Source organism: Mycoplana sp. MJR14, assembly GCF_029210525.1.
GTDB lineage: Bacteria > Pseudomonadota > Alphaproteobacteria > Rhizobiales > Rhizobiaceae > Mycoplana.
This window is the reverse complement of record NZ_JARGEO010000004.1, coordinates 457,412-569,683: the sequence shown is the minus strand read 5'-3', so window position 1 is coordinate 569,683 and position 112,272 is coordinate 457,412. Positions and strand designations below refer to the sequence as shown.

107 protein-coding genes, 2 tRNA genes and 2 pseudogenes (2 of these 111 only partly in view) are annotated in these 112,272 nt (G+C 66.9%); 63 read left to right on the top strand and 48 right to left on the bottom strand.

The genetic code is table 11. The features are described 5' to 3' along the window. A protein-coding gene (ubiG, locus tag P0086_RS13260; protein ID WP_275786127.1) for a bifunctional 2-polyprenyl-6-hydroxyphenol methylase/3-demethylubiquinol 3-O-methyltransferase UbiG crosses the window boundary here: on the top strand, positions 1-543 show its 3' portion. It extends 207 nt beyond the left edge of the window; 543 of the gene's 750 nt are visible here — the last part of the coding sequence; its start codon lies off the left edge, out of view; it ends in the stop codon at positions 541-543. Positions 544-615: 72 nt separating this feature from the next. On the opposite strand, the gene P0086_RS13255 is transcribed toward ubiG, so the two are convergent. Genes P0086_RS13255 through P0086_RS13240 form a run of 4 tightly spaced genes read right to left on the bottom strand, consistent with a single transcriptional unit; the run spans position 616 to position 2,984 of the window. After that, positions 616-1,044: a DUF1178 family protein gene (locus tag P0086_RS13255; protein WP_112608420.1), complete on the bottom strand. Its 429-nt coding sequence runs from the start codon at positions 1,042-1,044 to the stop codon at positions 616-618. Then, a complete protein-coding gene (locus tag P0086_RS13250; protein ID WP_275786124.1) occupies positions 1,041-1,898 on the bottom strand; it encodes a carbon-nitrogen hydrolase family protein in 858 nt (285 codons plus the stop codon). Before P0086_RS13250 ends, P0086_RS13255 begins: the two co-directional genes overlap by 4 nt. An 11-nt stretch (positions 1,899-1,909) precedes the next feature. Next, positions 1,910-2,167 (bottom strand): glutaredoxin 3, encoded by a 258-nt coding sequence (grxC, locus tag P0086_RS13245; RefSeq protein WP_112595148.1) that lies wholly within the window; start codon positions 2,165-2,167, stop codon positions 1,910-1,912. Between the two features lie 40 nt (positions 2,168-2,207). Next, complete coding sequence (locus tag P0086_RS13240; protein ID WP_275786121.1) at positions 2,208-2,984, bottom strand: ComF family protein; 777 nt, start codon at positions 2,982-2,984, stop codon at positions 2,208-2,210. 79 nt (positions 2,985-3,063) lie between these two features. Here P0086_RS13240 and P0086_RS13235 point away from each other — a divergent pair, with 79 nt between their 5' ends. Continuing rightward, positions 3,064-3,939 (top strand): methyltransferase domain-containing protein, encoded by an 876-nt coding sequence (locus tag P0086_RS13235; RefSeq protein ID WP_275786118.1) that lies wholly within the window; start codon positions 3,064-3,066, stop codon positions 3,937-3,939. Between the two features lie 47 nt (positions 3,940-3,986). Here P0086_RS13235 and P0086_RS13230 read toward each other — a convergent pair whose 3' ends face one another. The 6 genes from P0086_RS13230 to P0086_RS13205 form a co-directional block, all read right to left on the bottom strand. Further along, positions 3,987-4,154 carry a Flp family type IVb pilin gene (locus P0086_RS13230; RefSeq protein WP_112595154.1) on the bottom strand — a complete coding sequence of 56 codons (168 nt, stop codon included), beginning with the start codon at positions 4,152-4,154 and terminating at the stop codon, positions 3,987-3,989. A 58-nt stretch (positions 4,155-4,212) separates the two neighbouring features. Further along, a complete protein-coding gene (locus P0086_RS13225; RefSeq protein ID WP_112608428.1) occupies positions 4,213-4,536 on the bottom strand; it encodes a hypothetical protein in 324 nt (107 codons plus the stop codon). A 182-nt stretch (positions 4,537-4,718) separates the two neighbouring features. After that, positions 4,719-5,135: an 8-oxo-dGTP diphosphatase MutT gene (gene mutT, locus P0086_RS13220; protein ID WP_275786116.1), complete on the bottom strand. Its 417-nt coding sequence runs from the start codon at positions 5,133-5,135 to the stop codon at positions 4,719-4,721. After that, a complete protein-coding gene (locus P0086_RS13215) occupies positions 5,132-5,899 on the bottom strand; it encodes a GNAT family N-acetyltransferase (protein WP_112608564.1) in 768 nt (255 codons plus the stop codon). The genes mutT and P0086_RS13215 overlap by 4 nt, the downstream gene beginning before the upstream one ends. Positions 5,900-5,961: 62 nt before the next feature. Continuing rightward, positions 5,962-7,203 (bottom strand): bifunctional glutamate N-acetyltransferase/amino-acid acetyltransferase ArgJ, encoded by a 1,242-nt coding sequence (gene argJ, locus P0086_RS13210; RefSeq protein ID WP_275786112.1) that lies wholly within the window; start codon positions 7,201-7,203, stop codon positions 5,962-5,964. 54 nt (positions 7,204-7,257) lie between these two features. After that, on the bottom strand, positions 7,258-8,160 hold the full coding sequence (locus tag P0086_RS13205; RefSeq protein WP_112608434.1) for a peptidylprolyl isomerase: 903 nt from the start codon (positions 8,158-8,160) through the stop codon (positions 7,258-7,260). 232 nt (positions 8,161-8,392) lie between these two features. Here P0086_RS13205 and secA point away from each other — a divergent pair, with 232 nt between their 5' ends. The 3 genes from secA to P0086_RS13190 all read left to right on the top strand — a co-directional run bounded on the left by secA (position 8,393) and on the right by P0086_RS13190 (position 13,994). Beyond that, a complete protein-coding gene (secA, locus tag P0086_RS13200; protein ID WP_275786108.1) occupies positions 8,393-11,110 on the top strand; it encodes a preprotein translocase subunit SecA in 2,718 nt (905 codons plus the stop codon). Positions 11,111-11,308: 198 nt separating this feature from the next. Continuing rightward, complete coding sequence (locus P0086_RS13195; RefSeq protein WP_275786105.1) at positions 11,309-12,727, top strand: lipopolysaccharide biosynthesis protein; 1,419 nt, start codon at positions 11,309-11,311, stop codon at positions 12,725-12,727. A 1-nt stretch (position 12,728) separates the two neighbouring features. Beyond that, a complete protein-coding gene (locus tag P0086_RS13190) occupies positions 12,729-13,994 on the top strand; it encodes a GNAT family N-acetyltransferase (RefSeq protein WP_148150317.1) in 1,266 nt (421 codons plus the stop codon). A 21-nt stretch (positions 13,995-14,015) separates the two neighbouring features. Here the strand turns inward: P0086_RS13190 and P0086_RS13185 are convergent, their stop codons facing one another. Both P0086_RS13185 and P0086_RS13180 read right to left on the bottom strand, forming a co-directional pair. Continuing rightward, positions 14,016-15,671: an AMP-binding protein gene (locus P0086_RS13185; protein WP_275786102.1), complete on the bottom strand. Its 1,656-nt coding sequence runs from the start codon at positions 15,669-15,671 to the stop codon at positions 14,016-14,018. 73 nt (positions 15,672-15,744) lie between these two features. Next, positions 15,745-16,008, bottom strand: coding sequence for a BON domain-containing protein (locus tag P0086_RS13180; protein ID WP_112595172.1), 264 nt, complete (start codon positions 16,006-16,008; stop codon positions 15,745-15,747). Positions 16,009-16,170: 162 nt separating this feature from the next. On the opposite strand from P0086_RS13180, the gene P0086_RS13175 reads away from it, so the two are divergent. Beyond that, a complete protein-coding gene (locus tag P0086_RS13175) occupies positions 16,171-17,385 on the top strand; it encodes an adenylate/guanylate cyclase domain-containing protein (protein WP_112608444.1) in 1,215 nt (404 codons plus the stop codon). Between the two features lie 55 nt (positions 17,386-17,440). Here P0086_RS13175 and P0086_RS13170 read toward each other — a convergent pair whose 3' ends face one another. After that, entirely contained in the window at positions 17,441-18,364 is a 924-nt protein-coding gene (locus tag P0086_RS13170) for a dimethylarginine dimethylaminohydrolase family protein (RefSeq protein WP_112616044.1), read from the bottom strand. Continuing rightward, entirely contained in the window at positions 18,361-19,959 is a 1,599-nt protein-coding gene (locus tag P0086_RS13165; RefSeq protein WP_275786095.1) for an amidohydrolase, read from the bottom strand. The genes P0086_RS13170 and P0086_RS13165 overlap by 4 nt, the downstream gene beginning before the upstream one ends. Positions 19,960-20,085: 126 nt before the next feature. Between P0086_RS13165 and P0086_RS13160 the strand changes: the two genes are divergently transcribed. The 5 genes from P0086_RS13160 (at position 20,086) to P0086_RS13140 (ending at position 25,361) form a co-directional block, all read left to right on the top strand. Further along, positions 20,086-20,991 carry a LysR substrate-binding domain-containing protein gene (locus P0086_RS13160; RefSeq protein WP_112608450.1) on the top strand — a complete coding sequence of 302 codons (906 nt, stop codon included), beginning with the start codon at positions 20,086-20,088 and terminating at the stop codon, positions 20,989-20,991. Between the two features lie 110 nt (positions 20,992-21,101). Next, positions 21,102-22,175 (top strand): ABC transporter ATP-binding protein, encoded by a 1,074-nt coding sequence (locus P0086_RS13155; protein ID WP_112595182.1) that lies wholly within the window; start codon positions 21,102-21,104, stop codon positions 22,173-22,175. 82 nt (positions 22,176-22,257) lie between these two features. Then, positions 22,258-23,373, top strand: coding sequence for an ABC transporter substrate-binding protein (locus P0086_RS13150; RefSeq protein ID WP_112595776.1), 1,116 nt, complete (start codon positions 22,258-22,260; stop codon positions 23,371-23,373). Between the two features lie 346 nt (positions 23,374-23,719). Further along, positions 23,720-24,544 carry an ABC transporter permease gene (locus P0086_RS13145; RefSeq protein WP_275786089.1) on the top strand — a complete coding sequence of 275 codons (825 nt, stop codon included), beginning with the start codon at positions 23,720-23,722 and terminating at the stop codon, positions 24,542-24,544. A gap of 13 nt (positions 24,545-24,557) precedes the next feature. Beyond that, a complete protein-coding gene (locus P0086_RS13140; protein ID WP_275786086.1) occupies positions 24,558-25,361 on the top strand; it encodes an ABC transporter permease in 804 nt (267 codons plus the stop codon). 9 nt (positions 25,362-25,370) lie between these two features. Here the strand turns inward: P0086_RS13140 and P0086_RS13135 are convergent, their stop codons facing one another. Both P0086_RS13135 and P0086_RS13130 read right to left on the bottom strand, forming a co-directional pair. After that, entirely contained in the window at positions 25,371-26,723 is a 1,353-nt protein-coding gene (locus P0086_RS13135; protein ID WP_275786084.1) for a sigma-54 dependent transcriptional regulator, read from the bottom strand. Then, positions 26,720-28,609: an ATP-binding protein gene (locus P0086_RS13130; RefSeq protein WP_275786081.1), complete on the bottom strand. Its 1,890-nt coding sequence runs from the start codon at positions 28,607-28,609 to the stop codon at positions 26,720-26,722. The genes P0086_RS13135 and P0086_RS13130 overlap by 4 nt, the downstream gene beginning before the upstream one ends. A 217-nt stretch (positions 28,610-28,826) precedes the next feature. On the opposite strand from P0086_RS13130, the gene P0086_RS13125 reads away from it, so the two are divergent. The 3 genes from P0086_RS13125 (at position 28,827) to P0086_RS13115 (ending at position 33,656) form a co-directional block, all read left to right on the top strand. Next, complete coding sequence (locus P0086_RS13125; protein WP_112595192.1) at positions 28,827-30,158, top strand: dicarboxylate/amino acid:cation symporter; 1,332 nt, start codon at positions 28,827-28,829, stop codon at positions 30,156-30,158. 504 nt (positions 30,159-30,662) lie between these two features. After that, positions 30,663-33,032, top strand: a complete 2,370-nt coding sequence (locus tag P0086_RS13120; protein ID WP_275786079.1) for an Ig-like domain-containing protein — start codon at positions 30,663-30,665, stop codon at positions 33,030-33,032. Positions 33,033-33,428: 396 nt separating this feature from the next. Further along, the gene (locus tag P0086_RS13115; RefSeq protein ID WP_275786076.1) at positions 33,429-33,656 is read left to right on the top strand and encodes a hypothetical protein; all 228 of its coding nucleotides are present in this window, start codon (positions 33,429-33,431) and stop codon (positions 33,654-33,656) included. Positions 33,657-34,382: 726 nt separating this feature from the next. Here the strand turns inward: P0086_RS13115 and P0086_RS13110 are convergent. Beyond that, a tRNA-Leu gene (locus tag P0086_RS13110) sits at positions 34,383-34,467 on the bottom strand. A 204-nt stretch (positions 34,468-34,671) separates the two neighbouring features. Here P0086_RS13110 and P0086_RS13105 point away from each other — a divergent pair. Next, the gene (locus P0086_RS13105) at positions 34,672-35,262 is read left to right on the top strand and encodes a YqaA family protein (protein ID WP_112595200.1); all 591 of its coding nucleotides are present in this window, start codon (positions 34,672-34,674) and stop codon (positions 35,260-35,262) included. A 5-nt stretch (positions 35,263-35,267) separates the two neighbouring features. After that, positions 35,268-35,792, top strand: coding sequence for a disulfide bond formation protein B (locus P0086_RS13100; protein WP_275786072.1), 525 nt, complete (start codon positions 35,268-35,270; stop codon positions 35,790-35,792). 71 nt (positions 35,793-35,863) lie between these two features. Here P0086_RS13100 and P0086_RS13095 read toward each other — a convergent pair whose 3' ends face one another. Both P0086_RS13095 and P0086_RS13090 read right to left on the bottom strand, forming a co-directional pair. After that, entirely contained in the window at positions 35,864-36,421 is a 558-nt protein-coding gene (locus tag P0086_RS13095) for an HNH endonuclease (RefSeq protein ID WP_112595204.1), read from the bottom strand. Positions 36,422-36,543: 122 nt separating this feature from the next. Continuing rightward, the gene (locus P0086_RS13090; protein ID WP_112616086.1) at positions 36,544-37,188 is read right to left on the bottom strand and encodes a DNA-3-methyladenine glycosylase; all 645 of its coding nucleotides are present in this window, start codon (positions 37,186-37,188) and stop codon (positions 36,544-36,546) included. A gap of 86 nt (positions 37,189-37,274) precedes the next feature. On the opposite strand from P0086_RS13090, the gene gluQRS reads away from it, so the two are divergent. Next, on the top strand, positions 37,275-38,213 hold the full coding sequence (gluQRS, locus tag P0086_RS13085; protein WP_275786069.1) for a tRNA glutamyl-Q(34) synthetase GluQRS: 939 nt from the start codon (positions 37,275-37,277) through the stop codon (positions 38,211-38,213). On the opposite strand, the gene P0086_RS13080 is transcribed toward gluQRS, so the two are convergent. After that, entirely contained in the window at positions 38,145-39,098 is a 954-nt protein-coding gene (locus P0086_RS13080; RefSeq protein WP_275786065.1) for a YihY/virulence factor BrkB family protein, read from the bottom strand. The two genes, gluQRS and P0086_RS13080, sit on opposite strands and share 69 nt — an antisense overlap. 107 nt (positions 39,099-39,205) lie before the next feature. Here P0086_RS13080 and P0086_RS13075 point away from each other — a divergent pair, with 107 nt between their 5' ends. From P0086_RS13075 to P0086_RS13025, 11 genes are all read left to right on the top strand, one after another. Next, entirely contained in the window at positions 39,206-40,051 is an 846-nt protein-coding gene (locus tag P0086_RS13075; RefSeq protein ID WP_275786062.1) for an SDR family oxidoreductase, read from the top strand. Between the two features lie 76 nt (positions 40,052-40,127). Beyond that, positions 40,128-40,331, top strand: a complete 204-nt coding sequence (locus P0086_RS13070; protein ID WP_112608470.1) for a twin transmembrane helix small protein — start codon at positions 40,128-40,130, stop codon at positions 40,329-40,331. 10 nt (positions 40,332-40,341) lie between these two features. Then, positions 40,342-40,920: a cob(I)yrinic acid a,c-diamide adenosyltransferase gene (locus P0086_RS13065; RefSeq protein ID WP_112595214.1), complete on the top strand. Its 579-nt coding sequence runs from the start codon at positions 40,342-40,344 to the stop codon at positions 40,918-40,920. A 31-nt stretch (positions 40,921-40,951) separates the two neighbouring features. Continuing rightward, positions 40,952-41,737, top strand: coding sequence for a rhomboid family intramembrane serine protease (locus P0086_RS13060; protein WP_275786057.1), 786 nt, complete (start codon positions 40,952-40,954; stop codon positions 41,735-41,737). 188 nt (positions 41,738-41,925) lie between these two features. Then, positions 41,926-42,675, top strand: a complete 750-nt coding sequence (locus tag P0086_RS13055; protein ID WP_112600615.1) for an electron transfer flavoprotein subunit beta/FixA family protein — start codon at positions 41,926-41,928, stop codon at positions 42,673-42,675. A 20-nt stretch (positions 42,676-42,695) separates the two neighbouring features. Next, the gene (locus P0086_RS13050) at positions 42,696-43,625 is read left to right on the top strand and encodes an electron transfer flavoprotein subunit alpha/FixB family protein (protein ID WP_112595221.1); all 930 of its coding nucleotides are present in this window, start codon (positions 42,696-42,698) and stop codon (positions 43,623-43,625) included. A 146-nt stretch (positions 43,626-43,771) separates the two neighbouring features. After that, on the top strand, positions 43,772-44,650 hold the full coding sequence (locus tag P0086_RS13045) for a 3-hydroxybutyryl-CoA dehydrogenase (protein WP_112595223.1): 879 nt from the start codon (positions 43,772-43,774) through the stop codon (positions 44,648-44,650). Positions 44,651-44,800: 150 nt separating this feature from the next. Next, positions 44,801-45,784, top strand: coding sequence for a thiosulfate ABC transporter substrate-binding protein CysP (gene cysP, locus P0086_RS13040; RefSeq protein ID WP_112595225.1), 984 nt, complete (start codon positions 44,801-44,803; stop codon positions 45,782-45,784). 73 nt (positions 45,785-45,857) lie between these two features. After that, positions 45,858-46,679: a sulfate ABC transporter permease subunit CysT gene (gene cysT / locus P0086_RS13035; RefSeq protein WP_148189221.1), complete on the top strand. Its 822-nt coding sequence runs from the start codon at positions 45,858-45,860 to the stop codon at positions 46,677-46,679. Between the two features lie 4 nt (positions 46,680-46,683). Continuing rightward, positions 46,684-47,580 (top strand): sulfate ABC transporter permease subunit CysW, encoded by an 897-nt coding sequence (gene cysW / locus P0086_RS13030; protein WP_112595229.1) that lies wholly within the window; start codon positions 46,684-46,686, stop codon positions 47,578-47,580. Continuing rightward, complete coding sequence (locus tag P0086_RS13025; protein ID WP_148178192.1) at positions 47,577-48,599, top strand: sulfate/molybdate ABC transporter ATP-binding protein; 1,023 nt, start codon at positions 47,577-47,579, stop codon at positions 48,597-48,599. The genes cysW and P0086_RS13025 overlap by 4 nt, the downstream gene beginning before the upstream one ends. A gap of 10 nt (positions 48,600-48,609) precedes the next feature. Here the strand turns inward: P0086_RS13025 and P0086_RS13020 are convergent, their stop codons facing one another. After that, positions 48,610-49,296 (bottom strand): TlpA disulfide reductase family protein, encoded by a 687-nt coding sequence (locus P0086_RS13020; RefSeq protein WP_275786047.1) that lies wholly within the window; start codon positions 49,294-49,296, stop codon positions 48,610-48,612. 25 nt (positions 49,297-49,321) lie between these two features. Between P0086_RS13020 and argH the strand changes: the two genes are divergently transcribed. From argH to P0086_RS13000, 4 genes are all read left to right on the top strand, one after another. Then, positions 49,322-50,725, top strand: coding sequence for an argininosuccinate lyase (argH, locus tag P0086_RS13015; protein ID WP_112595235.1), 1,404 nt, complete (start codon positions 49,322-49,324; stop codon positions 50,723-50,725). 123 nt (positions 50,726-50,848) lie between these two features. Next, the gene (locus P0086_RS13010) at positions 50,849-51,031 is read left to right on the top strand and encodes a lipoprotein (protein WP_112595237.1); all 183 of its coding nucleotides are present in this window, start codon (positions 50,849-50,851) and stop codon (positions 51,029-51,031) included. Between the two features lie 12 nt (positions 51,032-51,043). Next, positions 51,044-52,312: a diaminopimelate decarboxylase gene (gene lysA / locus P0086_RS13005; RefSeq protein WP_275786042.1), complete on the top strand. Its 1,269-nt coding sequence runs from the start codon at positions 51,044-51,046 to the stop codon at positions 52,310-52,312. A 143-nt stretch (positions 52,313-52,455) separates the two neighbouring features. Further along, positions 52,456-55,095, top strand: coding sequence for a TIGR02302 family protein (locus tag P0086_RS13000; protein WP_148651516.1), 2,640 nt, complete (start codon positions 52,456-52,458; stop codon positions 55,093-55,095). A 99-nt stretch (positions 55,096-55,194) separates the two neighbouring features. On the opposite strand, the gene P0086_RS12995 is transcribed toward P0086_RS13000, so the two are convergent. The 3 genes from P0086_RS12995 to P0086_RS12985 form a co-directional block, all read right to left on the bottom strand. Continuing rightward, entirely contained in the window at positions 55,195-55,554 is a 360-nt protein-coding gene (locus P0086_RS12995) for a response regulator (RefSeq protein WP_112595243.1), read from the bottom strand. 155 nt (positions 55,555-55,709) lie between these two features. Then, positions 55,710-56,255, bottom strand: a complete 546-nt coding sequence (gene hpt, locus P0086_RS12990; protein WP_112595245.1) for a hypoxanthine phosphoribosyltransferase — start codon at positions 56,253-56,255, stop codon at positions 55,710-55,712. A 63-nt stretch (positions 56,256-56,318) separates the two neighbouring features. After that, positions 56,319-57,020, bottom strand: a complete 702-nt coding sequence (locus P0086_RS12985) for a hypothetical protein (protein ID WP_275786037.1) — start codon at positions 57,018-57,020, stop codon at positions 56,319-56,321. A 173-nt stretch (positions 57,021-57,193) separates the two neighbouring features. On the opposite strand from P0086_RS12985, the gene ftsE reads away from it, so the two are divergent. The 4 genes from ftsE (at position 57,194) to P0086_RS12965 (ending at position 60,539) form a co-directional block, all read left to right on the top strand. Continuing rightward, positions 57,194-57,877 carry a cell division ATP-binding protein FtsE gene (gene ftsE, locus P0086_RS12980; protein ID WP_275786196.1) on the top strand — a complete coding sequence of 228 codons (684 nt, stop codon included), beginning with the start codon at positions 57,194-57,196 and terminating at the stop codon, positions 57,875-57,877. Further along, positions 57,870-58,877: an ABC transporter permease gene (locus P0086_RS12975; protein WP_275786034.1), complete on the top strand. Its 1,008-nt coding sequence runs from the start codon at positions 57,870-57,872 to the stop codon at positions 58,875-58,877. The genes ftsE and P0086_RS12975 overlap by 8 nt, the downstream gene beginning before the upstream one ends. A gap of 76 nt (positions 58,878-58,953) precedes the next feature. Continuing rightward, positions 58,954-59,667 carry a YdcF family protein gene (locus P0086_RS12970; RefSeq protein ID WP_275786032.1) on the top strand — a complete coding sequence of 238 codons (714 nt, stop codon included), beginning with the start codon at positions 58,954-58,956 and terminating at the stop codon, positions 59,665-59,667. A gap of 80 nt (positions 59,668-59,747) precedes the next feature. Next, positions 59,748-60,539 (top strand): lysophospholipid acyltransferase family protein, encoded by a 792-nt coding sequence (locus P0086_RS12965; protein WP_275786029.1) that lies wholly within the window; start codon positions 59,748-59,750, stop codon positions 60,537-60,539. 33 nt (positions 60,540-60,572) lie between these two features. Here the strand turns inward: P0086_RS12965 and P0086_RS12960 are convergent, their stop codons facing one another. Then, a complete protein-coding gene (locus P0086_RS12960) occupies positions 60,573-61,112 on the bottom strand; it encodes a gamma-glutamylcyclotransferase (RefSeq protein WP_275786026.1) in 540 nt (179 codons plus the stop codon). A gap of 103 nt (positions 61,113-61,215) precedes the next feature. Here P0086_RS12960 and P0086_RS12955 point away from each other — a divergent pair, with 103 nt between their 5' ends. Further along, positions 61,216-62,211, top strand: coding sequence for a DUF2125 domain-containing protein (locus tag P0086_RS12955; RefSeq protein WP_275786023.1), 996 nt, complete (start codon positions 61,216-61,218; stop codon positions 62,209-62,211). A gap of 6 nt (positions 62,212-62,217) precedes the next feature. Here the strand turns inward: P0086_RS12955 and P0086_RS12950 are convergent, their stop codons facing one another. Then, entirely contained in the window at positions 62,218-63,153 is a 936-nt protein-coding gene (locus P0086_RS12950) for a prephenate/arogenate dehydrogenase family protein (protein ID WP_112595259.1), read from the bottom strand. A 66-nt stretch (positions 63,154-63,219) separates the two neighbouring features. Beyond that, a complete protein-coding gene (locus P0086_RS12945; protein ID WP_275786018.1) occupies positions 63,220-63,999 on the bottom strand; it encodes a class I SAM-dependent methyltransferase in 780 nt (259 codons plus the stop codon). Positions 64,000-64,091: 92 nt separating this feature from the next. Here P0086_RS12945 and gloB point away from each other — a divergent pair, with 92 nt between their 5' ends. Together gloB and P0086_RS12935 are read left to right on the top strand one after the other, a co-directional pair. Continuing rightward, a complete protein-coding gene (gene gloB / locus P0086_RS12940; RefSeq protein ID WP_275786015.1) occupies positions 64,092-64,862 on the top strand; it encodes a hydroxyacylglutathione hydrolase in 771 nt (256 codons plus the stop codon). Beyond that, complete coding sequence (locus tag P0086_RS12935) at positions 64,862-65,284, top strand: cupin domain-containing protein (protein WP_275786012.1); 423 nt, start codon at positions 64,862-64,864, stop codon at positions 65,282-65,284. Before gloB ends, P0086_RS12935 begins: the two co-directional genes overlap by 1 nt. A 13-nt stretch (positions 65,285-65,297) precedes the next feature. Here the strand turns inward: P0086_RS12935 and P0086_RS12930 are convergent, their stop codons facing one another. Then, positions 65,298-66,194: an EamA family transporter gene (locus P0086_RS12930; protein ID WP_275786193.1), complete on the bottom strand. Its 897-nt coding sequence runs from the start codon at positions 66,192-66,194 to the stop codon at positions 65,298-65,300. Positions 66,195-66,225: 31 nt separating this feature from the next. Continuing rightward, complete coding sequence (locus tag P0086_RS12925; protein WP_112595267.1) at positions 66,226-66,996, bottom strand: DUF3108 domain-containing protein; 771 nt, start codon at positions 66,994-66,996, stop codon at positions 66,226-66,228. A 281-nt stretch (positions 66,997-67,277) separates the two neighbouring features. Here P0086_RS12925 and rpmB point away from each other — a divergent pair, with 281 nt between their 5' ends. Further along, a complete protein-coding gene (gene rpmB / locus P0086_RS12920; RefSeq protein ID WP_112595269.1) occupies positions 67,278-67,562 on the top strand; it encodes a 50S ribosomal protein L28 in 285 nt (94 codons plus the stop codon). 117 nt (positions 67,563-67,679) lie between these two features. Next, positions 67,680-68,321 carry a VUT family protein gene (locus P0086_RS12915; protein WP_112595271.1) on the top strand — a complete coding sequence of 214 codons (642 nt, stop codon included), beginning with the start codon at positions 67,680-67,682 and terminating at the stop codon, positions 68,319-68,321. Between the two features lie 134 nt (positions 68,322-68,455). Here P0086_RS12915 and P0086_RS12910 read toward each other — a convergent pair whose 3' ends face one another. From P0086_RS12910 to P0086_RS12895, 4 genes are all read right to left on the bottom strand, one after another. Further along, entirely contained in the window at positions 68,456-69,457 is a 1,002-nt protein-coding gene (locus tag P0086_RS12910; protein WP_112608502.1) for an esterase-like activity of phytase family protein, read from the bottom strand. A gap of 52 nt (positions 69,458-69,509) precedes the next feature. After that, a complete protein-coding gene (gene cobT, locus P0086_RS12905) occupies positions 69,510-71,411 on the bottom strand; it encodes a cobaltochelatase subunit CobT (RefSeq protein ID WP_112614591.1) in 1,902 nt (633 codons plus the stop codon). Between the two features lie 18 nt (positions 71,412-71,429). Then, positions 71,430-72,428: a cobaltochelatase subunit CobS gene (cobS, locus tag P0086_RS12900; RefSeq protein WP_112595279.1), complete on the bottom strand. Its 999-nt coding sequence runs from the start codon at positions 72,426-72,428 to the stop codon at positions 71,430-71,432. Between the two features lie 61 nt (positions 72,429-72,489). After that, the gene (locus P0086_RS12895) at positions 72,490-73,113 is read right to left on the bottom strand and encodes a J domain-containing protein (protein ID WP_275786005.1); all 624 of its coding nucleotides are present in this window, start codon (positions 73,111-73,113) and stop codon (positions 72,490-72,492) included. 121 nt (positions 73,114-73,234) lie between these two features. On the opposite strand from P0086_RS12895, the gene P0086_RS12890 reads away from it, so the two are divergent. Next, positions 73,235-73,516, top strand: a complete 282-nt coding sequence (locus P0086_RS12890; protein WP_275786002.1) for a BolA family protein — start codon at positions 73,235-73,237, stop codon at positions 73,514-73,516. On the opposite strand, the pseudogene P0086_RS12885 reads toward P0086_RS12890, so the two are convergent. The 3 genes and pseudogenes from P0086_RS12885 to P0086_RS12875 form a co-directional block, all read right to left on the bottom strand. Then, positions 73,517-74,212, bottom strand: a pseudogene (locus P0086_RS12885) (transporter associated domain-containing protein); the annotation flags it as partial. Between the two features lie 167 nt (positions 74,213-74,379). After that, the gene (gene aroB / locus P0086_RS12880) at positions 74,380-75,507 is read right to left on the bottom strand and encodes a 3-dehydroquinate synthase (RefSeq protein ID WP_275785999.1); all 1,128 of its coding nucleotides are present in this window, start codon (positions 75,505-75,507) and stop codon (positions 74,380-74,382) included. Further along, on the bottom strand, positions 75,504-76,112 hold the full coding sequence (locus tag P0086_RS12875) for a shikimate kinase (protein WP_112595287.1): 609 nt from the start codon (positions 76,110-76,112) through the stop codon (positions 75,504-75,506). The genes aroB and P0086_RS12875 overlap by 4 nt, the downstream gene beginning before the upstream one ends. Positions 76,113-76,235: 123 nt before the next feature. Here P0086_RS12875 and P0086_RS12870 point away from each other — a divergent pair, with 123 nt between their 5' ends. The 8 genes and pseudogenes from P0086_RS12870 to P0086_RS12835 all read left to right on the top strand — a co-directional run bounded on the left by P0086_RS12870 (position 76,236) and on the right by P0086_RS12835 (position 83,485). Next, positions 76,236-76,385, top strand: a complete 150-nt coding sequence (locus P0086_RS12870; protein ID WP_112595289.1) for a hypothetical protein — start codon at positions 76,236-76,238, stop codon at positions 76,383-76,385. Then, positions 76,382-77,335 (top strand): site-specific tyrosine recombinase XerD, encoded by a 954-nt coding sequence (gene xerD, locus P0086_RS12865; protein ID WP_112595291.1) that lies wholly within the window; start codon positions 76,382-76,384, stop codon positions 77,333-77,335. The genes P0086_RS12870 and xerD overlap by 4 nt, the downstream gene beginning before the upstream one ends. Before the next feature lie 74 nt (positions 77,336-77,409). After that, a complete protein-coding gene (locus tag P0086_RS12860; RefSeq protein WP_112595294.1) occupies positions 77,410-78,363 on the top strand; it encodes an acetyl-CoA carboxylase carboxyltransferase subunit alpha in 954 nt (317 codons plus the stop codon). A 209-nt stretch (positions 78,364-78,572) separates the two neighbouring features. Continuing rightward, positions 78,573-79,832, top strand: a pseudogene (locus P0086_RS12855) (L,D-transpeptidase family protein); the annotation flags it as partial. A 344-nt stretch (positions 79,833-80,176) separates the two neighbouring features. Then, a complete protein-coding gene (locus tag P0086_RS12850) occupies positions 80,177-80,413 on the top strand; it encodes a sulfurtransferase TusA family protein (protein WP_112595298.1) in 237 nt (78 codons plus the stop codon). A gap of 104 nt (positions 80,414-80,517) precedes the next feature. Continuing rightward, positions 80,518-82,014: a CHASE3 domain-containing protein gene (locus tag P0086_RS12845; RefSeq protein WP_112614605.1), complete on the top strand. Its 1,497-nt coding sequence runs from the start codon at positions 80,518-80,520 to the stop codon at positions 82,012-82,014. After that, positions 82,011-82,448 carry a response regulator gene (locus P0086_RS12840; RefSeq protein ID WP_112608514.1) on the top strand — a complete coding sequence of 146 codons (438 nt, stop codon included), beginning with the start codon at positions 82,011-82,013 and terminating at the stop codon, positions 82,446-82,448. Before P0086_RS12845 ends, P0086_RS12840 begins: the two co-directional genes overlap by 4 nt. After that, a complete protein-coding gene (locus tag P0086_RS12835; protein ID WP_275785990.1) occupies positions 82,445-83,485 on the top strand; it encodes a histidine kinase dimerization/phosphoacceptor domain -containing protein in 1,041 nt (346 codons plus the stop codon). Before P0086_RS12840 ends, P0086_RS12835 begins: the two co-directional genes overlap by 4 nt. A 32-nt stretch (positions 83,486-83,517) precedes the next feature. Here the strand turns inward: P0086_RS12835 and P0086_RS12830 are convergent, their stop codons facing one another. Then, complete coding sequence (locus tag P0086_RS12830) at positions 83,518-84,744, bottom strand: GTP-binding protein (protein ID WP_275785987.1); 1,227 nt, start codon at positions 84,742-84,744, stop codon at positions 83,518-83,520. Between the two features lie 15 nt (positions 84,745-84,759). Continuing rightward, positions 84,760-85,818, bottom strand: a complete 1,059-nt coding sequence (locus P0086_RS12825) for a D-alanyl-D-alanine carboxypeptidase family protein (protein WP_162714995.1) — start codon at positions 85,816-85,818, stop codon at positions 84,760-84,762. A 197-nt stretch (positions 85,819-86,015) separates the two neighbouring features. Between P0086_RS12825 and P0086_RS12820 the strand changes: the two genes are divergently transcribed. From P0086_RS12820 to P0086_RS12800, 5 genes are all read left to right on the top strand, one after another. Then, complete coding sequence (locus P0086_RS12820) at positions 86,016-87,176, top strand: M20 aminoacylase family protein (RefSeq protein WP_112608518.1); 1,161 nt, start codon at positions 86,016-86,018, stop codon at positions 87,174-87,176. A gap of 202 nt (positions 87,177-87,378) precedes the next feature. Further along, positions 87,379-87,455 (top strand) — tRNA-Arg (locus tag P0086_RS12815). Between the two features lie 476 nt (positions 87,456-87,931). After that, positions 87,932-88,342 (top strand): hypothetical protein, encoded by a 411-nt coding sequence (locus tag P0086_RS12810; protein WP_148149506.1) that lies wholly within the window; start codon positions 87,932-87,934, stop codon positions 88,340-88,342. 166 nt (positions 88,343-88,508) lie between these two features. Next, positions 88,509-88,817: a hypothetical protein gene (locus tag P0086_RS12805; protein ID WP_148149505.1), complete on the top strand. Its 309-nt coding sequence runs from the start codon at positions 88,509-88,511 to the stop codon at positions 88,815-88,817. A 150-nt stretch (positions 88,818-88,967) separates the two neighbouring features. Continuing rightward, positions 88,968-89,222 (top strand): DUF1488 domain-containing protein, encoded by a 255-nt coding sequence (locus tag P0086_RS12800; RefSeq protein ID WP_148149504.1) that lies wholly within the window; start codon positions 88,968-88,970, stop codon positions 89,220-89,222. 39 nt (positions 89,223-89,261) lie between these two features. On the opposite strand, the gene P0086_RS12795 is transcribed toward P0086_RS12800, so the two are convergent. Next, the gene (locus P0086_RS12795; protein WP_162702492.1) at positions 89,262-89,978 is read right to left on the bottom strand and encodes an META domain-containing protein; all 717 of its coding nucleotides are present in this window, start codon (positions 89,976-89,978) and stop codon (positions 89,262-89,264) included. Between the two features lie 183 nt (positions 89,979-90,161). Between P0086_RS12795 and dxr the strand changes: the two genes are divergently transcribed. Then, positions 90,162-91,355 (top strand): 1-deoxy-D-xylulose-5-phosphate reductoisomerase, encoded by a 1,194-nt coding sequence (gene dxr, locus P0086_RS12790; protein WP_275785978.1) that lies wholly within the window; start codon positions 90,162-90,164, stop codon positions 91,353-91,355. Between the two features lie 41 nt (positions 91,356-91,396). On the opposite strand, the gene hemA is transcribed toward dxr, so the two are convergent. From hemA to P0086_RS12770, 4 genes are all read right to left on the bottom strand, one after another. Next, on the bottom strand, positions 91,397-92,611 hold the full coding sequence (hemA, locus tag P0086_RS12785) for a 5-aminolevulinate synthase (RefSeq protein WP_112595316.1): 1,215 nt from the start codon (positions 92,609-92,611) through the stop codon (positions 91,397-91,399). A 244-nt stretch (positions 92,612-92,855) separates the two neighbouring features. Next, positions 92,856-93,650, bottom strand: coding sequence for a xanthine dehydrogenase family protein subunit M (locus tag P0086_RS12780; RefSeq protein ID WP_275785976.1), 795 nt, complete (start codon positions 93,648-93,650; stop codon positions 92,856-92,858). A 13-nt stretch (positions 93,651-93,663) separates the two neighbouring features. After that, on the bottom strand, positions 93,664-96,015 hold the full coding sequence (locus P0086_RS12775) for a xanthine dehydrogenase family protein molybdopterin-binding subunit (protein ID WP_275785973.1): 2,352 nt from the start codon (positions 96,013-96,015) through the stop codon (positions 93,664-93,666). Positions 96,016-96,138: 123 nt separating this feature from the next. After that, positions 96,139-96,627 (bottom strand): (2Fe-2S)-binding protein, encoded by a 489-nt coding sequence (locus P0086_RS12770; RefSeq protein ID WP_275785970.1) that lies wholly within the window; start codon positions 96,625-96,627, stop codon positions 96,139-96,141. Positions 96,628-97,058: 431 nt separating this feature from the next. Here P0086_RS12770 and P0086_RS12765 point away from each other — a divergent pair, with 431 nt between their 5' ends. From P0086_RS12765 to P0086_RS12755, 3 genes are all read left to right on the top strand, one after another. Further along, complete coding sequence (locus P0086_RS12765) at positions 97,059-97,310, top strand: glycine zipper domain-containing protein (RefSeq protein WP_112595321.1); 252 nt, start codon at positions 97,059-97,061, stop codon at positions 97,308-97,310. A 281-nt stretch (positions 97,311-97,591) separates the two neighbouring features. Continuing rightward, positions 97,592-99,514 (top strand): autotransporter assembly complex family protein, encoded by a 1,923-nt coding sequence (locus tag P0086_RS12760; RefSeq protein ID WP_275785967.1) that lies wholly within the window; start codon positions 97,592-97,594, stop codon positions 99,512-99,514. 72 nt (positions 99,515-99,586) lie between these two features. Beyond that, on the top strand, positions 99,587-105,337 hold the full coding sequence (locus P0086_RS12755; protein WP_275785962.1) for a translocation/assembly module TamB domain-containing protein: 5,751 nt from the start codon (positions 99,587-99,589) through the stop codon (positions 105,335-105,337). Between the two features lie 23 nt (positions 105,338-105,360). On the opposite strand, the gene P0086_RS12750 is transcribed toward P0086_RS12755, so the two are convergent. Next, positions 105,361-105,801 carry an Lrp/AsnC family transcriptional regulator gene (locus tag P0086_RS12750; RefSeq protein ID WP_112595789.1) on the bottom strand — a complete coding sequence of 147 codons (441 nt, stop codon included), beginning with the start codon at positions 105,799-105,801 and terminating at the stop codon, positions 105,361-105,363. A gap of 145 nt (positions 105,802-105,946) precedes the next feature. Between P0086_RS12750 and rocF the strand changes: the two genes are divergently transcribed. From rocF to P0086_RS12735, 3 genes are all read left to right on the top strand, one after another. Next, a complete protein-coding gene (rocF, locus tag P0086_RS12745; RefSeq protein ID WP_148651532.1) occupies positions 105,947-106,882 on the top strand; it encodes an arginase in 936 nt (311 codons plus the stop codon). A gap of 16 nt (positions 106,883-106,898) precedes the next feature. Next, positions 106,899-108,104: an ornithine--oxo-acid transaminase gene (gene rocD, locus P0086_RS12740; RefSeq protein ID WP_275785957.1), complete on the top strand. Its 1,206-nt coding sequence runs from the start codon at positions 106,899-106,901 to the stop codon at positions 108,102-108,104. 127 nt (positions 108,105-108,231) lie between these two features. Then, positions 108,232-108,708 carry a chemotaxis protein CheW gene (locus P0086_RS12735; RefSeq protein WP_112595331.1) on the top strand — a complete coding sequence of 159 codons (477 nt, stop codon included), beginning with the start codon at positions 108,232-108,234 and terminating at the stop codon, positions 108,706-108,708. A 96-nt stretch (positions 108,709-108,804) separates the two neighbouring features. On the opposite strand, the gene P0086_RS12730 is transcribed toward P0086_RS12735, so the two are convergent. Then, the gene (locus P0086_RS12730) at positions 108,805-109,680 is read right to left on the bottom strand and encodes an alpha/beta hydrolase (RefSeq protein WP_148651533.1); all 876 of its coding nucleotides are present in this window, start codon (positions 109,678-109,680) and stop codon (positions 108,805-108,807) included. 310 nt (positions 109,681-109,990) lie between these two features. Here P0086_RS12730 and P0086_RS12725 point away from each other — a divergent pair, with 310 nt between their 5' ends. Then, positions 109,991-110,545, top strand: a complete 555-nt coding sequence (locus P0086_RS12725) for an isoprenylcysteine carboxylmethyltransferase family protein (protein WP_112608536.1) — start codon at positions 109,991-109,993, stop codon at positions 110,543-110,545. Positions 110,546-110,562: 17 nt separating this feature from the next. Here the strand turns inward: P0086_RS12725 and P0086_RS12720 are convergent, their stop codons facing one another. The 3 genes from P0086_RS12720 to fdhF form a co-directional block, all read right to left on the bottom strand. After that, the gene (locus P0086_RS12720; RefSeq protein WP_112608538.1) at positions 110,563-110,817 is read right to left on the bottom strand and encodes a formate dehydrogenase subunit delta; all 255 of its coding nucleotides are present in this window, start codon (positions 110,815-110,817) and stop codon (positions 110,563-110,565) included. 12 nt (positions 110,818-110,829) lie between these two features. Then, a complete protein-coding gene (gene fdhD, locus P0086_RS12715; RefSeq protein WP_275785948.1) occupies positions 110,830-111,672 on the bottom strand; it encodes a formate dehydrogenase accessory sulfurtransferase FdhD in 843 nt (280 codons plus the stop codon). Between the two features lie 65 nt (positions 111,673-111,737). Next, on the bottom strand, positions 111,738-112,272 hold the 3' portion of the coding sequence (fdhF, locus tag P0086_RS12710) for a formate dehydrogenase subunit alpha (RefSeq protein WP_275785945.1). The gene runs 2,345 nt beyond the window's last position; only the last 535 of its 2,880 coding nucleotides appear in the window; its start codon lies off the right edge, out of view — the gene reads right to left on this strand; the stop codon is at positions 111,738-111,740.

The following is a 112,272-nucleotide window of genomic DNA, read 5'->3' as shown; positions in this document are numbered from 1 at the left end:
GACATCGGCTGCGGCGGCGGGCTGCTCTCCGAGCCCATGGCCCGCATGGGGGCATCGGTAGTCGGCGCCGACGCCTCGGAGAAGAACATCGGCATTGCCAAGGCCCATGCCACAGGCTCCGGCGTCGAGTTGGACTACCGTGCCGTGACGGCCGAGGCGCTCGCCGCGGCCGGCGAGAGCTTCGACATCGTGCTGAACATGGAGGTCGTCGAGCATGTCGCCGACGTCGATTTCTTCCTGACCACCTGCGCGTCGATGGTTCGTCCGGGCGGGATGATGTTCGTCGCCACGATCAACCGCACCCTGAAGGCCGCAGCGCTGGCCATCTTTGCGGCCGAGAACGTCCTGCGCTGGCTGCCGAAAGGCACCCATCAGTACGAGAAGCTGGTCCGCCCGGAGGAAATCGAAAAGCCGCTCTCCGCATCCGGGCTGGCCGTGACCGACCGCACCGGCGTCTTCTTCAGCCCGTTGTCGAACCAGTGGAACCTGTCGAAGGACATGGACGTCAACTACATGCTGGTGGCGCGTCGCCCCAGGGCCTGATGCCTCCGGGCGGGGCGGAGGAACCGCGCCCCCGAAGGCGGGCCGGCGTGGTCGGCGCCTTGCCGGAGCGGTTCAGTTCGTCTCGTCCGGCAGGATCGGCAGGGGCGCGATCTCCACGCCCTCCTCGATCAGCGAACGCGCCTCTTCCGCCGTCGCCTTGCCGATCAGCCCGCGCTGCTCGGCTTCGCCGTAGTGGATCTTGCGCGCCTCTTCGGGAAACCGGTCGCCGACGTCCTCGGCATTGGCGCGGATCGCCGCCACCAGTTCGCGCAGCTTGCCGACCATCTCCTGGTTGTGCGCGGTCATGACGGCATGCCGCTGCTCTTCCTTCTTGCGGGCGGTGGAGACCGACGGCGTCATCAGGCGCTTGGCCACGCGCGGCGAGCCGCATACGGGACAGCTGACGAGCCCCCGCTCCTTCTGCCGGTCGAAGTCTTCGGACGAGCCGAACCAGCCCTCGAATTCGTGGGCATTGTCACAGACGATGTCGTAGCGGATCACGCGGCAACGCCTCCCTTCTCCGGAAGAGTGACCTCCTCGATGGAGAACGTGCGCCCGTTCTTCAAGTTGGGGATCCGGTCGCGGGCGGCCTTGACCGCTCCGACGTCGATCTCGGCGGCAATGACCGCCTCCCCGCTGCCGCCGGCCATCGCCAGGACGCGCCCCCAGGGATCGATGATGATCGAATGTCCGAAGGTCTCGCGGCCGTCCTCATGCAGGCCGGCCTGGGCGGCGGCGATGATGAAGACGCCGTTCTCGATGGCGCGGGCGCGCAGCAGCGTCTCCCAGTGCGCCTCGCCGGTCTGGCGGGTGAAGGCGGCGGGCACGGAGATGATCTCGGCCCCCGCCTGGGCCTCGGCCTTGAACAGCTCGGGAAAGCGAACGTCGTAGCAGATGGCGAAGCCGAGCCGGCCGAACGGCAGTCGCGCCACCTTGGCGACGCTTCCGGGCGTGTAGGCGGCGCTCTCGCGCCAGCTCTCGCCATGGTCCAGGTCGACGTCGAACATGTGGATCTTGTCGTAGCTGCAGACCCGGTGGCCGCCCGGCGCAAACAGGAAGCCGCGATTGGCGATCTTGCCGTCGTCGCGCGCGATCGCCGTCGAGCCGACATGCACGAAGACGTCGAGTTCGGCGGCGAGCTCTTCGGCCGTCCGGACGATAATGTCGTCCGGCTCCGCCTTCAGCATCGCCTTCAACCCGGTCCGGTCGCGCTGCACCGCGCCCGTCATCTCGGGCGTCTGGATGTAGCGCGCACCCTCGCCGGCGGCCCGCCGCACCAGCCGCGCCATCGCCTCGGCATTGGCCTCAGGATCGGTACCGGAACACATCTGGACGGCGGCGATCTTGACGGACATGGAACCGCTCCTCAGGCCGCCAGCAGGGGATCGAGCTTACCGGCGCGGTCCAGCGCATGCAGGTCGTCGCAGCCGCCGATATGGTTGTCGTCGATGAAGATCTGCGGGAAGGTGTTGCGGCCGTTCGCACGCTTGACCATCTCCTGGCGGAGGTCGGGCGCGTAGGTCGCATCGTATTCGTTGAAGGCGACGCCCTTGGTTTCCAGCAGCTTCTTCGCAGCGGCGCAATAGCCGCAGAACTGCCGCGTATAGATGTCGATCGATGCCATGCTATCCATTCTCCATCGGAGCTCAGCTGTCTTCACCCTTTCATATATGGTCGGCAAGGGCCCTTGCAAAGGTCAAAACACTGACGTCAGCCGCACCGCCCCGCCTGAGCGCCCGCGTCGCCGCCCCGACGGTTGCCCCGGTCGTATAGACGTCGTCGATGAGGAGGATGCGCTTGCCGGAAAGCGACGCCCGGCCCGCCTCCGTCACGGAGAAGGCGCCCTGGACGTTGACGCGGCGTGCGTTCGCGCCGAGCCCGATCTGCTGCCGGGTCGGCCGCGTGCGCCGCAGGACGCCGAGCAAGAGCGGCTTTCCGGACTGCCGGGCAATGGCCCGCGCCAGTTCCGACGCCTGGTTGAACTTGCGCGCGAGCAGCCGGTAGCGGTGGAGCGGCACGGGGACGATCGCATCGCAATCGGAAAGAAGCGCTTCGCCCGCCCTGGCCATCCAGCCGGCCATCATCGGCGCCAGGTCCGTGCGGTCGCGATACTTGAGGCCGTGCACCAGGGTGCGGGCAAGGCCGTCGTGCACGACCGCAGACCGCAGCCGGGCAAAGGGCGGCGGGTTGGCGATCGCATCCGCGCTGAGGATGCCGCTGCCGAGATCGTGCGAGAACGGCACGCCCAGCACCTCGCAATAGGGCCGCTCTATGAAGCGCAGCGACGACCAGCAGCGACCGCAGATGCCGGCGTGCCGGCCGAGCAGGACCTGGCATCCCGGACAGGTCGGCGGATAGACGAAGGCGAGTGCCGCGGCCGCCACGCCACGGCTGCCGCCCAGCACGGCGTCACGAAATCGCGCGAACGCTGTTTGCGTCATGCGGTTGACATTCCTATCTCCATGACGCCTTTGCGGGCGGTCCGCCCTCCGAAAGATGCGAAACGACGGGAAGTGTTCCTTGGAAGCGATCTTCGATCAAGCCCTGATTGAAAAGAACAGGCTGCGTGCAACCGCCCTATCCGGAGGACCGGTCGACTTCCTGCTGAAGGTCGCCGCCGACGAGCTGTCCGAGCGCCTCGCCGTGGTGGAACGCCGCTTCGACGAGGCGGTCGAGATCCACGGCTACTCCGGACTGGTCGCACGGGCGCTGGAGCGCACCGGCAAGATCGGCAGGATGTCGCGGATCGAGACCGACCCCCGGTTCGCGGCGGCCGGCGACACGTTTGTCCGTGCCCCGCTGGAGCAGCTGCCGCTGGCGCCGGCCTCGATCAACCTCGCCGTCTCCCCGCTGTCGCTGCACCTGACCAACGACACGCCGGGCGTATTCGTGCAGATTCGCCGCGCGCTGAGGCCCGACGGGCTCTTCCTAGCCGCCATCCCCGGCAGCGACACGCTGCAGGAACTGCGCGACGTGCTGCTTCAGACGGAGATCGAGATGACCGGCGGGGCCAGCCCGCGCGTCATCCCCTTCGCCGACATCCGCGACATCGGCGCGCTGCTGCAGCGCGCCGGCTTCGCCCTGCCGGTCACCGACAAGGAGACCTACACCGTCCGCTACGATTCGCTCTTTCCGCTGATGAAGGACCTGCGGGCGATGGGGATGGCCAATCCGCTCTCCGCCCGCAGCCGGAAGCCGCTGACCCGCGCCTTCTTCGTCCGCGCCGCCGAGCTCTATGCCGAACGCTATGCGGACCCGGACGGGCGGATCCGCGCCACCTTCTCGATCATCTATCTGTCAGGCTGGGCGCCGCATGAAAGCCAGCAGAAGCCGCTGAAGCCCGGTTCGGCGAAAGTGCGGCTTGCGGACGCGCTGAAGGCGAAGACGACAGGCTGACGCAGGTCGGCCTGTCGAGACGTCGATCGAACGAAGCGTGCTGCGGCTCACGGGCCGTCGAGGCCGTCGCCGACGATCGTGAAGGTGTTGTTGAGTTCGCCGGTGAACGCCCTGAGGCCGCCGACGACCGCGACCGATATCATCACGGCGATCAGGCAGTACTCAACAGCGGTGGCACCGCTTCGGTCCAGCAGAAAAGTCCTGAGCAGACGCATTACAACCTCGCTTCCCTCACCTGCCGGATCCGAGGCGGGCGCCGCTGCGGGCGCTGCCTCAGCAGCCATTCGTGTTGCCGTTCTCGCCGACGATGCAGACGGCGCCGGGCATTTCCTGGAGCACGCTCCGGCGAACCGTGTAGCGCTTGCCTTCGCCCCGCTGCGGCACCGAGCCGGTCGACATCATGTCGAAGTCGCCCGGCGTCTGGGCCATGATGCGCGTGCTCGTCCTGGACGACAGCACCGGCGCCAGCACGAGTGCAAGCGCGATCGCGGCCGTACCGAACAGAAGCGCAAGGTTGAGGACGCCGATACGGCTATTGCCGGATACCGTCGTCAGTTCCTTGTCCTGAACTGCTTGCCAGAATTCGTCGTCCCGCATTTTCGCAATCTCTCGATGGGCGTCTTTGTCGGCGCCTTCGTACACCAAGGCGCCCGCTCACGATGCCACGGCATCCGTGCGCCACGAGGGCCCCAGAGCACGACGGCAGGGGCCCATCTTGGCCCATGGAGATAAACGATCGATTAATAAACGGTCCGAAATGGGAAAGGACGGCCGGCTTGTCAGAGCAGATCCATCAGATAGGGGATCAGCGGCTCGTCCGCCGGCGGCATCGGATAGTCCCGGAGCATCTTCGGCTTGACCCACTTCAACGCCTGCCCCTCGCGGCCATGCGCGGTCCCCTCGAACCGGCGGCAGACGTAGAGCGGCATCAGGAGGTGGAAGTCCTCGTAGGTGTGGCTGGCGAAGGTCAGCGGCGCGAGGCAGGCGACCTTCGTGGTGATGCCGAGTTCCTCGTAGAGCTCACGGATCAGCGTTTCCTCGGGCGTCTCGCCCGGCTCGACCTTTCCGCCGGGAAACTCCCAGAGCCCGGCGAGCGACTTTCCTTCCGGACGCTGCGCCAGAAGGATGCGCCCGTCGGTGTCGATCAGCGCGCAGGCGGCGACGAGCAGGATCCGGCGGGTTCCCTGTTCCGTCATGGCGCCGGCGCCCCGCGGTAGACGTAGCGATAGACCTCCCGGAACCCTGCCTTGCGATAGAGCCTCACAGCCCCTTCGTTGTCCATTTCCGCCTGCACCCACACCCGCTTCGCGCCGCGAAGCCGGGCCCAGCGCATCGCCGAGTTCAGGATCGTGGTCGCAAGGCCGCGGCCGCGCCGTTCCGGCGCCACGGCGAGCTGCAGGATGCCGGCGAGGTCGTTGTCGTGCACGGCGAGCGTGACGGCGGTCGGCCCGAAATCCGGCTCCTCGAAGATGAACAGGCCCGCTTCCGGGCTGATGGCGTTGACGATTTCCGTCAGTCCCGGCTTCAGCGCGGGATCGTCGCCGGAGACACGGATGCGCGCGTCGACGAACCGGCCGACGTCGCGGCTCGGCACGTGCTCGACGCCGTCGGCGCTTTCGGGGGCCACCGGTTCGGCCAGATCGACGAGCATCACCGCCGTCTCGCCGGTATGTCTCCAGCCGGCCTGGTCCATCAGGTCGACGAGGGGCGGCGGGGTCAGCGGCGTCTGCCGCACCAGCAGCGGCCGGCCGTAGTCGGCAAAGCGCTTTGCCGCCTTCTCGATGCGGACGGGGAGATCCCGCACGTCCGAGGGGTCGAGCGGATTGACGGAATTCAGCCGCTTGGACGGATGGCCGGCATTGAGGCGGATCAGCCAGCTGCCGTCGTATTGGGTCGATGCAGCCGGCCAGGCGCGGAAGCCGACGGCTTCCAGCCGGCGGACGCTTGCCAGGTCAGCCATGGCGTTTTGCTCCCTGAAACTGCGGATGGCGGGATCGGTCACGACAGGCTTGGTCCCGGTCATCAGCTGCGATAGTCGCCGTTGATCTCGACATACGCCTTGGTCAGGTCGCACGTCCAGACGGTCGCCTTGCCGGTCCCGAGACCGATCTCGACGCGAATGGCGATGTCCTCTTCCTTCATGACGGCGGAGGCGGCCTCTTCCGAGTAGGCCGGATCGCGCTCCCCGTCGACGGCGACCCGCACGTCGCCGAACCAGATGGCCAGGCGGTCGCGGTCCGCCATCTCGCCGGACTTGCCGACGGCCATCACCACGCGGCCCCAGTTGGCGTCCTCGCCGGCGACCGCCGTCTTCACCAGCGGCGAATTGGCGATCGAAAGCGCGATCCGCTTGGCGGCGGCGTCGCTCTCCGCCCCCTCGACGGTGATCGCCACCATCTTGCGCGCGCCCTCGCCGTCGCGAACCACCTGCAGCGCCAGATCCTTCAGGAGATCGTTCAGGGTCGCCCTGAAGGCCGCGAGCGCGGGATCGGCCGGCCCGGAAACGGGCTTCTGGCCATCGGCTGCCGCAGCCCCCGTGGCAAACAGCAGGAGCGTGTCGGAAGTCGACGTGTCGCTGTCGACGGTGACCGCATTGAACGTCGGCTCGACGCCTTCGGACAGCAGTGCCTGCAGCGTGGCGGCAGGAATGTCGGCGTCGGTGACGACGAAGGACAGCATCGTCGCCATGTCCGGGGCGATCATGCCCGCCCCCTTGGCCATACCGTTGATCCGCACCTCGACGTCGCCGATCCGTGCGGTCCGCGTCGCGACCTTCGGATAGGTGTCCGTGGTCATGATCGCCTTCGCCGCCTCGAACCAGAAGTCCTCCCTGGCGGCGACGGCGAGCCCGTCCAGCACGCCGGAGAACCTGGTGGCGTCCAGCGGCTCGCCGATGACGCCGGTGGAGGCGAGGAACACCTCCCCCTCGCTGCAGCCGGCGGCCCTGGCCGCGGCGGCTGCCGTCATCGCCGTCGATTCGCGGCCCTTGCGGCCGGTGAACGCATTGGCGTTGCCGGAATTGACGACCACCGCCCGGGCCTTGCCGCCCGCAAGGTTGGCCCGGCAGAAATCGACCGGCGCCGAGGGGCACTTCGACCGAGTGAACACGCCTGCGACCGCAGCCGGTCCGTCGAAGACCATCATGAGCACATCGGTGCGCCCCTTGTACTTGATGCCGGCGGCGGCGGTTGCCATCCGCACGCCGCGGACCGGCGGCATGTCGGCGAAGGACTTGGGAGCGAGCGGTGAGACCGGACCGGACATGGGTATTTCCTGCCAATGGGGACGGCCCGCCACGGGGCGGGCCATGATCGAGATTTACTGCTGCTGTTCGGCCGGCTGTTCGGTCGCCGCCGGCTGATCCGGCGAAGCCTGCTGCGGCTTGTTGATCTGCTCGTAGGCGGTCTTCAGCGCCGGATCATCGATCTCGACCGTTGCCGCGCCCTTCGCAGCCTCCAGCAAGGCGACATACTTGTCGCGCATGATCAGCTGGCGCACCTGCGGCTCGACCTGTTCGAGCGCCGGCGGCGCCTGCGTGCGCTTGTCCTCCACGAGGATCACGTGATAGCCGAACTGGCTCTTCACCGGCGTCTTGGTATAGGCGCCCTTGTCCAGCGCGAAGGCTGCGGCCTCGAATTCCGGCACCATGCGGCCCTTGGTGAAGTAGCCGAGGTCGCCGCCTTCGGATGCGGCGTCGGTCGACTTCTCCTTGGCGAGATCGGCAAAGTTCTTGCCGCCGTCGAGCGCGGCGATGACGTCCTTCGCCTCCTGCTCGGTCTTCACCAGGATATGGCGGGCCCGGACTTCCTCCTGCGGCTCGATCGCTGCGATTTCCTTCTCGTAGCGCGCCTTCACCTCGTCCGGCGTGATCGCATCGACCACGTGCTTCTTGAAGTAGGCGTTGTGCAGTTCGCGCTCGGTCAGGAAGGCGACGCGCTGCTTGAAGGTGGCATCGTTCTCCAGCCCCTCCTTGCTCGCATCGGCGGCCAGCACCTTCACGTCGATGATGGCCGACAGGGCGGCAACCCGCTTCTGCTCCGGCGGCAGATTGGCAAGCTGCGGATCGAGACCCGCGATCGCCAGGTCGATCTCGGACTGGCGCACTTCCGCGCCGCCGACCTTGGCCACGACCGGATCGGAGGCGTCCTGCGCGAAGGCGGCGCCATGGGCGGCGGTAATGGCGACCAGCGCCACCGCTGCGAGCTTGCTGTATTTGAACATTCTCATAAACCTTTCACAGTCGGCCAACTTCGATGCGAAACCGGCTCTCCCCCGGTTGAACAGCACCGGAATGTGGCCGTTGTGTAACCGATTGCGCCGTTGACATCATTCGACCCCCCTCTTATCTGTCACGCAATCCCGCGTCCAGAACGTTTCCGGGCGTTTCACGGCTTTGCACGCATCATCGTCGGCGCCCCGAGACGCCTGCGACAGAGAAGAAAGGACCATCCTGATGGTCAGCCTCGGCGGGCTCGCCCGCAAACTGTTCGGCTCGTCTAACGAGCGCCGCATCCGCTCCTACAGGGACAGGGTCGCCGCCATCAATGCCCTCGAGGAAGAGACCAAGGCGCTTTCCGACGAGCAGCTGGCCGCCAAGACGGTGGAGTTCCGCAAGCAATTGGCCGAAGGCAAGACGCTCGACGACCTGCTCGTGCCGGCGTTCGCCGTCGCCCGAGAGGCCGCGGTGCGCACGCTCGGGCTTCGCCCCTTCGACGTGCAGCTGATCGGCGGCATGATCCTGCATGACAAGTCGATCTCCGAGATGAAGACCGGCGAAGGCAAGACGCTGGTGGCCACGCTGCCGGTCTATCTCAATGCCCTTGCCGGCAAGGGCGTGCACGTCGTCACCGTCAACGACTACCTGGCCCGCCGCGACGCCGCGCAGATGGGCAAGATCTACGGCTTCCTCGGCATGTCGACCGGCGTCATCGTCCATGGCCTCGACGACGACCAGCGCCGCGAGGCCTATGCCTGCGACGTCACCTACGCCACCAACAACGAGCTCGGCTTCGACTACCTGCGCGACAACATGAAGTACGACCGCGCCCAGATGGTCCAGCGCGGCCACTTCTACGCGATCGTCGACGAGGTCGACTCGATCCTCGTGGACGAGGCGCGGACGCCGCTGATCATTTCCGGCCCGCTCGACGACCGCTCCGACCTCTACATCACCATCGACGCCTTCATTCCGATGCTGTCGGAGGAGGACTACGAGATCGACGAGAAGCAGCGCTCGGCGAACTTCTCCGAGGTCGGCACCGAGAAGCTCGAGAACCTTCTGCGCGAGGCGGGCCTGCTGAAGGGCGAATCGCTCTACGACGTCGAGAACGTCGCGATCGTCCATCACATCAACAACGCCCTGAAGGCCCACAAGCTCTTCACCCGCGACAAGGACTACATCGTCCGCAACGGCGAGATCGTCATCATCGACGAGTTCACCGGCCGCATGATGCCGGGCCGCCGCTATTCCGAAGGCCAGCACCAGGCGCTGGAAGCCAAGGAGAAGGTGCAGATCCAGCCCGAGAACCAGACGCTCGCCTCGATCACCTTCCAGAACTACTTCCGCATGTACCAGAAGCTCGGCGGCATGACCGGCACGGCGGCGACGGAAGCCGAGGAATTCGGCAACATCTACGGCCTCGAGGTCGTGGAGGTCCCGACCAACCTGCCGATCCAGCGCAAGGACGAGGACGACGAGGTCTACCGGACGGTCGAGGAGAAGTACAAGGCGATCATCGAGGAGATCAAGGACGCGCAGAAGCGCGGCCAGCCGATCCTGGTCGGCACCACCTCGATCGAGAAGTCGGAACTCCTCGCCGAGCGCCTGAAGATGTCGGGCGTGAAGAATTTCCAGGTCCTCAATGCCCGCTACCACGAGCAGGAGGCCTACATCGTCGGCCAGGCCGGCGTGCCGGGCGCGGTCACGATCGCGACCAACATGGCCGGCCGCGGCACCGACATCCAGCTCGGCGGCAATCTCGACATGCGGCTGGAGCGCGAGCTCGCCGAGATCGAGGACGGTGCCGAGCGCGAGGCGAAGAAGCAGGCGATCATTGCGGAAGTGAAGCAGTTGAAGGAACAGGCGCTCGCCGCCGGCGGCCTTTTCGTGCTTGCCACCGAACGCCACGAGAGCCGGCGCATCGACAACCAGCTGCGCGGCCGCTCCGGCCGCCAGGGCGACCCCGGCCGTTCCAAGTTCTACCTGTCGCTCCAGGACGACCTGATGCGCATCTTCGGCTCCGACCGCATGGACGGCATGCTGCAGAAGCTGGGCCTCAAGGAGGGCGAGGCGATCGTCCACCCCTGGATCAACAAGGCGCTGGAGCGCGCCCAGAAGAAGGTCGAGGCCCGCAACTTCGACATCCGCAAGAACCTGCTCAAGTATGACGACGTCCTGAACGACCAGCGCAAGGTCATCTTCGAGCAGCGGCTGGAGCTGATGGATGCCGAAAACATCACCGACATCGTCGAGGACATGCGCCAGGAGGTCATCGAGAACCTCGTCAAGCTGCACATCCCCGAAAACGCCTATGCCGAGCAGTGGGACACGGCCGGCCTGAAGAACGGCGTCGCCCAGTACCTCAACCTCGACCTGCCGGTCGAGCAGTGGGCCGCCGAGGAAGGCATCGACGAAGCCGATATCCTCGAGCGCGTCAGGGCCGCCGCCAACCAGGCCGCGGCCGATCGCGCCGAACGCTTCGGTCCGCAGATCATGGCCTATGTCGAAAAATCGGTCGTGCTGCAGACGATCGACCATCTCTGGCGCGAGCACATCGTCAATCTCGACCACCTGCGTTCCGTCATCGGCTTCCGCGGCTACGCCCAGCGCGATCCGCTGCAGGAATACAAGGGCGAGGCCTTCGAACTGTTCCAGGCGCTGCTGGCGAACCTTCGCCAGACCGTGACGGCGCAGCTGATGCGTGTCGAGCTCGTCCGCGAGGCGGCCGAGGCGCCGGCGCCGGCCCTGCCGGTCATGGAAGGCCACCACATCGACGGCACGACCGGCGAGGACGATTTCGGCGAAGGCGGCTTCATGGCCGTCGGCGTCAACCCGCGGGACCGCGACCCGCAGAACCCCGAGACCTGGGGCAAGGTGAGCCGCAACGAGCCCTGCCCCTGCGGTTCGGGCAAGAAGTACAAGCACTGCCACGGCGTGTTCGAGCAAGCCTGATCCTCGCCTACATGTGAAACGTGAACGATGCCGCCTGCGGGCGGCATTGTCGTTTCCGGGGAGCGCGCCGGGGCCCGGTCGGGCGAGCGGCCCGAAACCCGGACCCGCCGCTTGCAAGCGGCCTGCCCACGCTTTGTTAACCGTGATCTGTCAAGACTGCCGCGTGTGTATTGCGTGAATGTTCGGGTAGCTGTGTTCATGGCGGTGATTCAGTCGGCAGAGAAGCTGCTGCCAAACGGCCTGCGCCGCAAGCTGGCGCCGTTCACGCGCCAGCTCGGCGCGATCCTGGCCGGCGACGACCCGCGCAACCTCGCCCAGCGCATGGCCATGATCGCCTTCGTCATCCGCGTCGTCAGCGCTGCGATCGCCTTCGTCTCCCAGATCATCATGGCCCGGATGATGGGCGAGTTCGAATACGGCATCTTCGTCTTCGTCTGGGTGCTGGTCGTCATCTTCGGCAATCTCTCCTGCCTCGGCTTCCACTCCACCGTGGTGCGCTTCCTGCCGCAGTACAACGCCGGTACCGCCCATGCCGAGATCCGCGGCCTGACCCTCGCCGCCCACAGCTTCTCGATCGCCTCGTCCAGCCTGCTGGCCCTGATCGGCCTCCTCGGCCTCTGGCTGTTCTCCGCACACCTCGACAGCTACTACGTCGTGCCGGTCTATCTCGGCATCTTCTGCCTGCCGATGATCGCGCTCGGCGATGTCCTGGAGGGCACGGCGCGCGCGCACAGCTGGGCGGTGGTGGCGCTGAGCCCCACCTATCTCGTCCGCCCGCTGCTGATCCTCGTCTTCCTCGTGGCGGCCGTGTTCCTCGGCGCGCCGCATACGGCGGTGACGGCCATGGCCGCGGCGCTGGCGGCCACCTACCTCACCTCGGTCGTGCAGTTCTTCAATGTCGGCCACCGGCTTCGCAGGGCCTATCTGAACGGGCCGCGCCGGTTCGAGTTCGGCACCTGGATCCGGGTGGCCCTGCCGATCTTCCTGATCGAGGGCTTCGGCTTCCTGCTGACCAATTCCGACGTCGTCGTCGTCGGCCTCGTCCTCGATCCCGAGAGCGTCGCCATCTACTACGCCGCCGCCAAGACGATGGCGCTGGTCCATTTCGTGCTGTTCTCGGTCAAGGCGGCGGCCGCGCCGCGCTTCTCCGCCCTCTACGGGCAGGGCGACCGCGCCGGGCTGGCGCATTTCGCCGGCGAGACCGTCCGCTGGAGTTTCTGGCCCTCGCTTGCCGTCGGCCTGGCCGTCCTGCTGGTGGGCGATTTCCTGCTGTCGCTGTTCGGCCCGGCGTTCACCGCCGGCTACGGCGTCATGGTCATCCTGCTGATCGGCATCCTCGCCAAGGCCGCCATCGGCCCCGGCGAGGTGCTGCTGACCATGGCCGGCCAGCAGAAGCTGTGCATGTGGCTCTATGCGGTGGCGCTGGCGGCCAATATCGGCCTCAACATCGCTCTCATCCCGCCCTTCGGCATCGACGGCGCCGCCATCGCCACCGCCGGCGCCATGGCGCTGGAGGCCGCCATGCTCTTCGCCGCCGTCCGCCGCATGCTGGGCATCACCATCTTCGCGTTTGCCGCGCCGATCGGCGCCGCAGAACGCCACGACAAGGCAGACTGACATGACCTTCATCTCGGGATCCGGCAGCGAGGGACTGGGTGCACCGCAGGGGGCCTCCCATCTGTCCGTGCAGCAGGCGCCGGCGGCCGAGCATCGCATCGCCGTGGGCCGGCCCGGGCGGTCGCTCTCGCTCTATCCGGCGATCGCCGGCTACGACCTTCAGCAGGAACTCGACTACCTCGCCAACCGGGCCCTGGAGCCGAACGTCTTCTTCACCGGCCGCTTCCTGGCGCCCGCCATGCCGCGGCTGGAGGACCGCACCGTCCGCCTCTCGCTGATCCGCGACGAGGACGAGCGGCGCAGCCGCATCCGCTTCCTCATGCCGTTCTCGGTGGAACGGCCCGGCTTCTCCATGGGCACGGCGATCATCCGCGGCTGGTCCAACCCGTTCGGACCGCTGGGCACGCCGCTCGTCGACACCGAAGACGCGGCCGAGACCATCGACAACCTGCTCGAGGCGCTGGCGCGACCGACGACCGGCCTGCCGCCGATCCTCGTCCTGCCCGACCTGCGGCTCAACGGGCCGTTTGCAGCACTGGTGCGCGCCGTCGCCATCGGCCGCAACCTTCCCTTGACGCTGGCGAACACCTACCAGCGGCCGATGCTCGAAAGCCTGCAGGACGGGCCGACCTACCTGCGGCAGGCGATCTCGCCGCAGCACTTCCGCGAACTGCAGCGGCAGTGGCGCAAGCTCGAGGAGACGGGCGAGCTTTCCTACAACGTCGCCCGCCAGCCCTCCGAGATCCGGCTCCGGATGGAGCAGTTCCTGCTGCTGGAAGCGGCCGGCTGGAAGGGGCGCGGGCGCACGGCGATGATCAACGATCGCTATCGCGCCGCCTTCGCCCGCGAGGCGATCACCAATCTCGCCGAGACCGACAGCGTGCGCATCCATACGCTCGACTTCGACGGCAAGGCGATCGCCGCGATGATCGTCTTCCTCGCCGGCGGCGAGGCCTATACGTGGAAGACGGCCTATGACGAAGCCTTCGCGCGCTTCTCGCCCGGCAAGCTGCTGGTGGCGCAGCTGACCGAATGGCATCTCGACGACGCCAACATCGTCCGCTCCGACAGTTGCGCCGTCCCCGACCATCCGGTGATGAGCCGGTTCTGGGAAGAGCGCGAGGAGATGGGGACGCTGGTCATCGGCCTGCAGCAGAACGCCGACCGCGACGTCCGCCAGGTCGCAGCCCAGCTCCACCTCTACCGCAACACCCGCAACGTCGCCCGCATGCTGCGCGACAAGATCCGGGCGCTCGCCAAGCGATAGACGGCCGGCGGGCCGCCCGCTTCAGGCGCCGACCAGACCCTCGGCCTCAGCTTCGGCCACCGCGCGTTCGCGCAGGAACCGGCGGATGACCTTGCCGGACGTGGTCAGCGGCAGGCTGTCCACGAAGGCGACCTCCCGCGGATATTCGTGCATGGACAGCCGCGACTTGACCCAGCCGCCGATCTCGAGCGCAAGCGCCTCGCTCGCAGAAACCCCCGGCCGCAGCATCACATAGGCCTTGACGATCTCGGTGCGCACCGGATCCGGCTTGCCGACGACGGCGGCGATCTGCACGGCCGGATGGCCGGCCAGGCAGTCCTCCACCTCGCTCGGGCCGATGCGGTAGCCGGAGGACGTGATGACGTCGTCGTCCCGGCCGATGAAGGTGATGTAGCCGTCCGCATCCATCCGGCCGAGGTCGCCGGTCGTCATCCAGTCGCCGATGAACTTCTTCTCCGTCGCTGCCGCGTTGTTCCAGTAGCCGAGGAACATCACCGGATCCGGCCGGCGGACGGCGATCTGGCCGGCCTCGCCCGGCGGAAGTTCCTGCCCGTCCGCATCGATGATCGCGACGGTATGGCCCGGAACGGCCTTGCCGATCGGCCCGGGGCGGGACACGCCGAGGCGACCGATCGAGCCGATGACGATGTTGCACTCCGTCTGGCCGTAGAATTCGTTGATCGTGATGCCGAGCGTGCGGCGCACCCATTCCCAGGTTTCCCGCCCGAGCGATTCCCCCGCCGTGCCGATGGTCCGCAGGTTCAGCCGGTAGTGCTGCAACGGCTCGTCCACGCTCTTCATCAGCCGCAGCGCCGTCGGCGGGATGAAGGCGTTGCGCACGTCCATCTCCGCCATGATCCGGTAGGCCATGTGCGGATCGAACTTCTGCCCCGGCGAGGAAACGACGGGAACGCCCAAAAGCAGCGCCGGCAGGAGCGCATTCAGCAGACCGCCCGCCCAGGCCCAGTCCGCCGGCGTCCAGATCCGGTCGCCGGGCTGCGGCAGGAACTCGTGGTGCATCTGGAAGCCGGGCACGTGACCGAGCAGCACGCGGTGTCCGTGCAGCGCGCCCTTCGGCGGCCCGGTGGTGCCGGAGGTATAGATCATCAGCGCCGGATCGTCCGGGCCGCTGTCGACCGGTGTGAACGGCCCTTCGCCGGCAGCCTCCACCGCTTCGAACGGCACCGTTCCGGCCGGCCCTTCTGCGCCGACGTGCACGATCAGCGACAGGTCCTCGAGACCGTGCCGGATCTCCGCCAGCCGCTCGAAGCCGAAGGCGTTGGTGACGACCGCCCGCACGCCCGCATCCCGCAGCCGGAATTCCAGGGCTTCGGCGCCGAACAGCAGCGCCAGCGGCAGGGCGATCGCGCCGAGCTTGTAGATCGCGACATGGGCGATCACCGTCTCGAAGCCCTGCGGCAGCAGGATGGCGACCCGGTCGCCGGGGCGGATGCCCTTTGCGGCCAGTCCGCCTGCGAAGGCGGACGAGCGTTCGGCAAGCGCCGCATAGGTCATGCCGAGGTGATGACCGTCCGGGCTGAAATGCTGGAGACAGATGCGATCGGGCGCACGCTCCGCCCACCGGTCGGCCACCGCGGTGCCGATGTTGAAGCGCTCGGGGATGTCCCAGCGGAAATCGCCGTAGAGCGCCTCGTATGTCGTTCGTTCTGGCAGCATGGCGCAACGCAGCCTCCTCGCTGCATTGCACTAACATTTCACAAGAACTTGCTGCAATGCCCCCTGCCCGGCGCTATCCGGCAACGAGGGCGGATTCCACCGCGCGAACCCCAGGCACCGAACGGGCGATCTCGATGGCGCGGGCGACCTCCTCCAGCGAGCCGACGCGGCCCGTCAGATAGATCACCCCGTTTTCGCTGGTGACGGCAACGTCGGAGGGATCGAGCGTGCCGGCAGCGGCCAGCGCATCCGCCACCGCCGTCTCGAGCACGGCCGGGTGCGGGCCATCGAAATGCTCCGGAATCTCGCCGTGAAACGTCCCTTCCTTGAAAACCATCCTGGCCTCCTCACCGTCCCGCCCGCTTCTGCCGGGCTTCAATTCAGGATCGTGCGTTCAACGTCACACGCCGCGCGGCGTTCCGCGCATTCGATATACAACGGTGATTTTTCCTGTAATCCTTCATCGTCAAGGCTCAATCATTCGCATTTGTAGACAATCATGAACGATCGCGACCTGCACGAAATTCACCTCTGGCTGTCGCAGGAGGGTTATCGGGGCACCGACGAGGCCGACCTGATCACCGGCTTCTGCGAGCGCTGCAATGCCAGCGGGCTTCCGATCGACCGGGCGCTGGCGATCATCGACACGCTGCATCCGGACTTCGAGGGCCGGGCGTTCCACTGGGAGAGCACGGGCCCGGTGCCGGACGCGGTCCGCGAATACGAGGCGACCACCGAAGGCAGTGCGCTGGAATCCTGGCGCGCCTCGGTCTTCTACCACCTCATGACGCAGGACATCGACGAGATCCACCGTCCGTTCCTGCGCGGGGCGCCCGCGGACTTTTCCAACATGGCGGAGCTGCGCGGGGCGGGGCACACCGACTACATTGCGATGATCCACCGCTTCACCGAGACCGGCCGCGTGGGCGAGATGGATGCGTTCTTCTCGAGCTGGACGACGCGCGATCCCCAAGGCTTCAGCGAGGACGGCCTTCGCGCGCTGCGCTATCTGGTGCCCACGCTGGCGCTGGCGGTCAAATGCACCTCCTCCATCCGCATCATCGGCACGCTCGCCGACGTCTATCTCGGCCGCGACGCGGGCCGGAAGGTGGTGAGCGGGCAGATCAACCGCGGCGCGGTGGAGAAGATCGATGCGGTGATCTGGTTCTCCGACCTTCACAACTACACCAGCATTTCCGACCGGACCGAACCCGAGCAGATCATTCCCTTCCTCAACGACTATGCCGGGCTGGTGATCGACGCGGTCCACGACCACGGCGGCAGCGTGCTGAAGCTGATCGGCGACGGCGTGCTTGCGATCTTCCGCTCCGGCGACCGCCATTCGGACTGCGTGGCGGCGCTCGATGCCGAGCGCACCGTGCACCGGAACCTCGGCAAGCTCAACGCCAGGCGCCTTGCCGACGGCATGCCGGCGACCGAGGTCTATCTCGGCCTCCATGTCGGCGAGGTGCTCTACGGCAACATCGGCAGCCAGAGCCGCCTGGATTTCACCGTGGTCGGCCCGGCGGTCAACCAGGTGAGCCGGATCTCGCAGCTCTGCACCTCGGTCGACCGGGACGTGCTGATGTCGCGCGATTTCGTCGACGCCTGCCCGCACGAGCGCATCGCCGAGATGGTGTCGCTCGGCCGCTATGCGCTGCGTGGCGTCGGCCGGGCGACCGAACTCTTCACGATCGACCCGGAAATGCGTTAGCCGCGACGCCCGGCCCGGCCATGGCCGGGCTCGGCAGCGACCGCGGGAAGGCCGCTCAGGCCGCCTCGCGGCGCAGCGCCTGCGCCATGCAGTGGATGCCGCCGCCGGTCTTGGAGATTTCCGCCGTGTCGACCGCGGCGACCTCGAAGCCGCGCGCCTTGAGCTGTTCGATCAGCGTCTTGCTCGAGGTCGGCGCGATGATCTTGGCATTGCCGAGCGACATGAAGTTGCAGCCGAGCGCCATCGTGTCGGGGAACGGCACGTCGACGATGTCGTGACCCTTCTCCTTCAGCCAGGTGACGATCGCCGGATCGGTGCAGTCGAGGCAGACGGCCGTCAGCTTCTCGGCGATCGGCACGACCATCAGGTCGATGTGCACGTAGTACTCGTCGATGAAGGCGAGCCGCGTCTCCCAGCCCTCCTGGTCGAACCAGTCCTTGACCTGCCGCGCGCCGTCCTCGTTGGTGCGCGCACCGCCGCAGCCGATCAGCACCACGCCATCCTCGATCACGTTGAAATCGCCGCCCTCGAAGGTACCGGCCGTCACCATGTCGTAGATCGGAATGCCGAGCTTCTCGTAGGTGCGGATCGCGGCGTAGTTCTCGCCACGCCGCCAGGGCTGCGCCATCGCCGTGATGATCGCGCCGTAGGGCGTCATCACCGAGGAATCGCGCGAGTAGACCTGCATCGGCAGTTCCGGGGTTGGCTCGTGCCAGTGGATCCTGACGCCGAAATGCTCGTAGGCGGACACGAGCTCCTTGTGCTGCGCCTGCGCCACCTGGATGTTGCAGGGGTTCTCGCGCAGGTGCTTGCGCGACAGCGACGAGGTCGCCATGTGCCTGAGATAGGCCGGCGAGCCGAGCAGGACGTCGGTCAGCCTGTCGGTCTCGTTGCGGAACCCAAAGCCCTCGAGCCGCCGGGTGGCGCCTTTCAGGTTGCGCCGCTGAAGGGAAAAGGGCTCGTCGAACGATATCGTCATGGGTGCGTCTCCAGGCGTTCAGAGGAAGGGATCCACCAGTCGCGGCCGCGCGGCGTGGTGACATATTCGGGCCAGCGGAAGCCGGTCGGCGGGTCGTAGTCGCACAGCGGCGCGATCCATCCGCTGCCGCCGACGCCGCCGCCGGTGCGCTTCAGGAATTCGTCCATCGCCGCCCGCCGCGCCGCCTCGTCCTCCAGCAGCCGCAGGGCGGAACTCGCAAGGATCTTGGCGGCGGTGATCACCATGGGGTCGATCGTCGCCGGGATGCCGCCGAGCGCATTCATCACCCAGGACGGATAGCGGTATCCGGCCGGCGCCTTCAGCGCCGGGCGGGCGACGTAGAAGCGGGCGAGCGGCGCGTGCCAGGACATGTCGGTATAGTCGTCCGACGTCGAGTTCAGCTGCGACGGCGGCAGGTCGCGGCGCAGGATCGCCTCGGCCTCGCGCGGGTCGACCAAAAGCTCCAGCTCGTCGATGAACGGTTGCTCCATCGCCTCCAGGCCGCAGTTCTCCTGGATCGTACGCGCCACGGCGCGGGCCTCCTCGCCGAAGCGCGGCGGGCCTATGTCCTGCATCGCCTGCCAGACGAGGTCGGCCATGGCATGGTTGGCCAGGCCGGGACGCGACTTGCACACCCAGTGCCGCTCGACGCGGCAGCCGGTCATGGCGGCGGCGGCCTGTGCGTTGCGGTCGAGCACCGCCGTCACCTGCTCGGCCATGGCGATGGTCGGCACGCGGATCATGTACTGGATCTCGGCGAGCCCGGCCGGCAGGTTGTCCGCCGTCGCCTGCCCCGCCGTCAGGATCGCCTCGCTGATCGACCAGCCGCCCTGGTGCGGCAGCATCGAGTCGCGCAGGGCCTTGGAGGACTGGTACATCGTCATCAGCGCATCGTTCGCCCCCGGCGCGCGCACGGCCGAATGCGACTGCGGGATCGGCGCGCCATCATGCGCATCGCGCATCCACGCCTCCGGCTCGTCGCAGAGGAAGCGGTAGATCATCGCATAGGCCGCGCCGCAATGGGTATCCCAGCGCACCGTGTTGCACATCGGCAGCATGTAGAACGGGTGGAAGGAGAGCATCGCATCCAGCCCGTCGTAGTAGCCCGCGGCCGCATGGATCGGCTTGGAGCCGCGCACCTTCTCCGCCGGCTCGCCGGTGAAGCGCAGCGTGCCGCCGATGCCGTACCGCTCCATGGCGGCCTTCGTCGCCAGCAGGCCGCCGAGCCCGGCGATCCCGAGCCCCGAATGCGGATCCGTGTGCCCGCCGGCATGGACGGACAGCCCGTCCCGGGGCATCCGCCGCGTCGTGGCCGCCTGGCAGTTTCCCGGCACCGCGTCATATTCGGCATAGAGACCGATCGAGGGCCCGGGACCGTTCGACCACACGGCGGCAAAGGCCGTCGGCATGCCGGCGGAGCCCTCCTCGACGGAGAAGCCGTGGGCGCGCAGCGTGCGCACATACCAGTCCGCCGACCGGTATTCGCGCCATGCGGTCTCGCCGAAGTCGAAGATCGTCGCGGTCCAGTCCGACAGCTCGGAGCGAAGGAAGTCCAGATGGTCGAGCGCGTGGGACTGGGCGGCCGAGCGAGGCATGTCGATCTCCTTGTGCCGGCCACTACAACCCACTTCGAAATTCCGAAAAAGTGAAATATCTTCCAACGATCGACAAATTCCGTTCACCTTTGCTCACAAATTGAACGGCAAACCGGGACCCTCGGCATGAAGCATCTTCCCTCCACGCAATCCCTGCGCGCGCTCGACAGCTTCGCCCGGCACGGCTCCGTCTGGAAGGCGGCCGACGAGCTGAACCTGACCCGCAGCGCCGTCAGCCACCAACTGCGGCTGCTGGAGCGCGACCTCGGCTTCCAGCTTCTCAACCGGGTGGGAACGCGGGTCGAGCTGACCGAGCAGGGCATGGGCTATGCGCTCGACGTCCGGCGCGCCCTGAACACGATCTCCGGCTCCGCCGCGCGCCATGCGAGCCGCGGCGTCAGCGGCACCATCAACGTCTGCTGCACGCCCGGCTTCGCCGCGAGCTGGCTGTGCGCAAGGATCTACGACTTCCGCGAGGCCCATCCCGACGTCCGCCTGACGATCCAGACCCCGCACCGGCTCGACGACGTCAGCAACCCGGACGTCGATGTCTTCATCGCCTTCGGCTACGGCTACTGGCCCGACATGCAGGTGGAGCTGCTGAAGGAGGTGGACTTCACCCCGCTGTGCAGCCCGGTCCTTCTCAACAAGGTCACGAGCCTCGCCGATCCCGCGGACCTCGCCCGCGCCTGCCTTTTGCACCTCGTCGACGACACCGACTGGGAGAACTGGCTGACGGTCGCCGGCGTCGACCCGGCGCTGGCGCGCAGCGGCATCACCTTCTCCGACATGAACCTCGTCTATTCGGCGGCGATGGCGGCGCAGGGCGTGGCGATGGGCGACGAGTTCATCTGCCGCGGCGCCATGGCGAACGGCGCGCTCGTGCGCCCGTTCGACATCAAGATCAAGTCGAAGAATGCCTACTATCTGGTCGTGTCGGACGCCAAGGCGGACACCTCCTCGGTCAGGGCCTTCACCGCATGGCTGAAGGAAGAGGTGATGAAAAATGACGCAGGGCCGATGGCCGGATAGCCCGTTCGACAGGCGCCTTGGTGAATTTCGTTTGTCGAGCAGAGAAAAAGAATTTGTTTGTGCTCGCCTGACTTGCTTCGTACTGTCTCGGCCGGAACGAGGGACGGCTTATGCAGATCGCGAGGCAGGCGGCTGAACTGACCGCTCAGGGAATTGGCAGGGCCTATGGCGATTTCCATGCCCTCACCGACATCTCCCTGACCATCGGCCGCGGCGAGTTCCTCACCCTTCTCGGCCCGTCCGGATCGGGCAAGACCACCTTCCTGATGATCCTGGCCGGCTTCGACAGGCCGACCGCCGGCACGCTGTTCAAGGACGGCGCCGACATCACCCGCCTGCCGGCGGAAAAGCGCGCCTTCGGCATGGTCTTCCAGGGCTATGCGCTGTTTCCGCACATGTCGGTGGAGAAGAACATCGCCTTCCCGCTGCAGATCCAGGGCCGGCAGCCGGCGGAGATCAAGAGCCGCGTCGACGACATGATCGACCGCGTCGGCCTGCGCGGCCACGAGAAAAAGCGGCCGGCCGACCTCTCGGGCGGCCAGCAGCAGCGCGTGGCGCTGGCGCGGGCGCTGGTCTTCGGCCCCTCGGTGCTCCTGCTCGACGAGCCGTTCTCTGCGCTGGACAAGAACCTGCGCGGGTCGATGCAGGACGAGGTCCGTCGCCTTCACGAGGAGACGGGCACCACCTTCGTCTTCGTCACGCACGACCAGTCCGAGGCGCTGGCGCTGTCGACACGGGTGGCGATCTTCAACCAGGGCCGGCTGCAGCAGGTGGCGAGCCCGCGCGACATCTACGAGCGCCCCGCCAACCGCTTCGTCGCCGAGTTCCTCGGCGACATCAACATCCTGCCGCTCACGGCCGCGGCGATGAACGGCCGCGGCGCCGTCGCCCGCTGCGGCGAGCAGCAGATCCGCATCGCCGCCGCCGCCGGTTCGCCGACCGCCAATCTCGCGATCCGCCCCGAGCACATGGCGCTTTCGGCCGAGCGCCCGGCGGCCGGCAACATGCTGCCGGTGACGATCGAGACCGTCACCTATCTCGGACCGGTGACCCGCTTTGCCGCGCGTGTCGATTCCGGGCCTGCGCTAGTGCTGGAGACGCCGACGCACGCAACGACACCGAACCTCGCCCCCGGCAGCCATGCCTGGGTCAGCTGGAAGGAGGAACAGGGCTACTTCCTCTGAAGCCGGCCGAACCCGCGGGAGGCGCGACATCCGAACGATCGAAATCAAGCATGCCAAATCATAACAATATGAGGTGAACAACATGACTGACAATTTCGAGAAAGACTGCCTGGACATCCTGGACCGGAAGGTGGCGCGCGGGGAGATTTCGCGCCGCCGTTTCACCCAGATCGCCGCATTCCTGCTCCTCGGCGCGCCGGCCGCGCTGAAGGCCAAGGGCGCGCGCGCCGCCGCCGACGAGCTGGTCTTCGTCAACTGGGGCGGCGACGCCGGCACGGCCTATGACAAGGCCTATGGCGAGCCCTTCAAGGCCGAGACCGGCATCACCGTCAAGCAGGACGGTTCCGGCCCGACGGAGGGCGCGGTCCAGGCGCAGTTCGAGAGCGGCTCGCCCACCTGGGACATCGTCGACATCGACCCGTTCTCCGCCGAGGCGCTCGGCAAGAAGGGCATGATGGAGCCGATCGACTACGCGATCGTCGACAAGGCGAAGATGCGCCCGGGCTTCGGCTGGGAATATGCCGCCTCCACCTACTTCTTCTCCTACATCATCGCCTACGACGCCTCGAAGTTCGGCGACAAGGTGCCGACCGGCATGGCGGATTTCTTCGACGTGGAGAAATTCCCCGGCAAGCGCTCGCTGTACAAATGGGGTGCCGGCATGTGGGAAGCCGCCCTCCTCGCCGACGGCGTTCCCGCCGACAAGCTCTACCCGCTCGACCTCGACCGCGCCCACAAGAAGATCGCGGCCTTCAAGGACAACATCGTCTCCTTCTGGGGCGGCGGCTCGGAGAGCCAGTCGGTCCTTCTGAACGGCGAGGCCTCGATGGCGCTGATCTGGTCGACCCGGGCCAGCCTGATCGAGAAGGATTCCGGCGGCGCGATCAAGTTCGTCTGGGACCAGGGGCTGATCTCGCCGGGCGCGATGGGCGTGATCAAGGGCAATCCCGGCGGCAAGGAGAACGCGATGAAGTTCATCGCCTCCGCGCAGGTCCCCGAAAAGCAGGTGATCATGTTCGACATGCTCGGCCAGGGCCCCGCCAATCCGGCGGCCGACGCGCTGCTCAACCCCGAGCAGGCGCGCCTGAACCCGGTCGATCCGGCCAACATGTCCAAGCAGATCGCCCTCGACATGGCCTGGTACGAGACCAATTACGGCCCCGCCCTCGACGCCTACACCAAGGTGATCTCGGCCTGACCTCAAGGCGCGGCGCATCCGTCGGCGGCTGTCCCTGCGCGTTCGCCCGATCCTTGCCGAAAGCCCCTCGTCCGGCCTTCGGTCCCCTTCTCCCCCGATGGGGAGAAGCAAGGCGCCGCACGCACCGCAAGGTCGCCCCTAGACGGTCGCCGGGTGCCGGGCGACAACGCATTTCGGCGGCCCGCCGATCCGTCTCCAGCGCCGTTGCAGGGTGACGGCCGATCGCAATCTCCCTCTTCTCCCCGGCGGGGAGAGGGTGGCCCGAAGGGCGTGACGCGGGGGCGCCCGGCGCCCGGCAGAAAACGCAAGTCCCAGACCACGAAAGACCCAGACCAGGGAAGACCCGATGCGCGACATGCTGAAACCCGCCCTCCTGATCGGTCCGCTCCTGCTGTTCCTGGCGGCGGCCTACGTCGTGCCGTTCCTCGGAGTCGTCAGCTGGAGCTTCACCCTGCCGGAGCCGGGGCTTCACAACTATGCCGATGCCGTCAGCGACGAACTGATCCTGTCGGTTTTCCTGCGCACCTTCCGCATCTGCCTCTTCGTCACCGTCTTTGCGGTGATCGCCGCCTACGCGATCGCGCTCGTCTGGGTGCGGGGCACGCCCGGCCAGAGGCTGGCGGCCGAGGTCTGCATCCTCATCCCCTTCTGGATCTCGGTCTTGACGCGCGCCTTCGGCTGGGTGGCGCTGCTTTCCAACCGCGGCCTCCTCAACACCTGGCTGATGCAGCTCGGGGTGATCTCCGAACCGCTGACGCTGGTGCGCAACGAGTTCGGCGTCATCCTCGGCATGGTGCACTTCCTGATCCCCTTCGCCGTCTTTCCGATCGCCTCGGCGATGCGCAGCCTCGACGAGCGCGTGCTGCTCGCCGCCCGCGGCATGGGCGCCTCGCGCGCCCGCACCTTCTTTCAGGTGTTCCTGCCGATGACAGCACCGGGCGTCCTCGGCGCCGCCATCATCGTCTTCGTCTTCTCGCTCGGCTTCTTCATCACGCCGGCAATCCTCGGCGGCGGCCGCTCGGTCATGGCGGCGGAACTGATCTACCTGCGCATCTTCCAGAGCCCGAACTGGGGGCTGGGGGCGGCGATCAGCGTGCTGATGATGGTGGTCGTCGGCCTGCTGCTCGGCCTTTTGATGCGCTATGCCCGCCCGAAAAGCATGCTGAGCTGAGGAAGGTCAGACGATGTACAGGCCCGGTCCCCTCGCCCTCGTGCTCGCGGCTTTCGTCGCGGTCTTCCTGCTGCTGCCGCTGTTTGCCGTCGTCCCCGTGTCGTTCACGCCCGCCCGGTTCCTGACCATGCCGAGCGGCGACTGGTCGCTGCGCCACTATCAGGCGCTGATCGACAACCCGGCCTGGCTGCAGGCCACCCTTCTGTCGATCCGCATCGCGCTGCTGAGCGCGGCGATCTCGACGGCGCTCGCGCTCGCCTTCAGCCTCGGCCTGTGGATGTATCGCCCCTGGTTCTCGAGCCTCCTGATCGGCTTCGTGTTGATGCCGATGGTGGCGCCGCCGGTCGTCTCGGCGATCACGCTCTACTTCTTCCTGACGTCGCTCTCCCGCCTCAACGGCCTCGTCGGCTACGACACCACGCTCGGGGTGGCCCTGGCGCATTCGGTGATGATCGTGCCCTTTGCGGTCGTCCTCATCATGGTGTCGCTGGCGCAGCTGGACCGCCGCATCGACCTGGCCGCCCGCGGCTTCGGCGCCGGCGTCCTCCAGCGCGTCTTCCGGGTGATCGTGCCCAATATCCGCTTCGGGCTGATGACCGCGTTCTTCCTCGCCTTCGTGCTGTCGTGGGAGGAGATCGGCGTGACGCTGTTCATCACCTCGGTCAACGCCGTCACCCTGCCGCGGATGATGTGGATGGGCCTGCGCGACAACATCGACCCGGCGATCGCGGCGATCTCGGTGGTGCTGATCATCGTCGTCATCGGCGTGATCCTCGGCAAGACGGCGATCACCGCGATGGCCGCGAAGAAGCCGTAGCGCGGGCCGTCACCCCTTCTTGCCGGCGTAGTCGCTCCTGACGATGCCGTGCCGCTGCAGCTTGTCGTAGAAGGTCTTGCGCGGCACGCCGAGGGCGGCCAGCGACTGCTGCACGTCGCCGCCGTGCAGTCGCAGGGTTTCGCGAATGATCTCCGCCTCGAGGCGTTCCAGCCTTTCCGGCAGCGGCAAAGCGTCGGCGGCGACCGTGACGGCGCCGGCGTCCTGCCCATCGTCCGGCTCCATCCCGAGCACGACGCGCTCGGCGAAATGCGACAGCTCGCGCACGTTTCCCGGCCAGTCGTGCTCGCGCAGGTGCCGGCTCGCCGCCGCCGTCAGCTGCGGCAGGTCGCGCCCGAAGCGCTTCGCCGCCCGCTCGGCGAAATAGCCGAACAGGAGCGGCACGTCGTCCCGCCGCTCGCGCAGCGGCGGAATGGCGAGGCTGACCACGTTCAGGCGATAGTAGAGGTCCTCGCGAAAATCGCCGCGCTGCGCGGGGTCGCCGAGATCAACCTTGGCGGCGGCGACGACCCTCAGGTCGACCGGCCGCACCTCGTTGGTGCCGAGCGGCGTCACCTCGCGCATCTCCAGCACCCGCAGCATCCTGACCTGGCTTTCCGGCGGCATGCTTTCGATCTCGTCCAGAAACAGCGTGCCGCCGCTGGAATGCTCGATGCGGCCGATGCGCTTTTTCTGCGCCCCGGTGAAGGCACCCGGCTCGTGGCCGAAGAGCTCGCTCTCGATCACCTGCTCCGGCAGCGCGCCGCAGTTGAGCGCCACGAAATGGCCCTTGGACCGCCGGCTCCAGCGGTGCAGCAGGGTCGCCACCACCTCCTTGCCGCTGCCGGTCTCGCCGGTGACGAGCACGTCGACGTCGGTGTCGGCGATCTGCCGCAGCATGTCGCGCAGGCGCAGCATGGCGCGCGACTGGCCGATCAGCGGCAGGTCGCCCTCCACATCGCGCGCCGCCGCGCGCAGCCGCCGGTTCTCCATCACCAGCGCCCGCTTTTCCGCCGCCCGCCGGACCGACTGGACGAGACGGTCGGTGGCAAACGGCTTGGTGACGAAGTCATAGACCCCGTCCTGGATCGCCTTGACGGCCATCGCGATATCGCCGTGGCCCGTCATCAGCACCACCGGGATCTCGGCGTCGAGCCGCTGGATCTGCGCGAACAGCTCCAGCCCGTCCATGCCGGGCATGCGGATGTCCGAGACGACCACGCCCGGAAACTCCGCATCGAGCGCCGCCACCGCCTCGCGGCCGGAAGCGAAGGTCGCGGTGTCGAAGCCGGCGAGCTGCAGCGTCTGCGCCGTCGCCCGCAGCAGGTCCCGGTCGTCGTCGACGAGATGGACGGGAACGGTCATGCGCTGTCTCCCGCAGGTTTGAGATGGACGGCAAAGCAGGTGCCGTCCGGTCCGGTCCGGACCTCGATGCGGCCGCCATAGTCGGTGACGATGTCCTTGGAGATCACGAGCCCGAGGCCGAGCCCCTTCTCCTTCGACGAATTGAAGGGCGAGAACAGCTCGCCCATGACCTGCGGCGCGATGCCGGGGCCATTGTCGGCGACCGAGACCACCACCATGCCGTCGATCGCCTGCATCGACACCGCCACGACCGGATCCGGCCGCCCGGCGACCGCCTCCAGCGCGTTCTGGAAGAGATTGATGAACACCTGCTCGAGCCGCAGGCGGTTTCCGAGGACGACGAAGCGGTGCGCGGCGGGATCGATGCGGAGCGCTTCGAGGCTGCCGGCAAAGCGGCTCCTGAGAAGCTCGACGGCCCCCTCGATCACCTCGCGCAGGCCGACCGGTTCGGCGCCTGCCCTGCCCCGTCGCGCGAGCGCCTTCAGGTCGTCGGTGATCGCGCCGATGCGCTCCGTCAGCCCGGCGATCTGCTCGAGGTTCTCCACCGCCGTGCCCGCCTGCTGCCGCGCGAGGAAGACCTTGGCGTTGTCGGCATAGGCGCGGATGGTCGCGACCGGCTGGTTGATCTCGTGCGCCACGCCGGCCGCCACCTGTCCGAGGATCGCCAGCCGGTTGGCCTGCACCAGTTCCTGCTGGACGGCCTGCAGCCGTGTCTCGGTCGAGCGGTGCTCGGCGATCTCGGCCTGCAGCCGGTCGCGGGCATGGGTCAGGTCCGCCGTCCGCTCCTCCACCCGGCGTTCCAGCACGGAGCGCGCTTCCTCGGCCGCCGCGATCGCCGCCAGCGCCAGCTGCCGGCGGCGGAGCCAGAGGGCGGCGGCGGCAAGCAGCGGCGCCAGCGCCAGGAGCGCCATCATCCGCGCCTCCCGGACGGCGGCGGCGACGGTGGGCTGCAGCGGCACCAGATAGCCGAGCCGCCAGGGCGTCGATGCGGCCGGCACGAGGATCCGCAGGTAATCGGCGCTGCCGCCCCCGGGCAGGGCCGCCGTGATGATCGCACTGTCCGGTCCGACGGTGCGCCGCTCGGCGATCGGCAGCGGCACGAGCGGGGCGTTGCCGAACTGCAGGCTCTCGCGGATCGCCGTCAGGCTGTCGGCCGGAAGCGGCCGCGTCGTCATGAACCGCCAGGACGGAATGCTGGAGATCAGCACCACGTCGTTGTCGTCGACGACGAATACCGGCCGCCCCGCGGCGGCCCAGTCACGCTCCAGCCCGTCGAACTCCATCTTGACCACGACGACGCCCTGCGGATCGGAGGCGTCGCCGACACGGTGGGAAATGTAGAGCCCGGGCCGCTTGCTGACGCTGCCGAGCGCGAAATGCTCCGCCTTCCCGTCGGCGATCCCGCGGGTGAAATAGGGGCGGAAGGCATAGTTGCTGCCGACGAAGCTGTCGGGTTGCTGCCAGTTGCTGGATGCGATCGCCAGGCCGCTGGCGTCGGTCACGTAGATCACCGAGGCGCTGGCGCCCTGGACGATCTGCTCCAGCTTCCGGTCGAGACGCTCGCGGTTTTCGGCCGTCGGCTGGGAAAGCGCGTCCTGCACGTCGCGGTCCAGCGACAGCAGGAGCGGCACGGCGCGCGGACGCTCCAGCACCGCCTGCAACAGCGAGACCTTGATATTGGCGTCGGTGAGGCCCTGCGCCTCGAGCGCCGACAGCGCGCTGGAGCGGCCGTAGACGCCCGCCGCGACCAGCGCGATGGTGACGAGCAGCGCCGCCACCGCGGCAAAAACCGCCCAGGCGCGGTCGGCGGGACCGCCGGCCAGGGACCGGGTCAGGGTCCGGGCGAGGGACCGGGGGAAGGATGTGGCGGGCAGGAACCGGTGCATCGCCCATCATGTGCATGAAACCGCACGGACGGCAAGGAAAACTGTGCGGAAAATCGCACATGACGACACTGCCGGTGGCGCGACATTCAACGAAATCCATATTTTTCAATCTGTTAGCACGCGCGCGCGGAACTGGCACGCCGTTTGCTGACCCTCCGACCGATGTACTTGTTCGCCCCGGGAGGCCGATTGCGGTTGGGGCACAACGGAGGATCACATGCAGATTTCGACTGACGGCGCGATCAAGCGCGAGACCCTGCCCTTCTACCGGCACCTCTATTTCCAGGTTCTGGTGGCGATTGCCGCCGGCATCCTGCTCGGCCACTACTACCCCGAGCTCGGCGCTTCGCTGAAGCCGCTCGGCGACGCCTTCATCCGCCTCGTCAAGATGATCATCGCACCGGTGATCTTCCTGACCGTGGCGACGGGCATTGCCGGCATGTCCGACCTGAAGAAGGTCGGCCGCGTCGCCGGCAAGGCGATGATCTACTTCCTGACCTTCTCGACGCTGGCGCTCGCCGTCGGCATGCTGGTCGCCAACGTCGTCCAGCCGGGCGCCGGCATGCACATCGACCCGGCCTCGCTCGACGCCAAGGCGGTCGCCTCCTACGCCACCAAGGCGCACGAGAGCACGATCACCGGCTTCCTGATGAACATCATCCCGCAGACGATCGTCGGCGCCTTCGCCGAGGGCGACATCCTGCAGGTGCTGTTCTTCTCGGTCCTGTTCGGCATTGCGCTCGGCATGGTCGGCGACAAGGGCAAGCCCGTCACCGATTTCCTGCACGCGCTGACCACGCCGATTTTCCGCCTCGTCGCCATCCTCATGAAGGCCGCCCCGATCGGCGCCTTCGGCGCCATGGCGTTCACCATCGGCAAGTACGGCATCGGCTCGGTCGCCAACCTCGCCTTCCTGATCGCCACCTTCTACGTCACCTCGCTGCTGTTCGTCTTCGTCGTGCTCGGCGCCGTCGCCCGCTACAACGGCTTCTCGATCGTGGCGCTGGTCCGCTACATCAAGGAAGAGCTGCTGCTCGTGCTCGGCACCTCCTCCTCCGAAGCCGCCCTGCCGGGCCTGATGCAGAAGATGGAAGCCGCCGGCTGCAAGCGCTCCGTCGTCGGCCTCGTCATTCCCACCGGCTATTCCTTCAACCTCGACGGCACCAACATCTACATGACGCTGGCGGCCCTCTTCATCGCCCAGGCCGTCGACATCCAGCTGTCCTTCGCCGACCAGATCCTGCTGCTGCTGGTCGCCATGCTGAGCTCCAAGGGCGCCGCCGGCATCACCGGCGCCGGCTTCATCACGCTGGCGGCGACGCTCTCGGTCGTCCCCTCCGTCCCCGTCGCCGGCATGGCGCTGATCCTCGGCATCGACCGCTTCATGTCGGAATGCCGCGCGCTGACGAACTTCGTCGGAAACGCCGTCGCCACCATCGTGGTGGCCCGGTGGGAGAACGAGCTCGACGTCGAAAAGCTCAACGGCGCGCTTGCCGGACGAAGGAACGAGCAGTTGCAGCCGGCCGGCGCGCTCCAGCCCGCCGAGTAGTTCCTCCCAGGGAAAGAGACCGCGGTCTCCGGGAATGGCTCGCCGCACACGCGGCGGGCCATTCGTCGTTTGGGGACCGTGACGGCGCCCGCATCGGCGCCCCTTTCGGCGCCACTGCCGACCGCGCTTGTCCCGGCACCACCCCGCATCCGCCTCCGAGGCCAGCAAATAGGATGCAACGCAAGGGTGCGCGACCGCTAACCGATGCGGCGTCTACGGCATTTGCCATAGCCCCTCACCTCCCCCTCGACCGCCTGCCTACCTCATGGGTGGATCGTCCCACACACTTCATAGGCGGTGGCGAGGGAGGGGCCGTTTCGCCCATTGGCTGTGTTCGTTTCCGGACAGTCCGTGCGTATAACCCTAGGGGAAGAAAGAACTTCCGGCATTCCGCACCTCGCCGCGACAGTTGCGGCGCCTGCGTGCTGCCGAAGGCCATCGGCCCGGTCGCTCGACCCCGCCGACCCGTTGAACCCGTTCCGCCCCTTGAGGAGAAGACACGCCATGGCCACACCGGAGTCACTCACTTTCGAAGGCATTCCGCTGACGGGCGACATGGATGGCGATGACACCTCGAGCCTCGGCGGCAGCGAGCGGACGATCGGCAACTGGACGATCAGGCTGCTCGACGCGGAGGACAAGGTCGGCTCGCCCCTGACCGAGTTCCTCGACGTCATCAGCGACGACGAGGAATCGGTCCTCGTGAATCCGGACGACCTCGGCCTGCGCGTCCTCGGCACGCTGGACACGATCGCCGCGGCGGAGTTCGCCTCGACCGATGGCTCGAAATTCTGGCTCAAGAGCTTCCACATCGACAACTACGGCATGGGAACGGCCGAGAACGGCGTCTATTCCGACACCGTCCGCGTCGTCGGCTATGCGGACGGGGTCGAGGTCGTCCATCAGGATTTCGACGTGAAGGATTTCGACGACACCCTGGTGACGCTGCAGGGCGAGTTCTGGCGGTCCATCGACACGTTCCGGATCGTCCAGCCGGACGGAGCGGCCGACATCGCCTTCGTGATCGACGACATCATCGTCGACGACGTTCCCGTGCCGCCGGCGGTGACGAGCGTTTCGTCGACGGCGGCCGACGGCGTCTACGCGGTGGGCGACGCGATCACCATCACCGTGACGTTCGACCAGGCGGTCGAGGTGACCGGAACGCCGCTGCTGCGTCTCGAGACCGGCGCCACCGACAGGAACGCCACCTATGCCGGCGGCAGCGGTTCGAACACGCTGACCTTCACCTACACCGTCCAGGAGGGCGACACCGCCGCCGACCTCGACTATCTCTCGAACGCCGCGCTGGAGCTGAACGCCGGCACGATTGCGACCGACGACGGCGTCGCGGCGCTGCTGGCGCTGGCCGCGCCGGGTGCCGCCGGCTCGCTCGGCGGCAACAAGGCCATCGCCGTGGACGGCGTGCGCCCGACCGCTGCGATCGTGGTGACTGACGACGACCTCGTTGCCGGCGAGACCAGCACCGTCACGATCACCTTCAGCGAGGCCGTCACCGGCCTGTCGACGGCGGATTTTTCGGTCGCCAACGGCTCGCTGTCGGGACTTGCCTCCTCCGACGGCGGCAAGACCTGGACCGCCACGCTCACGGCCAAGGCCGGGGTGACGGATGCGACCAACCTCATCACGCTCTACAAGGCCGGCATCGCCGATCTCGCCGGCAATGCCGGGACCGGCAAGGCGGTGTCGAACAACTACGCCGTCGAGCGCGCGCCGAATGCGCCGCCGCAGCTCACCGGCGACCTGAAGGCGACGGTGAAGGAGGGCGGCAGCTACAAGCTGACCACCGCCGACCTGAACTTCTCCGACGCCGACGACAGCGCCGCAGGCGTCCGCTTCACGGTCTCCGCCCTGTCGAACGGCAAGGTCTACGTCAACGGCAAGGCGGCTTCGAGCTTCACCGGCGCAGACCTCGCCGCGGGCAAGGTGAGCTTCGTCCACACCGGCTCGGAGACGACCAAGGCCGCCTTCAAGGTGTCCGTCGAGGACGGCAACGAGGACGGCTCGACGCCGGTCGCCAAGAGCTTCAACCTGACCGTCACCCCGGTCAACGACGTCCCGACGCTCGTCGCCGGCCAGACCCTGTCGCAGATCGCCGAGGACGCCTGGACGGGCGCGGCGCGCAAGGTGGCGACGCTTTCGGTCTCCGATCCCGACGGCGGCAGCAACCGGCTGTCGCTCTCCGGCAGCGACGCCAAGCTGTTCGAGATCGCCAACGGTGCGCTCTGGCTGAAGAAGGGCGCCAAGCTCGACTACGAGACCAACCGTTCGCTGGACGTCACCGTCCGCCTCGACGACCCCTCGATCGGCACCGGGCACGAGGCATCGAAGTCCTTCAGGATTGCCGTCACCGACTCGATGGAAGAAAAATACGGCACCTCGGGCAACGACCGGCTGAGCGGAACCTCAGGCAAGGACGCCCTCTACGGCAAGGGTGGCAACGATGTCCTCTCGGGCGGCGCCGGCAACGACCGGCTGAACGGCGGCAGCGGCGTCGATCTGCTGACCGGCGGCGCCGACCGCGACACCTTCGTCTTCGCCGCGATCAACCATTCCGGACTCGGCAACGACAGGCGCGACACGATCACCGACTTCGTCCACGCGCAGGACAAGCTGGACATCTCCGCCATCGATGCGAACAGCCATCGCTCCGGCAACCAGGATTTCGTCTGGAGCGGCAAGGGCGGCTTCGACGGCAAGGCCGGCGAACTGGTCTTCCGCACCTTCGACGAAAAGGGCACCAAGAACGACCGCACCGTCGTCTACGGCGACACCGACCACGACCGCCACGCCGACTTCCAGATCGAACTCACCGGCATCATCAACCTGACCAAGGGGGATTTCATCCTCTGAGGAAGGGCGAGCCGGCCAGGAGGCATATGGGGGGCAGGTCGGGAACGCGAGCGTTGGGATAGACACTGCGGGTGCGGCAGAGGGGCAAAGCCTCGACGCGGACGTCTATAACGATGTCATGGCGGGAAGGCTTTCCGGCATGACGTAACACGATGTCGCTGGTATGCTCGTGGATCGTGAGTTCATGCGGAAGCGCAGGGCGAGCATGCGCGTGACTTGAAACATTCGATCATCCGAGGAGTTACACGAATGCCTGGCAAAAGTTAGTGGCGCTAAATTTGATTGGCGCGACCTTATGCGAAAGTGTTAACAAACTTTCATGATAATGACGTTGCAACGAACGGCTTGAAAGCTAACATTAGAAAGATGAAGAAGCGCCGGACTAGGAACGAAGCTATGAAAGCCAAAGCCTTCACGAAGGGTTTTGTGGATGGCTTCACTGTGCCATTCACATTTTTCATCCATCGCGACCTGAAGCCCAGCAACTATAGGGTGAAGGTCGACTCCGCGTGGGACGACGTGGGGGCAGCCGTTCGTCAATCGATGAGGGACGAGGGACTCCTAGTTGACGAAACAACCACAACGCCGCGGCGTCGCATCTCCAAAAAACAAGTCGCAGCCTGATCAGCCAGAAACCATTGAAGGGGAAGTCGAAAGCCGACTTGAGCCCGTCCTTTCAAATTTGTCTCGCGTACAGCGAGAGCAAGTGCTTTCAACTGTTGTAAGCATTGTCCAGACGGAGGCTTACTCCGGGCCACTGCCTCACCCACGTCACTTCGCCGACTTCGATGCGGTTCTCCCCGGAGGGGCGGAGCGCATCCTGACTATGGCTGAGAAGTCCCACGAACATAATCTCGCTGTGGCTAAGAGAGCGCAGGTATGTGACCAGCGATACCGGGTTCTTGGTATGTGGCTAGGCTTCTCGGCGCTGATATTGCTTGTCGCGGCCGCTGTCTATGCAGGGATGAACGGGAACAACGTTCTTGCCGGACTTTTGCTTGGGACTGGCGTGTTAAGTTCGATCGGGGTTTTTGTGTCCGCCCACATAAAGAAATGACCCGCATGGGCGTTTTGCTGTGCAATGATGCGCGACCTTTGGTGGACGCACTGCTCAACTACTCCGCACAATCAGTTCGCTTTTTCTAAAGTGTCCGGCCGCCAGCCTGGAAGCAATCCGACACACCTAGCCCAACGCCGTCTCGCGAAGAGTGCCATTGAGCTCATGGCGAAGCCGGGAAGGCGACTGAGGCTCGGAACGGGAATGAAAGTGTCCAGAGAAAGGAACTGCCTGCAGCCTTCTGGATACTTTGAAGCAAAAGGTACAACAAAATCAACGGAAAATTTTGCTGTTGGTGCCCCATGCCGGAATCGAACCAGCACTCCTTTCGGAACTCGATTTTGAGTCGAGCGCGTCTACCAGTTCCGCCAATGGGGCATCGCAGCAGGTGACAGGGACGCCTCTACCACGAGGCCGCGCGGGCGCGCAAGTCGCGACGCCCCGTTGCGGGACGGCAAAGCGGAGGCAGGGCGCCGGGGACAGTTGCGGCGGACGGCCGCGCCGGCCATAGTGCGGCCGCAGTGACGTTTACAACGGGGGCGGAGCTGCTAGAAATGCAACCCCTTGAACCGGAACCCTTTCATGCTCCGACGCCTCTACGACTGGACCATGTCGCTCGCCGCACGCAAGTCGGCCGAGGTCTGGCTTGCCGTCATCGCCTTCGTCGAAAGCTCGGTCTTTCTCATTCCCGCCGACGTGCTGTTCCTGCCGATGGGGCTGGCCCGCCCCGAGCGGCTCTGGCGCTATGCCCTGGTGGCGACGGTCGCCTCCGTGCTCGGCGGCGTCGCGGGCTGGTATCTCGGCCACTACGCCTTCGAGGCCATCGCGAAACCGGTGCTGGAATTCTATGGCAAGCTCGACGCATTCGAAGAGCTGCGCGCCTCCGTCGGCTATGAGACGCTGGTCCTGCTGCTCGTCACCTCCGGGGTGGCGCACCTGCCGCCGATCAAGGTCGTGACCATCCTGTCGGGTGCGGCCAACATCAATCTCGGGCTCTTCATCCTCTCGGCGATCCTTGCGCGCGGCGCCCGCTTCTTCTTCCTCGCCTGGCTCCTGCGCCGCTACGGCGCGCCGATCCGCGATTTCATCGACAAGCAGCTGGGCCTGATCGCGGGCGTCGGCGCCGGTCTGCTGATCGCACTCTATGTTGCCTATCGTTACGTCGCCGCCTGAACGGAATGCCTGCCATGTCGCTTGCCCTCAAAGACCGCTCCACCCTGCCTTTCGCCCTTCTCCTCGCCCTCGGCATGACCGCAACGGTCGGCGGCGCGCTCGGCTTCGAGCATATCGGCGGCTATATCCCCTGCGCGCTCTGCCTGCTGCAGCGGCTGCCCTACTACTACGGCATCCCGGTCGCGGTGCTGGCGGCGCTGTCGGCAGCGCTCGGCGGGCCGTCCTGGCTGACGCGGCTCCTGCTGCTCGTCGTGGGGGTGATGATGCTGGTCGGGGCGGGGCTCGGCGTCTACCACGCCGGCGCGGAATGGGGCTTCTGGGAGGGTCCTGCGACCTGCGCGACGACCGCCCAGGGCATCTCGCAGAATGCCGGCGACCTGCTCGGCGACCTCGACGCCAAGAAGCCGCCGTCCTGCACGGAAGCCTCGCTGCGCGTCCTCGGCCTGTCCTTTGCCGGCTGGAACGTAATCGCGAGCCTCATCCTGGCTGCGATCGCCTTCGCCGGCGTCCGGGCGAAGAAGGCGCACTGACGTTCGGGAAACGGATCAGGGACACGCGCCTGGGCTGGCGCCGCGGGCCGGGCGTTCTGCAAGGCCGAACGTCAGGGCTGCAGTTCGACATCCCAGTAGAGATAGTCCATCCAGCTTTCGTGCAGGTAGTTCGGCGGGAACAGCCGGCCGTTGTTGTGCAGGTCCTGCACCGTCGGCTGGTAGGGCTGCTGGTGCGGGAACATGCCGGCCTGCTTGGGCAGCTTGCTGCCCTTGCGCAGGTTGCACGGCGAGCAGGCCGCGACGACGTTGCACCAGGTCGTCTCGCCGCCATGGGCGCGCGGCACCACATGGTCGAAGGTGAGATCGTCCGGCGAGCCGCAATACTGGCACTCGAACCTGTCGCGCAGGAAGACGTTGAAGCGGGTGAAGGCCGGATGTCGCGAGGGCTGCACGTAGGTCTTCAGGCTGACGACGCTCGGCAGCCGCATGGTGAAGCTCGGCGAAGAGACCGAGTGTTCGTATTCCGCGATGATGTTCACACGGTCGAGGAAGACTGCCTTGATCGCGTCCTGCCAGGACCAGAGCGACAAGGGATAGTAACTCAGCGGCCTGTAGTCAGCGTTCAGGACGAGCGCCGGCAGGGCCTGTGGTGAAACTGAAATCGTCAAGTGATTCTCCTGACCGATTCGGCATCTGCCCTTGTATATTAGGCCCGTTGTTACAGCATTGTGAAGCCGGAAAGAAAATGCGGGGCGCGTATTTAACCCTTTGCAACCCTGTCGCGAAAGCCTCACGCAAGCGGCGTGCCGTCGCGGCGCATCTGGCGGGCGTAGTAGGCCCAGAAAAGGCGTGCCGAGACGCCGCGCCACGGCGACCACATCTGCGCGATCTGCTCGAGTTCGGCGGCCGAGGGACGGACGGGCAGGCCGAGCGCATGGCCGACCGCATTCTGCAGCGCCACGTCGCCGGAGGGGAAGATATCCGGATGGCCGGCGCAGAAGAGAAGGTAGACCTCGGCCGTCCATCGCCCGACGCCCTTGATCGCCGTCAGCGCGCGGATCGCCGCGACGGCATCGAGGTGGCAGACCGCGTCGAGGTCGACGTCGCCGCGGTCGACCGCCTCGGCGACCCGCCTCAGCGTCTCCGCCTTCGCCCGCGACAGGCCGGCGGCCCGGTTGTCCGCCTCGCTCAGGCCGAGGACGTGGTGCGGCGTGATCTCGCCGGCGATCGCCTCGAGCTTGCGCCAGATCGCATCCGCGCTTGCGCGCGAGACCATCTGCGACACGATGATGCCGGCAAGGCCGCGATAGCCGGGATCGTGCAGCCGCAGCGGCACCGGCCCCGCCTTGTCGATCACGGCAAACAGCCGCGCGTCGAGGAGCGCCAAGTCGACGAGGCCGGCGGAGACGTCCTCCTGCGTTCTGATCATGTGCAGTTGCATGCCATATCCACTATCGCGCTTGCGGCCTTCCGGCCACCCGCCCCATTGGCGCCAGCGTCCAATTCGTGCATGAGCATCTGATGGATTCGCAATCGTCAAGGCAAGCCGTCTTTCGCTTCGCGCCGAGCCCCAACGGCCTGCTCCATCTCGGCCATGCCTATTCGGCCCTGCTCAACCACGATCTCGCCCGGAAGACCGCCGGACGGTTCCTGCTGCGGATCGAGGATATCGATACCGCGCGTTGCCGGCCAGAATATGAAGAGGCGATCCATCGCGATCTTCGCTGGCTGGGGATCACGTGGGAGGAGCCGGTGCGCCGGCAGTCGGAGCATTTCCCCTTCTACCAGCAGGCGCTCGAGAACCTGATCGATCGCGGCCTGGCCTATCCTTCCTTCCTGAGCCGCGGCGAGGTGCGCGAACGGGTCGAACGCTGCGAGGCGGCGGGCGGGACCTGGCCGCGCGACCCCGACGGGGCGCCCTGCTACCCGACGGAGGAGCGAACGCTCGACCGGCCGCGCGCCGAGCGCTGGATCGCCGAAGGCCGGCAGCATGCCTGGCGCCTCGACATGGAGGCGGCGATCGCGGCCGCGCGCGACCGGCTGGCCGGCCGGCCGCTCGGCTGGACCGACACCGGCTGCGGCCCGCAAGGGGAAACCGGAACGATCGCCGCCCGGCCCGAGCGCTGGGGCGACATCATCCTGTCGCGTCCCGATGCGCCGTCGAGCTACCACCTGTCGGTGACGCTGGACGACGCGCTGCAGGGGGTGACCCATGTCGTGCGCGGCCGGGATCTCTTCAATGCCACCGCCGTCCACCGCCTGCTGCAGGTCCTGCTCGACCTGCCGGAGCCCGCCTACCATCACCACGGGCTGGTGCTCGGCGATGACGGACGCAAGCTGTCGAAGAGCAACAGGGATACCGGGATCGCCGCCTACCGGGACAAGGGCCTGTCACCGGCGGACCTGCGCCTGCTGTTCGCGCGCGATGGCCTCGTCCTCGATGGGCTCCGCCTCGGCTGACAGGCTCTGCGGCGCGGGCTTCCGGCCGCGCAGCCGGTCGAGGATCACGCGCTTGACCCGGTATTTCAGCAGCGCGGCATTGATCTCCGCGCCGAGGATGAAGATCACGCCGATGATGTAGAGGAAGACCAGCGCGATCATGATCGACGCCAGCCCGGCATAGGTCTTCACATAGGTGGAGAAGGCGGCGAGATAGGAGGCGAACAGATAGGCGCCGACGGTCCAGGCGATCATCGTCAGGATGATCCCGGGCAGCACGTCGGCGATGCGGCGGTGGCCGGCGGGCAGCCACAGATGGGCGATCAGCAGCCCGACGAACAGCACCACCAGCGTTCCGAAGATGCCCCACTCCAGCACCAGCGAATAGACGTATCCGAGCCAGGGGATCCACTGGTCGGTCGCGCGCACGGCGAGCGGCGCAGCAACGAGCACGATGCTGATCGCCGCCAGCGCCACGACGCCGAGGATGACGAAGCCGAGGCTGGCGAGCCGGGTGACGTACCACCACCGCGTCTCCGCCACCCGGTAGGCGCGGTTCAGCGAGATACGCAACGCCTCGACGCCGTTGGAGGCGAAATAGGCGGCCGCGAGCACCGAGACCGTCGCCAGCCCGCCGCGCGGGATCGTCAGCACGGCGACGACCTCGCGGGATATGGGATCGGCGATCGAGGCCGGCCAGGTGTCGAAGATCAGGTGGACGGCGGTATCGGCGAACTGGTCGGCGCCGAGAAAGGAGCCGAGCGCGGTGCCGAAGATCAGGAAGGGAAACACCGCCAGCAGCGTCGACAGGGCGACATGGCTCGCCATCGCCCAGCCGTCGTCCTCGGAGAAATGCCAGATCGCGTCGAACACGACCTTGTAGAGGAGGCGTAGTGCGGTCGGCATGTCCCTCCCCTTCTTCGGCCGCCTCTCCATCGAGGCGGGTCCTGTTGGCGCGATTGCCAGCGCCCGGTGAATATGGGAAACGAAACGGAATTTGTACAGGAAATCGCATGGCCGATCCCGTCTCCACGACAAGAACGATCATCGTCACCGGCTGTTCCTCCGGCATCGGCGCCCATTGCGCCCGGGCGCTGAAGAAGGACGGATGGCGGGTCTTCGCCACTGTCCGCAAGCAGGCCGACCGCGGGCCGCTCGAGGCGGACGGTATCGAGACGCTGGTGATGGACTATACCGACACGGCCTCCATCACAGCACTCGCCGACACCGTGCTCGATCGCACCGGCGGCCGGATCGATGCCCTGTTCAACAACGGCGCCTACGGCCAGGCCGGCGCCGTGGAGGACCTGCCGGCCGAAGCGCTGCGCCTGCAGTTCGAGACCAACGTCATCGGCTGGCACGACCTGACCCGCCGTCTCATTCCCGCCATGCGCCGGCAGGGCCACGGCCGGATCGTGCAATGCTCGTCCATCCTCGGCATCGTGCCCTATCGCTGGCGCGGCGCCTACAATGCCTCGAAATTCGCGATCGAGGGCCTGTCGCTGACGCTGCGCATGGAGCTTGCCGGCTCCGGCATCCATGTCAGCCTGATCGAGCCCGGCCCGATCGAGTCGCGCTTCACCGCCAATGCGATCCCCTACATCGAGAAATTCATCGACATCGAGGGCTCGGTCCATGCGGCGGAATACCGGCGGCAGATGAAGCGGCTGCGCGGCGAGAGCGCGCCGGCCCGCGGCAAGCTCGGCCCGGATGCGGTCTATGACGTGCTCCGGCACGCCCTGAATGCGCGCGTGCCGCGCCCGCACTACATCGTCACCTCGCCGGCGCGGAAGGGGGCGCTGCTGAAGAAGCTGCTGCCGGCCGCGCTCTTCTACCGCATCATCGGCCGGCTGGGATGAAGCGGCGATGCGACCGGGCCAAGCGCCCGCCGAACAATCTCTGGACATTCCCCTTCGAACAGCGGAATTTTGATCAATGTCTACTTTCCTGACCTACCTCACCCTCATCGTCATGGGCCTCGTCGCGATCGTGCTGATCCGCGGCCTGGCCAACATGCTCAAGGGCGGAAGCGGCAACAAATCCAACAAGCTGATGCAGATGCGCATCCTGTTGCAGGCGATCGCCATCATCCTCATCATGCTGACGCTGTGGGTGACCGGCGGCGGCCGGCCGTCTTGAGGGGACTGCCATGGTCAAGCTGAACAAGATCTACACCCGCACGGGCGACGACGGCACGACGGGGCTGGTCTCCGGCCCGCGCCGCAAGAAGCACGACGCCCGCATCGAGGCCTATGGCGAGGTCGACGAGACCAATGCGCTGATCGGGGTGGCGCGCCAGCATGCCGCGGCCTTCCCCGAGCTCGACCGGATGCTGATGCGCATCCAGAACGACCTGTTCGACCTCGGCGCCGACCTCGCCACACCCGAGACCGGCGAGAAGCCCGCCTACGAGCCGCTGCGGATCGTCCAGAGCCAGGTCGACCGGCTGGAAGCCGAGATCGACAGGCTGAATGCCGATCTCTCGCCGCTGCGCTCCTTCGTGCTGCCCGGCGGCTCCCCGCTCGCCGCCGCCCTGCACGTCGCCCGGACGGTCGCCCGCCGGGCCGAGCGCCGCATCGTCGAGCTGGCGGAACGACAGGGGGAGGCCGTCTCGAAGGAAGCGAACGCCTATATCAACCGGCTGTCGGATCTCCTCTTCGTCGCCGCCCGCTGGGCGAACGACAAGGGCGCCCGGGACGTGCTCTGGGTTCCGGGGCAAAACCGCTGACGGACGGCGCATCGCCAACGAAAGGACGTTCATGTTCATACCGCTGCACGATGCGAATTCGCTGAAATACATCAAGGTGCAGTACGTCACGATCGGCCTGATCCTGGTGAACGTGGCCGTCTGGATCATAGCCGGGCTCGTCGCAAGCCAGACCTTTTCGGACGAGACCGTCGTCGGCCTCGGCTACATTCCGGCCGTCGTCTTCGACTATGCCGAACTCGCACCCGGCCTGGTTCTGGTGCCGGAGGATGCGACCTACGTCACCTATGCCTTCATCCACACCGACTTCCTGCATCTGGCGACGAACATGCTGTTTCTCTGGGTGTTCGGCGACAATGTCGAGGACGCGCTGGGCCATCTCCGCTTCCTCGTCTTCTACCTGGCCTGCGCGGCCGCCGGCGCCCTCGTCCACGGCCTCTTCCAGCCGGCGTCCGAAGCCCCGCTGATCGGCGCGTCGGGAGCGGTCTCGGGCGTGGTCGCCGCCTACCTCCTGCTGCACCCGAAGGTGCGTGTCTGGGTGCTCGTCTTCTTCCGCATCCCGCTGCCGCTGCCGGCCGTCGTACCGCTCGTCCTGTGGATCGGCCAGCAGTTCTACATGCTCTTCCTCGACCCCCAGGGCGGCATCTCCTGGGGCGCCCATGTCGGCGGGATCCTCGCCGGCGCCATCCTCGTCGTGCTCTTCCGCCGGCGCGGCGTGCCGCTGTTCGACCGCACGGTGGTGACGCCGCAGGCGGTGCGACATAAGGAAGCAACGCCGGCCGGGGACGGGACCATGGAGGCGGCGCGAAACACGCCGCCGCTTCGCTGGGGCCGCTGATCCTCCCGCCCGTTGGCGTCGCGCAGATTTACGTTGACGTTAACGTCAAAAATATGCAGATGGATTCGGCGGAGGAGCCTGCCGAAAGAATTGAACTTGGGGAAAAAACGCGTATCGATGTCGCCAACCGACAATCGGACCGCGCTTCGATAGCGCAATTTCCCATCCGGGCATTGGAAGGAGTTACCATGAAGATCCTGGTCCCCGTGAAGCGGGTTGTCGACTACAACGTGAAGATCCGCGTCAAGGCCGATGGCACGGGCGTCGAGCTTGCGAACGTGAAGATGTCGATGAACCCGTTCGACGAGATTTCCGTCGAAGAGGCGCTGCGGCTGAAGGAAGCCGGCAAGGCCGAGGAAGTGGTTGTCGTCTCGATCGGGCCGGCCAAGGCCGAGGAGACGCTGCGCACGGCGCTCGCCATGGGCGCCGACCGGGCGATCCTGGTCGAGACCGACGACGCCGTCGAGCCGCTCGCCGTCGCCAAGATCCTGAAGGGCGTCGCCGAGGCCGAGAAGCCCGGCCTGATCATCGTCGGCAAGCAGGCGATCGACGACGACAGCAACCAGACCGGCCAGATGCTGTCCGCCCTGCTCGGCTGGGCGCAGGGCACGTTCGCCTCGAAGGTCGAGATCGGCGACGGCAAGGCCAAGGTGACCCGCGAGGTCGACGGCGGCCTGCAGACGATCGAGGTCAAGCTGCCGGCGGTCGTCACCACCGACCTGCGCCTGAACGAGCCGCGCTACGCCTCTCTGCCGAACATCATGAAGGCGAAGAAGAAGCCGCTCGACAAGAAGGCGCCGGCCGATTTCGGCGTCGACACGACCGCGCGGCTGAAGGTGCTGAAGACGGAAGAGCCGTCCGGTCGCAAGGCCGGCGTCAAGGTCAAGAGCGTGGCCGAACTCGTCGAGAAGCTCAAGTCCGAAGCCGGCGTGCTCTGAGGAAGAAGGGAGAAACTACCATGGCCATTCTCGTTCTGGCTGACCACGACAACGCCCATCTTTCCGACCAGACCGCCAAGGCGCTGACGGCAGCGACGAAGATCGGGTCCGACGTGCACGTGCTCGTCGCCGGCGCCGGCGCCAAGGCGGCCGCCGAACAGGCGGCGAAGCTCTCCGGCGTCTCCAAGGTGCTCGTCGCCGAGGACGCCTCGCTCGCCAACAACCTGGCCGAGCCGCTGGCGGCCCTCATCGTCCAGCTCGCCGGCAACTACGACACGATCGTCGCCGCCGCCACCTCCGTCGGCAAGAACGTCATGCCGCGCGTGGCGGCCCTCCTCGACGTCGCCCAGGTCTCCGAGATCATCGAGGTCGTCTCGCCCGACACCTTCAAGCGCCCGATCTATGCCGGCAACGCCATCCAGACGGTGCAGGCGACCGACGCCAAGAAGGTCGTCACCGTGCGGACCGCCTCCTTCGCCGCCGCCGCCGAAGGCGGATCGGCCGCCATCGAGACGGTGGCCGCCGCCGCCGATCCGGGCCTTTCCACCCATGTCGGCGATGCGCTGTCCTCGTCGGATCGTCCCGAGCTGACCTCCGCCAAGATCATCATCTCCGGCGGCCGTGCGCTCGGTTCGGCGGAGAAGTTCAAGGAAGTGATCCTTCCCGTCGCCGACAAGCTCGGGGCCGCCGTCGGCGCCTCGCGTGCGGCCGTCGATGCCGGCTACGCCCCGAACGACTGGCAGGTCGGCCAGACCGGCAAGGTCGTCGCCCCGCAGCTCTACATCGCCTGCGGCATCTCCGGCGCCATCCAGCACCTCGCCGGCATGAAGGATTCGAAGGTCATCGTCGCGATCAACAAGGACGAGGAGGCGCCGATCTTCCAGGTCGCCGACTACGGCCTCGTGGCCGACCTGTTCGAGGCGCTGCCGGAGTTGCAGAAGGCACTCTGAAAACGCGATCCCGGGGTGCCCGACGCCACGAATAATCGCTGGAAAAAATTGTCGCACCCCTTTATCACTGCACCGGACCGGCACTTGCCGGCCCGGTTTTTCTTTGTTCTGGGGCCGGTCTTCGGACTGCAGCGGTGGGCAGAAAGATGAGCACGATCAGGAATGTCGGTATTGTCGGTGCGGGCCAGATGGGCTGCGGCATCGCCCATGTCTGTGCCGCTGCAGGCTACAAGGTCCAGCTCTACGACCTGTCGATGGAGCGCATCGAGGCGGGCCTCGCCACGATCCACGGCAACCTTGCCCGGCAGGTCTCCTCCGGCAAGATGTCGGAGGAGGAGCGCAAGGCGGCGCTGTCCCGCATCAAGGGCTCCAACGACGTCAACGACCTCTCGCAGGCCGACCTCGTCATCGAGGCGGCGACCGAGGACGAGACCGTCAAGCGCAAGATCTACGGCCAGGTCTGTCCGGTCCTGAAGCCCGACGCGATCCTGGCCACCAACACCTCCTCGCTGTCCATCACCCGGCTGGCGTCCGCCACCGACCGCGCCGAGCGCTTCATGGGCATCCACTTCATGAACCCGGTGCCGGTGATGAAGCTGGTCGAGCTCGTGCGCGGCATCGCCACCGAAGAGGTCACCTTCACCACCGCCAAGGAATTCGTCGCCACCCTCGACAAGACGGTCACCGTCGCCGAGGACTTCCCCGCCTTCATCGTCAACCGCATCCTGCTGCCGATGATCAACGAGGCGATCTACACGCTCTACGAGGGCGTCGGCACGGTCGACGCGATCGACACCGCGATGAAGCTCGGCGCCAACCACCCGATGGGCCCGCTGCAGCTGGCCGACTTCATCGGCCTCGACACCTGCCTGTCGATCATGCAGGTGCTCTACGAGGGGCTCGCGGATTCGAAGTACCGCCCCTGCCCGCTCTTGGTGAAATACGTCGAGGCCGGCTGGCTCGGCCGCAAGTCCGGCCGCGGCTTCTACGACTATCGCGGCGAAGTGCCCGTCCCGACGCGCTGACGGCCCGTAGCGTCGTTCTCGCGGCAGGCGATCCGGCGGAAAGATTTTCGCCGCTTTCCTATCTCATTGGTGGCTGATTTCTCGGAAGCGTCGCGTGTCCCGGCTAGGTTGCCGGCGAGATACCGCACCTGCTTCCCGGAGACCCCTTCCATGAAACGCCTTCTCCTGATCGGCGCCGCGCTGGCGGCCCTCGCCGCCCCGCTCTCGGCAAGCGCTGCCGACAAGCTCCTCAACGCCTCCTACGACGTCGCCCGCGAGCTCTTCGCCGCCGAGAACGAAGCCTTCGTCGACCAGCATCCCGGCGTCACCGTCGACCAGTCGCACGGCGGCACCTCCAAGCAGGCCCGCGCCATCGTCGAGGGCCTCGAGGCCGACGTCGTCACCTTCAACCAGGTCACCGACATCGACTTCCTCGTCAAGAACGGCTTCGTCGCCGCCGACTGGCAGAAGAAGTTCCCGAACAACGCCTCGCCGTTCTACTCCTTCCCCTCCTTCCTCGTGCGCGCCGGCAACCCGAAGAACGTCAAGGACTGGGACGACCTCGCCCGCGACGACGTCAAGGTCATCTTCCCGAACCCGAAGACCTCCGGCAATGCCCGCTACACCTATCTGGCGGCCACGGCCTATGCCAAGGAGAAGTTCGGCGGCGACGAGGCCAAGGTGAAGGAATTCGTCACCAAGATCTTCGACAACGTGCCGGTGTTCGACACCGGCGGCCGCGCCGCCACCACCACCTTCGTCGAGCGCGAGATCGGCGACGTCATCATCACCTTCGAGGCCGAGACCAAGGCGATCGCCAAGCAGTACGGCGCCGACAAGTTCGAGCAGGTCGTTCCCTCGGTGAGCCTGCTCGCCGAATTCCCGGTGGCCGTCGTCGACAAGGTCGCCGAGAAGCACGGCAGCCAGGAGCTGGCGAAGTCCTATCTCGACTTCCTCTACTCGCCCGAAGGCCAGACGATCGCCGCCGAGTTCGGCCACCGCGTCCTCGACGAGAAGGTCGCCGCCACGTTCAAGGACCAGTTCCCCGAGATCCGGCTCGTCAAGGTCGAGGACGTCTTCGGCGGCTGGGCCGAAGTCTCCAAGGAACACTTCGCCGAGGGCGGAGTTCTCGACACCATCTACGGCAGCCGCTAAGACACCGGCCAGATCCGTTTGGGACCGGCGGGCGCAAACCCGCCGGTCCTTCGTTTGCGAAAGGACGAGTCCAGTGAAACGCCGCGTTCTGCCCGGGCTGCCGCTCTCTCTCGGGATCACGCTGGTCTATGCGGCAATCATCATCGTGCTGCCGCTGGTGGCGCTCGTCTTCAAGGCGGCGAGCCTCGGCTTCGCCGACTACTGGCGCATCGTCTCCTCCGACCGCGCCGTGGCGAGCTACCTCGTCACCGTTTCCTGCGCCCTGGCCGCGACGCTGTTCAACCTCGTCTTCGGCATGGCGCTCGCCTGGGTGCTCGTACGCTACCGCTTCCCCGGCCGCCGCGTCGTCGACGCGCTGGTCGACCTGCCCTTCGCGCTGCCGACCGCCGTCGCCGGCATCTCGCTGACCACGCTCTTTGCCGTCAACGGCTGGTTCGGCGGCCCGCTGTCCGCACTCGGCGTCAAGGTCGCCTACACCCCGCTCGGCATCATGGTGGCGATGGCCTTCACCAGCCTGCCCTTCGTCGTCCGCACCGTGCAGCCGGTCCTGGAGGAACTCGATCCGACGCTGGAGGAAGCGGCCCAGACGCTCGGCGGCAGCGACCTCTCGGTCTTCGCCCGCGTCGTCCTGCCGCTGCTCACGCCCGCCCTTCTCGCCGGCGTGTCGCTGTCCTTCGCCCGCAGCCTCGGCGAATTCGGCGCCATCATCTTCATCGCCGGCAACCAGCCGTTCGAAACGGAGATCACCGCCCTCCTCGCCTTCATCAGGCTGGAGGAATACGATTATCCGGCGTCTGCCGCGATCGCCTCGGTCATGCTGATCACGGCCTTCGTGATGCTTGCTGTCACCAACCTCATGCAGGCGCGCGCGCTGCGCTATACGGTGAGAAACTGATCCCATGACCGGTCCTTCCCCGCACCGCCGCCCGCCGCGCATCGGCGAGGCCCCCGCCTTCCGCCGGACGCTGCTCGCCATCGTCCTGTTCTTCGTCGCGGTCATCATCGTCGCCCCGCTGAGCGTGATCGGCGTCCACGCCGTTTCCAAGGGCCTGCCCTATTTCGCCGCCGCGATCGCCGAGCCGGACACCCGCCACGCGATCATGCTGACGGTGCTGACGGCGCTGATCGCCGTGCCGATCAACACCGCCTTCGGCATCGCCGCCGCCTGGGCGATCACCAAGCACGACTTCCCCGGCCGCCGGCTGCTGCTGATCGTCATCGAGATCCCCTTCTCCGTCTCGCCGATCGTCGCCGGCGTCTCCTATCTCTTCGTCTACGGCCTGCAGGGCCTGTTCGGCCCTGCGCTCGAGGCGGCCGACCTGAAGATCATGTTCGCCCTGCCCGGCATCGTGCTCGCCAGCATGTTCGTCACCGCCCCCTTCGTCGCCCGCGAACTGATCCCGCTGATGCAGGCGCAGGGACGCGATCTCGAGGAGGCGGCCACCTCGCTCGGCGCCAGCGGCTGGCGCACCTTCCTGACGGTGACCCTGCCCAACATCAAATGGGCGCTGCTCTATGGGGTGGTGCTGTGCAACTCGCGCGTCATGGGCGAATTCGGCGCCGTATCGGTCGTCTCGGGCAACATCCGCGGCCAGACCAACACGCTGCCGCTGCACATCGAGCTTCTCTACCACGACTACGACGCCGTCGGCGCCTTTGCCGCCGCGTCGATCCTCGCCACGCTCGCGATCGTCACCCTGTGCGTGAAGGTCGTGCTGGAACGGCAGGGTGCCGGCCGGCGCAACCGCCCGGCGACCCTTGCCGGCAATGAAAGCCTTTCGGAGGTCAAGCCTTGAAGATCAGCCTCGACAACGTCGTCAAGACCTTCGACACGTTCCGTGCCGTCCATGGCGTCTCGCTGCAGATCGAAAGCGGCGAGCTCGTCGCCCTGCTCGGCCCTTCCGGCTCCGGCAAGACGACGATCCTGCGCATGGTCGCCGGCCTCGAGTATGCCGACGGCGGCCACATCTATTTCGGCGAGGAGGACGCGACCGACATTCCCGTGCGCGACCGCGGCGTCGGCTTCGTCTTCCAGCACTATGCGCTGTTTCCGCACATGACGGTGGCCGAGAACATCGCCTTCGGCATGAAGGTCTCGAAGATCAGGCGCTCCGCCGAGGCGATCCGCGAACGGGTCGAGGAACTGCTGGCGCTGGTGCAGCTCAGCGGGCTCGGCCAGCGCTTCCCGGGCCAGATCTCCGGCGGCCAGCGCCAGCGCGTCGCGCTCGCCCGCGCGCTCGCCGTCGATCCGCGCGTGCTGCTGCTCGACGAGCCCTTCGGCGCGCTCGACGCCAATGTCCGCCGCGACCTGCGCCGCTGGCTGCGCAAGATCCACGACGAGCTCGGCATCACCACCCTCTTCGTTACCCACGACCAGGAGGAGGCGCTCGACCTCGCCGACCGCGTCGTCATCCTCGACAAGGGCAGGATCGTCCAGCAGGGTACGCCGGAGGAGGTCTGCCGCAGTCCGGAAAACGCCTTCGTCATGCGCTTCCTCGGCGACGCCAACGCGCTGCCGGCCACCGTGCGGGACGGCAAGGCCTATGTGCAGGACGTCGAATTCGACGCCCAGGGGCTGGCGGACGGTGCGGCGGAGGTGCTGTTCCGCCCGGCCGACGTCGCCTGGCGCGAGGACGGCCAAGGCGTGCCGGCCCAGATCCTGCGCGTCCTGGATCGGCCGGATTCGCGCCGCGTGCTCGCCAAGACCACCGGCGGCCAGTCCATCGAGTTCGACACCGCCCCGGAATTCCCCCACCGCAAGGGCGAGGCCGGCTTCATCGACATCCGCCGGCCGCGCGTCTACGCGACCGGCTGAGGCCGGTCCGTCAGGAGGCGGGCTCAGCTTTGGGAACGGCGGCGCGGATCAGCGCCTTGGCGTCGTCGCTGTCCCAGGCGGCGGGGCCGTTCATCGCCGAGACGAGGCAGCCCTTGTCGTCCATCAGGAGCGTCACCGGCAGCCCGAAGGCGAGCCCCTCCGCCTTCAGCGTGTTGAACACGCCCATGGAGCTGTCGCGGTAGTAGCCGAGATCGTGCACCGCCGTCTCGTCGAGGAACGCCTTCGGCTTGTCGTCGGCGCCGGTGTCGATGTTGATCGCCACCACCTCGAAGCGATCGCTTCCGAGCTCCTTCTGCAGCGCGTTCAGGGCCGGCATCTCCTCGCGGCAGGGCACGCACCAGGTGGCCCAGAGATTGACGAGCAGCGTCTTGCCGGCGAAGTCGGCGATCGCGCGCGGCTTGCCGTCCGGACCATTGAAGGAAAGCTGCGGCAGCGGGCGGGGCGCATCGACCGCCCGCATCGCGGCCACCTGCCCGGTGAGGAACGGCGTCAGCGCCGCCGCCGTCTCGCCCGCCATGGCGCACTGGCCGCCCTTGCCCGCGGCCACCGTCGCCCCGCCATTGCCAGACCCGCTTGCGATCACGTATACCGCTGCCGCACCGGCAAGAGTGCCGGCAAGCGCGGCCAGCGCGATCAGCTTGACGGCCGGGCGACCCGGCTTCTTCTCGACTGTCATTTCATTCTCCAGGATAGGCACTCCCATGGCTGACGCAAAAACTGAGACCCAGTCCTCGAACCAGATGTGGGGCGGCCGCTTCGCATCCGGCCCGGATGCGATCATGGAGGAGATAAATGCCTCGATCGGCTTCGACAAGAAGCTCTATGCACAAGACATCCGCGGCTCGATGGCGCATGCCACCATGCTGGCCCATCAGGGCATCATTTCGACCGAGGATCGCGACAGCATCGTTTCCGGCCTGCAGACGATCCTGAAGGAGATCGAGGACGGCAGCTTCCAGTTCTCCCGCAAGCTGGAGGACATCCACATGAACGTGGAGGCCCGGCTCGCCGCGCTGATCGGCCCCGCCGCCGGCCGCCTGCACACCGCCCGCTCCCGCAACGACCAGGTGGCGCTCGACTTCCGCCTCTGGGTGAAGGAGGAGCTGCAGAAGACCGAGAAGATGCTGTCGGCGCTGATCACAGCCTTCCTCGACCGTGCCGAGGAGCATGCCGACACCGTCATGCCCGGCTTCACGCATCTGCAGACCGCCCAGCCGGTGACCTTCGGCCACCACTGCATGGCCTATGTGGAGATGTTCGGCCGTGACCGCGCCCGCGTGCGCCACGCCATCGAGCACCTGGACGAGAGCCCGATCGGCGCGGCGGCGCTCGCCGGCACCGGCTTTCCGATCGACCGCCACATGACGGCGAAGGCGCTCGGTTTCCGCGAGCCCACCCGCAACTCGATCGACACCGTCTCCGACCGCGACTTCGCGCTGGAATTCCTCTCCATCGCCGCGATCGCCGCCACCCACCTGTCGCGCCTTGCCGAGGAGATCGTCATCTGGTCGACGCCGCAGTTCGGCTTCATCCGCCTGTCGGACGCCTTTTCGACCGGCTCCTCGATCATGCCGCAGAAGAAGAACCCGGACGCCGCCGAACTCGTGCGCGCCAAGACCGGCCGCATCAACGGCTCGCTGGTGGCGCTCCTGACGGTGATGAAGGGCCTGCCGCTCGCCTATTCCAAGGACATGCAGGAGGACAAGGAACAGGTCTTCGACGCCGCCGAGAACCTGGAACTCGCCATCGCCGCGATGACCGGCATGGTCCGCGACATGACCATCCGCACCGACCGGATGAAGGCGGCCGCCGGCTCCGGCTATTCGACGGCGACCGATCTGGCCGACTGGCTGGTGCGCGAGGCCGGCCTGCCCTTCCGCGACGCCCACCACGTCACCGGCCGCGCCGTGGCGCTCGCCGAACAGAAGGGCTGCGAGCTCTCCGCGCTCTCGCTCGACGAGCTGCAGGCGATCAATCCGGCGATCACCGACAAGGTCTATGACGTCCTCACCGTCGAGGCGTCGGTCGCCAGCCGCACCTCCTTCGGCGGCACCGCGCCCGACAACGTCCGCCAGCAGATCGCCTGGTGGCGAGGCCGCAACTGAACCAGGGTCGATGGATCAATCCGCTTGCATGAATCATCAGAAGAATCAGGGTGCACAACCGCGTACCGATTCTGCTATGAGGATGTCATTTGATCGAGACCCCATCCGGAGCCGCGAAACCGCATGACACTGAAATCCACTGCCAGGCTGGCGCTCGTCCTCGTTCTCTCGGCGACGGTGATATCGGCCTGCGGCCGCAAGGGCGACCTTGACCGGCCGGGTGTGACCTCCAGCAAGGCTGTCGGCGCGGATGGCAAGAAACAGCCGGTCGAGGACAGGCCCTTCCTGCTCGACCCGCTTCTCTGACGGAACAGGCACGTGAACCATTTCGAATATCGCGACGGCGTCCTCCATGCCGAGGACGTTCCCGTTCCGGACATCGCCAAGGCCGTCGGCACGCCGTTCTACTGCTATTCGACGGCGACGCTGGAGCGCCATTTCAGGGTGTTCTCCCATGCGTTCGAGGGCGTGGATGCGCTCGTCTGCTATGCGATGAAGGCCAATTCCAACCAGGCCGTGCTGAAGACGCTGGCGCGCCTCGGCGCCGGCATGGACGTCGTCTCCGAAGGCGAGCTGCGCCGCGCGCTCGCAGCCGGCGTGCCGGCCGACCGCATCATGTTCTCCGGCGTCGGCAAGACGGCGCGGGAGATGGACCTCGGCATCCAGGCCGGCATCTACTGCTTCAACGTCGAATCCGAGCCGGAGCTCGAGATCCTCAACGCCCGCGCGGTGAAGGCCGGCAAAGAGGCGCATGTCTCCTTCCGCATCAACCCGGACGTCGACGCCCGCACCCATGCCAAGATCTCGACCGGCAAGAAGGAGAACAAGTTCGGCATCTCCTGGGAGCGCGCCCGCGCCGTCTACGCCCGTGCCGCCGAGCTCCCGGGCATCAAGGTGACCGGCATCGACATGCACATCGGCAGCCAGATCACCGAGCTGCAGCCGTTCGAGGATGCCTTCAAGCTGCTCCGGGAGCTGGTGCAGACGCTGCGCGCCGACGGGCACGTAATCGACCACGTCGACGTTGGCGGCGGCCTCGGCATCCCCTACAGGAACGACAATTCCCCGCCGCCCCTTCCCGATGCCTATGCCGCGATCGTCAAGAACGAGCTCAAGGGCCTCGGCTGCAGGATCGTCACCGAACCCGGCCGCCTGATCGTCGGCAATGCCGGCATCCTCGTCACCGAGGTGATCTATGTGAAGGATGGCGGCGAGAAGACCTTCGTCATCGTCGACGGCGCCATGAACGACCTGATCCGGCCGACCCTCTACGAGGCCTGGCACGAGATCCAGCCCGTCGTCCATTCCGCCGCCAATGCGCCGCGCATCCGCGCCGACGTCGTCGGCCCGGTCTGCGAGACGGGCGACTATCTGGCGCTCGACCGCGAGATGGCGATGCCGAAGCCGGGCGACCTGATCGCCGTCGGCTCCGGCGGCGCCTATGGTGCCGTCCAGGCCGGCACCTACAATTCCCGCCTGCTGGTGCCGGAGGTGCTGGTGAAGGGGGCCGAGTTCCACGTCATCCGCCCGCGCCCGAGCTATGACGACCTGATCGGGCTGGATTCCGTGCCCGCCTGGCTTTCCTGACGGCGCGCGAAGCGGTGGACAGCCGCTCGCAGGTGATCACGTTTTCGCGTCCACCCTCGTCTTCGCCACAAAGGATGTTATCCTTCGCCTGAACCCGAAGGCCATGAGGGCCACACGGGAGAGTTCGATGCGAAGCGAGGAAGATGCAGGAAGACGCGCCCCAGGCCTCCGGCAATTCCAGAGGTGACGGCCTTGCCGCCCGGTTGAGCCGCAAGCGCGCGGTTGCGCGCCTCGTGCTGTATGCGGAAGGCCTTTTGCCGAAGCTCCTGCCGCCGGCCTTGCTCGTCGCAGGCTTCCTCGCACTGACCTGGTTCGGCTATTTCCGCCACGTGCCGGCCTGGCTGCACGTCGCCACTCTCGGCGCCTTCGGCCTCGGCCTCGTGCTGCTGGCGTTCCGGCTGCGCACCGTCGCCTGGCCGAAGATCGACCGCGCCGACCGGATGCTGGAGGAGCGCAACGGCCTCGTTCACCAGGCGATCCGGGTCCAGGCCGACAGGCCGGTGGGCGGCGGCCCGGTCGCCGATGCGCTGTGGCGCGAACACCGCGCGCGGATGGCCCGCACCATCGGCGCGCTGCAGGCAGGCACGCCCCGGCCCGACATCGCCCGCCACGACCGCAACGGCCTGCGCGCCATCCCGGTGCTGCTCGTCGCCGTCGCCTTTGCCTTTTCCTATTCCAACCGCGCCGGCCTGCTCTCCGACATCGTCACCTTCCAGCAGCCGCCGGAGGACCGGCCCGATGTGCGCATCGACGCCTGGGTGACCCCGCCGCCGCATACGGGCCGGGCGCCGATATTCCTGACCGGGACCACCGAGCCTTTGCAGGGGCCGCTGCGCGTGCCGCAGTTCAGCGAACTGACCGTGCGCGTCACCGGCGGCGAGGCGACCGACGGCGTCAGCTACACGCCGACCGGCGAGGCGGCGACGGCGATCCGGCCCGAGGAACCGAAGACCGATCAGCAGGCCGCAGCGCCCGCAGCGGGCGGTCCGCGCAAGGCCGATGCCCCGCCGGCACCGCCCGCGCCGAGACCGGCGGGCGCCCCGCAGACGATGCGCTACCAGATCGTCAAGGACGGCACGCTGTCGCTCGCCGGCCAGCAATGGGCCTTCAACATCATCCCCGACCACGTGCCCGAGATCGCCTTCGACGGGCTGCCCCGCAAGACGGTGGCGTCCGCGCTCGAGATCAGCTTCATCGCCCGGGACGACTACGGCATCCAGCAGGCGCATGCGGAGATCGTCCCCGTCGAGGCGCCGGCGCCCGACGCCCGTCCGCTCTACCCGGCGCCGGAGTACAAGCTCGACCTGCCGCGCCGCAACGCCCGCGAGGCCAAGGGCACGACCAGCCGCAACCTCAGCGAACACCCGATGGCCGGAAAGCGGGTGCGGATCACGCTCGTCGCCCGCGACGCCGCCGGCCAGGAGGGCCGCAGCCAGCCGCAGGAGATGGTGCTGCCGGCCAAGGTGTTCTTCGAGCCGCTGGCCGGCGCGGTCGCCGAGCAGCGCCAGACCTTCGCACTCGATGCCAACCAGCTGCCGCGCGCGGTGACGCTGAGCGAGGCCCTGATGCTGCGGCCGGAGGAGACGATCCCCAACCCGACGCACTTCCTGCTGATCGGCTCGGCGCAGGAGCGCATGAAGCTCGCCCGCAACGACGACCAGCTGCGCGAGACGGCCGACTATCTGTGGGAGATCGCGCTCGGCATCGAGGACGGCAACCTGTCGCTGGCCGACCGCCGCCTGCGTGAGGCCCAGCAGGCGCTGTCCGAGGCGCTGGAGCGCAATGCCCCGGACGCGGAGATCGCCAAGCTGATGCAGGAACTGCGCGAGGCGATGCAGGCCTACATGCAGGAACTGGCGCGGCAGGCCCAGAAGAACGGCCAGATGCAGCAGAACGCGCAGCAGGGCCAGATGCTGCGCCAGCAGGACCTCGAGCGGATGATGGACCAGATCGAGAACCTGGCCCGCTCCGGCGCCAGGGACCAGGCTCGGCAGATGCTGTCGGAACTGCAGCGGATGATGAACAACCTCCAGGCCGGCCGGCCGCAGCAGCAGCAGGGCCAGCAATCCGATGCCATGCGCCAGCAGATGGACAAGCTCGGCAAGCTGATGCAGGAACAGCAGAAGCTGATGGACCAGACCTTCAACTTCGACCAGGCATTGCGCGACCGCATGCAGCGCGGCGACCCGATGCCGGGCGACGAATTGTTCGACCAGCAGCCCGGCGATCAGGGCCAGCAGCAACGGCAGGAGGGCCGGTCGCCCACCGACGAGATGACCGAGGAGCAGCTGCGCCAGGCCCTGAAGGATCTCAAGGCGCAGCAGGAAGCGCTCGGCCAGCAGCTCGGCCAGCTCCAGAAGAGCCTCGAGGAGATGGGCATCGAACCCGGCAAGGGCTTTGGCGAGGCCGGCCGCGAGATGGAGGGCGCCGCGGAGGCCCTCGGCGAAGGCGAGGGCGAGGCGGCCGTCGGCAGCCAGGGCCGCGCGCTGGAGGCGTTGCGCCAGGGCGCCCAGGACATGATGAACCAGATGCAGGCGATGGGCCAGCAGGGCGGCGAGGGCCAGGGCCAGCCGCAGATGGGCCGCAACGGCCGCGATCCGCTCGGCCGCGAGCGCCCGAACACCGCCGAAGGGCCCGACTATGACGGCCGCACGCGCGTGCCCGAGGAGATCGACATCCAGCGCGCCCGCGAGATCCTGGAGGAAATCCGCCGCCGCCTCGGCATCGGCAATACCCAGTCGATCGAGCGCAACTATCTGGAACGGCTGCTCGGCATCGAGTGAACCCCAGGATTTCCGATCCGGCGCTTTTCGGGCGTGGTCCGGCCGGACGGCCGCGATCGGGGTTCAGGCGTGCCGGATGGCGTGCGCTGCGGCAGCCGGTCAGGCGGCCAGCGCGCGCGCCACCGCCGTGCGGATGTCCGGCAGACTGAACGGCTTGGCCACGACATCGACGATCTTCCCGGCGAGATCGTCCGCCCGCTCGCGCTGCTCGGCATAGCCGGTCATCAGCAGGATTTTGAGATGCGGATGGGCCTTCGCGGCCCTGTGGGCGAGTTCGATGCCGTCCATCACCGGCATGCGGATATCGGACAAGAGCAGGTCGAAACCGCCTTCGGAAAGCGTGTCGAGCCCCTGGGCGCCGTCGGCGGCCTCCACCGTCTCGTGGCCGTCGAGCCGCAGCGCCCGCGCCACGAATATACGCAGCGAATCCTCGTCCTCGGTGATCAGAATTCTCGCCATGGTGTCCCCTTCGGGCCGTCCATCCGACCCTGTCCGCAATGCGCCGAGCGCGCAGCCGCGACCGCGGCCGACCCAGAAAAGACCAGAGTTTCCTTTGCGATCGGTAAACGGCGGCAGGACAAACCGTGGGGGCGTTGTGCCGGATCGGGCCGGGATCAGTCCGCGTCGCCGGTCACCACGCCGACGAAGGGCAGCTCCCGGAAGGCATAGGCGACGTCCATGCCATAGCCCACGACGAAGTGATCGGGGCATTCGAAGCCGACATAGTCCGCCTCGAGGTCGGTCTGCCGCTTGACGCGCTTGTCGAGCAGGACGGCGATGGTGACGCGATGGGCGCCGCGCTCCAGAAGCAGCTCCTTGGCGAACTTCAGCGTGCGGCCGGATTCGAGGATGTCGTCGATCAGCAGGATGTCGCGCCCGTGCACGTCGCTGTCGATGTCCTTGACGATCCTGACGCCCTGCGAGGTCGTGCCCTTGCCGTAGCTGGAAAGCGTGATGAACTCCACCTCGGGCGCGAGCCCGGTCGCGTGCATGGCACGGATCAGGTCGGCCGCGAAGATGAAGGACCCCTTCAGGATCGAGATGACGAGCAGGTCCTTGGTCGGTCCCGCCTTGATCTGCTCTGCCATCTCCGCATTGCGCTGTGCGATCTGGTCCGGGCTGTAGAGGGTTTCGATCTTCTTTCCGCGCACGACTTGCATCTGGATCTCGCTCCGGCATTGGGACAGGCGGCATCCGCCGCTTCTGCCCGCCGCATAGCACACTCACAGCCGGAGCGCATCCTCGGGCACGAGCGAAACGGCGACTTTCGGCAGGCCGCTGCCCTGGTGCGGGATCTTCAGCGAGAACGGCCGCGTCGTCCCCGGCGCCATGCGGGCGGAGGCCGTCTCGATCCGGTGGCGCGCCACGGTCCTGCCGTTGACGATGACGTCGACGATGATGGCCGGCAGCGGATGGGCCTGCGGCGACCGGTTCTCGACCGCGCCATAGACCGAAAGCACCTTCATCCCGTTGCGGTCGTCCAGCGACGACGTCACCCCGGCGACCTGCAGTCCGGCCTCGGCGGCGCCGCCGGAAAAGACGGTGGCGAGCGCCGAGAGCCCGCCGGCGAAGAAGAAGGCCCCGGCCACGCCTGCGGTCACGACCGTGCCGAAGGCCCGGGCCGGCAGGCGCTGCAGCCCGCGCTCCACGAGCTGCGCCGAGGCCACGAGGGCTGCGAGCGCAAACCGGCCGAGCGCGACCATGACCGCGACGGCGGCGCCGTCCGCGCCCTCGCCCGTCCGGTTGTCGTTCTTCGCCGTCGCCCGGGCCGCGTTGCCGCGGCGATCCGGCAGGACAACGAAATCCGCATCGACGATGTCGGGGGATGGCCGCCTTGCAGCCGTCCCCGGCCTGCGTCTTCCCGGTTCCGGCGGCAGCAGGTCGATCGGGGCGCCCTTGTCGCGCCGTGCGCCGAATGCGCTCATGGCGGTGCTCCTTGCCGTTGTCTTCCAGCGACGAACCACCCGTGAAATGTCGGGCATTGATCCGAATCCTTACGAAACGTAAACCATACTGGTTAATGCTTCGGAAACCGGCCTTGGATGGGCCTTGATTTCGTGCCATCGGCGAGCCTGCGAGAAAGGTACGCTTCGCGCGCATAGACGAGAACCGGATTGCCCCTTTGATACACTTCGAGAATGTCGGCCTGCGGTACGGGATGGGTCCGGAAGTGCTAAGCGACCTGACCTTTGACATTCCGCGCCGATCCTTCCAGTTCCTGACCGGCCCGTCCGGTGCCGGCAAGTCGACGCTGCTGCGGCTGCTGTTCCTGTCGCTGCAGCCGACCCGGGGGCTCATCCGCACCTTCGACCGCAACATCGCCACCATCCCCCGCGAGGAACTGCCGATGCTGCGTCGCCGCATCGGCATCGTCTTCCAGGACTTCCGTCTTCTCGACCACCTGACGACCTACGAGAACGTGGCGCTGCCGCTGCGCGTGCGCGGCAAGGACGAGCTGTCCTACCGCGCCGACGTCATCGACCTGTTGAAATGGGTGGGCCTCGGCGAACGCATCAACGTTCTGCCGCCGGTTCTCTCCGGCGGCGAGAAGCAGCGCGCGGCGATCGCCCGCGCGCTGATCGACCGCCCCGAGCTTCTGCTCGCCGACGAGCCGACCGGCAACGTCGATCCGCCGATGGCGCGGCGGCTCCTGAGCCTGTTCATGGAACTCAACCGGCTCGGAACGGCCGTCGTCATCGCCACCCACGACCTCTCCCTGATGGACCAGGTGGATGCGCGGCGCATGATCCTCTCGCAAGGGCGGCTCGACATCTATGAATGAGCACGCCATGCAGCAGGACCCGCAGGAGCGCCAACAGAAACGCCCGGAAATGCGCGTCCGGCCGACCGCGCCGATCGTGCCGCCCTCGAACGTCTCCGGCAATGCGCTGATGTGCGTCATCGCCATCATGGCCTTTCTCGCCTGCCTGACCTATGGCGCCGTCAGCATGGTCAGGGCGACTGCGGCGAGCTGGCAGAGCCAGATCTCCCGCGAGATCACGATCCAGATCAAGCCGGACGACAAGCTGGACATGGAAGCGGCGCTGAACGACGCCCGCGACCTCGCGCTCACCTTCACCGGGACGCGCGACGGCCAGATCGTCGACCGCGCCGCGACCGCGCGGCTGCTGGAACCCTGGCTCGGCGAGGGCCTGGACCTCGACGAGCTGCCGGTGCCGCGGCTGGTGGTGATCACGATCGACGAGCGCGACCCGCCGGATTTCGCGGCGATGCGGAAGGCGCTTTCCGAGAAGATCCCCCAGGCCTTCCTCGACGATCACCGCACCTGGGTGAACCGGCTCGTGGCCATGGCGGAGACCACCGCCTGGATCGGCACCGGCGTCCTCATCCTGGTGTTCTCGGCCATGGTGCTCACCGTCGTCTTCGCCACGCGCGGCGCGCTGTCCGGCAACCGCCACATCATCGAGGTGCTGCATTTCGTCGGCGCCGAGGCGGGCTTCGTGGCGACCGAGTTCCAGAAGCATTTCCTGAAGATCAGCCTGAAGGGCTCGTTTGCGGGCGGGGCGCTGGCCGCCCTCGTCTTCGCGATTGCCGGCTACTGGCAGGGGCGCTCGCTCGCCACGCCGGAAAGCGACCAGGCGACCGCGCTGTTCGGCACCTTCTCGGTCGGCCCCGGCGGCTATCTCGGCATTGCCGCGACGATGATCGTGATCGCGCTGTTGACGACGCTGACGGCCCGCTTCACGGTCATGCGCACGATTTTCGAGATCGACCGGATCCGCTCCGATCCGGCGCGAACCGACGGGTTGCCCGAGACGTAATCTAGGCCGCGCCATTGTGCCGCAGCGGACTCGTCCTCGCCGCAATCGCACGATATGAAGAAGAATCATGGTCGCAATGGACGAGTCGAGGAACCTGATCACGAAGGATGGCACGCCTCCAGCCAGACGCTGGCGGATCCGTCCGATTCGTCGCTTCGTGCGGCTGTTTCTCTTCCTGCTGCTGATCGTTTCCGGCGTGATGGTCGGCGGTTTCCTCTATTTCGCCGACACGGTCGCCTCGCTCGAGGCGCCGCGCCATCCCCGCGCCGACGCGATCGTCGTGCTGACCGGCGGGTTCCAGCGCATCGACCAGGCGATCGGCCTGCTGCAGGAAGGCGCCGGCAAGCGCCTGCTGATCTCCGGCGCCAACCCGACCACCTCCGGCAACCAGATCCGCAAGTTCACGCAGTCCTCGTCCTCGCTGTTCGAGTGCTGCGTCGATATCGGCTACGACGCGATGGACACGATCGGCAATGCCAACGAGACGGCGCGCTGGATCAGCGATCACGGCTACCGCCGGGTCCTGGTCGTGACGAACAACTACCATATGCCCCGCAGCCTGCTGGAACTGCGGCGGAGCGACAAGGACACCGAGTTCCTGTCCTACCCCGTCATCAATTCCGACCTGAAGAACGGCAGCTGGCTCGGCGAGCCGCAGGTGATGAAGGTGATGCTGTCGGAATACGTCAAATACTCCGTCGCGGTCGTCCGCGACATGATCGGCGCGCGCACGGCGAGCGGCCTGCGGCGCGACGAACCGGCCCATGCGGCCTTGCTTCCGGAGAACTGAACGCATTGCGCTCGGACCCGGTTTCCGGCGCCGGAATATTCGTGTAGGCAGGCTTACCTTCCGAGGAGAGCTTCCGCCTGATGATCGTCGTGCGTTCCATCCTGTTCAACCTGGCCTTCTACCTCAATCTGATCCTTCAGATGATCGTGCTGACGCCGGTCTATTTCCTGCTGCCGCGCAAGAAGGCCTATGTCATTGCCAAGAACTGGGCGCGCAGCAACCACTGGCTGTTTGCCAGGATCGTGGGAGCGACCTTCGAGATCGAGGGCCTGGAGAACATCCCCAAGGGCCAGGGCTACATCTTCGCGCCGAAGCACCAGTCCTTCTGGGATGCCTACGCGCTGCTGCCGTGGCAGGACGATCCCTTCTACATCCTCAAGCGCGAATTGACCTGGATCCCGCTGTTCGGCTGGTACATCCTCAAGCAGCGCATGGTACCCGTCGACCGCGGCGCACGCGGCCGGGTGATGGCCGCGGTGATGGAGCGGGCCAAGGCCGAGATGCAGAGCGGCCGCCAGCTCATCATCTATCCGGAAGGCACGCGCCGCCCGCCGGGCGCCCCGCCCGAATACAAATACGGGATCGCAAGGCTCTACCGCGACCTGAAGGTGCCGGTGCTTCCGGTCGTCATGCATCCCGGCCTGTTCTGGCCGCGGCGCAAGTTCCTGCGCTATCCCGGCCATTTCAAGGTCCGCATCCTGCCGCCGATCCCGGCCGGCATGGACCCGGATGCCTTCCTCGCCCATCTGATCGACGTGATGGAGACGGCGAGCGACAAGCTGCTCCTGGAGACGGTCGAGGCCAATCCGCACCTGCCGCTGCCCCCGACCGCAGCGGCGCGCGTCGCCGAGTTGCGCGCCCGCGGGGCCTGACGCCGCACGATGCCATGCGGCGGCAAGCGGACTTCAGCCGCCGTTGACGAGCCGGTCGACGGAGCGCCCGACATCTTCCAGCCAATGGTCGCGAATGCCCATCTCCCGCAGGTGGGCGAGCGTATTGGCCACGTATTCGGTGTTCGGGCCCGACTTGCCCTTCGCCGTGCTGACGGCGAGCGCCGCCTCCTCGACGGACAGCGCGCCGGCATACTGATGGTGGCTGCGGTCGATCACATAGGCGAGCGCCGGCTTGCGCAGCCCGTTCCCGAGGGTGACCGGCAGGGTGCGCTCCTTGTAGACATGCGTGACCAGCTCGCGCTCGCGCAGATAGCCGACCACCGCATCCCATCGCTCCGGCGCCACGCGAAACGCCATGCCCCGGCATGAACCGCCCCGGTCCAGCCCGAGCACGAGGCCCGGATGGTCGGGCGTGCCGCGATGCACCCAGGAACGCACGCACAGCGAGCGGCGGAACCCATGCAGGCGGGCTGGCCGGCTCTCCTCCACCTCGAACCCCGGATTCCACATCAGGGAGCCGTAACCGAAGACCCAAAATTCGTTGCTGTCCACCGCGCCTGCCCGTACCTACCTGAATGCCGCCGCAATTGCCGGCTTCTTGCCGGCGAGGGCAATCTAGACAACTCCTGGTCCTTCCGCCAGAACGGAGAACGGCATGACTTCGACGAACGGCGCGGCGCCATCCCGCATCGCCCGCAGATTTTGGTTTCTCGGCCTGGGCGTGGCGGTCGTCGTTGCGCTCTACACGGCCGCCTGGTTCTATGGCGCCGACAGGCTGAAGGCCGTCGTCCGGGGTCAGCTCTCCGACGCCTCCTTAGCCGTGGCCTGCACCGGGCTCGACGTCCGGGGATACCCCTTCCGCATCGGCGTGTTCTGCGATTCCCTCGGCCTCGACGACAGCCGCACCGGCACGTCTGCGAGCTTCGGCGCGCTGCGCTCGGCGGCACAGGTCTATCGCCCCGGCCACGCCGTCGTCGAACTCGACGGCCCCGCGCAGGTCCGCGTCGCCCCCGACATGTCGCTGGATGCCGACTGGGACCTGCTGCATGCGAGCGTCGTGGCGGGGACGGCCGCACTGGAGCGCGTCTCGGTCGCTTATGACGCGCTGCGGGGGACGTTCACCCCGGGGATGGGCCGCACGCCCCTGACGTTCACCGTGCGCCACGGGGAGATGCACACGCGCGAGAACGGCGCTGCGCTGGACGCGGCCCTGTCCCTGACCGGGCTCGAGCTGAAGGTCGCCGACACGGCGGTGCCGAGCCTCGACGCGGCGGTCGACCTGTCGATCGAGGGCGCCGCCGGCTGGCTTGCGAGCGGACCGCCGGAGAATGCCCCCCGCGACACGAAGGGCGAACTGCGCCGCTTCGGCCTCGACTTCGGCAACGGCAATACAGCGGTCCTTTCCGGACCCTACGCGATCGACGAGGAGGGCCTGCTCTCCGGCCGCTTCGAGCTCAGGGTGAACGGCATCGATAGCGTCCGGGACCTCGTCAAGAGGGCGTTCCCCGAATTGGCCGACACGGCCGACAGCGTCACGCAGACGATCCGCGGCCTGTCCGGCGGCTCCGACGATGCGCGCGTGCGGCTGAAGGTCGACGACGGCGTCGTCTACCTGGGCTTCATCCCGATCGCGGCCATCCCGCCGCTCTGAGGCAGCTCAGGACGGCTTGTCCGGCGGGGCCACGGGCCGGCCGAAGTTCGCAGCCGCCGTGTCCTGGCCGGCGTCGATGATCGACCGGCGGATGGCCCTGGTGCGGGTGAAGAGGTCGAACAGCTTCTCGCCATCACCCCAGCGGATCGCTCGCTGCAGATAGGCGAGATCCTCCGAAAAGCGCGACAGCATTTCGAGGATGGCGTCCTTGTTGTGCAGGCAGACGTCGCGCCACATCGTCGGGTCGGAGGCGGCCAGGCGGGTGAAATCGCGAAAGCCGGAGGCCGAGTACTTGATCACTTCCGATTCCGTTACCGTCTCCAGGTCGTCCGCGGTGCCGACGATGTTGTAGGCGATGATGTGCGGCAGGTGCGAGACGATCGCCAGCACCTTGTCGTGGTGCTCGGTGTCCATCTCGTCCACCTTCGAGCCCAGCGTTTCCCAGAAGGTCGAAAGCTTCTTCTTGGCGGCCTTGTCGGTGCCGTGCACGGGCGTGAGGATGCACCAGCGCCCGCGGAACAGATCCGCAAACCCGGCGTCGGGACCGGAATGCTCGGTGCCGGCGAGCGGGTGGCCGGGGATGAAGTGGACGCCCTTCGGCACGTGCGGCAGCATCTGCGCCACGACGGATGCCTTGGTCGAGCCGACGTCGGTGAGGATCGCGCCGGGCTTCAGGTTGGGCGCGATCTGCTGGGCGACGCTGCCGGAGGCGCCGACCGGAACCGAGACGATGACGAGATCGGCGTCGCGCACCGCTTCGGCGGCGTCGAGGTAGTAGTCGGTTCCGAGCGCCAGTTCCTCCGCCCGGCGCAGCGTGTCCTCGCTGCGGCTGGAGATCGCCACCGAGCCCGCCAGCCCCTGCTCCTTCACCGCGCGGGCAATGGAGGAGCCGATGAGGCCGATACCGATCAGCGCGATCCTGTCAAACTGTTGAACCGACATGCCTGCCGCCCTTTGTGCGAGATGGAGTGCCCGCCCCGGAAAGGGCGGGGACGGTTGCGCCAGCCATTACCGGCGCTGCGGCGGATTGTCGAGGGGCCGGCGGTTCAGGCTCGTCCGGGTCGAGGGCACGCCGGACGGCGCGAGCACCGGAACGAAGACGCGCCGCGATGCGCGGGCGGCGACGGGCAGACCCTGGTAGAGCCGCTTCTGCGCCTCCACCACGAGCACGCCGGAAAACATCGGCCAGAGCCTTCGTCCGAGCCGTTCGAAGGCGCTGCGCAGCTTCTGCATGGCGCGGTGCTTCGACGGCGGAAACAGCAGCGCCTCGGCGCTCGACCCGGGGGTGAAGTTGGTCTCGCGCAGGAGATGGGTGAGCTGGCCGCGCGAATAGGGCCTGCCGGAGCCGAAGGGGGTGTGCTCCATGCGCGCCCAGACGCCGCGCCGATTCGGCACCACGATGATCAGGCGGCCGCCGGGCGCGAGCACCCGCCAGAGCTCCTTCATCGTCTCGCGCGGGTTCTCGGCGAATTCCAGCGAATGCACCATCAGGATCCGGTCGATCGACGCATCGGGCAGCGGCAGCTCCTCGTCGAAGACGAGCGCGGTCGCCGAGGCCTCGCCGAGCGGCCAGTTCACGGCCCCCTGCCCCGCCGGCATGAAGGCGAAGGTGCGCTCCGTATCCTCCCGGAAGCGGTCGAGATAGGGCACCGCGTAGCCGAGCCCGACGAGACGCTCCTCGGGCAACCGCGCCCAGATCGACGCCAGGGCCATCGTGATCGAGTGCTCTGCGAGATGGCCGAGGGGTGAGTGGTAAAATTCGCGAAGATCGACAATATCTGCGTGCATCGGCGAGATGTTAGCGACCGGACGATGGACTTCAAGGCCCGGGCCGCTAGATTCGACCCAACACCCGTTGCCCGCGCCGGAAGGATTGCGTCATGACACCATTCGACCTCGAACTCTTCGGATGCCGGAGCGACAATTTCGGGGTGCTGCTCCACGATCCGGCGACCGGCGCGACCGCCAGCATCGATGCGCCGGAGGAAAAGCCGATCCTCGCCGCGCTTGCCCGGCGGGGATGGACGCTGACCCATATCCTCACCACCCACCATCACAGCGACCACGTGGAGGCGAACCAGGCCCTGAAGGCACGGTTCGGCGCCGAGATCATCGGCCCCGCCCGCGAGCGCGACCGGATCCCCGGCATCGACCGCGCCGTCGACGACGGCGACCGCTTCGACCTCGCCGGCCATGCCGTCGACGTCCTCTGGACGCCGGGCCACACCGCCGGCCATGTCTGCTACCACCTGCCGGGCGACGGGCTGCTCTTTGCCGCCGACACGCTGTTTGCGCTCGGTTGCGGCCGCCTGTTCGAGGGAACGCCGGCGCAGATGTGGCAGTCGCTGTCGAAGCTCGCCGCCCTGCCGGAGGACACCCGCGTCTATTTCGGCCACGAATACACCCTGTCCAATGCCCGCTTCGCGCTGACGATCGACCCCGACAATGCGGCGCTGAAGGAGCGCGCCGGCGAGATCGAGCGCGCACGGGCGGCCGGACGCTTCACCGCGCCGACGACGATCGGCCTCGAGAAGCGGACGAACCCCTTCCTGCGCGCCGCCGATCCCGGCATTCGCAAGCTGCTCGGCCTGCCGAATGCGACCGATGCGGAGGTGTTCGCCGAGATCCGCGCCCGCAAGGACCGCTTCTGATGACGCCGAAGGAGATCATCGCCACGCTCTGCATGGAGCGCCATCCGGAGGGCGGATGGTACGTCGAGACCTTCCGCGACACCGAGGGCGGCGCCCGCGGCCATTCGACGGCGATCTACTACCTCCTGGAAAAGGGCGAACGCTCCCACTGGCACCGTGTCCGCGATACCGTCGAGATCTGGCACCACTATGCCGGCGGCCCGCTCAGCCTCTCCATTTCCGGCGACGGCCAGGTCATCAACGTCCAGCTTCTCGGCAGCGACCTGGCCGCCGGCGAACGGCCGCAGGTGCTGGTGCCCGCCGGCTGGTGGCAGAGCGCCGAGCCGCTCGGCGACTGGACGCTCGTCGGCTGCACGGTGGCGCCGGGCTTCTCCTTCGACGCCTTCGAGATGGCGCCGCCGGACTGGCGACCGGGACTTTGAGGATCGTGGGAACCTAGGCCGCAGCCCGCTCCGCCGAGGGCTCGGGCCTGCGCCGCAGGATCATGTCCTTGGCCGCCAGGACCGCGCCGCCGGTCACGAGCACGCAGGCGAGCGCAATGCGCCAGGACGGCTCGGCAAAGCCGGTCAGCACCAGGTTGAGCGTGGACAGCAGCGGCGCGGCATAGCTCGCCGCACCGAGGATCTGGATGTCGCCTTTCTTGACGCCGAAGTCCCAGGCATAGAAGGCGGCGCCGACGGGAAGCAGGCCCAGCCCGGCGACGGCGAACCACTCGAAGCCGGTCTGCGGCCAGACGGTCGTCTCCAGGGCCAGATGGCAGACCAGGGACAGGACCGCGGTCGCAAGGCAGAAGCCGGTGACGACATCGGTGGAAACGGCCTCGAAGCGGCGCGTCAGCAGCGAATAGCCCGACCAGGTGAAGGCGCAGAGGAAAGCGGCGCCGTAGCCGAGCGTATAGGCGCCGTCGAAGGACAGCCCGTTGCGCGCGACGATCAGCGCCGTGCCCGCCAGCCCCGCGAGCGCGCCGGCGATGTGGTACCAGCGCAGCTTCTCGCCCGGCAGCATCGCCGAACCGACCACGATCAGCAGCGGCCACAGATAGGCGATGAGCCCGGCCTCGACGGCCGGCGCGTTGCGCAGCGCGGTGAAATAGAGGAAGTGATAGCCGAACAGGCCGGCAATGCCGACGATCCAGACCCTGGCGGGCTGGCGCAGCAGCCTCAGCCGCTCCGGCCGGGCGATCAGCACGCAGATCCCCGGCAGGCTGCCGATCAGGAAGCAGATCGCCGAAAGCTGGAAGGGCGGCATCTGGCCCGAGGCGGTGGTGAAGAGGGCCAGAAGCGACCACATCAGGATCGCCGAAAAGCCGATGAACGTCGCCTTCAATTTCACAGCCATTGCCCCCGCATGACGCTACTGCGGCTCAGCCGCCGAAGCGGGTGGCCGATACCGTGACCGGTCCGAGCTTCGTCGGGATCCGGGCGTAGACCGGGGCATATACCGCGACCGTATCGGCCTTGGCAAACCAGATTTCCATCGTCGTCAGCTGCCGCAGGTACTCGACGTCGCGGCGGCCCTTGCGGTAGCCGGACCGCGGCACGAAGCGAACGCCGCAGACCTTCACCTCGCCCTCGAAGCCGCGGGTCGAGAACGGCCGCGAGCCCTTGTCGACGAGCTTGATGTCCATCCGCGACTCGCCGTCGAAGATCGGCAGCGTCTTGGAGCACACGTTGCTGCCGGCGGGGATGATCAGGCCGGAGATCGGATCGACCACCGCGCGCATGTCCCGCTCGCGGACGGGCACCCAGTTCTCCGGCGGGCGCCGGCGTTCGGGGCGGATCGAGGCGCTGGCGACATTGCCGTTGCGGAAGGTCACGTCGATCGCGCGGGCGCGCTTGCCGCTGCGATAGGACATGGAATACCTGGAGGCGCGCAGCGTGCCGTTCGACAGGACGCCCGTGACCGACGTCGTGCCGTGCGTGTTGGCCAGGATGTCGGCGAGGCCGGCCGAATCCATCCGCCCCGCAATGCTGTAGCGGCGGCCGTCAAAGGCCGAGCGGAAGCTTGCGGTCGCAACGGGAAAACCGGCGAGCCTTATGCTGTAGTCGGTGACGTGACTGACTTCCTGCGCAGAAGCCGTGCCCGCGGCCAGCACCGGCAACATCACCGCCGCGACCCATGTCCTCCAGCCCATCTTCCAAACGCTCCTTCGTCCGATCGACTATAGATCCCTTTGCGGCGATTCTGCGCCGTCATCCGTCGCAGCCCCGCACGAGCGGCAGGATCCGGAACCGGCAATTGGTCTCAATCCAGGGCGCATTGCAACTGTTTTCCCGGAAAGGGCCAAGGTTTGGCTTGACGCCACCACCACGGATGACTATAGAACCGCAACTTTTCCAATAAGGCCAGACGGACTGCGGCCGGACACGGCGCCGGAATCGTATTGTCCGAAACCAAAGAAGAATAGGTGCATCCATGTCCCGTAGTTGCGAATTGACCGGCAAGGGCGTCCAGTCGGGCCACAATGTCAGCCACGCCAACAACAAGACCAAGCGCAAGTTCCTGCCGAACCTGTGCAACGTCACGCTGATCTCCGACGCGCTCGGCCAGCGCTTCCGCCTGCGCGTTTCCGCAGCAGCGCTCCGCTCGGTCGAGCACCGCGGCGGCCTCGACGCCTTCCTGCTGAAGGCCGACGAGAACGAGCTGTCCATGCGCGCTCGCCTGCTGCGTCGCCAGATCGTCAAGAAGACCGCCGCCTGATCACAGGCCGCGGCCCTCAACGACACGCATTCGAGGCCTGACCGATAACACGGCAGGCCTCTCTGCATTGCAGACATCGCTGTTACTCCAACTGGTGGCATCACCCAGGATAAAAAAATGCAGGCAAACCGCATTACCCTCACCTATGTCCTCCTGATGACGCTCGTCGTCGTCGCCTCCAACGTCCTGGTGCAGTATCCGCTGCCGGGAACGCTGTTCGGCGTCAGCCTCGGCGATATCCTGACCTTCGGCGCCTTCAGCTATCCGGTCGCCTTCCTCGTCACCGACCTGACCAACCGCCAGTTCGGGCCGAAGATCGCGCGCAGGGTCGTGATCGCCGGCTTCGCCGTTGCCGTCCTCTTCTCCTTCGCCGTCGCCACGCCGCGGATCGCGATCGCCTCCGGCTCCGCCTTCCTGCTCGGCCAGTTGCTCGATATCTCGGTGTTCAACAGGCTGCGCCGCCAGAGCTGGTGGCGGGCACCGCTCGTCGGCTCGCTGATCGGCTCGGCGCTGGACACGATCATCTTCTTCTCCGTCGCGTTCTCGCCCGTCTTCTCGGTCTTCGGCCCGAACGACGCGTTCGCGATCGAAAACGCCCCGGTCCTCGGCCTCTTTGCGGCGGAGGCGCAGCGCTGGGTGTCCTGGGCGATCACCGATTTCGGCGTGAAGATGCTGATGGGCCTGGTGATGCTTCTGCCCTATGGCGCCCTGATGAGCACGCTCAAGCCCATGCCGGGCGTCGAGAAGGCCGCCGCCTGAACCTCTTTCGCGTTTCCCCCGCCGGATCGTCGTCCTGACGACATCCGAGAAGGCCGCTCAGGCGGCGAACAAAAAGAGCTGTCGCGGGGATCGGCTGGCCGCCTGTGGGAGACCGCAGGCGGCCTTTCTCTTTGTCAGAGGCCGCCGATCAGGCGGAACTCCAGCATCAGGTTGCGCTGCAGGATCGAGTGGTTGTCGTCCGAGACGATGACGATGCGGATGTCGCCGTCCGGCAGCTGCATCACGTCCAGGCCTTCCATGTTGTCGATCTGGTAGCTCATGTCCGCATCGATCAGCACCTCGCCGTCGACGACGGCGCCGGGGCGGATGTCCTCCGCCTTGATGCGCCGGATGCGCATGCCCACGCCGTCCGACAGCCGGAACCGGCGCTCGAGCAGCAAGAGGTCGCCGTTCGGCAGGAAGCCGCCGTCGGTGGCGTCGTAGGGGTCGTTGCGGACGACCGAAAACGTGCCTTTCAACGGCCCGTCGAGGATCGCGGCCATCATGTTGCCCTGCGCATCGAGACTGCGCTCGGCGACGATCACCGGCGCCCCCGCCAGCGGCCCGTCCTCGGGCGAGACCGCGATCGTCTCGAAGCCGCGATTGATGCGGATCTCCCAGCGCGGATAGGGGATGTCGTAGCGCGCCTTCGGCCCCGACGTCTCCAGCCCGGGGTCGGGATAGACGTCGACGCGATGGTTCTGCTCGTAGCTGACGATCGCCGCCCCCGGCGCCAGCGCCAGCCCCTCCGCATCCATCAGGTATTTGGAGTTCTCGTCCTTGCCGTCCGCATTCAGCATCGAACTGATCTTGACGTCGGCCAGCCCCGCAAGCGCCCCCTCCTCGTCGCGCTCGATCGAGCCCGTCATCCAGTGGCCGGTATCGAGGACCGCGACGAAATGCTTGTGATCCGGGCGGAAGCGGATCGAGGACACGGCGCCCACGAGCGCGTTCGGCGAGGAATACATCAGCCCGCCGACGAACTCGAGCTTGCCGAAGGCGCGGGCGGCGGAGCCGACGCCGAAATGCGAGATCGTCCGGCTGTCGATCTCGACGGCGACGCCGGTCGCGGCGCTGGGCGCGGCGACGACCGTCACGGCAAGCGCTGTGGCAAACAGGGCGGACAGTCGCGTCATCAGCTCTCCATGCCCGGCGATCGCGCGTGGCGCAGTGGGTTTCGATTGGGCCTCAGCCGGCGCGGCGAAGGCTGCCCGGCCGCCTGCGGCTCGTGCTCTCGTCGGCAAACAGCGAGGCGAGCTGCTCGGTCATCGCACCCGCGAGCTCGTCGGCGTCGACGATCGTCACCGCGCGGCGATAGTAGCGGGTGACGTCGTGGCCGATGCCGATCGCCAGCAGCTCGACCGGCGAGCGCGTCTCGATCTGCTCGATCACCGCGCGCAGGTGCCGCTCCAGGTAGTTGCCCGGATTGACCGACAGCGTGGAATCGTCGACCGGCGCGCCGTCGGAGATCATCATCAGGATGCGCCGCTGCTCGGGCCGGCCGAGCAGCCGGTTGTGCGCCCAGATCAGCGCCTCGCCGTCGATGTTCTCCTTCAGGAGCCCCTCGCGCATCATCAGGCCGAGGTTGCGCCGGGCCCGGCGCCACGGCGCGTCCGCCGACTTGTAGATGATGTGGCGCAGGTCGTTGAGGCGGCCGGGCGACTGCGGCTTGCCGCTGGCGAGCCACTGCTCCCGCGCCTGCCCGCCCTTCCAGGCCTTGGTGGTGAAGCCGAGGATCTCGACCTTGACGCCGCAGCGCTCGAGCGTGCGCGCGAGGATGTCGGCGCAGGTCGCGGCCACCGTGATCGGCCGTCCGCGCATCGAGCCGGAATTGTCGATCAGAAGCGTGACGACGGTGTCGCGGAAGTTCGTGTCCTTTTCGCGCTTGAAGGACAGTGGCTGCATCGGATCGATGATGATGCGCTGCAGGCGGGCGGAATCGAGATAGCCCTCCTCCAGGTCGAACTCCCAGGAACGGTTCTGCTGCGCCATCAGCCGGCGCTGCAGCCGGTTGGCGAGCCGGCCCACCGCACCCTGCAGGTGCGCGAGCTGCTTGTCGAGGAAGGCGCGCAGCCGCTCCAGCTCGCTTTCGTCGCAGAGCTCCTCGGCGGTGATGGTTTCGTCGAACGCCTCGGTGAATACCGAATAGTCGACCTTCTCGTTGAAGTCGCCGAAGATGCTCGGCCGGCGCACCTCGCCTGGCGTCTCGCTGTCCTCGTTCTCCTCGTCGGCGAGCTCGTCGTCGGAAATCTCCGCGCCGTCCATCTCGCCTTCTTCCATCTGCTCCTGCGCCGTCTCGTTCTCGTCGGCGGGTGCGGCCTCGTCGCCGGCTTCCTCCTGGCTGTCGCTCTCGTCTTCCTCGTTGCTGCGCGGCTGGTCCTCGTCGGTCTCGCTCTCCTGGTCGTCCGGCTCGCTGTCCTCCTCGCCGATGTCCTCGGCGACGTTCATCGAGGCGAGCATGTGGCGGACGATCTTGGCGAAGGCCTGCTGGTCGTTGATCGCGCCGGCAAGGCCCGGAAAGTCACCGCCGGCTTTCTCCTCGATGAAGGAGCGCCACAGGTCGAGCACCTTGCCGGCGGTTTCCGGCGGCTTCTGCCCGGTGAGCTTCTCGCGCACGAGCAATGCCACCGCCTCTTCCAGCGGCGCATCCGCCTGGCGGGTGATCGCGCCGAAATTGGCGCGGGCATATTTCTCCGACAGCATGGAATTGATGTTGTCGGCCATGCCGCTCATGCGGTTGGAGCCGATCGCCTCGACGCGCGCCTGCTCGACGGCATCGAACACGGAACGGGCGTCCGCCCCCTGCGGCGACATGGTGGCATGGATGCGCGGATCGTGGCAGGCCTTGCGCAGTGCCATGGAATCGCCGAGCCCGCGGGTGACGGCAAGCTCCTCGCGCGTCGGCCGCTTGGAAATCTCCGGCAGGCGCATGCGCTCGCCGGTCAGCCCCGGCCGCTCGTTGGCGAACACCACCTCGATCTCGGCATCGCCGGCGACCGAGCGGATGCAGCCCGTCAGCGCCCGCCGGAACGGCTCGACGTCGACCGGCGCGCCGGGCCTGGGTCTGGAATTGTCACCGCGAGCAGCCATCTCTCACCTGCCGGGCCGTCAGGCCGTGGCCTCCAGCACGATGTTGGCCGCACTTTCCTTCAGCTCGACCCCGAAGGCGCGCTGGTAGTGCTCGGCGACCAGCGCCCGCTCCAGCTCGTCGCATTTGTTGAGGAAGGTCACGCGGAAGGCAAAGGCGATGTCGCCGAAGATCTCGGCGTTCTCGGCCCAGGTGATCACGGTGCGCGGGCTCATCACGGTGGAGAGGTCGCCGTTGATGAAGGCGGCACGGGTGAGGTCGGCGACGCGGACCATGCGCGAGATCGTCTCGCGCCCGTCCTTGCGGCCGGAGAGCGACTTCACCTTGGCGGCGACGATGTCGACCTCGTTGTCGTGCGGCAGGTAGTTCAGCGTGGTGACGATCGACCAGCGGTCCATCTGCGCCTGGTTGATCTGCTGGGTGCCGTGATAGAGGCCGGTCGTGTCGCCGAGGCCGACGGTGTTGGCCGTGGCGAACAGGCGGAAGGCCGGATGCGGGCGGATGACGCGGCTCTGGTCGAGCAGCGTCAGGCGGCCGGAGGATTCCAGCACGCGCTGGATGACGAACATGACGTCAGGCCGGCCGGCGTCGTATTCGTCGAAGACGAGCGCGACATTGTGCTGGTAGGCCCAGGGCAGGATGCCGTCCTTGAACTCGGTGACCTGCATGCCGTCCTTGACCACGATCGCATCCTTGCCGACGAGATCGATACGGCTGACATGGCTGTCGAGGTTGACGCGCACGCAGGGCCAGTTGAGGCGCGCGGCGACCTGCTCGATATGGGTGGACTTGCCGGTGCCGTGATAGCCGGAGACCATCACGCGGCGGTTGTGGGCGAAGCCTGCGAGGATGGCGAGCGTGGTCTGACGATCGAAGAGGTAGTCCGGATCGAGATCCGGCACATAGGCGTCGGCCTTGGAATAGGCCGGGACGCGGATGTCCGTGTCGATGCCGAAGACCTCCCGCACCGAAACCGTGGTGTCGGGGAGGTTGGAAATGTCGAGATCCATCTTGCTCATAATGTCTCCGCAGCAGACGCCGCTCGCATCCGCCCTTAAGTCCTGTTGCTGCCGACCTGCTCTAGCAGAAGCCGGCCTGCTTTAACAATTGATATGCTTGGATGACCGCCCGAAAACGCTCTTCCGATCCCCTGTCTCCGCCATTCGCGTCGGGATGGTGCTTTTTGACAAGCGCCTTGTAGGCGGCCTTGATGTCGTCGGCCGTCGCGCTCGCCTGCAGGCCCAGCGTATCGAAGGCCTTGGCCTCGAGCGTCTTCAGCTTGCGCGCCCGCGGCTGCATGCGCGGCCCGCCGCCCCGCCCCTCGGCGACGAAGCCGAACGGATCGCGGATGCGATGGTGGGCGCCGGCCGTGCCCGAACGCACGTTGCCGTGCACCGGCCCGTTCTTGGCGGTCTTGTTGACCCCCATCGTCCAGGTCGGGCGGTGGCCGGTGATCGCCTCCTTCTGGTAGCGCGCGATCTCTGAGTCCGACAGGCCGGAAAAGTAGTTGTAGCCCTTGTTGTATTCCTTCACGTGCTCGAAGCAGAAGAGGAAGAACTGGCCTTCGGCATTGCGCCCGACCGGCGCGCGGTGCACGCCCGCCTGCTCGCAGCCGTCCCATTGGCAGGTCGGCGCGACGGGTTCCGGACGCTCCACGCGCCGGCGTGTCCGTATCCGGTCGAAGTATTTTGAATCGAGTTTCATGGGTCCGATTATGGGGCTCGCGACGGAGCACGACAAGAATTGACAAAGCGGTTTCTTGCTGGCTTTGTGGGATCATTTTCGCGCAGGACCGCACGGTTGCGCGGCATCCCAGGGCGGGTCGATGACAGTCAAATCCCGGATAGAATATAGGTTGACCGAGGCGCTTTCGCCAGAGCGGCTGGAAGTGTTGAACGAGAGCCATCTCCACGCCGGCCACCAGCCCGGGTTCGACGGCGGGGGCGAGACGCACATGCGCATCCGCATCGTTGCCGCGCAGTTCGCCGGCAAGACCCGCGTCGCCCGCCACCGGATGGTCAACGAGCTCGTCCGCGAGGAGTTCGACGCCGGCCTGCATGCGCTGGCGATCGAGACGGCCGCACCCGGCGAGCCCGTCGTCTGGTAGTCAGCCCCTGCCCGCCGTTCCCTCGACCGGACGGATGCGCAGCCGGGTGATCCGGTTCTTGACCCGCTTCATGACGATGAAGCGCTTGCCGTGGAAGGTGAAGGCCTGCCGCTCTTCCGGGATCAGCTTCGATTCGTGGATGACGAGGCCGGCGATCGTCGTCGCCTCCTCGTCCGGCAGCGACCAGTCGAGCGCACGGTTGAGGTCGCGGATCGCCACGCTGCCGTCGACGACGATCGAGCCGTCCGGCTCCTGCCGCACGCCCTGAAGACCGAATTCCCGCTCGTTGGAGGCCTCGCCCGCGATCTCCTCCAGGATGTCGCTGATGGTGACGAGCCCCTGCACCTCGCCGTATTCGTCGACGACGATGGCGAAGTGCCGTCCCCGCCGCAGGAAGGCGCCCAGTTGCTCCTTCAGCCCGGTGGTGTCGGGAACGAACCAGGGCTTTTCCGCCACCCTGGAAAGATCGATGGCGCTCGCCTCCGAACCCGCCTCGACGAGCGCACGCAGCATCGCCGCCTGGTGGATCACGCCGATGATGTTGTCGGTCGAGACGCGCCAGAGCGGCATGCGGGAAAAGGGGCTGTCGAGGACCGTGCGGACGATCGCCTCGGGGGCCTCGTCGGCATTGATGCCGCGCATGGCGGTCCGGTGCACCATGACGTCGGATACCTCGAGCTCGTCGAGGTCGGACAGCGAAGTGCTGCGCTCCCTGTCCCGGTCCCGGTCCCGCGACACCGGCTCGCGCCCGGCCGGCGCGGCAACGCCGCGAACCTCTGCCGGCCCGGGCGCAGGCACGGCCTCCCCGGAGGCCGCCAGGCCGAGACACCCGAAAAGCCACCGCAGGACACCGTTCGGTCGCGTCATCGCAAATACTTGTCCTTCAGGAAGGAGAGCACTTCCGACGCCGGCACGTCGTCGGCCACGAAGGACTGGCCGATGCCGCGCGTCAGGATGAAGGTCAGCTTGCCGCTCTTCACCTTCTTGTCCTGGGCGATCGCATCCATCAGCCGCTCCGCCGGCGGCAGCTCGCCCGGGATCTCGCGCATCGACACCGGCAGTCCGACGTCCTTCAGGTGCGTCTCGACGCGGCGCGCGGCATCCGGGCTCGCAAGGTTCATCCGCGCCGAGAACTGGTGCGCCAGCACCATGCCGATCGCTACGCCCTCGCCGTGGACGAGGCGGCGGCTGTCATATTCGGTGGCCGCCTCCAGCGCATGGCCGAAGGTGTGGCCGAGGTTCAGCAGCGCGCGCAGACCGTTCTCGCGCTCGTCGGCCGCGACCACGTCGGCCTTGGCCTGGCAGCTTGTCGCGATCGCCTCGATGCGGGCGGCGCCGCCGGAGAAGATATCCTTCCAGTTCTTTTCCAGCCAGGCGAAGAAATCCGGCTTGTCGATCAGCCCGTATTTCGCCACCTCCGCATAGCCGGCGCGGAACTCGCGCGGCGACAGCGTGTCGAGCACGTCGGTATCGGCGAGCACGAGGTCGGGCTGATGGAAGACGCCGATCAGGTTCTTGCCGTGGCGGGAATTGATACCGGTCTTGCCGCCGACGGACGAATCCACCTGGGCCAGCAGCGACGTGGGCACCTGGATGAAGCGCGAGCCGCGCCGCACGATGCCGGCGGCAAATCCGGTGAGGTCGCCGATGACACCGCCGCCGAGCGCTACCACCGCGTCGTTGCGCTCGATGCGGGCGCCGAGCACGCTGTCGCAGACCGTCATCAGGTGCTCGAAGCTCTTGGTCTTCTCGCCGGCCGGCAGCACGAGCGAGACCGCCTCGATCCCCTTGTCTGCGAGCGAGCGCATGAAGGGATCGAGATAGACCGGGCCGACATGCGCGTCGGTGACGATCGCGATGCGACGTCCCTTCAATCGGGCCGCGATTTCCGCCCCGGCGGCGGCGATGAGGCCGGGCCCGATCAGGATGTCGTAGGAGCGGTCGCCGAGCTCCACGCGAACGGTGCGGCGGGTCGAAGAGGTATCTGTCATGGCATCACTTCATGGCTGGTATCGGCGCTGGTATCGACGCTGGCGGCGACGGCGGCGAGAACCTCGTCGGCGATGATTTCCTTGCGCACGTCGCGCGACTGGACGGTGAGGTCCGCCTCCGCATAGATCGGGTAGCGGGCATTCATCAGGTTCTCCAGCGTCTGTCTGGGGTTTTCGGTCTTCAGAAGCGGCCGCGTGTCGCGCTTGCTGACCCGCTCCCACAGGACATCGAGATCCGCCTTCAGCCAGATCGTCAGGCCGCCGCGCTTGATGTGCTTGCGGGTGCGCTCGTTGATGAAGGCGCCGCCGCCGGTCGAAACGACGCGCGGTCCGCTCTTCAGGAGCCGCTTCATCACCCGGCTCTCCAGCGCCCGAAACTCCTCCTCGCCGTAGGCGGCGAAGAGATCGGAGATCGACATGCGCGAGACCCGCTCGATTTCGTGATCGGAATCGATGAACGGCACCGACAGCTGTTGCGCCACCAGCCGGCCGATGGCCGATTTCCCCGCGCCCATCAGCCCGACCAGAACGAGATTGCGCTTGCCGAGCGCCGCACGCGCTTTCTGCACAAGCTCCGCAGGGGCGGTTTCCACAAGGCCGATCATCAGGCAATTCCGATTGCTGCTTCCTTCCGTATCTGCAAAAGCACCGAAAGCGTCAAGTGCTTGCACGGCTTGCGCTCGCTCTTCCGCAGGGCGATATAGGAGGCCGGTTCCACGGAGCACGCAATGCCCACCCTCTTCCGTTTCCTGTTCTTCTGCGCCGTCATTGCCGGCATCGTCTACGGGATCATGATCGCCCTCGTCACCTTCGTGGAGCCGCGCCCGCGGGACGTGACGATCCGCATCCCGTCGGAACGGGTGAACCCGCAGCCGTGAGGGACAGCGCGGCGATCCAGATCGAGGCCTTTCTGGAGATGATGAGCGCCGAGCGCGGAGCCGCCGCCAATACGCTCGCATCCTACGAGCGCGACCTCGAGGATGCCCGCTCCTTCCTGCTGCAGCGGCAGGTGCGGATCGTCGAGGCGCAGCCCGACGACCTGCGCGCCTATCTGGGCCATCTGGCGCGGCAGGGCTTCAAGGCCTCGTCCCAGGCGCGCCGGCTCTCCGCGCTCCGGCAGTTCTACAAGTTCCTCTACGCCGAAGGCGTGCGCGACACCGATCCCACCGGCATCCTGGACGCGCCGCGCAAGGAGCGGTCGCTGCCGAAGACGCTGTCGACCGACGACGTCACCCGCCTGATCGGGCTTGCCGAGCAGGAGGCGCAGGCACCGGGCGAAGGCCGCCTCCAGCGCCTGCGCATGCACGCGCTCGTCGAGCTTCTCTATGCGACCGGCATGCGCGTCAGCGAGCTCGTCTCGCTGCCGGCGACGGTGCTGGCGCAGAACGGCCGCTTTCTCGTCGTCAAGGGCAAGGGCAGCAAGGAGCGGCTGGTGCCCCTCTCCCGCTCGGCGATGGCGGCCCTGCAGTCCTATGGCACGGCGCTCGCCGAGGAGCGCGAGCGGCAGGAGGACGCCAAGGAGAGCCCGTTCCTGTTTCCGTCCGCGGGGAAGGAAGGATACCTGCCGCGGCAGGTCTTTGCCCGCGATCTCAAGGCGCTGGCCGCACGCGCCGGCATCCGGGCCGCGGCGCTGTCGCCGCACGTCATCCGCCATGCCTTCGCCAGCCACCTGCTGCAGAACGGGGCGGACCTGCGCGCCGTGCAGGAACTGCTCGGCCACTCCGACATTTCGACGACGCAGATCTACACGCATGTGCTAGAAGAGCGCCTTCATCGGCTGGTGCAGGATCACCACCCCCTTGCCAAACAGGCAAAAAAGCCGGATTAGAGCCGCCATTCCGCCGTCGTCGCTCTCTAGCTTGCGCGGCGGACAGTTGGAGCAAACGATCGGAAACGCATCTCATGCACAATTACCTCGACTTCGAAAAGCCTATCTCGGACCTCGAAGGCAAGATCCACGAACTGCGCAAGCTCGCCGAAGAGGACGAGAGCATCGACACGTCGGACGAGGTTGGGCGGCTCGAGGCGCGCTCGCGCGAGGCGATGGTCGACATCTACTCCAAGCTGACCCCCTGGCAGAAGACGCAGGTCGCGCGCCATCCGCAGCGGCCGCATTTCGTCGACTACGCGGCGAAGCTGTTCGAGGAATTCGCGCCCTTGTCCGGCGACCGCAAGTTCGCCGAGGACGAGGCGATCCAGGCGGGTCTCGGGCGCTTTCGCGGCCAGTCCGTCGCGATCATCGGCCAGGAAAAGGGTAACGACACGAAATCGCGCCTGAAGCACAATTTCGGCAGCGCCCGCCCGGAAGGCTATCGCAAGGCGATCCGCGTGATGGAACTGGCGGACCGCTTCGGCCTGCCGATCATCACCCTCGTCGACACCGCCGGCGCCTATCCCGGCATCGGCGCCGAGGAGCGCGGCCAGGCGGAGGCGATCGCCCGCTCCACCGAGATGTGTCTCAACGTCCGCGTTCCGATCGTCTCCGTCATTCTCGGCGAGGGCGGGTCCGGCGGCGCGATCGCGATTGCGACCGGCGACCGCGTCTACATGCTGCAGCACGCCATCTACAGCGTGATCTCGCCGGAAGGCGCGGCCTCGATCCTCTGGCGCGATTCGACGCGGGCCAAGGAAGCGGCCAGCAACATGAAGATCACCGCCGAAGACCTGAAGGCGCTCGGGGTGATCGACGGCATCATCCCCGAGCCGATCGGCGGCGCCCATCGCGATCCGGACACCGTGATTGCGGCGGCGGGCAACGTCGTGGCGGATGCGCTGCGCGAGCTTTCGGCCAAGCCGGGCGAGCAACTGCGACGCGATCGTCGCCAGCGCTACCTCGACATCGGCCGGCAGCTCTGAACGCAAAGGATGCAGATCGCCGGCCTTTTGCACGGGGCCGGCGAATACGGCCAAACCTTGGACATATTCTGATGGTTTTGAGCGTATCCACAGATCGAATATCACGCGGCGATTTTCCGTTTACGGTTGGTTAAGTATAAACGGGCATGATTCCGCGTCCGCCGTGCCGATGTGGATGGACTGCCTACCAGTTATATTGGACCTGACGCATGCGCCTTAAGGTACTCGCCGCTGTTTCGTTGCTTGCCGTGGCCGCCGCCGGCTGCACGAATGAGACGCTCGACAACGTCGGCGTCGACGTCAAGAAGGTCTCCAACAAGACGCAGTACCAGCTTTCCGGCCAGGTCGTCTCCAAGATGGCCTCGCTGAACATCGACCGCAATTCGCCGGTCACCCTGCGCATCTTCAAGGAAGAAGGCATCCTGGAGATCTGGAAGGCCGACCGGTCGAACCGTTTCCAGATGATAAAGAGCTACCAGATCTGCGCATGGTCGGGAAAGCTCGGCCCGAAGGTGAAGGAAGGCGACCGCCAGGCGCCGGAAGGCTTCTATCCGCTCGGCCCCCAGCACATGAACCCGAACTCCCAGTACTACCTGGCGATCAACACGGGCTTTCCCAATTCCTATGACCGGGCCAACGCCCGCTCCGGCAGCAACCTGATGATCCACGGCGCCTGCTCGTCGTCTGGCTGCTACTCGATGACCGACGAGCAGATGGTCGAGATCTTCGCCTTTGCCCGCGATGCCTTCAAGGGCGGGCAGAAGACGATCCAGCTCCAGGCCTATCCGTTCCGCATGACGGCGGAGAATATGGCCCGCCATCGCGACAACCCGAACATCGAATTCTGGAAGATGCTAAAGGTCGGCTACGACCAGTTCCAGGTCACCAAGCGTCCGCCGGAAGTGGGCGTCTGCGACCAGAAATACGTCTTCAACCAGCAGACGGCGGACGGAAAGGCGTTCGCCGGCGTCGCTGCCCAGTGCCCGGCGATCTCGACGCCGCCGCAGTTGCAGGTGGCGATGAACGCCTACGACAAGACCTATGCCGCCGCATACGCCAAGGCGATGAAGAAATACGAGGGCACCGTCTGGCTGGAGCCCTCCGAGGCCCAGCGCAAGGCGATCGTCGCCGACAAGCGCAAGGGCCGCGAACTCGCCTATGCGCCGACCGGAAACTCGATCGACGCCGGCAAGCTGATGTCGCTGCGCGAGATCGAGGCGGAGAAGAAGCGGGCGGAAGAGGCCGAGCGGCGCAAGGTCGAGATGGCCGAAAAGGCCAGGCAGGAAGAGGAAGACCGCAAGGCCGCGGAATTGAAGAAGCTCGCCGACGACGTTGCGGCGCAGAAGGCCGAACAGCAGGCGACCGCCGGCACCGGCGTCGCGGTCCCCGCCGCCAACCCGGGCGTCGCATCGGTCCAGGAAGAGCAGCAGGCGGCGAAGAAGCCGTTCTGGAAGCTCTGGTCCAGCAAGGGCACGGCGGCCGCATCCGGTGCGGCCGGCGCCGCTCCGACGACCGCGTCTGCCGCCCCGACGGCACAACCGCAACCGGCCGCAGGCGCCCCAGATGGCGGCAACACCGCTTCGATCGCAACACCCAGGGCCGACGGGCCGGCAGAGCCGGCAGCAGCGGAAGCGGCGGCACCTTCCGCCCAGGCCGCCGGCGAGGCGGCGCCCCAGGGAGCTTCCCAGGCAGCTTCCCAGGCAGCGTCCCAGACAGATCCTCAGACAGCTCCGCAGGCAGCGCCCGCCCCGGCCGCCACCGCCGATGCGAGCGCATCCCAGAAGCAGCCGTTCTGGAAATTCTGGAAAAAGCAATGACGGCGGCCGACCCGGGTGCGGTCTACGACCTGCGGGGGCTGAAATGCCCGCTGCCGGTGCTGAGGACGCGCAAGCGCCTGGCACAGCTGCCCTCCGGGGCCTTCCTCCTGATCGAGACGACCGATCCGCTCGCCGTGATCGACATTCCGCATTTCTGCAGCGAGAACGGCCACACGCTGGAACGCAGCGAAAGCCTCGGCGACGGCCACCGCTTCCTGATCCGCAAGGGCTGAGCCCCGTCGATCGCGCTCCGCTCGAAAGTCTTCGGCCGCCGGCACTATCGCAAGCCGCCGCAGGTGTGTACTAATCCGGGCGACACGTGCACCCCGGAAAGAGCATGACCTCAACTGCGGCCTTCCTGCGCTCGAGCCTATTGATGCTTGGGCTGGGCACCCTCCTGCTGATCGGCATCGTCGGCTACTCGCTCTGGCTCGTCCAGGCGAACCGCGCCTATTCGGACGAGACCGCCTCCCTTCGCCGCGTCAGAAGCTCCATCGTCGGCCTTTTGACGACGCTGCAGGATGCCGAAACCGGCCAGCGCGGCTACCTGCTCGCCAGGGAGGCGTCCTATCTCGACCCCTACAACAAGGCGACCGCGGATCTGCCGGCCCGCTGGAAGGCGCTTCAGGACAATCTCGGACCGCGCCCGGACTATGCCGCCGGGCTGGCCGAACTCAAGATTGCCATCGACGGCAAGATGGCGGAACTGGAAAACAGCGTCGGCCTGACCAGGCAGGGCCGCTACGACGAGGCCTTCGCGCTGCTTTCGACCGATGCCGGCCTGCGGCTGATGGATCGCATCCGCGAGATCCTCAGCGGATACCTCGAGAAGACCGACGACAATCTGCGCGAGCTTGTCGCGAAACAGCTGTCGGCCGCCGATACCCTGCAATGGGTGACGATCGGCGGCGCCGTCGCGATCCTGGTCGTCGTCGGCGGCGCCATCCTGGTGATCTTCCAGCATGTCCGCGATCTCTCCCGCGCCCGCGAGGAGGTCATGGCGCTGAATTTCGGGCTGGAGGAGCGGGTCAACGAGCGCACCCAGGACCTGATCCGCGCCAACCAGGAGATCCAGCGCTTCGCCTATATCGTCACCCACGACCTGCGGGCGCCGCTGGTCAACATCATGGGTTTCCTCAGCGAGCTGGACACCGCCATCAAGGCGGTCTCGGCCTATGTGATGGCGGACGAACGCACGCCGAGCGAGGACGAGATCCGCGAGGCGCGCCTTGCGGTTACCGAAGACCTGCCCGAGGCGATGGGCTTCATCCGGTCCTCGACGAAGAAGATGGATGCGCTGATCAACGCGATCCTGAAGATTTCCCGCGACGGCCGCCGCAAGCTGCAGCCGGAGCGGATCGACCTCAAGGCGCTGCTCGAGGCCAGCGCCGCCACGGTCCAGCACCAGCTGGCCGAGCAGGGCGGCGAGGCGAACATCGCCGCCGGCTACATCACCGGCATCGTCTCAGACCGGTTTTCGCTGGAGCAGATTTTCGGTAACCTCTTCGACAATGCCGTGAAGTACCGGATGCCGGGCAGGCCGCTGAAGCTGAACGTCGACATCCGCCCCGACGGACCGCGCCGGATCAGGATCGACGTCCGGGACAACGGCCGCGGCATCGGCCAGCAGGATCTCGAGCGCATTTTCGAGCTCTTTCGCCGCGCCGGCGAACAGGACCAGCAGGGCGAAGGCATTGGCCTTGCCCATGTGCGGTCGTTAATACGGAATTTGGGCGGCGACGTTACTGTCGAATCCGAACTGGGCAAAGGCAGCACGTTCATCCTGTCCCTGCCGACGGATCTCACCAAAGTGTTCAGGAGTATGGACCCATGAAGGCCAGCGGACGGGAAGTCACCATCGTCATGATCGAGGACGATGAAGGCCATGCGCGCCTCATCGAGAAGAACGTCCGGCGGGCCGGCGTCCACAACGAGATCGTCCCCTTCACGCTCGGCAGCAAGGCGCTCGACTACGTTCTGGGCGAGAACCGGGACGGCCTGGTCAACCAGGACCGCTACCTGCTCGTGCTGCTCGACCTGAACCTGCCCGACATGTCCGGCATCGACATTCTCCAGCAGATCAAGAGCAACGAGCACTCGCGCAGCATCCCGGTCGTGGTGCTGACCACCACCGACGACGAGCGCGAGATCCAGAAATGCTACGACCTCGGCGCCAACGTCTACATCACCAAGCCCGTGGACTATGAGGGCTTTGCCACCGCCATCCGTAACCTTGGGCTCTTCTTCTCGGTGATACAGGTTCCATGACGCCCGACCCGAAGATCCGCGTCCTCTATATCGATGACGATCCGGTGCTGGCGCGCCTGGCAGGCAAGGTGCTGGCGCGCAACGACTTCGAGGTCGTGCATGCGCCGTCGATCCCGGTCGGGCTGGAGCTGTTCGGCACCCAGGAGTTCGCAGCCGTCGTCCTCGACCATCATTTCGAGAACCAGACGGGACTGACCTTCCTGGAGGCCGTGGCGGACATGCCGCGAAAGGCGCCGATCCTCTACGTGACCGGCTCCAGCGATGCGGAGGTGGCGATCAGCGCGCTGAAGGGCGGCGCTGCGGACTATGTGATGAAGTCGGCCACCGACGACTTCTTCCCCCTCCTCGTCAGCGCGCTCGAACAGGCGCTGGAGAACGCGCGCCTGCGCCAGCAGAAGGAGGAGACCGACCGCCAGCTCGTCATCGCCAAGGAGCGCGCCGAACTGCTGCTGTCGGAAATGAACCACCGCATCGCCAACAGCCTCTCGCTCGTCTCCGCCATGATCCGCATGCAGATGCAGATTTCGAGCAGCGAGGAGACGAAGACGGCGCTGGCCGAGACCCAGAGCCGCATCTCGGCGATCGCCGGCGTCCACCGCAGCCTCTATACCTCCGACAAGGTCGACGCGATCGACCTCAACGACTATCTGAGCGCCATCATCGCCGAGTTCCAGAGTTCCGGCGGCTTCTCGTCCGGCGTCATCGTCCGCTGCGACCTGGTCAGCGCACCGACCTCCGCCGACAAGGCGGTGTCGCTCGGCGTCATCCTGATCGAGCTTCTGACCAACGCCGCGAAATACGCCTATCCCGACGGCCGCGGCGAGGTCCGGATCCGGCTGCAGGCAAACGGCCGGGACGAACTGATGCTCTCCGTCGAGGACGATGGCGTCGGCCATGACCGCGCGCAGGGCCCCAAGGGCACCGGCCTCGGCACGCGGCTGATCAACGCCATGGCGATGAACCTCGGCGCCACCGTCGTCGACGAGCGCGACGGCAAGACCACAGGCACCTATGTCGCGGTGATCTGGAAGGCGTAGTTCCCGCTTCTTCCAAAGCCCGAAGGGGCGTCTCAGCGCATCCTGAGCCCGGGAACCGCCAGCGGATTGTCCTCGAGTGCGGCGCGGTCGGGACGGTCGATCCGCGGCTTGCCGACGAAGGCATCGAACAGGTCGCGCACGAAGGCCTCCGGCAACCCGTCCGTGATCAGCACCATGCGGGTGCGCCGGTCGCCGGGATCCGGCCAGGCCGCAAGCCGCTCGGGCGGATGGAAGACGGCCTGCACGCCGTGCAGGATGATCGGGCGGTCGGGATTGTCCGACAGCGCCACGATCGCCTTCATCCGTAACAGCTTGTCGCCATGGGCCGAACGCAGCAGGTCGACGAACATGTCGAGCGCCATCGGATCGATCGGCGCGTCATGGACGATGGAATAGGACCGGATCGAGGCGCTGTGGCGGTTGACGTCATGGGCGTGCTGGTGGAAACGGCCCTCGCCGCCGTGGCCCTCATGCCCGTGCCCGTGCCCGTGATCGTGATCGTGGCCATGGTGATCATCGCGATGGTCGCCGTGGCCGTGGTGATGGCTGTGATCGTGATGGTCATGCCCATGCTGATCCTGCCGTGCCTCGTCGTTCAGCCAGCGGCCGACATCGGCGATCTTCGTCTTCAGATCATAGAGCCCGCAGGCGAGCAGGGACGGCCCGGTCCGGTCTTGGTCGTCCGCATCGATCACGGCGGCGCGCGGATTGAGATCGGACAGCGCCTGCGTCAGCGCCGACGGCGCCACGCCATCCGTCATCGCCGTCTTGGTCAGCACGAGACGGTCGGCGACGGCGACCTGCTTGACGGATTCGGGATGGGCCGCAAGCGTTGCGAGCCCGTTGACCGCATCGACGAGCGTGATGACGCCATCGAGCCGGAAGGAATGTGCGAGTACCGGATTGCCGATCACCGCCTGGATCACCGGCGCGGGGTCGGCGAGACCGGTCGTCTCGATCACCACGCGCTGCAGCGGCCTGATCTTCCCGGTCTGCATGCGGTCCATCAGGTCGGCGAGCGTATCGACCAGCTCGCCGCGGACGGTGCAGCAGAGGCAGCCGTCGGCAAGCTCGATGACGCCGTCGCCCGATTGCTCGACCAGCAGGTGATCGATCCCCACCTCGCCGAACTCGTTGATGATGACGGCGGTGTCCGTCAGCTCGGGATGCTTCAAAAGCCGGTTCAGCAGCGTCGTCTTTCCCGCGCCGAGAAAGCCGGTCAGGATCGAGACCGGCACGGTACGATCGGCTGCGGACATGGCTTGTTCCTGCTGTTAGAAGGTCGGGCGCGGGACCGGGATCGGGATGTTGCCGCCGTCGCCGATGTCCACCGTCGCCGTCTCCGTGGCGCCGGCCTTGGCCGCCCCGCCCGCGATCAGGCCGGCGAAGACATAGCGCGGCGGCCGGTTCATCTCGTGAATATAGGGGGAGAGCAGCTTCTGGCGGCCCGCCTCGTCGCGGCCCTCGCTGCGCACCTTGGCGGCGTGCTGGCTGCAGATCTCCTTGGAGATGTCCGCAACGGTGGTCGTGTCGCCATAGGGTGCGAGGCTGCCGAGGCTCGGCCCGCCGCCGCGTTCCGTCAGGCCCTTCTGCAGCATCTGCGCGGACTGGTCCGCACGCGCGCCGAGGCTCTCCTCGCCGAGGACGACCGAGACGACGCTGCGGCCGCCGCGGGTGGCCGAGGAGACCTGGTTGAAGCCGGAGGCGCAGATGAAGCCCGTCTTCATGCCGTCGGCGCCGTCGAAGCGGCCGATCAGCATGTTGTAGTTCGAATACTGCTTCTTGCCGGTGGTGAACCCTTCCAGCGCGAAATAGGAGGCGTATTGCGGAAACTCGCGCTTGAGCATCACCGCCAGCACGGCGAGGTCGCGCGCCGTCGTGTACTGCCCCTTGCCGGGCAGCCCGTGCGGATTGATGAAGTGCGACGAGCTCATGCCGATGCGGGCGGCTTCCGCGTTCATCCGCGCGACGAAGGCCTGCTCGGAGCCGCCGACGGTCTCGCCGACGGCGACCGCCACGTCGTTCGCCGACTTGACCAGCATGATCTTCAGCGCGCTGTCGAGCGTCATCGCCTGGCCCGGCTTGAAATACATCTTGCTCGGCGGCTCGGCGGCGGCGTTCTTGGTCATCACCACCGGCGTCTCGAGCGTCACCTCGCCGGCCTTGATCGCGCGGAACACCGTGTAGGCCGTCATCAGCTTGGTCAGCGAGGCGGGATACCACTTGCGGAAGGCATCCCGGTGCTCGATCACCTTCAGCGTGTTGACGTCGACGAGCATGCGCGGTCCGCTGTCGGCGAGCGCGGCATTTGCCAGAAAGGTGGCGGCGAGCACGGTCGCTGCTCCAATGCGGGCCGTCGCGCGGCGCATGAACCGTCCAGTCATCTGCAAGGGCCTGTCCTCGGAAATTCGGGAGTTGTCTCGTTTGCTCCGCCTATTTAGCCTATATGGCATGCTGATGGCAAAGCCCCACGGCGAATCGGCGTCGATTTTTCGCCCGCCCCTCGCCCAGACAGGAACAGGAACGTCGCATGCCCGTTTTGAACCGCGCCGCAGAACTCCAGGACGAGATCGCCGGCTGGCGCCGTCAGATCCACCAGCATCCCGAGACGATGTTCGCCGTGGAGAAGACCGCAGCCTTCGTCGCCGAACGGCTGAAGGAGTTCGGCGTTGACGAAATCGTGACCGGCATCGGCCGCACCGGCGTCGTCGGCGTCATCAGGGGCAGCGCGCCCGGCCGCACCATCGGGCTGCGGGCCGACATGGACGCGCTGCCGATCAACGAGGAGAGCGGCAAGCCCTGGGCCTCGACCGTCCCCGGCAAGATGCACGCCTGCGGCCACGACGGCCACACCGCCATGCTGCTGGGGGCTGCGAAGTACCTGGCCGAGACGCGCAACTTCGCAGGCCAGGTCGCCGTCATCTTCCAGCCCGCCGAGGAAGGCGGCGGCGGCGGCCGGGAGATGGTGAAGGACGGGATGATGGACCGCTTCGGCATCACCGAGGTCTACGGCATGCACAACATGCCGGGCATGCCGGTCGGCCAGTTCGGCACCCGCACCGGCGCGATCATGGCGGCGACCGACGAGTTCGACATCCACATCAAGGGCCGCGGCGGCCACGCCGCCCAGCCGCACCGCACGACGGACACGATCGTGCTCGGCTCGCAGATCGTCGGCGCCCTGCAGACGATCGCCTCGCGCAACACCGACCCGATCGCCTCGCTCGTCGTCTCGGTGACGAAGTTCAACGCCGGCTTCGCCTATAACGTCATTCCCGAGACGGCGACGCTGTCGGGGACCGTGCGGACGCTGAGCACGGCCGTGCGCGACGAGGCCGAGGCCCGCATCCGCCAGCTCTGCGCCGGCCTCGCCGCCGCCCACGGCGCCGAGATCACCGTGCGCTACCAGCGCAACTACCCCGTCGTCGTCAACCATGCCGCCGAGACCGGCCATGCGGTCGCCGTCGCAGAGGAGATCGCCGGCCGCGGCAAGGTCGATGCGGGGATCGATCCGATGATGGGCGGCGAGGACTTCGCCTACATGCTCGAAGCCCGCCCCGGCGCCTTCGTCTTCATGGGCAACGGCGACACCGCGGGCCTGCACCACCCGGCCTACGACTTCAACGACGACGCCATCCCCCACGGCGTCAGCTACTGGGTGAAGCTGGTGGAGACGAGGCTCCCGGCCTGAGGCGGAGAGCCGGGCAACGTTGAGCTGCGCGGGCCGGCCAGGTGACAGGGAACCGGTCGTCACCTCCTCGCGCTGCCGGCGTGCGCTCGCCCGGAGGGGACAGTATCGCAACGACGGCTTGCGGCCCGCCCGAAATTGCGCCCTGCCGCGTACCGAAAAGCACTTGGCTTCAAGCTCCGGCTTTTGTATGGGTTCTGGCAGTGGTCCCGTAGCTCAGCAGGATAGAGCACCAGATTCCTAATCTGGGGGTCCCGCGTTCGAATCGCGGCGGGATCACCATCAAAATCAATACGTTAGACTTATTTTCATGCGCCGCGCCATGCGCCATGTCTTTACCAATTTTACCAACAATTACAGCGCATGCCGCAGGTTGGCGGGAAATCGTTGGCGCATGAATGGCACATGACGCGTGGCGGAATACCGATCGCCAGCGCGAAAGGTTCGAGACGGAAGAGTTCTCCTAGATACGTTTTTTCTCAACATGATGCGGACGTGTGGGGCAGGGCCCGGGCCGCTGAAATCGCTATCTTTTCTTTTACCTTTGTCCCACTCTGGCGTTGATCTTGTCCTTAATTGAAGACCGCAAGGCCTAAGCCGCAACGTAGTTCGCATGCCAAGCGTGTGGGCTGCTGTTTGAAACCTGCGCTCGCTTGCATTAGGTGTTATATAAGCGCACCCTCAAAGCGTCGGTAGCAATGTCACGGGCACTACCGTTTGAGGGCTAGTTACCCTGGCCCCAATGAGAGGAGGACGACATGTCTTCCGATCCCAGCGTTACCGTCATCTCCCCTGCAGAAATGGCAATGATCCAATCAATCTTGAAGAATGCTGGCTATGACGCCAGTTTTCTGAGGGATGATGAGCGACAATTCAACGCAGCCGCACTCCTCGTGATGAAGCTGTTTCTGGCGGGGGAGACCTCTCCGTATGCTCTCTCGGCGCAATTGGAGTACATCTTCGGGAAGGCAGAGGTGAACAAGCCTCCCTACAAATCACCATTTGCACGCTATGCCATTCAAGGGTTGCCCAGCAATCTGAGAGAACTCCGTTCTGTCGTCGATAAGTCGAGTGCCCAATCCATTGCAGACGAACAGACCTGGGAGAATGAAGGCGGCGCGGTCGGTCACCCCGTGCTCCCTCTCCATGGTCGTCAGAAATTGTCCTGACCGAAAAAGGTAACCGGCCATGTCTAGCCGAACACTGATCGCAACGTTTCTGGTCCTGCTATCAGTCGCGATGGTCTGGACATTCCGCCCTGAACCCGGAGGCCACCAAGATCAGGCGACGACGAGTGAGCAAAAGTCACTGCAATAGAACAGCGGGGTACCAGACATGATAGAGAGAACGACAAACAGCGAGATTACTTTCTTGCATCCCTTTGTACTGAGCAGCTTGGTGGTGCCTTTGAAAGCCGGAACTTATCGTCTCGTCGTTGATGAAGAGCTTGTCGAAGGGGTTAGTTTTGTGGCCTACAGGCGCGTGGCGACCCACCTTGAAATCCCTGCAATTTCTATTGAAGCGGGCACCCGCCAGTTTCTGCAGGTGTCTGCGGACGAGATTGCGAGCGCACTTCGGAATGACGCCGAAACGGCTGCCCACATGCCTGACCCACACGCTAGGCCAACGCGCTCCTTGGAGTGATGGAGCGACCATCTCCCATCATATCCATTGGTAGCCAGCAATCGCTTAGCCTTCACCCATATGGTCGAGGTTACACCCAACCCGGCCTCGATTTTTTCTCAGTGCGACTGCCTTCACTCTGGCTGCATCCATTAGCGAAAGGCGCAATCCATGACTCTGATCTTTCCAAACCGCAGTCGCAGCTACGATGATGCGCGAAACGCCGTCCGCTTTCTGGGCTACGACGGCATGTTCGAGGTGCCATTCTTCATTGAGGCTGCCGCACTCATAAAGCCAAAATCTTCGGAGATCTTTGATTCTGAATATCTGGTGGCATTCGATGCGGCACGCGGAACGATTCTCGAAGTGGCGACCAAAGTGTATGCACGTGGGCGCCGGACTCTTTACGTGCAAGATTTCAGATAGCTGCCGCGCAAGCTCGATGCCGCGGGCTCGGCGCCGGCGTCAGGGCGCCCTGCGGCAGGTGATGCCGGCGGCGTTGTCGCCCTGGGTCAGGTCCTTCAGCGTGCCCTCGTCGCCCTTCGTCCACCACTCGAACTGGGCTCCGGCATAGCGCGCGCCGGAGCCGGACAGGACGCTGCTGGCGATCACGAAGTTTTCACCGAAGCTGAGGATGGCGAGCGCGACGGATTCGGCATTGATGTAATCGGCCTTGAGCTTCAGGTCGCCGTCGCAATTGTAGGAAACGGTCTGCCGGTCGACCGAGATCGTGTTCGGCACCTGCAGGACGATGTCGGTGGTGTTCTTCAACTGGGCCAGCCGCATCGCATGCCCGCCGTCCTTGTCGGCAAGATGCAAAAGGCCGTTCTCGAGCCGCCACGAGCGCACCGTGCCGAGCGCGTCGAAGAACTTCTGCTCCTGGTCCATGACGGCCGGCGCGCACATCTTGCGGGTCGCCGCCGCCGGCGCGAAGCTCACCGTGCCGTCCGCCTCGAATTTCAGGTTTCCGCGATAGGTGTTGCAGCCGCCATTGCCGCCATAGGAGCCGTCGGTGCGGATTTCCAGCGTCGTCTGCAGGTTATCGATGACACCCTTGCCGTTGAGGTCCTCCACGACCCAGGTCGCGCTCAGCCCCTGCGGCAGGGCGTCGGCGGCATGGCCGGCCGACGCGAAGCCAAGGGGCAGCAGCAAAGCTGCCAGCGCATTCAACGATAACCGCACGGGCATCCTCCAAATCTGTCTAGGGCGAATGGATCGCCAGCGGCGACGTTATGGCCGCTCCGATGAAAACGTCAAGCGCCGTGCGCGACAGCGCAATCGCCGGCACGCGCATCAACACCTTGTTGCGCGCGTCAATCGGCTGTAGAGCCTCATCAAGACAATAAAAAGATCGCGGAACAAATCATGGCACCCAGCGAGGCAAAGCGACGCCGCGTCACGATCCTTGGCTCCACCGGTTCGATCGGCACCAGCACGCTCGACGTGATCGCACAGCTCGGCGGCCGCGCGGCCTTCGAGGTCGTCGCCGTGACCGGCAGCGGCAATGTCGCGCTCCTGGCCGAGCAGGCGAAGACCTTCGGCGCCGCGATGGCGGTGACCGCCGACGAGACCCGCTACGACGACCTGAAGCAGGCCCTCGCCGGCACCGGCGTCGCCGTCGGCGCCGGGCGCAACGCGCTGATGGAGGCGGCGGCGATGCCGTCCGACTGGGCGATGGCGGCGATCGTCGGCACGGCCGGCCTGGCGCCGACGCTGGCCGCGGCCGAACGCGGCGCCGACATCGCGCTCGCCAACAAGGAATGCCTCGTCACCGCCGGCGACCTCTTCGTGCAGGCCGTGGCGGCCGGCGGCGGCCGGCTGATCCCGGTCGACAGCGAGCACAGCGCCATCTTCCAGGCGCTGGAGGACGACCAGCGCCACGCGGTGGAGCGGATCGTGCTGACGGCCTCCGGCGGGCCGTTCCGCACCTGGACGCGCGAGCAGATGGCCGGCGTCACTGCCGCCGTCGCCCGCGCCCACCCCAACTGGTCGATGGGCCTGAAGGTCTCGATCGGCAGCGCCTCGATGTTCAACAAGGCGCTGGAGATGATCGAGGCCAAGCATCTCTTCGACGTCCGCCCCGACCAGATCGAGGTCATCGTCCATCCCCAGTCGATCGTCCATTCGATGGTCGGCTACCGGGACGGCTCGGTGCTCGCCCAGCTCGGCTGCCCGGACATGCGCACGGCGATCGGCTATGCGCTGACCTATCCCGACCGCCCGGCCCTGAACGTCGAGCGGCTGGATTTCGCCAAGCTCGCCCGCTTGGACTTCGAGGCGCCGGACGAGGAGCGCTTCCCGGCGCTGCGGCTCGCCCGCACCGCCCTCGAGCGCGGCGGCATGCAGAGCGCGGTAATGAACGCGGCCGAAGAGACGGCCTTCCACGCCTTCTGCGACGGCCGCATCGGCTTCCTCCACATGGCCGACATCGCCGAAGAGGTGATGGACGACATGCAGGATTTCGGCGCCGCCCGGAGCATGGACGAGGTCTTCGCCGTGGACACGGAAGCCCGCCGCCGCGCCGAAGCGATCATCGCCCAAAAGGAAATGGCCGCGTAAGCCGCGGCCATCGCAAGGTCTCGGGTCGAAGAGACGCGGGCTCAGGCCACCGCGCGGGCCAGCGCACAGCGCGACCACAGCGAATGCAGCGCACCGACCAGATGGTCGATATCGGCATCCGAATGCAGCGGCGTCGGCGTGATCCGCAGACGCTCGGTCTTCTTCGGCACGGTCGGATAGTTGATCGGCTGGACGTAGATGCCGAAATTGTCGAGCAGCAGGTCGGAGATCCACTTGCACTTGGCCGCATCGCCGACCACCACCGGCACGATGTGGCTGGGGTTGTGCATGTGCGGAATGCCGTTGCGGTCGAGCAGCGAGCGCAGCCGGCGCACGCGCTCCTGATGGGCGAAGCGTTCCTGCTGGCTTTCCTTCAGGTGGCGGATCGAGGCGAGCGCGCCGGCGGCCAGCGTCGGCGGCAGCGCGGTGGTGAAGATGAAGCCGGACGCGAACGAACGGATGAAGTCGCAAAGCGCGGTGGAAGCGGCGATGTAGCCGCCCATGACGCCGAAGGCCTTGCCGAGCGTGCCCTCGATCACCGTCAGCCGGTGCATCAGCCCTTCGCGTTCGGCGATGCCGCCGCCGCGCGGGCCGTACATCCCGACCGCATGCACTTCGTCGAGATAGGTCATGGCGCCGTAACGGTCGGCAAGGTCGCAGATCTCCTTGATCGGCGCGATGTCGCCGTCCATCGAATAGACCGACTCGAAAGCGATGATCTTCGGCGCCCGCGGATCGGCGGCCGCGAGCTTCGCTTCCAGGTCCTTCAGGTCGTTGTGCTTCCAGATCACCCGCTCACACTTGGAGTGGCGGATGCCTTCGATCATCGAGGCGTGGTTGCCGGCATCGGAGAACATGATGATGCCGGGGATCTTCGAACAGAGCGTGCCGAGCGCGGCCCAGTTGGAGACGTAGCCGGAGGTGAACAGCAGCGCCGCCTCCTTGCCGTGCAGGTCGGCGAGCTCGCGCTCGAGAAGCACGTGGTAGTGGTTCGTACCCGAGATGTTGCGGGTGCCGCCAGCACCCGCGCCACACTGGTCGATGGCGAGCTTCATCGCCCCGGTGACGGTGGGATGCTGCCCCATGCCGAGATAGTCGTTGGAGCACCAGACGGTGACTTCCTGCGTGCCCGAATCGGTGTGGCGCGTCGCCTTCGGGAAGCCGCCGCTGTGGCGCTCCAGATCGGCGAAGACGCGATAGCGGCCTTCCTGATGCAGCCCGTCCAACTCGTTTTTGAAGAAAGCCTCAAAGTCCATCATTGTCTCCAGACCGGTTCCCCGGCATGCCCGGGCGCGATCTCGCCCGCTTCCCCTTCGACGTACACCCCGAAGGCTGCTGCCGCAATGCAAAGGCACTGCGGCAAAACCGCGCCTACCTTTGAAACATTCCAAGATAGGTTACAACGGCAGAAACCACTCTTGCTTGATGCATGTCAAGTATATGCAAGCCGAGGACGGCCGAAGCCGTCCTCGATGTGTCGTTGGCCGAGGCCGATGGCCCTCAGGCGGCCGCAACCGCCCGTCTGGCCATCACGTTGACCAGGTTCGCCCGGTACTCCGCGCTTCCGTGGATGTCCGACAGCAGCTCGGACGGATCGGTGGTCACGCCGTTGAGCGCCTGCGCCGAAAAATTGCCGGCAAGGGCCGCCTCCATCGCCGCATGGCGGAACACGCCGTTGGCGCCCGCGCCGGTCACGCCGACCCGCACGCCGCCGGGCCCCTTGGCGACGAAGACCCCGGTCATGGCATAGCGCGACGCCGGATTCGGGAACTTGGAATATCCGGCCCGCTCGGGCGGGGCGAACGTCACCGCCACCACGATCTCGTCGTCCTGGAGCGCGGTCTCGAAGAGGCCGGTGAAGAAATCGTCGGCGGCGATCTCGCGGCGGTCGGTCACGATCGTGGCTGCGAGCGCGAGCATGGCCGACGGATAGTCGGCGGCCGGATCGTTGTTGGCGATCGAGCCGCCGATCGTGCCCATGTGACGCACCTGCGGATCGCCGATCAGCGAGGCGAGATGGGCGAGCGCCGGGCAGGCGGCCTTGATCTCGGCGGATTGCGCGACCTCGGCATGGGTCGTCCCCGCGCCGATCCGCACGCGGCCGCCCGAGACCGTGATCCCCTTCATCTCGGCAATGTGCCGGAGGTCGACCAGGTCCGACGGCGCCGCCAGCCGCTGCTTCATCGTCGGGATCAGCGTCATCCCGCCCGAGACATATTTGGCCTCGTCCGACGCGCCCTTGAGACGGAGCGCATCCGCGACCGAGGACGCCCGATGGTAGTTGGTTGCATACATCTCCGTTCCCCCCTCACTGCGCCGCGTTGACGGCTGCCCATACCTTCTGGGGCGTGGCCGGCATGGTCAGGTCGTTGTTGCCGATCGCATCGGTGATCGCGTTGATCAGCGCCGGCGGCGAACCGATCGCCCCCGCCTCCCCGCAGCCCTTGATGCCGAGCGGGTTGTTGGGGCACGGCGTGTTCTGGTGCGAGACCTTGAACGACGGCAGGTCGTGGGCGCGCGGCATCGCATAGTCCATGTAGCTGGCGGTCAAGAGCTGACCGGTCTGCGGATCGTAGTGCACGCCCTCCAGCAGCGCCTGGCCGATGCCCTGGGCGATGCCGCCGTGAACCTGGCCCTCGACGATCATCGGATTGATGATGTTGCCGAAGTCGTCGGCCGCGACGAACTGGACGATGTCGGTCTTCCCCGTTTCCGGGTCGACCTCGACCTCGCAGATGTAGCAGCCGGCCGGGAAGGTGAAGTTGGACGGATCGTAGAACGCCCCCTCCTTCAGCCCCGGCTCCATGCCGGCCGGCAGGTTGTGGGCGGTGTAGGCCGCCAGCGCCACCTGGAACCACGGCACGGTCTTGTCGGTGCCGGCCACCTTCGCCTCGCCGTTCTCGATGACGATGTCGCCCTCGTCGGCCTCCATCAGGTGTGCCGCGATCTTCTTCGCCTTGGCCTCGACCTTGTCGAGCGCCTTGACGATCGCCGACATGCCGACGGCACCCGAGCGCGAGCCGTAGGTGCCCATGCCCATCTGCACCTTGTCGGTATCGCCGTGGACGATCGAGACACTGTCGATCGGCACGCCGAACCGGTCGGCGACGAGCTGGGCGAAGGTGGTCTCGTGCCCCTGGCCATGGCTGTGCGAGCCGGTCAGCACCTCGATGGTGCCGGCCGCGTTCACCCGCACTTCCGCCGATTCCCACAGCCCGACGCCGGCGCCGAGCGAACCGACCGCCGCAGACGGCGCGATGCCGCAGGCCTCGATATAGCAGCTCATGCCGATGCCGCGCTTCTTGCCGCGCGCTTCCGCCTCCGCCTTGCGCGCGCCGAATCCGGCCCAGTCGGCCTCCCGCATCGCCGCCTCCAGCGACGCCTCGTAGTCCCCGGCGTCGTAGTTCATGATCACCGGTGTCTGGTGGGGGAAGGAGCGGATGAAGTTCTTGCGCCGCAGTTCCGCCGGCGAGATGCCGAGCTCGCGGGCCGCCGTTTCCATCGTCCGCTCCAGCAGGAACGTCGCCTCCGGCCGTCCGGCGCCGCGATAGGCGTCCACCGGCGCGGTGTTCGTGTAGACCGCCCGGACATTGGCATGGATGGCCGGAATGTCGTACTGCCCGGAGAGCAGCGTCGCGTAGAGGTAGGTCGGCACGGCCGAGGAGAACAGCGACATGTAGGCGCCGAAGTTGGCGATGGTGTCGACCTTCAGCGCCGTGATGCGGTTGTCGGCGTCGAAGGCCATCTTCACGGTCGAGTGGTGGTCGCGGCCGTGCGCGTCCGTCAGGAACGCCTCGGTGCGGTCGGACGTCCACTTCACCGGCACGCCGGTGCGCTTCGAAGCCCACAGGCAGACGATCTCCTCCGGGTAGATGAAGATCTTCGAGCCGAAGCCGCCACCGACATCCGGCGCGATCACCCTGAGCTTGTTCTCCGGCGCGACATTGTAGAAGGCGCTCATCACCAGCCGTGCGACGTGCGGGTTCTGGCTCGTCGTGTAGCAGGTGTAATGGTCATCGGCAGCGTCGTAGACACCGAGCGCCGCGCGCGGCTCCATCGCATTCGGCGCCAGGCGGTTGTTGACGATCGTCATCTCGGTGACGTGGGCGGCGGCGGCGATCGCCGCGTCGGTCTCGGCCTCACCGGTTCCCAGCGCCCAGTCGTAGATGAGATTGCCGGCGGCCTCGGGATGAAGCTGCGGCCGACCGGGCTCCAGCGCCATCACCGCATCGGTCACGGCCGGAAGCTCCTCGTAGTCGACCACGACGGCCTCGGCGGCGTCGCGTGCCTCGCCGACGCTGTCGGCGACCACGACCGCCACGGCATCGCCGACATAGCGCACGGTATCGTGCGCGATCGGCCGCCAGGCGCCCATCTTCATCGGGCTGCCGTCCTTGGAATGGATCATCCAGCCGCAGATCAGGTTGCCGATCCCGTCGTCGAGCATCTGCTTGCCGTTGAGCACGCCGATCACGCCCGGCATCCCTTCCGCAGCCGAACTGTCGATGCCCCTGATCCGCGCGTGCGCATGCGGGGAGCGGACGAATGCCGCATACTTCATGCCCGGGACGACCATGTCGTCCGTATACCGGCCCTTGCCGGTCAGAAACCGCTTGTCTTCCTTGCGCGCCACGCGTGCGCCGATGCCTTCAACGCCCATCAGTCATCTCCTCCCGAGAGAACAGCGAATAGCGAATGGCGAATAGAATCGAGCAGGCGGCAGATCGCACCAGGAAGCGCATTTCCAACGCCGCGCTACTCGCTATTGCCCATCCGCCGCATATCATTCCGCAGCCTGCCGCCCCGCGCTCATTTCAGCAGCGGCGGCGAGGATGGCCTTGACGATGTTGTGGTAGCCCGTGCAGCGACAGATGTTGCCTTCGAGGTTTTCCCGCACCGTCGCTTCGTCGAGATTGCCGCCATGGCGATTGATCATGTCGACCGCGGCCATCACCATGCCGGGCGTGCAGAAGCCGCATTGCAGGCCGTGGTTGGCCTTGAAGGCCGCCTGCACCGGATGCAGTTCGCCGTCCTTGGCAAGGCCCTCGATCGTGGTGATGGAAGATCCGGCGGCCTGGACCGCCAGGGTGGAACAGCTCTTGATCGCCTTGCCGTCCATGTGCACGACACAGGCGCCGCATTGGGACGTGTCGCAGCCGACATGCGCGCCCGTCAGGCCCAGCCTGTCGCGAATGAAATGGACGAGCAGGGTGCGGTCCTCGACGTCACCGCTCACCTGACGGCCGTTGACCGTCATCGAAACTTTCGTCATGCGCTTCCTCCCTCGTGACTTGGCACGCGTGAGGCACTCCGGATCCGAAAGCGGCTTTTGAGGCGATTTCGAGTACCCGAAACACCTGCAGACTTCCTCCCGCTGCGCGCCGGACCTTCGAACGGCGGCGGCATGCGACGACCCTCGGCGTCGCATGCCCTGCAGCGGAAGCATCATTCGACGTTTTCAATTTGCAATCAACCGCTTCTTTCCCCCGGCGCGAAAAATGTGTCGCAAAATTGAATCACGACGAAAAATCGACCGGCTTTATTCGCGATCCAAAAAAATACTTTAAACCCATAGACTTCCCCATTTTCCGCCTTATTGTTCGCAATTGTGACATTGCTTATGCGAAAAGCCGGCGCGGCCGGTTTCGAAAGACGTCCGACAGCGGCGGCATGCCCGTCCTGCTAGAACCTGGAGAGATTTTGATGAAGAAAGCCATTGCGCTCGTGCTGGTCGGCCTGTCGGTCGCCAGTTGCACGCAGACCGAGAAAGGCGCCGGCATCGGCGCGGCGACCGGCGCCATCATCGGCGGCGCGGTCACCGGCAACGTTCGTGGTGCCGCCGTCGGCGCAGCCATCGGCGGTGTCAGCGGCGCCCTGATCGGCCACGTCGCAGACCAGCCCGGCCAGTGCTACTACCGCGATCGCTACGGCCGCCGCTACATCGACGATTGCTGATCCGAACCGGAACACGGCACCGCATCTTCACGAAAACCCCGGCCCCGTCCGGGGTTTTTTGCATCGATGCAACGGTCGCGACGGAAATCCGCAAGACGCTTCAAATTTTCCCGGTCCCGGTCTAGAACGGTCGTTAATCTTAGGGAAATGCTAACAGGCTAGAGTCAATTCGAGCCTGGGCGGCCTGTCAGACCGTGTTTCGGACTGCAGGTGCCGCACAATCCGGGGGACGACCGTCGTCGGACGGACCGAACCCGGAAAGGGAGAGGCAGCAACAGCGGATGCGGCAGCGTATCGACCGGCCGAGATTGGGTATTGCGTTCTTGCGGGCTGGAACAAGTCTTGCGCTCGCCTCGACGCTTGCCATTCTGCCGCTCGCAGCCGAGCCCGCCTTCGCCTTCAAGATCTTCGGCATGCGCTTCTTCGAAAGCGACGAGGAAGAGCCGGAGGTCATCGACCCGGTCAACTATGCCCTCACCTTCGATGCCGGCACCGACGACGACGAACTGAAGGGCGTGATCGAGGCGGCGGCGCTGCTCAAGCAGGACGAGGGCGAGCCCGTTTCCGGCGACCTCGGCCTGGTGATCAAGGCGCGCGACGACCGCGACCGCATCCTCGCCGCACTCTACGAGAAGGCCCGCTACGGCGGCGTGGTGGAGATCCGCATCAACGGGATCCCGATCGATTCGCTCCCGCCGGACCCCAGCTTTCCCTCCGGCGCGGTTCCGGTCAGCGTGACCGTCCAGCCCGGCCCCGCCTTCACCTTCGACACGGTGACGCTGAAGGGCGACGCCGCCGGCCGCACGCCGGCCGACTATGGCCTGGTCCGCGGCGCCCGTGCCGATTCGACGATCATCATCGCCGCCGGCGAGCGGGTGGTGGCGGACCTGAAGGCCGAGAGCCGCCCGCTGGCGAAGCTGACCGATCGCCAGGCGATCGCCGATCACAAGACGAACACGGTGGACGTGATCATCGCCGCCGAAGGCGGACCGGTCGCCGACATCGGCACGGTCGGCGTCACCGGGACGAAGGACGTCGATGCCGGCTTCGTCAAATACTATTCGCGCATCAATGCCGGCCAGCCCTATTCACCGGAGCGGCTGACCAAGGCGGCCGACCGGCTGCGGCAGCTCGGCGTCTTCTCCAGCGTGACGATCAAGGAAGCCGAGAAGCTCGCCCCCGACGGTTCGCTGCCGATGACGATCGAGGTCTCCGAGGGCAAGATGCGCTATTTCGGCGCCGGCGCCCAGTTCTCGACCCTCGACGGCTTCGGGCTCCAGGGATACTGGGGCCATCGCAACCTGTTCGGCCGGGCGGAATCGCTGCGGATCGAGGGTTCCATCAACGGCATCGGCGAAGGCAACGGCGTCGACGACATCGGCTATTCGCTCGGCCTGCTCTTCGCCAAGCCCGGCGCCTTCGGCCCCGCCTCGACCTTTACCGCCAGCATCAAGGCGGCGATCGACGACACCGACGCCTACTATGCGACCACCGGGACGGTCGCCGTCGGAGCGACGTTCGAGCTGAGCGACCACGACACGGTATCGGGCGGCGCCGAGGTTGCCGCCATGCAGGTGGACGACCCCTTCGGCGACAACTTCTACCTGACGACCGCCATCCCGCTCGAATATGTCCGCGACACGCGCGACAACAAGCTCAACCCGACGACCGGCTACCGGGCGATGATCAATGCCAAGCCGACCTATGAATTCGAGCGCAGCACCTTCTTTTCGAGCTTCGAGACGTCCGGTTCGATCTATCGCGCGCTCGGCGCGGAGGAACGCGTGGTCCTGGCCGGCCGGCTCGGCGCGGGCACCATCGTCGGCGCGCCGACGCTGTCCGACATCCCGGCCCCGCGCCGCTTCTATCTCGGCGGCGGCGGCACGGTGCGCGGCTACGGGTACCAGGACATCTCGCCGCGCAACGACGACAACGAACTGCTCGGCGGCCGCTCCTATGTCGTCGCCTCGGCCGAGGTGCGCGTCAACGTGACGGAGACGATCGGTATCGTCCCGTTCATCGACGTCGGTACGGTCTCGCGCGACGAACTGCCGGATTTCAGCGACATCCGCGCCGGCGCGGGCGTCGGGCTGCGCTACGGCACGCCGTTCGGGCCGATCCGCCTGGACGTCGCCGTGCCGCTGAACCCCTACGAGGGCGGCGATTCGTTCGGCATCTATGCCGGCATCGGCCAGGCCTTCTGAACAGGAGGGCTCCGGCGCGCCTGGAGGCGCGACGGATTCCCCTCGCTTTCGTTTTGCTCTAGGACTGACATCATGAGCCGGTTCGTCAACATCCTGCTGCAGGGGCTTCGCTATCTGGGCTACGTCGTCGCCCTGCTCCTCGTCGTCCTTCTCGCAGCGATCGGCTTCGTCGGCTTCACCGATCCCGGCGCCCGGCTCGTCGCCGCCTTCATCGAGGACGCGACCGCGCAATCGGACACGCGCGTCTCGATCTCCGAGCCCTCCGGCCTGCTCACCGGCAGCCTGCGCGCCGGCAAAGTCACGCTCAGCGACCGCGAGGGCGTCTATGCGGAAATCCGCAACCTCGCCGTCGACTGGTCGCCACTCGATCTCTTCGCCCTGCAGTTCAACGCCGAACGCGTCGCGGCCGAAGCGGTCACCGTCCAGCGCCGCCCGGTTCCGGCCACGCGGGAGGAGCCCGCTCCCGGCGGCTCCTTCTCGTTGCCGGTGACGGTCTGGGTGGAAAAGCTCGACATCCCGGACATCCTCCTGGCAGAGGCCGTCGCCGGGCAGGAACAGCGGCTGCGCCTTTCCGGCAGCGGCGGCTTCGACCGGCAGGGCGTGGCGCTGAACCTGGCGCTGACCGAGAAGGACCGCGTCGGCGCCTCCGCGGTGGCCGATCTCGTCTTCAACCCGAATGCCAACGAGCTGCGGCTGAAGGCCGACATTGCCGAGCCGGCGGGCGGCATGCTGGCCCGCGCGCTCGCCATCCCCGGCGAGCCGGCCGTGGCGCTGAACCTCACCGGCGAAGGGCCGCTGTCGGCCTGGGCCGGCCGGCTGACCGCAGCCCTCGACGGCCATCGGGTTCTCGAACTGGATGCCCGCCACGATCTGTCGACCGCCGGCCTGCACACGATCGCCCTGAAGGGCGGCGGCACGTTCGAAAACCTGCTGCCGCCGCATCTGCGGCCGCTCTTTGCCGGCACCACGGCGATCGACGTGGCCGCGGCGACCGACGGCTCCAGCCTGCTCAGGATCGAGCGCGGGCAGGTCGCGACCGGCGCGATGACGATGACCGCCTCCGGCGCCTTGCAGACGACCGGCGAGAACGACCTGTCGATCCTGCTCGAAGCGACCGGCGGCAGCACCCCGATCCCGGTCCGGTGGCCGCTGGCATCGGGCGAACTCGCCCTCGACCTGCACGGCCTGCAACTCGTCGCGTCCGGCCCGGCCGAAGGGACCCGGCTCAACATCAACGTCAACGCCGCCGGGATCGGCCTGCCGCAGGGGCGGATCGAAAACGTTCTCCTGACGGCGAGCAGCGCCGATTTCAACGTCCAGACGCGCACCGGGCACGCGAGCGTCACGCTGACGGCCGAACGCTCGGAGATGACCGATCCCAGCATCGACCGTCTCGTCGGCACGCCGATGAAGGTGACGGCGGCGCTCGCGATCGCGCCCGATCAATTGACCTTCGAGCCCGCCACCATCGAAAGCACCAGCATCGGCGGCGAGATCACCGGCAGCTATCAGCTGGCGGCCGGCACCGGGACGGCCGCATTCCGCCTGTTCGCGCTCCCCGCGGTGCTGCCCGAGGCGATGGCCGCCAAGGTCGAAGGCACGATCGCGCTCGACGGCCAGGCCTCGGTCGGTCCCGGCGGCGCCGTCTCGCTGTCGCAGCTCCAGCTGCGCTCGAACATCGCCGAGGCATCGGGCAGTGTCGATCTGTCCGCCGGCGAACTGCAGGCCAGCCTCGAAGGCCGCCTCACGGATGCCGGCGCCTTCCTCGCCGGCGGCAGCGGCGCGATCGCCTTCGAGGCGACCGCCAGCGGCCCGCTCGATGCGGCCAATATCCAGGCGAAGGTGACCTCGCCGCAGCTCGCTCTGTCGGGCCGCACGCTCGACGATGTCGCGATCGACCTCACCGGCCGCGCCTCCGCCACGGCGCCTGCCGGCGAGGTCACGCTCGCCGCCACGATGAACGGCCAGCCGATCGCGCTGCGCTCCAGCGTCACCTCCGCGGCCGGCACCATATCGGTGCCGACGATCGAGGCGACGGTCGGCAACAACCGGCTGCAGGGCGCGCTCACGCTCGGCGAGAACTTCATGCCGGACGGCACGCTCCGCTTCGCGTTCCCCGAGCTTGCCACGCTCGCAACGCTTGCCGGCGAGAATGCCACCGGCGACCTCGCCGGCACGCTGACCTTTACCAACACAGGCGGCAAGGGCTCGCTGGTCGTGGCCGCCGAGGGCAGCGAGATCCGCCGCGACACCGCGGCGATCCTCGGCCCCGTGCTCGAGGCGACGATCGAGGACCTTTCGGCCATCGCGGTGACCGGCAGGCTGCGCGCCAACGTCGCCCGCGTCGGCGAGAACGATCTCGAGACCCCGGTCGTCAATTTCAACCATTCCGGCAGCCTCACCGGCTTCGACGTCTCCGGCCGCTACGAGAATGCGCCGCTGGTCATCGAAGGCGACGTCGCCCGGCACGACGCGACGACCGTGGTCGCGCTCAGGGCGCTGGATGCGGTGGTCGCAGGCTTTCCGCTGCGGCTCGAGGAAGCGACCTCGATCTCCATCCTCGACGGCAACATCACCTTCGACAACCTCGCCATCGGCGCCGGCGAGGGTGTGATCACGATTTCCGGCTCGGCCAATCCTGCCGGCAAGAGCAGCCTCGCCCTGAACCTCGCCACGAAGAACGGCCCGGCCGAGTACCGCATTCCGCTGCAGGATGGCGGCACCGCCACCGCCCGCATCCAGGCGGCGCAGCTGACGCTCTCGGGGGAACTGAGCGCTGCGGCCCTGTCGCTCGCAGCAACCGTCGCCTCGGCCGAGACGCCGCAGGGCTCGGTGTCGAACGCCGACATCAAGGTCGGCAGCGAGGCGTTCGACATCATCGGACGGCGCGGCAACCTGAAGGCGGCAATTTCGGCTGCCGCCATCGACCTGCGCAACGCCGACGTCAACCGCCTGCTGCAGGCGCCCGTGAACGTGGCCGCCGACCTTGCCGTGACGCCGGAGCGCATCAGCGTCAGCGACGTCACGCTCGCAGGCACCGGCCTCGATGCGCGCGCCGACGGCCATTTCGTCACGGCGGATGCCTCCGCCGCCGTCAAGGTCGAGGCCACGGTGGCGCCGGCCACGCTTCCGGCCGCCGCGGCCGGCCGCTTCGACGCGCCGGTCCGCCTGAGCGCCGATGTCGTCCGCGGCGCCGACGGCGGCATCACCGTCCAGGCCTTCGACGTCGCATCGACGACGATCAACGCGCAAGGAACGGCCCGGCTCTCCGGCGACAACCTCGAGGCCAGCCTGTCCGGCACGCTGCCGGAGCTCGGCAAGCTTTTGGCCGACGCCCGCGGCCGGGCGACGTTCACCGCATCCGCCACCGGCCCCCTCGCAGCGCTCGGCATCAAGGCCGAGCTGCAGTCCAGCGGCGCCGAACTCGCCGGCCGCACATTGAGCGACCTCGTCGTCACCGTCGACGGCACGGCCGACCGCACTTCGCCCTCCGGCAATCTGACGGCGACGGGGGCGATCGGCGGGCAGGCGATCAACGTCAAGACCAGCGTCGCCTCGCAGGATGGCCGCATTTCGATCCCCGCGATCGACGCCCGCATCGGCGAGAACGTCCTGACCGGCGCATTGACGCTCGACGACGGTTTCCTGCCCGACGGCAACGTCGAATTCGACCTTCCCGATATCGGCCTGCTTGCGGCGATGGCCGGGCAGCAGGCGAAGGGCGACCTCAAGGGCTCGGCCAGCATCAACACCGAAAACGGCAAGACCGCGATCCGCCTTCAGGCCACTGGCTCCGGCATCACCCGCGATCAGCTGCGGATCGTCCGGCCGAACATCGACCTGAAGACGGCCGACCTGCGCTCGCTTGCGATCACCGGCAGCGTCCGGGCCGAGGCCTTCGCCTCCGGCACCAACCGGCTCGATGCGCTGGCGCTCAACTTCGACCAGCAGGGTCCGCGCACCCTGTTCGATCTCGCCGGCCGCTTCGACGGAGCGCCGCTGACGGTGAAGGGCTCGGTGGAGCAGCAGCAGGCCGGCATGGCGATCGCGCTCGACACCTTCCAGGGCACGCCGCGCGGCGTGGCGATCCGCCTTGCCCGTCCCGCACGGCTGACGCTGCAGGGCGGCACCGTCGCCATGAACGACTTCACCATCCAGACCGGCAGCGGCAACATCGCCGTCAGCGGCACCGCCGGCGACAACCTCGGTCTCGCGATCCGCGTGAACGCGGTGCCGGCGAGCCTCGCCAACGTCTTCTCCGCCGGCCTCGGCGCGGAGGGGGCGATCGGCGGCACGGTGAACGTCCGCGGCACGGCGGCAGCGCCGCAGGTCGCCTACAACCTGACCTGGAACAATGCGGCCACCAGCCACACCCGCGCAGCCGGCGTCGGCGCGCTGACGATCGCGGCCGACGGCCAGTTCGCCAACAACGTGGTGCAGGTGCAGACGCGCCTTTCCGGCCCGAGCGGGCTGGCCTTCCGCGGCGGCGGCACCGCCGGCGTCACCGGCAACATGCAGCTCGACCTGAGCTTCAACGGCACCGTTCCCTTCGCCCTCGTGCAGAGCCAGCTCGCCCAGCAGGGCTTCACGCTGACCGGCAACGCCACTATCGACCTGAAGGTGAGAGGTGCGGCGAGAAGCCCCGCCATCACCGGCACCATCGCCACCTCCGGCGGCCGCCTCGTCGACGTCCGCCGCAACGTCTCCGTCGAGAACCTGACCGCACGCATCGCCCTCGACGGGCGCCAGGCGGTCATCCAGCAATTCAGCGGCAACGTGGCGACGGGCGGCCGCATCACCGCGACGGGGTCGATCGGGACCGTGCCGGGATCGAACTTCCCCGCCGATATCGCCATCCGCCTCGAAGACGTCACCTATGTCGACGGCCGGCTGGTCACGGCCAACATCGACGGCAACGTCACGATCAGGGGGCCGCTCCTGGCGGGACCGGTCATCGGCGGCCGGATCGACATCAACAGCGCCAACATCACCATCCCGCAGAAGCTGCCGGCCTCGCTGGCCGAAATCGACATCGAACACCGCAACGCCCCGCCGGACGTCAAGGCGATGGCTGCGGCGCTGCGCGCCGACCAGGGCGCCGGCGGCGACGGGGCCGATGCGCGCGGCATCGGGCTCGACCTTGCGATCCATGCGCCGAACCGCATCTTCGTGCGCGGCCGCGGCATCAACGCCGAACTCGGCGGCAGCCTGACGCTGCGCGGCACCTCGCTCGCGCCGGCGGTCTCCGGCGGCTTCGACCTCCGCCGCGGCCGCATCGAGATCCTCGCCAAGCGGCTCGACTTCACCAGCGGCCATATCGGCTTCACCGGCGGGCTCATCCCGACCATCAATTTCGTCGCCACCTCGAGCGCGAATGCGACGACGATCAACATCAACATCGTCGGCCCCGCCAACAATCCGGCGGTGACCTTCACCTCCTCGCCGGCCCTGCCGCAGGACGAGATCCTGGCGCGCCTGATCTTCGGCCGCTCCATGAACAACCTGTCGGCCTTCCAGATCGCCCAGCTGGCGGCAGCGGCGGCCGATCTTGCCGGCGGCGGCGGCGGATCGCTGCTCAACAGCCTGCGCAGCAAGCTCGGCATCGACGACCTCGACATCACCACCGATGCGCAGGGGCGCGCCCAGGTATCGGCCGGCAAGTACCTCAACGAGCGGACCTATCTGGAACTGAAGCAGGATCCGGAGAGCGGCGGCGGCAAGGCGGCGATCAATCTCGACATCGGCCGCGGCGTGCGGCTGCGCGGCGAGGCCGGCAGCAACGGCGCCGGTGCTGCCGGCATCTTCTACGAGAAGGAATACTGAGCCGCCCGGCGCGGCTGCGGGCTCTAGCTCAGCGCGCTCTTCGTCGTTTTCAGGAGAATGTTCGTCTCCGTCGAATTGATCCCGTCGATCAGGCGGATCTTGTGCAGGGTCTCGTCGAAGGTGCCGAGATCCCGGTCCTCCAGCTCGGCGATGAGATCCCATCGGCCATTGGTGGAATGGAGGGCGCGGACCTGCGGCAGCCCGCGCAACTGCGCCGCCACCCGGTCGGCCATCTTCCCCAGCACCTCGATCAGGACGATGGCGCGCACGCCGCTGCCGCTGAGTTCGGTGCCGGTGCGGATGGTGAAGGCCGCGATCGTCCCGGATTTCACCAGCCGGTCGATGCGGGCCGACACCGTCGCGCGCGAAGCGCCCGTCAGGGCCGCGAGCGAGGACACCGGCGTGCGGGCGTTGTGGCGAAGCGCGCTGATGAGGCTGTGGTCGAGATCGTCGAGCGTTATCATCTTGCGCATTCCGCCTTATCATAATGCTGATTTAAGCTATCTATCTGTCAGTTTTTCATCTTTTTGCCAACACGCTGAGAGACAATAATCGCGCAAAATCCGGCGCGACCGGAATGCAAGCAAACACGCTCTGCGGGGAAGACTGATGGCCATTGCAAAGAAACCCATCGCGCTGATCGGCGCACCGATCGAGGAAGGCTCGGGGCGCCGCGGCGCCGCCATGGGGCCGGCGGCCCTGCGGATCGCGGGCATCGACACGACGCTGTCCGAACTCGGCTACACGGTGATCGACGAGGGTGACCTGCGGCCGCTGCCGGCGCGCGACCTCGCCAACCATCCGCGCGCCAACAATCTCCAGACGGTCGGCGCCTTCGCCCGCGCGCTCGAGGCCTCGGTCCACGAGGCGGCCCGCGCCGGCCGGGTGCCGCTCATCCTCGGCGGCGATCATGCGCTGTCGATGGGCAGCGTCTCCGGCATGGCCCGGTATGCCGCCGAGATCGGCAAGCCGCTGTTCGTCCTGTGGCTGGACGCGCACGCCGACTTCAACTCGCCCGAGACCTCGCCCTCCGGCAACATGCACGGCATGCCGGTCGCCTTCTTCTGCGGCGAGGCCGAATTCGCGCCGATCCTGCCCGCCGACCGGCCGCTGGTCGATCCGAAGAACGTCTTCCAGGTCGGCATCCGCTCGGTCGACGAGCGCGAGCGCGTGGAGATCGCCGAGCACGGCGTCAACGTCTACGACATGCGCGCCGTCGACGAGACCGGCATGGCGCGCATCATGCACGAGATCATCGATACGGTGCGTCACGCCGACGGCCTGCTGCATGTGAGTTTCGACGTGGACTTCCTCGACCCCGAAATCGCCCCGGGCGTCGGCACCACGGTTCCCGGCGGCGGTACGTTCCGCGAGGCGCACCTGATCATGGAGATGCTCTGCGACAGCGGCCTCGTCGCCTCGCTCGACCTCGTCGAGCTCAATCCGTTCCTCGACGATCGCGGCAAGAGCGCCCGCATCCTGGTCGAACTGACCGCGAGCCTGTTCGGCCGCCGCATTCTCGACCGCCCGACCCGCAGCGCCTGATCATCCGGAGAAGACCATGACTTCGACCACCGAACGCCTGATCGAGATGGAACACCGCCTCGGCGCCCACAACTACAAGCCGCTCGACGTCGTGCTCTCCCGCGGCGAAGGCGTGCATGTCTGGGACGTGGACGGCAACCGCTACCTCGATTGCCTCTCGGCCTACTCCGCCGTCAACCAGGGCCATTGCCATCCGAAGATCCTTGCGGCCATGGTGGAGCAGGCGCAGAAGCTGACGCTCACCTCGCGCGCCTTCCGCAACGACCAGCTGGCGCATTTCTACGAAGAGATCGCCGCCCTGACCGGCTCGCACAAGGTGCTGCCGATGAACTCCGGCGCCGAGGCGGTGGAGACGGCGATCAAGGCCGTGCGCAAATGGGGCTACGAGGTCAAGGGCGTCGAGCGCGACAAGGCCGAGATCATCGTCTGCAACGACAACTTCCACGGCCGCACCATGGGCATCGTCGGCTTCTCGACCGATCCCGACGCCCGCGAGGGTTTCGGGCCGTTCGCGCCGGGCTTCAGGCACGTTCCCTTCGGCGACATCGACGCCTTCCGTGCGGCGATCAACAAGAACACGGTGGCCTTCCTCGTCGAGCCGATCCAGGGCGAGGCCGGCGTCCTCATTCCGCCGGCCGGCTATTTTGCGAGCGTCCGCGAGCTGTGCACGAGCCACGGCATCACGCTGATCCTCGACGAGATCCAGACCGGTCTCGGCCGCACCGGCAGGCTGCTGGCGGAAGAGCACGAGGGCATCGAGGCGGACGTCACGCTCGTCGGCAAGGCGCTGTCGGGCGGCTTCTACCCGGTTTCCGCCGTCCTCTCCAACAGCGAGGTCCTCGGCGTCCTGAAGCCGGGCCAGCACGGTTCGACCTTCGGCGGCAATCCGCTCGCCTGCGCGATCGCCCGCGCCGCGCTGCGCGTGCTGACCGAAGAGGACATGATCGCCAACTCCGCGCGCATGGGCGAGCGGTTCCAGAAGGGGCTCGGCGAGATCCGCTCCAACATCGTCAAGGAGGTGCGCGGCCGCGGCCTGATGCTGGCGGTGGAGCTGGATCCGGCAGCCGGCGGCGCGCGCAAGTATTGCGAGGCGCTGAAGGAGCGCGGCATCCTGGCCAAGGACACCCACGGCCACACGATCCGCATCGCCCCGCCGCTGGTGATCACCGCCGACCAGGTCGACTGGGCGCTCGAGCATTTCGAGGCGGTGCTGCGCGACTAGCCGCGCCGCCGGCCCTCCGGCCGATCCTTGTCGTCGGTCGCCGCGGCGGGTTGAGCAATCCTTAACCTCGTCCCGGCTATCCTCGCCTGCAGGAATTTGGACTGCCAAGGAACTGGGGCGACAACCGATGACGACTTTCAAGACGGCCGGCTTTGACGGCGAAACACTGGAGATCATTGCCTTCCGGCTGCACGATCAGGAATTCTGCGTGAAGACGACGACGATCCGCGAGATCCGCGGCTGGGCGCCGTCGACGCCGATCCCGCATTCGCCGCCCGAAGTGATAGGCGTGATGAACCTGCGCGGCACCGTGATCCCGATCATCGACCTCGCCCACAAGCTCGGCATGCGCAGCACGGAAGCCAACGAGCGCAGCGCGATCGTCGTCGCCGAGGTCCACAGCATGGTCGTCGGCCTGGTCGTCGACCGCGTCTCCGACATCCTGACGATCCGCGGCGACCAGATCCAGCCGGTGCCGGAAGTCACGACCTCCTTCGACAAGGTCTATGCGGAAGGCATCATCGCCCACGAGAACGGCATGATCTGCTTCCTCAACCTGTCGCGCATGTTCAAGGAACGCGAGATCGAGGACATAGCGGCCTGATCGCCGCGCCCAGCTGCAGCGTCTGTTCATTCGGCCGGTCGACAGACCGGCCGTTTTCGTTTGAATGACGTTGCACCGGTTGGAGATGCGAGCCTCTCAGGCCCGGGCGCGCGCAGTGACGCGGCGCACATGCGCCTGCCAGGCCGAGGCGCTCTCGGCCGCCACCGTCTCGACGAAGCCGTCGAGCACCGGGTTGAAGATCTCGGGCCTCTCCCAGAACGGCGCATGGCCGGCACCGATGACGACGGTCGGCTCGTCGCCGTACTGCGCCGCAACGTGGATGCCCGCGAGATAGCCGAGACGCACGAACGGGTCGTCCGCCCCGTTCACGAGCGCGATGGGGACCGTCGCCGTCTCGACCGTTCGCCGCTGGTCGGCGCCGTCGCCGCGCGCCAGACTCTGGGCGAAATGCGTCCGCACCTGACCATCCGTGCGCAGCACGAGGTCCTGGAAGGGTGCGGGCTCCTGCGCGCCGAAGCAGAGCGAGGAGAAGCGCGCCGCATCGCGGGCGCTGAAGGTGTGCTTCGTCGTCAGCAGCAGGTCGAACGACGGGTGGAACGCGCGCAGCATGCCGATGATGCCGCGGGAGATCGGCGGCGCGCCCGTCAGCATGAGGCCGCGGATGCGCGTGCTGCGGCTCATCCACTCGATCGCCGCGTGCCCCCCGAGCGACCAGCCGAAAACGGCAAGCCGCTTCAGGTCGAGCCGCTCGGCGAACTCTTCCAGGCAATCGGCAAAACCCGGCGCAGTGTAGCTGACGTTCGGCACCGGCGCATCGTCCGACTCGCCGTGCCCCGGCAGGTCGAGAGCGATCAGGCGCCAGCGCTTCGCCAGCCCGCTGTCGAACTGGCGCGCGAAGACGCGCCGCGAAAAGCTGGAGCCATGGATCAACAGGACGGGGAAGCCCGAGCCGCCCGTATCGCTGTAGCGTACGGCGCCGTGACGCGTCACGATCGTCTGACTGTCGAACATCGTCTTCCACTTCCGCAGGGGATTGATCCGCATGTTCGCAGCAATCGCCGCCGGCAGGATACGCCCAGATGGTTTACGAAATCTGAAGAGCCGCAGAGGGCGCGGTTCGCAATCACAAGGTGCGGAAACGTTCAAAGTCGCATTGCGACATTTCGCAGCTCTCGGTATGGTTTGGCTCCGTACCAGAGCACCGTGTCAGGGGAGCCGGCAGGCGTGCTCGGGATGAGTTGGTCTTGCGTCCGTTCCGATACCGCGTGGCAGTCTCGGACGACCTACATTGAGGGGGAGCCGGTGCGGAGCCGGCAGGGGAATGGAAACAGCACTGGATATTGCCGTCACCTGTATGAGCGTCGCTGTCGTCGGTTTCTACAGCTGGTCACTACGGGCACACTTCTCCTCGCCGCAGGTACCCTCCGGCTTCAAGGTCATTTCCGCCGTCGTGACCCTGACGACGCTTTATTTCCTCTACCTGGTCTGGAGCGTCACCCAGCCGCTCTCGGCGCAGATCGTCGGCCTCGGCCTGGAAATCGCGGCGGCCGTCATGTTCTGGTGGGCGATCGCGGCCTCACGCAAGGCGCGGCTTCGCTTCGCCTTCGACCCCGACAATCCCGACAGCCTCGTGACCACGGGCCCCTATCGCTATGTGCGCCACCCGTTCTACACGTCCTACATCATCTTCTGGGCCGGCTGGGGCATCGCCACCTGGACCATCTGGTCGGTGCTGCCGGTGATCGCCTTCGTGGTGATCTACGTGATCGCGGCAAAGGGGGAGGAGAAGAAGTTCGCCTCCACGCCGCTGGCGGCGGAGTATGACGCCTACCGCCGCCGCACCGGCTTTCTCATTCCGAAACTGCTGGCCGCCTGAGCGGACGCAGCCTGGTCCTACGCGTCCGGCGACTGCCGAGCGGACCCTTCCGCCGGCGGACGCCTGACCAGCGCGGCAGCCTCCAGCACCAGCGGGTCCAGTCCCGCGCCGCCGTGATTGTCGACGATGTCGAAGAACTGCCGGCGCATGCGCGGCTCCCAGAACTTGTTGATGTGGGTGGCAACCCCCATCGGCCCGTCCTCCCCCGGCTGCGAATGGAAGAAGGTGGCGATCTGGTTGGCCATCCGGACCAACTTGGCATCGTTCGACATCGGCGTGTTTCCCTACCCGTTTCCGGCGCGGCGCACGGCATCGTCCGAAGCCGGCACGACTCGCTCTGACCCTGTGAAAATCTCGAATTCGTCGCCCCGCACGAGTGCGATCAGCGTCATCCCGGCCTCCTCGGCGGTGCGGATCGCAAGCGCGGTCGGCGCGGAAATGGCGATGATGAACGGGCTGCCGATCACGGCCGTCTTCTGCACCATCTCGACCGATACCCGGCTCGTGACGACGACGGCGCCCTCCTCCCCGCGATAGCCGGCTCTCGCGGCGGCTCCGGCGAGCTTGTCCAGCGCATTGTGCCGCCCCACGTCCTCGCGCGCCGCGATCATCCCCGTACCGGGCACGAAGAAGCCCGCGCCGTGCACGGCGCGCGTCTCGATGTGCAGCGTCTGCAGGCCGCCCAGCAGCCGCGCCGCCTCGGCCACCTGGTCCTCGGTCAGGCGCAGGGCCGATACCCGCACCGACGGCGTGATCCGCACGGCCTGCTCGATCGATTCGATGCCGCAGAGCCCGCATCCGACCGGCCCCGCCATATGGCGGCGGCGCGTCGTCAACGCCTCGCTCTGCGCCTCGGCGAGACGGATCTGCAGGTCGATGCCCTTGTCCTCTTCGACGATCTCGACCTGCTCGATCTCGGCGGCATCGCCGACGATCCCCTCGGTCAGGCTGAAGCCGACGGCGAAATCCTGAAGGTCGGCGGGCGTCGCCATCATCACCGCATGGGTCGAACCGTGATAGGTGAAGGCGACCGGCACCTCCTCCGGCACGATCCGCTCGCCCGCCGCAAGCCGGCCGGCGCGGCGCGCCAGTTCCGGCACCTTTCGCGTTGTGTCGAAGCTGCTCATGGCTCGACGGGATCCGGCAAGGGATCCAGCAGGAACATCACCGCACGGGCTGTCATCGCCAACTCCTACTCCGCCGCCTCCAGCTTGCCGGCAATGCGACGCGAGCGGCGCGCCTGCTCGTCATACTCGACCTGCCAGTCGGACGGTCCGTTGGAGGGCGAGACCTGAACGGCGGTGACCTTGTATTCCGGGCAGTTGGTCGCCCAGTCGGAAAAGTCCGTGGTGATCACGTTCGCCTGCGTGTCCGGGTGGTGGAAGGTGGTATAGACCACGCCCGGCGACACCCGATCGGTGATCAGCGCATGCAGCGTCGTCTCGCCGGAGCGGCTGGCGAGCCGCACCCAGTCGCCGTCGCGGATGCCGCGGTCCTCGGCGTCGTGCGGATGGATCTCCAGCCGGTCCTCGTCGTGCCAGACGACGTTGTCGGTCCGCCGCGTCTGCGCGCCGACATTGTACTGGCTGAGGATGCGGCCGGTCGTCAGCAGCAGCGGGAAGCGCGGGCCGGTCTTCTCGTCGGTCGCCACGTATTCGGTGCGGATGAACTTGCCCTTGCCGCGCACGAAGCCGTCGACATGCATGATCGGCGAGCCTTCCGGATGC

What these genes read in the sequence shown, in the direction of transcription:
- P0086_RS12970 (WP_275786032.1), top strand. Translation starts at nt 58,954, where the DNA reads ATGGACGAGTCGAGGAACCTGATCACGAAGGATGGCACGCCTCCAGCC.
- argJ (WP_275786112.1), bottom strand. Translation starts at nt 7,203, where the DNA reads ATGTCCGGTCCGGTCTCACCGCTCGCTCCCAAGTCCTTCGCCGACATG.
- P0086_RS12850 (WP_112595298.1), top strand. Translation starts at nt 80,177, where the DNA reads ATGACGGCGGCCGACCCGGGTGCGGTCTACGACCTGCGGGGGCTGAAA.
- secA (WP_275786108.1), top strand. Translation starts at nt 8,393, where the DNA reads ATGGTCAGCCTCGGCGGGCTCGCCCGCAAACTGTTCGGCTCGTCTAAC.
- P0086_RS13215 (WP_112608564.1), bottom strand. Translation starts at nt 5,899, where the DNA reads ATGGCTGACCTGGCAAGCGTCCGCCGGCTGGAAGCCGTCGGCTTCCGC.
- P0086_RS13175 (WP_112608444.1), top strand. Translation starts at nt 16,171, where the DNA reads ATGAACGATCGCGACCTGCACGAAATTCACCTCTGGCTGTCGCAGGAG.
- P0086_RS13065 (WP_112595214.1), top strand. Translation starts at nt 40,342, where the DNA reads ATGGTCAAGCTGAACAAGATCTACACCCGCACGGGCGACGACGGCACG.
- P0086_RS13170 (WP_112616044.1), bottom strand. Translation starts at nt 18,364, where the DNA reads ATGACGATATCGTTCGACGAGCCCTTTTCCCTTCAGCGGCGCAACCTG.
- cobS (WP_112595279.1), bottom strand. Translation starts at nt 72,428, where the DNA reads ATGAGCAAGATGGATCTCGACATTTCCAACCTCCCCGACACCACGGTT.
- P0086_RS13225 (WP_112608428.1), bottom strand. Translation starts at nt 4,536, where the DNA reads ATGCGGGACGACGAATTCTGGCAAGCAGTTCAGGACAAGGAACTGACG.
- P0086_RS12780 (WP_275785976.1), bottom strand. Translation starts at nt 93,650, where the DNA reads ATGTATGCAACCAACTACCATCGGGCGTCCTCGGTCGCGGATGCGCTC.
- aroB (WP_275785999.1), bottom strand. Translation starts at nt 75,507, where the DNA reads ATGACAGATACCTCTTCGACCCGCCGCACCGTTCGCGTGGAGCTCGGC.
- P0086_RS12870 (WP_112595289.1), top strand. Translation starts at nt 76,236, where the DNA reads ATGCCCACCCTCTTCCGTTTCCTGTTCTTCTGCGCCGTCATTGCCGGC.
- P0086_RS13125 (WP_112595192.1), top strand. Translation starts at nt 28,827, where the DNA reads ATGCAGATTTCGACTGACGGCGCGATCAAGCGCGAGACCCTGCCCTTC.
- P0086_RS13115 (WP_275786076.1), top strand. Translation starts at nt 33,429, where the DNA reads ATGAAAGCCAAAGCCTTCACGAAGGGTTTTGTGGATGGCTTCACTGTG.
- P0086_RS12890 (WP_275786002.1), top strand. Translation starts at nt 73,235, where the DNA reads ATGACAGTCAAATCCCGGATAGAATATAGGTTGACCGAGGCGCTTTCG.
- P0086_RS12770 (WP_275785970.1), bottom strand. Translation starts at nt 96,627, where the DNA reads ATGACGAAAGTTTCGATGACGGTCAACGGCCGTCAGGTGAGCGGTGAC.
- fdhD (WP_275785948.1), bottom strand. Translation starts at nt 111,672, where the DNA reads ATGAGCAGCTTCGACACAACGCGAAAGGTGCCGGAACTGGCGCGCCGC.
- P0086_RS13185 (WP_275786102.1), bottom strand. Translation starts at nt 15,671, where the DNA reads ATGCTGCCAGAACGAACGACATACGAGGCGCTCTACGGCGATTTCCGC.
- P0086_RS13020 (WP_275786047.1), bottom strand. Translation starts at nt 49,296, where the DNA reads ATGACAGTCGAGAAGAAGCCGGGTCGCCCGGCCGTCAAGCTGATCGCG.
- P0086_RS12840 (WP_112608514.1), top strand. Translation starts at nt 82,011, where the DNA reads ATGAAGGCCAGCGGACGGGAAGTCACCATCGTCATGATCGAGGACGAT.
- P0086_RS13130 (WP_275786081.1), bottom strand. Translation starts at nt 28,609, where the DNA reads ATGCACCGGTTCCTGCCCGCCACATCCTTCCCCCGGTCCCTCGCCCGG.
- P0086_RS12875 (WP_112595287.1), bottom strand. Translation starts at nt 76,112, where the DNA reads ATGATCGGCCTTGTGGAAACCGCCCCTGCGGAGCTTGTGCAGAAAGCG.
- P0086_RS12725 (WP_112608536.1), top strand. Translation starts at nt 109,991, where the DNA reads ATGGAAACAGCACTGGATATTGCCGTCACCTGTATGAGCGTCGCTGTC.
- P0086_RS13190 (WP_148150317.1), top strand. Translation starts at nt 12,729, where the DNA reads ATGACCTTCATCTCGGGATCCGGCAGCGAGGGACTGGGTGCACCGCAG.
- P0086_RS13135 (WP_275786084.1), bottom strand. Translation starts at nt 26,723, where the DNA reads ATGACCGTTCCCGTCCATCTCGTCGACGACGACCGGGACCTGCTGCGG.
- P0086_RS13105 (WP_112595200.1), top strand. Translation starts at nt 34,672, where the DNA reads ATGCTCCGACGCCTCTACGACTGGACCATGTCGCTCGCCGCACGCAAG.
- P0086_RS13120 (WP_275786079.1), top strand. Translation starts at nt 30,663, where the DNA reads ATGGCCACACCGGAGTCACTCACTTTCGAAGGCATTCCGCTGACGGGC.
- P0086_RS12835 (WP_275785990.1), top strand. Translation starts at nt 82,445, where the DNA reads ATGACGCCCGACCCGAAGATCCGCGTCCTCTATATCGATGACGATCCG.
- P0086_RS13145 (WP_275786089.1), top strand. Translation starts at nt 23,720, where the DNA reads ATGCGCGACATGCTGAAACCCGCCCTCCTGATCGGTCCGCTCCTGCTG.
- P0086_RS12945 (WP_275786018.1), bottom strand. Translation starts at nt 63,999, where the DNA reads ATGCACGCAGATATTGTCGATCTTCGCGAATTTTACCACTCACCCCTC.
- P0086_RS12820 (WP_112608518.1), top strand. Translation starts at nt 86,016, where the DNA reads ATGCCCGTTTTGAACCGCGCCGCAGAACTCCAGGACGAGATCGCCGGC.
- P0086_RS12955 (WP_275786023.1), top strand. Translation starts at nt 61,216, where the DNA reads ATGACTTCGACGAACGGCGCGGCGCCATCCCGCATCGCCCGCAGATTT.
- P0086_RS13180 (WP_112595172.1), bottom strand. Translation starts at nt 16,008, where the DNA reads ATGGTTTTCAAGGAAGGGACGTTTCACGGCGAGATTCCGGAGCATTTC.
- dxr (WP_275785978.1), top strand. Translation starts at nt 90,162, where the DNA reads ATGGCACCCAGCGAGGCAAAGCGACGCCGCGTCACGATCCTTGGCTCC.
- P0086_RS12935 (WP_275786012.1), top strand. Translation starts at nt 64,862, where the DNA reads ATGACGCCGAAGGAGATCATCGCCACGCTCTGCATGGAGCGCCATCCG.
- P0086_RS12810 (WP_148149506.1), top strand. Translation starts at nt 87,932, where the DNA reads ATGTCTTCCGATCCCAGCGTTACCGTCATCTCCCCTGCAGAAATGGCA.
- P0086_RS13100 (WP_275786072.1), top strand. Translation starts at nt 35,268, where the DNA reads ATGCCTGCCATGTCGCTTGCCCTCAAAGACCGCTCCACCCTGCCTTTC.
- P0086_RS12965 (WP_275786029.1), top strand. Translation starts at nt 59,748, where the DNA reads ATGATCGTCGTGCGTTCCATCCTGTTCAACCTGGCCTTCTACCTCAAT.
- P0086_RS13070 (WP_112608470.1), top strand. Translation starts at nt 40,128, where the DNA reads ATGTCTACTTTCCTGACCTACCTCACCCTCATCGTCATGGGCCTCGTC.
- P0086_RS13165 (WP_275786095.1), bottom strand. Translation starts at nt 19,959, where the DNA reads ATGCCTCGCTCGGCCGCCCAGTCCCACGCGCTCGACCATCTGGACTTC.
- P0086_RS12755 (WP_275785962.1), top strand. Translation starts at nt 99,587, where the DNA reads ATGAGCCGGTTCGTCAACATCCTGCTGCAGGGGCTTCGCTATCTGGGC.
- P0086_RS13075 (WP_275786062.1), top strand. Translation starts at nt 39,206, where the DNA reads ATGGCCGATCCCGTCTCCACGACAAGAACGATCATCGTCACCGGCTGT.
- rpmB (WP_112595269.1), top strand. Translation starts at nt 67,278, where the DNA reads ATGTCCCGTAGTTGCGAATTGACCGGCAAGGGCGTCCAGTCGGGCCAC.
- P0086_RS12860 (WP_112595294.1), top strand. Translation starts at nt 77,410, where the DNA reads ATGCACAATTACCTCGACTTCGAAAAGCCTATCTCGGACCTCGAAGGC.
- P0086_RS13230 (WP_112595154.1), bottom strand. Translation starts at nt 4,154, where the DNA reads ATGCGTCTGCTCAGGACTTTTCTGCTGGACCGAAGCGGTGCCACCGCT.
- hpt (WP_112595245.1), bottom strand. Translation starts at nt 56,255, where the DNA reads ATGCAAGTCGTGCGCGGAAAGAAGATCGAAACCCTCTACAGCCCGGAC.
- P0086_RS12895 (WP_275786005.1), bottom strand. Translation starts at nt 73,113, where the DNA reads ATGAAACTCGATTCAAAATACTTCGACCGGATACGGACACGCCGGCGC.
- P0086_RS12985 (WP_275786037.1), bottom strand. Translation starts at nt 57,020, where the DNA reads ATGAGCGCATTCGGCGCACGGCGCGACAAGGGCGCCCCGATCGACCTG.
- P0086_RS12775 (WP_275785973.1), bottom strand. Translation starts at nt 96,015, where the DNA reads ATGGGCGTTGAAGGCATCGGCGCACGCGTGGCGCGCAAGGAAGACAAG.
- P0086_RS12750 (WP_112595789.1), bottom strand. Translation starts at nt 105,801, where the DNA reads ATGATAACGCTCGACGATCTCGACCACAGCCTCATCAGCGCGCTTCGC.
- P0086_RS12720 (WP_112608538.1), bottom strand. Translation starts at nt 110,817, where the DNA reads ATGTCGAACGATGCCAAGTTGGTCCGGATGGCCAACCAGATCGCCACC.
- rocF (WP_148651532.1), top strand. Translation starts at nt 105,947, where the DNA reads ATGGCCATTGCAAAGAAACCCATCGCGCTGATCGGCGCACCGATCGAG.
- P0086_RS13080 (WP_275786065.1), bottom strand. Translation starts at nt 39,098, where the DNA reads ATGCCGACCGCACTACGCCTCCTCTACAAGGTCGTGTTCGACGCGATC.
- P0086_RS13150 (WP_112595776.1), top strand. Translation starts at nt 22,258, where the DNA reads ATGACTGACAATTTCGAGAAAGACTGCCTGGACATCCTGGACCGGAAG.
- argH (WP_112595235.1), top strand. Translation starts at nt 49,322, where the DNA reads ATGGCTGACGCAAAAACTGAGACCCAGTCCTCGAACCAGATGTGGGGC.
- P0086_RS13195 (WP_275786105.1), top strand. Translation starts at nt 11,309, where the DNA reads ATGGCGGTGATTCAGTCGGCAGAGAAGCTGCTGCCAAACGGCCTGCGC.
- P0086_RS12800 (WP_148149504.1), top strand. Translation starts at nt 88,968, where the DNA reads ATGACTCTGATCTTTCCAAACCGCAGTCGCAGCTACGATGATGCGCGA.
- P0086_RS13205 (WP_112608434.1), bottom strand. Translation starts at nt 8,160, where the DNA reads ATGTTCAAATACAGCAAGCTCGCAGCGGTGGCGCTGGTCGCCATTACC.
- P0086_RS13045 (WP_112595223.1), top strand. Translation starts at nt 43,772, where the DNA reads ATGAGCACGATCAGGAATGTCGGTATTGTCGGTGCGGGCCAGATGGGC.
- cysP (WP_112595225.1), top strand. Translation starts at nt 44,801, where the DNA reads ATGAAACGCCTTCTCCTGATCGGCGCCGCGCTGGCGGCCCTCGCCGCC.
- P0086_RS13250 (WP_275786124.1), bottom strand. Translation starts at nt 1,898, where the DNA reads ATGTCCGTCAAGATCGCCGCCGTCCAGATGTGTTCCGGTACCGATCCT.
- gloB (WP_275786015.1), top strand. Translation starts at nt 64,092, where the DNA reads ATGACACCATTCGACCTCGAACTCTTCGGATGCCGGAGCGACAATTTC.
- P0086_RS12735 (WP_112595331.1), top strand. Translation starts at nt 108,232, where the DNA reads ATGACGACTTTCAAGACGGCCGGCTTTGACGGCGAAACACTGGAGATC.
- P0086_RS13155 (WP_112595182.1), top strand. Translation starts at nt 21,102, where the DNA reads ATGCAGATCGCGAGGCAGGCGGCTGAACTGACCGCTCAGGGAATTGGC.
- cysW (WP_112595229.1), top strand. Translation starts at nt 46,684, where the DNA reads ATGACCGGTCCTTCCCCGCACCGCCGCCCGCCGCGCATCGGCGAGGCC.
- P0086_RS13050 (WP_112595221.1), top strand. Translation starts at nt 42,696, where the DNA reads ATGGCCATTCTCGTTCTGGCTGACCACGACAACGCCCATCTTTCCGAC.
- P0086_RS12845 (WP_112614605.1), top strand. Translation starts at nt 80,518, where the DNA reads ATGACCTCAACTGCGGCCTTCCTGCGCTCGAGCCTATTGATGCTTGGG.
- hemA (WP_112595316.1), bottom strand. Translation starts at nt 92,611, where the DNA reads ATGGACTTTGAGGCTTTCTTCAAAAACGAGTTGGACGGGCTGCATCAG.
- P0086_RS13060 (WP_275786057.1), top strand. Translation starts at nt 40,952, where the DNA reads ATGTTCATACCGCTGCACGATGCGAATTCGCTGAAATACATCAAGGTG.
- P0086_RS12910 (WP_112608502.1), bottom strand. Translation starts at nt 69,457, where the DNA reads ATGACGCGACTGTCCGCCCTGTTTGCCACAGCGCTTGCCGTGACGGTC.
- P0086_RS12830 (WP_275785987.1), bottom strand. Translation starts at nt 84,744, where the DNA reads ATGTCCGCAGCCGATCGTACCGTGCCGGTCTCGATCCTGACCGGCTTT.
- P0086_RS12760 (WP_275785967.1), top strand. Translation starts at nt 97,592, where the DNA reads ATGCGGCAGCGTATCGACCGGCCGAGATTGGGTATTGCGTTCTTGCGG.
- cobT (WP_112614591.1), bottom strand. Translation starts at nt 71,411, where the DNA reads ATGGCTGCTCGCGGTGACAATTCCAGACCCAGGCCCGGCGCGCCGGTC.
- P0086_RS13240 (WP_275786121.1), bottom strand. Translation starts at nt 2,984, where the DNA reads ATGACGCAAACAGCGTTCGCGCGATTTCGTGACGCCGTGCTGGGCGGC.
- gluQRS (WP_275786069.1), top strand. Translation starts at nt 37,275, where the DNA reads ATGGATTCGCAATCGTCAAGGCAAGCCGTCTTTCGCTTCGCGCCGAGC.
- P0086_RS12805 (WP_148149505.1), top strand. Translation starts at nt 88,509, where the DNA reads ATGATAGAGAGAACGACAAACAGCGAGATTACTTTCTTGCATCCCTTT.
- P0086_RS12915 (WP_112595271.1), top strand. Translation starts at nt 67,680, where the DNA reads ATGCAGGCAAACCGCATTACCCTCACCTATGTCCTCCTGATGACGCTC.
- P0086_RS13055 (WP_112600615.1), top strand. Translation starts at nt 41,926, where the DNA reads ATGAAGATCCTGGTCCCCGTGAAGCGGGTTGTCGACTACAACGTGAAG.
- P0086_RS12995 (WP_112595243.1), bottom strand. Translation starts at nt 55,554, where the DNA reads ATGGCGAGAATTCTGATCACCGAGGACGAGGATTCGCTGCGTATATTC.
- P0086_RS12925 (WP_112595267.1), bottom strand. Translation starts at nt 66,996, where the DNA reads ATGGGCTGGAGGACATGGGTCGCGGCGGTGATGTTGCCGGTGCTGGCC.
- P0086_RS12975 (WP_275786034.1), top strand. Translation starts at nt 57,870, where the DNA reads ATGAATGAGCACGCCATGCAGCAGGACCCGCAGGAGCGCCAACAGAAA.
- grxC (WP_112595148.1), bottom strand. Translation starts at nt 2,167, where the DNA reads ATGGCATCGATCGACATCTATACGCGGCAGTTCTGCGGCTATTGCGCC.
- P0086_RS12730 (WP_148651533.1), bottom strand. Translation starts at nt 109,680, where the DNA reads ATGTTCGACAGTCAGACGATCGTGACGCGTCACGGCGCCGTACGCTAC.
- mutT (WP_275786116.1), bottom strand. Translation starts at nt 5,135, where the DNA reads ATGACGGAACAGGGAACCCGCCGGATCCTGCTCGTCGCCGCCTGCGCG.
- P0086_RS13010 (WP_112595237.1), top strand. Translation starts at nt 50,849, where the DNA reads ATGACACTGAAATCCACTGCCAGGCTGGCGCTCGTCCTCGTTCTCTCG.
- P0086_RS13140 (WP_275786086.1), top strand. Translation starts at nt 24,558, where the DNA reads ATGTACAGGCCCGGTCCCCTCGCCCTCGTGCTCGCGGCTTTCGTCGCG.
- P0086_RS12765 (WP_112595321.1), top strand. Translation starts at nt 97,059, where the DNA reads ATGAAGAAAGCCATTGCGCTCGTGCTGGTCGGCCTGTCGGTCGCCAGT.
- P0086_RS13000 (WP_148651516.1), top strand. Translation starts at nt 52,456, where the DNA reads ATGCAGGAAGACGCGCCCCAGGCCTCCGGCAATTCCAGAGGTGACGGC.
- P0086_RS13160 (WP_112608450.1), top strand. Translation starts at nt 20,086, where the DNA reads ATGAAGCATCTTCCCTCCACGCAATCCCTGCGCGCGCTCGACAGCTTC.
- P0086_RS12950 (WP_112595259.1), bottom strand. Translation starts at nt 63,153, where the DNA reads ATGTCGGTTCAACAGTTTGACAGGATCGCGCTGATCGGTATCGGCCTC.
- rocD (WP_275785957.1), top strand. Translation starts at nt 106,899, where the DNA reads ATGACTTCGACCACCGAACGCCTGATCGAGATGGAACACCGCCTCGGC.